Genomic DNA, 113,485 nt, shown 5'->3' with positions numbered 1-113,485 from the left:
TCCATATGGGCGACATAGCGCACATCGGGCTTGTCGATGCCCATGCCGAAAGCCACCGTGGCCACCATGCAGATGTTTTCCTCCTTGAGGAAAGCATCCTGATTGGCACTGCGCCGCTCGGCAGATAGCCCGGCATGATAGGGCAAGGCCGGAATGCCCTTGCCCGAAAGCCAATCGGCAATGTCCTCCACCTTGGCGCGGGAGAGGCAGTAGACGATACCCGAATTGCCCTTGTGGCCGGCGAGGAAGGCCAGCAATTGCTCGCGCGCCTTGTCCCGCTCGATGATGGAATAGGAGATATTGGGGCGATCAAAACTGGTCGAGAAAACCTGGGCGCCTTCGAGGCCCAGCCGCTCGATAATGTCTTCGCGGGTGCTCGGATCGGCCGTAGCGGTCAGCGCGATACGCGGCACGCCGGGAAAGAGCTCGGTCAGTTGCGCCAGATCACGATATTCGGGGCGGAAATCATGGCCCCATTGGCTCACGCAATGGGCTTCGTCGATGGCAAAGAGCGCGATATCGAGCCCTTCCACCATATTGCGGAAGCCCTGGGTCGCTACACGTTCGGGCGCCACATAGAGCAGGTCGAGTTCGCCGCGCCGCAATTGGCCGCGAACCTGGGCGGATTCTTCCTGGGTCATGGCCGAATTGAGGGCTGCGGCGGCGACGCCAGCCTGGCGCAAAGCCTCGACCTGATCGCGCATCAGCGCGATCAGCGGGGAGATGACAATGCCGACGCCGGGGCGGCAGATGGCGGGAATCTGGTAGCAGGCCGATTTGCCCGCGCCGGTGGGAAACAGCACTACGGCGTCGCCGCCGCCAACCACGTGGCGAACCACATCTTCCTGCTGGCCGCGGAAACTCTTGTGGCCGAAGATATCGCGCAGCACATCGAGCGGGTCGCGGGGGGCATCCCGGTCTACCGCGCCAAACAGGTCGATGCTCGAATCCAATGCGCTCACCCGGTTCTTGAATCACAGCCAAGGGGTGAGCCGCAAGGCAATCACGCGGCTGCGCTGGGGAAAGCGGTCAATTCGCCGACTGGCGCGGCAATGGTTTGCTGAGGAAGGGCGAATTGCGCAAGACGAAGCGCCAGGGCGTTTCGACGCCCTTGGTGATGCCGATGCGCGGGCCGGTGTGAATTTCGGACGGTTCGCCGGGGAGGAGTTGGAAGGGTGGCGCGTCGAGCGGCATTCCGTTGTGGGCGATGGTGACGCCGAGAGCCTGGCAGAGTTTACCCGGACCGGAGCAGAGCTGGCGGGCGGGCAGGCGGCCGCGGCGTTCGGTCATGAGGTGGGCGCCGTGGGTTGGCTCAAGGGCGCGGATCAACACGGCGCTGCCCTTCTGGCAGACGAAGTTGAGGCACCAGTGGATGCCGTAGATTTTGTAGACATAGGCATGCCCGGGCGGGCCGAACATGGCCGCGTTGCGCGGGGTCGGGCCGTTGAAACTATGCGAGGCCGGGTCGGTCTGGTCATAGGCCTCGACCTCGACGAGAGGGCCGCCGACGCCGTCGACCAGGAGAGTGGTGCCGATGAGGTCGCGGGCGACGTCGAGGACGGGGCGGTCGAAGAAGGCGGTTGAGATAGGCTGCATCAGTAGACCTCATGGTGAGCTTGTCGAACCACGAGGTCGTGCCCGCATCGTGCCACGACCTCGTCCTTCGACAGGCTCAGGATGAGGTCTACTGAGAGTGAGTCGATCGGAGCTCGCAACGGTTCATTGAGCTTTCCTAATCCACCCGCCCGCGGGCGTCGACGTGGACGGTTTCGAGGACCTGGTTGCCGGAGATTAGCGTCACGGTGTCGAACAGGTTCGACACCACGCAGGCGTGGTTGGGGATGATGCGGAGCTTTTCGCCGATGGCCGGCTTGGTGGGGCAATTGCTGAGGTCGATGGTGCCATGCTCTTCGCTGAGGCCGGTGATGACGGCGTCGGGATAGGCTTCGATCAGCCCGAACCCGGTCATACCCAGCGTGTCGCTGGTCAGGGCCTTGGAGCCGGCGTCGATGATGGCGCGGTTTTCGGTGGGGCGGCTGACCACGGTCGCCAAAACAGTCAAAGCGCAATCGGCGAAACTGCCGACATTTTTGGCGACCTGGAAGCGGTCCATATAAATATAGGTGCCGGGACGATGCTCAGTGGCGGTTTTGACCTCGTGGGCGCGCCAGATATCAGGTGTGCCGCCATTGGAGATGACTTCGGGCGAGAGGTTCGCGGCGATGAGGGCGGCCTTGGCGTCGGCGAGCCATTTTGCATTGGCCTCCACCTGCCCGGCCGCGGGATAGGTCATGAGGCCGCCGAAATGGAGGCCCGGCGCGGCGGCGATGATCTGGGCCAGCGCGACCGCTTCGGCGGGCGATTGCACGCCGCAACGGCCCATGCCGGTATCGCATTCGACCAAAACGGTCAGCGGTTTGGTTGAGCCGGCAAAGGTTGCCGACAGGCCCGCGACGGTCTCGGCACTGTCGGCGGTGACGGCGATATTGATGCGGGCGGTCAAGGCCTTGAGGCGGGCGAGTTTGGCGGGGCCGATGATATTGTAGGGCAGGAAGATTTCAGTGATGCCGGCATCGGCCATCACTTCGGCTTCGCCCAGCTTCTGCACGGTGATGCCCACGGCGCCCAGTTCGATGGCCCGCTTGGCGAAGCGGGGCAGTTTGTGGGTCTTGATATGGGGGCGCAGCTTGAGGCCATGGGCGTCGGCATAGTCCTGCACGCGCTTGAGATTGGCTTCGACGCGATCGAGATCGATCAGTACGGCGGGTGTATCGAGTTCGGCTATGTCGCTCATTTGCCCCTCAGAACTTCGTCGACGAAACGCAGATTGCCAGCGGTCAGCCCGGCATCGACGGTCAATGTGGTGCCGGTGATGCCCGACGCTGCATCCGAGCACAGAAAGACCGCCGCATTGGCGACTTCCTGTGGCAGGACCATGCGGCCGAGCGGATAATGCGGCAGGACATTGTCGAGCACGGTTGGATCGGCGGCGAGGCGATGATCCCAGGCTGGGGTGCGGACGGAGCCGGGGCAGATGACATTGGCGCGCAGGCCCTGCGCGCCGCGTTCAACGGCGAGGGAGCGGGCATAGGCAATCAGGCCGGCCTTGGCGGCGGAATAGGCCGGATTGCCGAAATGGGCCAGCGCATTGACCGAGGAAATGAAGACGAGGCTCCCTGCCCCGCGCTGCGCCATGGCTGTGACGATGGGGTCGGTCATGGCATAGGCGCCATTGAGATTGATGGCGATCTCGGAGGCCCAGACATCGTCGTCGAGATGCCCGAGCGTTTCGGCGCGGGTGAAGCCGGCATTGGAAACGACCGCGTCGGGCGCGCCGTGTTCGGCAATGTAGCGCTCGATCGCGGCTCGGGTGCCCTTGGGCTCGGAGAGTTCAAACAGCACCTGCCCGGCGAGGTCGAGCCCGGCCAGCAGGTCCGCATCGCGGTCGGCGCCGATGACATTGGCTCCGGCGGCGCGGAAGCCGGCGACCATGGAGCGGCCAATACCGCCGCCGGCGCCGGATATCAGCACACTCTTGCCGTCGAGACGAAAGGCTGAGCCCATATCAAGGTCCCTTATAGGCGACGCAGTCGATTTCGACCTTGCAGTCCACCATCATATGGCTCTGCACGCAGGCGCGGGCGGGCGGATGCTCGCCGAAATAGCTCTTGTAGATGGCGTTAAAGCTCCAGAAATCGCGCGGATCATCCAGCCAGACGCCGCAGCGTACGACATGTTCGAGACCGAAGCCGGCTTCCTCGAGAATGGCGATGACGTTCTGGATGGTCAGATGGGTCTGCTCGACAATGCCGCCATTGATGATCTCGCCATCCTTCATGGCGACCTGGCCGGAGACATAGAGCCAGCCGCCCGCCTCCACGGCCCGGGCGAAAGGCAGGTTCTGGCCGCCGGCCCCGGACTTTTCCGCACCGTAACGTTTGATCGGCATGAGGAGGCTCCCTTGCTGAATTTTCTGAAAGTCAATTTCACTGGCGGCGAGTTTATCGGCATGAAACCGACATTTCTCGTGTAAAATGACGGAACGAATGTAAATTTCTTACGTGATTGCTGGTTGTGCCTTGTGCTAGCTTGGCATGACAGCGCCCCGGTGGGGATGCTCTTTTTATTGTCATTTTGCGAGTTCCAAGTGCGCGTCTTCACCGCCGCCCTGGCCACCGAGACCAATACGTTTTCGCCCATAGCGATCGACAAGCGCGCTTTCGAGGCCTCGCTTTACGCCAAGCCGGGCGAGCATCCGGCGACGCCGACATTGTGCAGCGCCCCGATTACGGTGGGCCGCGAGGTCTGCGCGCAACTGGGCTGGACGCTGATCGAGGGGAGCGCCAGTTGGGCGGACCCAGCGGGGCTGGTGGCGCGCACGACCTATGAGGATTTGCGCGACGAAATCCTGGACCAATTGCGTGCGGCCATGCCGGTGGATGGCGTGGTGCTGGGCCTGCATGGGGCCATGGTGGCGCAAGGCTATGACGATGTCGAAGGGGACCTGCTGGCGCGGGTGCGCGAGATTGTGGGGCCGGATGTGCTGGTCTGCGCCGAGCTTGATCCGCATAGCCATCTGACCGCCAAACGGGTTGCGGCGGCTGATTTTTTCGTGGTGTTCAAGGAATTTCCCCATATCGACTTTGTCGATCGGGCGCGCGACCTGTGGTCGATTGCGGTGCGCACGCTCAACGGCGAGATCAAGCCGGTGATGAGCGTGTTCGATTGCCGGATGATCGATGTGTTCCCGACCTCCAAGGAGCCGATGCGCAGCTTTGTCGACCGGCTTTATGGGCTGGAAAAAAGCGAAGCCGGCGTGCTGTCGCTGTCGGTGGTGCATGGCTTCATGGCGGGCGATGTGCCGGAAATGGGCACCAAGGTCATTGCGGTGACGGATGACCGGCCGGAGACCGGCGCGGCTTTGGCGGAGAAGCTGGGGCGAGAGCTGTTTGCCATGCGTGGCACATTCATGGTCGCCCAAGTGGATGAGCATGTGGCGGTGGATGTGGCTCTGGCCGCGACCAAGGGGCCGGTGGTGATTGCCGATGTGTGGGACAATCCGGGCGGCGGGCCCGCGGGCGATGCCACCGTGATCCTGGGCGAGTTGATTGCGCGTGGCGTGACCGACGTGGCGGTGGGGACGATCTGGGACCCGATTGCCGTGCAGATCTGCATGGCGGCGGGAGAAGGCGCAGAAATTGCGCTGCGTTTCGGGGCCAAATCGGCGCCGGATACGGGCCTGCCGATCGACAAGATCGTCACCGTGCGCAAGCTGGTGCCCAATGCCGAGATGCGGTTTGGCGAGAGCTTTGCCCCGTTTGGCGACGCAGCCTGGATCAGCTTTGACGGGATCGATGTGATCCTCAATTCGACGCGGGCGCAGAGCTTTGATCCGAGCCTCTTTTCAGCGATGGGGATCGAGCCAACATCGCGGAAGATCCTGCTGATCAAATCGACCAACCACTTTTACGACTCGTTCTCGCGGATTGCGTCGGAGATTGTCTATTGCTCGGCGGGGAAGCCCTATCCCAATAGTCCGGCGACGACGCCCTATCGCAAGGCGCGGCGGGATATCTGGCCGATGGTGGAGAACCCTTGGTGAGGGGCTCGCGGTTGAGGACTTCGTGGCATCATCGTCATTTCCCGGCTTGTCCGGGCAATCCATTGCTTCCGCATACGCTAAGAGATGGATCACCCGGACAAGCCGGGTGATGACGACGAATGGATAGTATCGCGCGAGCGGAGCCCGGATATCGGGGCTCATGCACCCTCTCCCAACCTCCCCCGTCAAGGGGGAGGTGCCGCTCAGTGGTTGTGGCGATCGAGCAGCCTATTCCTCAGACCAATTCCCGTACATGATCGGCATCAGGCCGACGAGCGCGCTGAAGCGGGTCCAGCTTTTGCGCTCTGGGAGGGTCCAGCCGGCTTCGGCGACGGCGGAGAGGCGGGGGAAGACCAGGCGGTCGAAAATGGCGCGGTCGGTCATGGACTCGCTCCAGATGCAGGCTTGCACACCGAGCAGATGCTTGAGCTGGCGTTCGGTCCAGCCTTGGCGGGCCTCGAATTCATAGGTTTCCTGCGGGCCGGACCAGCCGGCCCAGCCGGCGCCGGGCTCGGCCCAGGCCTGGCCGTTGGCCATGTCGAGATAATAACGCTGGCCGGGGGAGACGACCATGTCGTAGCCGCGTTCGGCCAGGGCCGCGTTGATCTCGACATTGCGCCAGCCGATCAGGAAGGTCTTGGATTTGTCGACCTTGTCGCCATGGCCGGCCTCTTCCCAGCCGCCGGTAACGGCGCCCTTGGAGGCGATGATTTCGTGTACGCGGCGGATGAATTCGGACTGCAGGAGCGCAGTGGGCGAGCCCTCGATTTCGTCGGCGCCGTGGTGATTGCCCAGGACGTTGAGCTGGGCTTCGTGCTTCTTGCGCAAAGCCGGGCCGCCGAGCTTTTCGATCATGTCCAGCGCCAGGGGCGAACCGGACCAGGCGGCGAGCGGGACTTCGTCGGCGCCCAGATGGAAGATGCCGGCGGGGAAGAGTTCGAGCACCTCGTCGATCACCTTTTCCATGAAGGTATAGACCGGCTCATAGGCAGGGTTGAGGCTGTTATTGGGAAAGCCCTGCACTGATTGATATTCGCCGATCTCGTTGGGATCGCGCAATTGCGGGAGGGATTGCAGCACGGCGTAGGAATGGCCGGGCACGTCGATTTCGGGGATCACGGTGATGGCCAGGCTATCGGCCAGGGCCACGATTTCGCGCACCACGGCCTTGGAATAATAGCCGCCGGTGGGCTGCGGGCCGGAGCCAAGCAGCGGCGGCAGGGCCTTGCCGTGGCCGCGCCAGGCGCCGATTTCGGTCAGTTCGGGATAGGCGTCGATTTCAAGCCGCCAGGCTTCGTCTTCGCTGAGATGCCAATGGAACTTGTTGAGCTTGTTCCAGGCCATGAGCTTGATGAGGCGGCTGACTTCGGCCCCGGTATAGAATTGGCGCGCCACGTCGAGATGGCAGCCGCGATAGGTGAAGCCGGGCTCGTCGGTGATGGTGCCGCCAGTGGGGAAGAGGAAGGTCTGGGGATAAAGTTTTGCGCCGCGCAGAATGTGGCCCAAGGTGACCAGGCCATAGAACATGCCCTGGCGGCTGGTGGCCGAGACGGTGGCGGCGTTGTCGGAGAACCTGACTTCATAGGCTTCTGCGCCCAGGCCCGGTTTGTGCACGATCTTGACCGGCATGCCGGCTTCGGAGGCGGGACGGACGATGGCTTCGACGGGGAAGAGATCGGCCACCAGGGTGGCAAAGGCTGCCGCGGCTTTGCTGGCGTCCTCGCCCTGGGGCTGCAGATCGAGGCCGGGCGGGACGATGCGGGCGCCGGTGGTGGCGACCGATTTGGGCCAGGGGATGATCGAGACGGGAACCGGTGCCTTGGCGGGCACCTTGAACTTCATCGCGCCCTTGAGCAGCGGGGAATTGTGCCCCTTGCCCTGGGTGGGCGCGGTGGGCAGGGTGATGATCGTGCCATCGGCCAGCGCCACATAGCCGGAATTGGCGCCGTCGCTCCAGTGGCGCAGGCCATAGGAGAGGCCGCGGGCAATGGCCTTCCAGGTCTGGCCGGGCTCGAGCACGAAGCCGTCGGGGGGAGCAATCAGGGTGTGATTGGAGAGGCGCTTGAGCAGCTTGCCGTTTTCGAGCGTCGCATGCGGGTCGATGCGGGCGGGGCCGGAAAAGCCGAGGGTAAAGTCTTTGAGCGCGGTGTCGCCATTATTGGTGAGTTCGATGCCATAGGCCAGGCTTTCGCCTTCGCTGGCGGGCGTCCAGGTGGTTACGAGGGAAAGGGAGATGGTCATGGTACTGCGCTTTGCTTGAAGTAGACCTCATCCTGAGCCTGTCGAAGGACGGGGTCGTGGCAGGGTCTGTGGCTGCGACCCCGTGGTTCGACAAGCTCACCATGAGGTCTAGGATGGATGATTGGCGCTCAGTCCCCGAGAGGCTGAGCGTCGTCGCCGTCGCGATTGACGACGAGCTGATGCTTGATGCGCCGCATGCTGGCGACGGCCGAAGGGCCAAGACGGGTCGCGACAGTCTGGGCCAGCACGTCGACCGTGGCGAGGAAGGCGTAGCGGCCGGGCGTGGGGCGCAGGATATCGACATTTTCATGCCAATTGACCGGCAGGAGAATGTCCGATTGGGCCGAAACCATGGAAGCCGAGCGGGTGACCACGATGCGGGTGAGGCCATATTCACCGGCCACCGTCAGCGTCTTGGCCAGCTGCGCATTATTGCCCGAGAGCGAAAAGGCGACGATGACCGTGCCGGGCGGGGCGGAGGCGGCGCGCATCATCTGCAATTGGTGATCTTCGGTGGAAGCGACCCGCAGGCCAAGACGGAACAGGCGCGTCTCGATTTCGCCAGCCATCATCGAGGAGGCGCCGCCCGAGCCGAAAGCCAGCACGAAATTGGACTTGGCAATGCTTTCGGCAGCGCGTTCCACGGCGGCGAAATCGAGATGTTCGAAGGTTTCGTAGATGATGGACTGGATGCCGTTGACCACGCCCTGGGCGATTTCGCGCACATTGGAGGGGCTGGCGGCGGGCGACATGTAACGCTGCCCGACAAAGCGGGACTGGGCCAGGCGCACTTTGAAATCGGCATAGCTGTCGCAGCCGAGGCGCCGGCAGAAACGGGTGACGGTGGGCGGGGAAACGTCGGCCTGCGCCGCCAGATCGACGATGGACATTTTGAGCACGCTGTCGACATCGGCGAGCACGATCTCGGTCAGAGCGCGCTCCGAGCGCGTGAACGCGTTCTTTTCGGTCTGCAACAGACCGACGATATCCAGCATGATGCTCTCCCCGACTGCCAAAGGCCCTCAATAGACCGCCAGACCCTTTTCGTCGAACAGATGCACCTGATGAATGGCAAAGCCCATTTTGGTGGGCTGGCCTTCTGCCACTTTGGGGTCGCCTTCGAACAGGGCGACGAAGTTTTCTCCGGCGGGCAGGTTGGCATAGCTGACGGTGTGGATGCCCAGATGCTCGACAATCTTGGGCGTGATGGTGAGGGCAAAGTCGCCGCCCTCCAGGGTCAGGTGCTCGGGGCGAATGCCCAGGGTGACGGACTGGCCATTGATCGCCTTGGACTGGCGCGGCAGGGCGATGGTGCCCAATTCGCCCAGATCGACCTTGACGGTCTCGCCATCGGCCGAAGTCACATTGCCATTGATGAAATTCATCTTGGGGCTGCCGATAAAGCCAGCGACGAAGATATTGTCGGGCTTGTGATAGAGCTGGAGCGGGGAGCCGACCTGGGCGATCACGCCGGCATCGAGCACGACGATCTTGTCAGCCATGGTCATGGCCTCGACCTGATCGTGCGTCACATAGATCATGGTGGAGCCCAAGCGCTTGTGTAGCTCCATCAGCTCGATGCGCATTTCCGAGCGGAGCGCAGCGTCCAGATTGGATAGCGGCTCGTCGAACAGGAAAATCTTGGGCTGGCGCACGATGGCGCGGCCGATGGCGACACGCTGGCGCTGGCCGCCCGAGAGCATGCCGGGGCGATGCTGCAGGCGCGGCTCGAGCTGCAGCACCTTGGCCGCGGCCTGGACGCGCTTATCGACTTCCGCCTGCGGCAGCTTTTCGACGCGTAGCGGGAAGGCGATGTTTTCATAGACGGTCATGTGCGGGTAGAGCGCATAGGACTGGAACACCATGGCAATGCCGCGCTGCACGGGGGGCAGATCGTTGACGACCTTGCCGCCGATGGAAATTTCGCCGGCGCTGACATCTTCGAGGCCGGCGATCATGCGCAGCAGGGTGGATTTGCCGCAGCCGGAGGGGCCGACGAAGACGACGAACTCGCCCTCGGACACCTCAAGATCGATCCCCTTGATGATCCTGGCTTCATTGAAGCTCTTTTCGAGATGCTTGAGGCTGAGCTGGGACATGGCGTTGCGTCTCCGGGCGGCGGGGCGGTTCCCGCGGGCGGGTAGAAGGATGTTGGGGATGGCCGCCGCCCGAAGGCGACGGCCGGCGTTCAGGCCTACTTGTACTGCTCCAGTTCGCCGGCAGCCGTGGTGAGGGCCGCGGCGGGCTCGGCGGCGCCGGTCACGACGGACTGGACCATTTCGATCATCACGTTCTGCAGGCCGACATAGTCGGTCAACAGCGGCTCGGGACCACCGAATTCGATACCGTCGAGGAAGGGCGCCCAATAGGGCTTCTCGGCGAGCAGTTCGGCAGTCTGGGGCTCTAGCGGACGCAGCGGGGTCAGGCCCTGGGCCATTTCGGCAGCCCATTGGCGTTCGCCCGAGGTCAAATATTTGGCAAGGCTGGTGGCCTGCTCTTCAACGCCCGAGCCCTTGAACACGGCCAGCGAGTCAGTGATGAGCAGCGTGCCCGGACCCTTGGCGGACGGGCCGAGGGGGAGCGGGGCGACACCCCAGTTCATACCGGCTTCGGTGGCCAGATTGCCGGCATTGGGCGAAGCGTGGATCATGCCCAGCGTACCGTCGAGCCAGATGGCGCGCACTTCGTTCTGCTCGTAGGCGGTCGGGCCTTCTTCGGAATAGGCCGAAATGTCCTTGAGCGCGGTAAGGGCTTCCAGGTTCTGCGGGCTGTCGAGCACGATATTGCCATCGGCATCGATCACCAAGCCATCATTGGTGTAAACCCAGTGGAGGAACTGGTGCATGGTGTTGTCGAAAGTCTTGGCGACGACACCGAAACCGTCGAAGTCGGTATTGTCTTCGATCTGCTTGGCGAAGGCGATCTCTTCTTCCCAGGTCTTGGGCGGGGTTTCGGGATCCAGGCCCGCCGCCTCGAAGACGTCCTTGTTCCAGTAGAGGGCCTTGGTCGAGAAGGCGACCGGGACGCCCCACTGGGTACCGTCGAAGGTGACCGTGTCGGGCACGTAATTGTAGTAGCCAGCCTTTTCCTCATCGGTCATCGGCACGGGGACGATGAGATCGTTGAGGGCGAACTGCTTGAGAGTGCGCGAGCCGACATAGGCCAGCGCGACGGGCGTGCCGGCGGCGGCAAGCGTGGTCACCTTGTCCTGGCACTGGCCCCAGCCCACGACTTCGGGCATGACCTTGAAGCCGGGATTTTCGGCTTCCCATTCCTTGAAATAGTCGGCGTAGCCTGCCGTGAGTTCGTCGCCGCAGTTGATGAAGCTGATTTCCTTGACGTCCTGGGCGAATGAAGCGGGTGCCGAGGCCGTGAGGGCCAGCAGCGACACCGCGATTAGGCCGGTCGTTTTTTGCACTTTGTAGTCTCCCTTGTTGCACGCCCCGAAGAGCGCCTTCCCTCGGAGCAGGACCGAGACCCCGCTCCAAACTTGATGACCCGGCGGACCCTTCTTCCGCCCGGCTTCCCCTATTGCTTCACGGCGCCGGCGGTGAGGCCGGCGACGAGATAGCGCTGCAGGAACACGATGACGATCATGACCGGCAGGATTCCGACGAAACTGGCCGCCATCAATTCGTTCCACTGCACTTCCTGCTTGCCGAAAAAGGCGAAAAGCCCAACCGGCAGTGGCATGAATTCAGTTCTGGAATTGAAGGTCAGCGCGAAGATGAATTGCTGAGCATAGGCGCCGATGAAGGTCATGATGGCGACCACGACAATGCCCGGCATGGCGAGCGGCAGGATGACCCGGCGCAGCGTGTAGAGGCGGGAGGCGCCATCGACCCAGGCGGCCTCGTCCAGCTCGCGCGGAATGCGCGTCATGTAGGTGCGCAAAAGCCAGATGGACGAGGGAATGAGGAAGGCGGCGCCCGGCACGATCATGGCCCAGTAAGTATTGAGCAGACCCAATTGCCGCATCAGGCGGAACAGCGGGATCAGCAGCACGGCGCCCGAGAACATGTTGACGGCCAGGAACCCGCCCAGCATCAGCCCGGACCCGGCAAACTGGAAGCGGGCAAAGGCATAGGCCGCCGGGACCACGATGACCACAACGATCAGCGTCACCACCGAGGAGATGAAGAAGGAATTGAAAATGTGCATGCCCAGCATGGGCACCGAACGCCACATCTGGAAATAGGCATCGAACGAGCCGTTCTGCGGAATGAAATTATAGGGCGTCGAGAACAACTGGCTCAGCGGCTTGAGCGAGACCAGGAAGCCTTCGATGAAGGGGGCCAGCACGAAGAACAGGAATACCGCCATGCCGGCATAGAGGGCGACGACCTCGTACCACTTGTAGCGGTCGATCATGGCCTTGGTGGAGCGGGCGCGTATCCGTGCGGCGGGTTTGGCCAGCGCCTTTGAGTCCGCGGCGACCACTGCGGCGGTGCGGGCAAGATGACTCATTTGGCTTCTCCCTGCGAGAGTTTGCGGACGGCGCGGAAGTAGACGATGCAGAAGATCGACACGAAGATGCAGATCACCACCGCGCGCGCGGCGCCTTCGCCATATTTGCGGGAGCCCATGGCGGTCTTGTAGGTGTCAATGATCATGGTGGTGGTGGAGCCGGACGGGCCACCCTGGGTCAGGATCCAGATGATATCGAAGGAGTTGAAGGTGGCGATCAGGCTGAGCAGGCTCATGGTCAGCATGGCCGGCATCATCAGAGGCAGGGTGATGCGGCGGAAGCGGTAGAAGCGGCCGGCGCCATCGGTCCAGGCGGCCTCGTAGAGATCCTTGGGAATGGATTGCATGGCGGCCAGCAGATAGATGGTGACCATGGGCACCCCGATCCACACATCGGTGACGATGGTGGCCCAGAAGGCCGAGCTGCCTTGCGCCAGGATGGGCCATGGCTTGCTGATGATGCCGAAATTCTGCAAGAGGCCCGAAATCATGCCGAACTGGCCATTATACATCCAGCCCCACATGAAGATGCCGATGGCCATGGGCACGATCCAGGGCGGCATGGTGAGGATGCGGAACAGGGTCTGGCCGGGAATGGCGGCATTGAGCAGAGTAGCGCCCAAAGTGCCGATGAGCATTTTGGTGGCGACCGAGAAGAAGGTCCAGATGAAGGTGCGCAGGATGACTTCGGTGAAATTGCCGGCGCCGAAAATGCGCTGGTAATTGGCCCAGCCGACGAAATCATACGTGGGGCGGAGGGCGGCATTGGTGAAGCTGAGGACCACCGTGTCGAACAGCGGATAGGCGACGATGATCAGGATGTAGATGAGGGCGGGAGCCAGTAAGGCCAGTGCGAAGAGGGAAGCGCTGCGAGTACCGGTCATCTACCTGCTCCTCAGCTCGCTCGGCCTAAGGCCGCATCGAATTGCTGCCAGATCGGCGTCATGTCCACCACTGATCGGGTCGCCATCGCCTTGTCCATGGAGAGCGCCAACAGGCCCGCCTCCAGCGCGTCGGTAACCGAGACCGGCAGGGGCGCGCCGTCCACCATATGCTTGAGAATATCTTCGGCCATCTGCTCGTCGGCGCCATAGTGCTGGCTGAGGCCGCTTGTCTTGTAGGTCGTGTCGATAAGGCGCTCGGACGTGCGCGAGTCCGTGACGCGCAGGAAATTGCGGATGAAATCGCCTTCGGCCATGCCCTTGGCTCCCATCACTGCGAAGCGGCGGAAATCGTCTGGCACGTTCAGATTGGTATGAAAGGTCAGCGCGGCGCCATTTTCATATTGCACCATTGCGGTCTGGAAATCGATGATGTCACCATCGCTGTCGAACACCTTGTCGCTACCCTGCCAGCCCGAGGGCTTGCGATGGTAGACTTCCATGTCGTTGATGCCGGTCACCTGGGGCGCATTCTTGGGCACGAAGGTGCGGCGGCCGCCGAAGCTGGAGACATATTTGGGGCGGCAGCCCATGACGCCATTATAAAGATCGAGATCATGGCAGCATTTTTCGAGCATGAAGCTGCCCGAATATTTCTCGTAGCGGCGCCAGTCGCGCATGAAGAAAGCGCCGTGATAGGGCGGAATGTGCTCGGAGGCCTCGATGGAGGTGATGTCGCCCAATTGGCCCTCGGCCTGGGCCTTGCGCAGGTCCACATAAAGCGGGGCATAGCGCAGCACCAGGCCCACCATCAGATTGTCAGAGCCATATTGGGCAATCAGTTCGGCCAGTGCCATGGTGTCCTCGACTGAGGTAACCACCGGCTTTTCAGTGAAAATCTTGAGACCGCGTTCGAGCCCGATACGGATATGGCCGAGATGGAGGTGATTGGGCGAGCCGACCATCAACAGGTCGAGTTGCTCATTGTCGAGCATGGCCTCGAGGCTATCATATTGCTTGCCGACACCGACACCGTGCTCGGTAGCATAGGGCAGGCCGGCCGGGGCGGGATCGACATAGCCGACGATGTTGAAATCGTCGCGCGCCACGGAGAAGACCCGTGCCAGATATCCCAGACGATAGCCCAGACCGATAATGCCAACCCGCATAGATATTCGCCCATCCTGTTCCCGCCATTCTCTGTTGGACTGGTCGGGTTTTCTGTAAACTATTTTCAAGACTAGGATCGTTCCGAACAGGATGTCAACACGAATCCGACACATCCACAATACCAATCTAGACCGCAGGCGAGCCTGCCCAAAGCAGCGCCATTCTGCTGAAAACCTGAGCGATTTCCCCGCTTTTTCCGTAGTTTTCGCTGTGGACAAGCGTGCCGGAAAAAGGCAGCATGCTCGGATTGGTATCTATGTACGTGCCTCAAAAAGGGGCTTCGCACAGATGTCAGAAATGAAAATTTATAACAGAGTCAGGCAGAATCTCCGGCAATTGCCGCAGCGGCCTGCCTGAGGCCCCGGGAGAGAGCCAAATGAGCCACACCACCAACCCCTTCCCTCACGATCCCGACCGCGGGGCGATCTGGACCATGCTGGTCGAGCGCGACATCGACGCCTTTGTCAGCGCCGACTGGAGCATGGTGGATGGCGACTTCGTGCGCGAAGGGTTTCTGGGGATCAACGGCGGCGGCTCGGACAATCCCGATAGCTGGAAAATCGGATTTCCGACGCTGGAGGCCTATCGCGACGAATGGCTGCGCCAGGCAGCCGAGAGCCAGACGGTAAAATACGCGGAAGACCAGCGCCTCGCTATTTTCCGCAACACCAATCTGCAGCATATCGAGATCAATGGCGACATCGCCATCGCGCACAAAAAGTTTGACGGCACGATCGCACTGGCCGATGGCGGCAGGGAAATCATGAACTGGCAGACGCTGTATTTCTGCCGCAAGGTTTCTGGCTCTTGGAAACTGACCGGCTTTGCCGGTTACCTCCCCTTCCCCATGGGCACGGCGCGAAAAGGCTGACGCGTAATGGGTTCACTGAGCGCGCAACGGCTGACCATGCTGGTCTTCTTCCTGCAGCCGATTGCGTTCGGGTCATGGCTGCCGCGGATTCCCGATGTGCAACAGGCATTGGGCCTGGGGCCGGCGGCGCTGGCCTTTACTCTATTGGGCCTGCCCTGCGGCACGCTGCTGACGCTGCCCTTTGCCGGGCCGCTGGTCGGCAGGATCGGGCCGCGCGCGGCGATCCTCTGTGGCTTTTTCTTTTACGCCATCGCGGTCAGCCTGCCGGCTTTTGCGCCTGACCCGGCGCTGCTGTTTATGGCGCTGATGCTGGCCGGCTCGTCGATCTCGTTTCTTGAGCTGGGGCTTAATGTGCAGGCCGATGCGGTGGAGAAATCGACCGGTTCGCTGATCATGACCAAATCGCATGGCTTCTGGTCGGTCGGGATCATGGTGGGGAGCCTGATCGGCTCGGCGCTGGCAGCGATTGGGCTGGCGCCGCATTGGGCCATTCTGCTGGCAGCTGCGATCAACCTGCCGCTCGGCGTTATCGTCGCGCTGCGTCTGCCGGTGGTTGCGCCGGAAGCGCGAGCCAAGACCGAAGGGCAGCGCTCGGCCTGGGCCGCGCCCAGTTGGGCGCTGCTGGGCATCTGCTTTTTTGTGTTCGGCATCACCATGACCGAGGGCGCCATGGCCGACTGGTCGGCGGTGTTCCTGCGCGAGGCGCTGGACGCCGATGGTGGTCTGGCCGGGCTGGGCTATTCGGTATTTGCCTTCATGGTGGCCACGGGGCGGTTTGGCGGGGACACGCTCAAGGCGCGGTTCGGCGCGGTCAATACGGCCCGCATCTGCGGCACGTTGGCATTGGCGGGGGCGGCGATCCTGTTTATTGCGCCCAATACGCTTGTGGCCCTGATCGGCTTTGCCACTATCGGGCTGGGCGTTTCGGTGGGCTTCCCGCTGGCGGTGACGGCGGCGGCGAGCCTGACCGACCAGCCTTCCTCGTCCAATGTGGCGGTCCTCTCGTTTGTGGCGCTGTGCGGGTTCCTCATCGGGCCGCCGGTCATCGGTTTCATTGCCGAGCATGCCAATATGCGGCTGGGCCTGTTGGCGCTGGTACCGGTGCTGCTGGTGAGCCTGTTGCTGACCGGGCGCCTCGTGGTCAGCAAGCACGCCGCGGATCGCAATCCTGAAGCTGAAATTCCCGGAGTTCTCTAGATGCGTATTGCCGTTGCCGGGCTGCATACCGAATGCAGCACCTACAATCCCGTGCTGGCCCGCGAGGCCGATTTTCGCGTGCTGCGCGGGCCAGGCATGCTCAAGGATGCCTATTTCGATTTCCTGACGCATTTTCCGGCCGAGTTCATCACCATTCTGCATGCCCGCGCCATTGCCGGCGGGCCGGTGGAGCGCGGGATTTATGAGCGCTGGAAGGGTGAAATCCTCGATGGGCTGAAGCAGGCCTTGCCCCTCGATGGGGTTTATCTGGCCATGCATGGCGCCATGTTTGTCGAAGGGCTGTTCGATGCCGAGGGCGATTTCATTGCGGCGGTGCGCGAGCTTGTCGGCCCGGATGTACTGATCGCGGCGAGCTATGATCTGCATGGCAATGTCAGCCAGCGCATTGTCGATAGCCTCGATATCTTTTCTACCTATCGCACGGCGCCGCATATCGACGTGCCGGACACAATGCGTCGGGCGGTGACTATGCTGGTGCGCGCGCTGCGGAGTGGGCAGCGGCCAGCGATCGTCTGGGCGCCGGTGCCGGTGCTGTTGCCGGGCGAGCGGACCAGTACGCAGGATGAGCCGGCGCGGAGTTTTTATGCCCAGTTGCAGGAAACCGAAGATCCGAGTGGCATCTGGGATGCTTCGTTTCAGGTGGGCTATGTGTGGGCGGACGAGCCGCGTTCCACCGCCTGCGCCGTGATTACCGGCACGCACCGGGCAGCCATGGAAAAGGCAGCCGCGGCTTTGGCGCAGAATTACTGGGACATTCGAGGCGAGTTCGTTTTCGGCACCAAGACGGGCAGTAACGAGGAATGTGTCGATTGGGCTGTGACCTCGGCGAGCGGGCCGGTGGTGCTGGCAGAATCGGGGGATAACCCGACCGGCGGCGGGGTGGGTGACCGCGCCGAAGTGCTGGCGGCGCTGATTGCCCGGAATGCGCAGGGCGTGGTGTTTGCCGGCATTGCCGATAAGGCGGCGACCGAGGCGGCTTATGTGGCGGGAATTCGCAGCAAAGTGGCGCTCAAGATTGGCGGCAGCTTGGATCCCAGCAGCATTCCGGTTGAGGCGGAAGCCGAAGTCGTGTTCCTGCTTGAAACCTCCGAGGAGCGGCTGCGCGAGGCGGTGGTGCGGATTGGCGGGATCGAGCTGGTGCTGACCGTGCGGCGGCGGCCGTTCCACAATATTGTCGACTTTACCCGGCTGGGACTTGATCCAAGGACCGCGAAAATTGTCGTGGTCAAATCGGGCTATCTATCACCCGATCTGGGGCCCATCGCCAATCCGAGCCTGATGGCCCTATCGCCGGGCGTGGTGGATCAGTTTGTCGAGCGGCTGGTGCGCAATCATAAAAGCGTAGCGCAATATCCCTTCGACAAGGATTTTGCCTATGCGCCAACGCCGGTCTGGTCGGCGCGGGCCTAGGCCGGGATTGTGCTGCTCTGGGTCCGCAGGGGGATGCAGAGCGGGCGGCCGTGGACGGGATCGGTGATGACCATGGATTGCACGTCGAAGACCCGGGCAATTGTGGCTTCGGTCATCAGTTCCTCGGGCGTGCCGGAGGCGGCGATGGCGCCGTCGCGCAGGAAGACCAGGCGGTCGGCATAGCGGGCGGCCAGGTTCAGATCGTGCAGGACGAGCACGACGGTGCGGCCGAAATCGGCATTGAGCTGGCGCACGAGGTCCAGGCAATCGAGCTGGTGGGCCATGTCGAGGTGATTGACCGGCTCATCGAGGCAGACCACGTCGGTTTCCTGCGCCAGCACCATGGCGATCCAGACGCGCTGCAACTGGCCGCCCGAGAGCGACCCGAGCCGGCGCTTGCGCAGATGATCGACGCCGGTGCCGGCCATGGCGCGGTCGAGCGCGGCGGCATCGTCGGCACTCCAGGGCTGCATCATGGATTGATGCGGATAGCGGCCGAGGCGAACCAGTTCTTCCACCGTCATGTCATCGGGCGCGGACGGGCTCTGGGCGAGCAGGCCAATCTGGCGGGCCAGCATGCGGTCGTTGAGGGTAGAAATATCGACATCGCCGAGCCGCACCTGACCGCCACTGGGCCTGTGCAGGCGGCGGATGGCACGGAGCAGCGTGGACTTGCCGCAGCCATTGGGACCGGCCAGCACCGTGATCTTGCCCTTGAGGATCGGCAGGGAGAGCGCATTGAGCACGCTGACCGCGCCATAGGCGAGGCTCAGATTGTCGACCGAAATGCGGTGATCCATAGCACTATCCGTCATGGCGTTGCCTGCCCATCAGCAAGAAGAGGAAATAGGGTGCGCCGATGACCGCAGTCACCGTGCCGGCGGGAACTTCGATGGGGGCAAAGGCCACCCGCACGATCAGATCGGCCGCGACCAGCATGATGGCGCCGAGCAGGAAGCTGCCGACAAGGCCGGCATAGACATTGCGGCCGACCAGGAGGCGCGCCAGATGGGGCGCCATCAGGCCGATAAAGCCGACCCCGCCCACAAAGGCGACCGATACCGAGGTCAGTGCCGCCGCGAGCGCGAAGACCAGCACGCGGAAAGCCGGCAGATCGAGGCCGACGCCGCGGGCGGAGACTTCATCGAGATCCGCTGGCGGCAGCTTGCGGGCGGCGATCAGGGCCAGCAGCAGCAGCGGCAGCATGGCGAGTGCGGTGACCTGGATTTCGCTCCAGTTGATTTCGTTGACCGCCCCGGCAATCCAGCGCGCGGCCTGGCTGGTGCGATAGATCGGGCCGATCAGCATCATGACGATGGTGACCGCCTTGGCCACCGCGGCAATGGCAATGCCGAAGAGCAGCAGGCGAATGGCGGAGGAGGCCTGGCGGCCCGACAGGATGAAGACCAGCGAGATGGCGGCAAGTGCGCCCAGCGTCGCCGCTACCGGCTGGTAGGCGATGGAGGTGACCAGCGAATTGGATTCGTTGGAGAGCAGGGCCAGGAAAATGACAACGCCTAAAGCCGCGCCGTCGATGACGCCCAGCACGCCGGGGGAGGCCAGCGAATTGCGGGTGATCTTTTGCAAGAGGAAGCCCGCCGCCGCCATGCCGCCGCCAGCCAAGGCGGCGATAACCACGCGCGGCAGGCGCAATTGCAGCACGATCAGGTTCTGGGTTTTCTCGCCGGCGCCCAGGATGACCCTGGTCACCTGGTCGAGCGGGATCCAGGTGGAGCCAAAGGCGACGCCGCTGAGCGCGAGCAGCACGAAGGCCAGCGCCATGATAGCGAGCACCATTGGCGCGCGCGCCGGGGCGAGGTTGGAGGTGAGGCCGCTCATGCTGCCCTCCGCTTGAGCAGGACGAGGAGGACCACGCCGCCCACCACGGCGGTGATGGCGCCCACAGGGGCTTCGACCGGATAGATGAGGAAGCGCGCGGCGACGTCGGCCAGCGTCGCATAGATGGCGCCGAGCAGGGCAGCAGCGGGAATCTGGCGGGCGTGGCGCAGACCGACAAGGCGGCGCGCGGCATGGGGCACGACGAGGCCGACAAAGGTAACGGGGCCGGCCATGGAAACGGCGGCGCCGGTGAGCAGCGCCACCGACACGAAGCTGCCGCCGCGCACCAGAGCCAGCGGCACGCCGAGGCTGGTCGCGGTGGAATCGTCGGCTTGCAGGGCGTCGAGCGCGCGATGCAGCACCAGCGCCAGGGCGGCGCCGATGAGAATGATCGGTCCACCGGTCTGGGCCAGAGTCATGGGCCGGTCGACAAACGAACCCGAGAGCCAGAACAGCAATTGCTGCAGCTGGGCTTCATTGGTGGTGAGGATGATTTCAACGATGGAATGGCCAAGGCCGGCAATGGTGACGCCGATCAGCACGATGCGAATGGGCGACAGGCCCCCTGCCCCGGCCGCAATGGCGAAAACCAGAAAGCTGGTCAGCAAGGCGCCGAGCGCTGCCGATAGCGACAGCCCGAGCAGGGAGCCGACGCCAAGCGCGGTACTGGCGACCACCACGGCGAGCGACGCCCCGGCATTGAGGCCCAGCGTGTCGGGCGAGGCGATGCGATTGCGCGACAGGGTCTGCACGATGACGCCGGCAATGGCGAGCCCGGCACCGACCAATGGCGCGAGGACCGCGCGGGGCAATCGCAGATTGGAGATGACGACGGCGGTTTCCGAGCCATCAAAGGCAAACAGAGCCTGCCAGACCTGATCGAGCCCATAGAGCCTGAAGCCCAACGTCAGGCTCATCAGCATGGCGGCAAGCAGGGCAATGACGAGCCCCACCCAGACTACCGGAAACGGCAGGGCGGCGGGCATGGGACGGGAAGGGGCGCGCGCAATGTCGGACAGGGCAAAAGACCAATAAGCTGATATTGACAGTCATACTAAATTCTGACTGTTTGCCCAGACCATTTTCTGATCCCTCCTGTCAAGATTTAGGATTGTCATGTCCACTCTTCGCAACACACTTTCGGCGATGGCTTGCGCCGCCCTTCTGGCGCTCGCGCCGGGCGCCATGGCCCGCGAAATCACCCACGCCATGGGCACGACCGAGATTCCCGATAGCCCCCAGCGGATCGTCATTTTGACCAATGAGGGCACCGAGGCCCTGCTCGCGGTCGGCATCAAGCCCGTTGGTGCTGTGCGCTCCTGGGTTGGCGAGCCTTGGTACGACCATATCGCTGCCGACATGGCCGACGTCACCGTGGTCGGCGAGGAATCGGCGATCAATCTCGAGGCCATCGCCGCGCTGCAGCCCGATCTGATCATCGGCAACAAGACACGCCAGGAGAAGATTTACGATCAGTTGTCCGCGATTGCCCCGACGGTGATGTCGGAACGACTGCGTGGCGACTGGAAGATCAATCTGGCGCTTTACACCGACGCGGCCGGCAAGGGCGCCGAGGGCAAGGCGGCACTCGAGGCATTCGACGCACGCGTCGCCAAGATCGCCGAAGAAGCCGGCCCGCTGCTGGAAGAGAAGGTTTCGCTGGTGCGGTTCATGTCCGGCATGACCCGGATCTATTATCGCGACACCTTTGCCGGCCTGATTCTCGGCGAGATCGGCTTCAAGCGTCCCGCTGCCCAGGACAAGCCGGAATTTGCCGACGATGTGGGCAAGGAGCGCATTCCCGAATTCGAGGGCGATCGCCTGTTCTACTTCGTCTACGAAGTGGGCGACGGCGTTGCCGAGAAAGTGGCAGCCGAGTGGACCGCCGACCCGCTGTGGCAGAACCTGGCCGTGGTCAAGGCCGGCAAGGCCTATGCCGTTTCCGACACGATCTGGAACACCGCCGGGGGCGTCATCGCCGCCAACCTGCTGCTCGACGATGTCGAAAAGCACTATGGGCTGGCATCCACCCGCTAACGATCCATGGCCATCCGCGACGAGCGGGTGGCCTTTTGCTGTTCCTACACGAGCTGATCCATGTTGAAGCACCTGTTCTCTGCCGGCCTGCTTGCGGCCCTGATGCTATCGAGCGCGCAGGCGCGGGAAATTACCCACGCCATGGGCACGACCGAAGTGCCCGACCAGCCGCAGCGCGTGGTGATCCTGACCAATGAAGGCACCGAAGCGCTGCTGCATCTGGGCGTGGTGCCGGTCGGCGCGGCGCAAAGCTGGGACGCCGATCCCTTCTATGCGCACCTGCTGCCCTTGCTCGGCGATGCCGTGTCACTGGGCACCGAGACGGCGATCAATCTCGAACTGGTGGCTTCGCTCGAACCCGACCTGATCATCGGCACCAAGGTGCGCCAGGAAAAGATTTATGAGCAACTTTCGGCCATCGCGCCGACGGTGATGTCGGAAACCATCGGGGAAAGCTGGCTCAAGAATTACCAGTTCTATGGCGAGGTGCTGGGCCTGGGCGACGAGGCCGCCCAGAACGTGGCCGCGCTTGAAACCCGCGCCAAGGCGCTGGCCACCGCGATCGGCGATGGTGTCAACGAGGAGATTTCGCTGGTGCGCTTCTCCCCGTCGCGCACGCGGCTTTATTTCCGCGGCAGCTTCCCCGGCGTGGTGCTGGATCTGGTCGGGTTCAAGCGTCCGCCGGCGCAGGACTTTACCGAGACCTTCACCGAGGTGCAGAAGGAACGCATTCCCGAAATGGCGGGCGATCGTATTTTCTATTTCTCCTCGGATAACGACAATGCCGAGGACAAGGCCAATATGGATGAGTGGCTGGCCGACCCGCTCTGGCTCAATCTGGAGGCGGTGAAGGCAGGCAAGGCGCAGCGCGTGGGCGAATTGGCGTGGAATGCCGGTGGCGGCATTTACTGCGCCTATATGATGCTCGACGATCTGGCCGACATCTATGGCGTGACCCTGCCGCCGCTCGCCCAATAATGGTCCGCCTGTTCTGCACCGATCTGGCGATTGCCAAGGGCGAACCCCAGGAGGGCATGGGGGCGCTGGCCGAACGGCATTTGTTCATCCGCTGGCCCAAGGGCAAATGGCGGCGGCCGCGCTATATGGCCGCCGATATGAGCGAGGCGCTGCAGGGCGCCATGAAGGCGAGCATGGGCCATGGCCGTTATGTCGGGCTGGTCGATAGTGGAGACGGGCCGGAACTGGAGCTGCTTTCGTTTCCCGATGGACGCCGCTATGTCCCGGCCGATCAGGCGGAAGCAGCCGCGCTTATCATCGCGTGGGGCGAGGGACAGGCGCTGCCGGGTGCGTTTTTTGAGCGTCAGGTCATTTTGTGCTGCACCGATGCCAAGACCGACGCCTGCTGCGCGCGTTATGGTTTTCCGGTCTACAAGGCGCTGGCGGCATGTGCCGATCCCATCAGGTTCGAGGTGCTGCAATGCACCCATATCGGGGGCTGCCATTTCGCGCCTTCGGTCATCGTCATGCCCAATCGGGACCGCTATGGGCGCCTGACGCCGGCCGATGTGCCGGCCTTTCTCGATACCCTGTCGCGCGGGCAATATTTCCTGCCCGCCTTCAAGGGGCGCAACGGGCTGGATGAAGCGCGGCAAACCGCCGAAATCGCGGCGATGCGCTGGGCTGAAGGGCATGGCTATGCCCAAGCCGCCGTACAGTTGAATGGCACCGCCGATGTCTCGGTTGATGACATGGACGTCCGCTTCACCGTGCAGGGCATTGCGCTCAGCGTGGCGCTGACACGGACGCGGTTCGACGTGCAGGGCAATTGCCGCGATATCGAGGCCGAGGCGTTCAAGCCGGTCGGCCGCTGGACCGTCAGCTGCGTTTCCGCCCGCTGATCTTGCGACTATTACGCGGCGGGCAAATCGCATTATAGTCCCGATCGAAAAGATCTGCCTGCCGGTGCCAATTGAGGGCAGGCGCTGACATCTTGTCTTCCGACCGCTATTTCTGATCTGCCGATTTTTGCCAACAGGCCAGCCATTGCACTGACGAGCCGGCCCATAAACCAGACGGTGTCCAGCCATGACCGCTCCCGCCGCCAAGCCCGAATGGGCACAGAGCAAACACGACAAAGCCAATGCAGCGCGGATCGCGGCCGGCGAGAAGCCGCGCCGCCGCCGCTGGCCATGGATCCTGCTGGCGCTCGTGGTGCTGGCGATAATCGCCTTCATCGCGTTCAACATGCTGCAGCCGCCGCCCGAACCGCCGGTGGAAACGGCTGCTGCCGAGACGGTAATGCAGGTCACCGCATCCGAAGTCACGACGGTCGCGCGGCAGACCCTGGCGCAGCAGGTCAAGGTTACCGGCTCGCTGGGGCCGCAGCGGCAGACGCAGGTGGCCTCGCAGGTTTCCGCCCGCGCCGTGGCCGTGATGGCGCGGCCGGGCGATGCGGTTAACGAGGGTGATGTGCTGGTGCAGCTCGATACCGAAAGCCTGCGCATCCAGCTCGACCAGCAGACCAGCACGGCGGCCGCCACACGGGCGCAGCTGGTGCTTGCCGAAAGCCAGTTGCTGCGCACGACCGATCTCATCGAGCGCGGCTTGACCGCTTCGTCGGGGCTGGAGCAGGCGCAATCGAGCGTTGATGCCTTGCGCGCCAATCTTGCCGCGCTCGAGGGCCAGGTGGAAGCGGCGCGCATTGGCGTGCAGAATGCCACGATCAAGGCGACCATGGCGGGCATTGTTTCGGAACGCAGTGTCGAGCCGGGCCAGATGGTGGCCCAGGGCACGGCCATCTTTACCATTGTCGATCTCACGACGGTGGAGCTGACAGCTGCGGCGCCGGTCAGTGCCGGGGCATTGGTCAAACCCGGGCAGAGCGTTGCCGTGTCGGTCGAAGGCATCGCCGACCGCACCTTTGAGGGCTTGGTGGAACGGGTCAATCCGGTTGCTGCTGCCGGGACGCGGACGATCCCGGTCTATATCACGCTGGGCAATGCCGATGGGGTGCTGCGCGGCGGCATGTTCGCCGTGGGCCAGATCACAGTGGTCGAACAACCCGATGCGCTGGCGCTGCCCAGCGGGGCGGTGCGCGAGGATGCCGAAGGTTTCTATGTGCTCAAGGTTGAGGGGGATTCTGTTGTCCGCCAGGGCATCGAGAAGGGCGGCGAGTGGAGCGCGGGACGGCTGATCGAGATCGCTTCGGGGATTAGCGCTGGCGACGTCATCGTTACGGCAGTGCTGACCCAGCTGGAGCCGGGCGACCGCATCGAGATGGTGGAGAACTGATCCATGTTCCTCACCCGTATCAGCGTCAACCATCCGGTCTTTGCCACTATGATCATGGTGGCCATGCTGGTGTTCGGCATCTACTCCTACCAGCGGCTGCCGATCGAGCAATTGCCCAATATCGACTTCCCCGTCGTCGCGGTGGTGGTCAGCTATCCCGGCGCCTCGCCGGAGGCGGTAGAAAACGACATCGTCAAACCGATCGAAGAAGCGGTCAATACCATTGGCGGGCTGGACAATATCCAGTCCACCTCGCAATCCGGCCAGGCCATGGTACTCATCTTCTTTGACATGAGCGTCAATTCGCAGGCCGCGGCGCAGGATGTGCGTGATCGGCTGGCGACGGTCGAGGCGGGCTTCCCCGAAAATGCGGGCGATGCCCAGGTGTTGCGCTTCGATCCGGCCGAATTGCCGGTGATCTCGGTGGCGGTCAGCTCCCAAACGCTATCGCCGCGCGACCTGACTGCCTTGACCGAGGACGTCATTGTCGCCCGGCTCTCCAATATTTCTGGCGTCGGCCGCGCCACCGTGGTGGGTGGCGTGCCGCGCCAGCTCAATGTGCTGGTCGATCCGGACAAGCTCAACGCGTTCAATGTGGGCGTCAGCCAGGTGATCCAGGCGCTGGCGCAGGAAAACCAGAACCTGCCCGCGGGCTCGCTGACCCAGGGCTCGCAGGTGCAATCGATCCAGGTCGAGGGCCGGATCGAACAGGCCAATGATTTCCTCGACATCATCGTGGCGCGCCAAGGCGGCCAGGCGGTCTATCTGCGCGACGTGGCGAGTATCGAGGATGGCCAGGCCGACATTACCAGCATGGCGCTGCTCAATGGCCAGCCGGCCCTGGCCATCGACGTGGTCAAGACGCAGGGCGCCAATACGGTTGGCGTTGCCGAGGATGTGCGCGCGGCGATTGCCCGCATGCAGGCCGATGAATTGCCCGACGATGTGCGGCTCGAAATTGTGCGCGACAATGCCGTGCCGGTGGAAGACTCCTTCCATGCGGTGCAGAACATGCTGATCGAGGGCGCGGCGCTGGCCGTATTCATCGTCTTCCTGTTCCTCAATTCGTGGCGCTCCACCGTCATTACCGGGCTGACCCTGCCGATCTCGATTGTCGGGACGATGATCGTGCTGTATTTCCTGGGCTTCACGCTCAATATGATGACGCTGATGGCGCTGTCGCTGGCTGTCGGCATTCTGATCGACGACGCCATCGTGGTGCGAGAAAACATCATGCGGCACCTGCATATGGGCAAATCGCACCGGCAGGCGGCACTCGATGGCACCAATGAAATTGGCCTCGCCGTGCTGGCAACCACGTTGTCGATCGTGGCGGTGTTCCTGCCGGTTGCCTTCATGGAAGGCATTTTGGGGCGCTTCTTCCTGCAATTTGGCGTCACCGTTTCGGTGGCGGTGCTGATCTCGCTCTTCGTCGCCTTCACGCTCGATCCGATGATGAGCAGCGTCTGGTATGACCCAGCGGCCCATCCCGACGCCAAGCGCGGCCCGATTGGCCGGACGGTGGCGCAGTTCGATCGCTTCTTCCAATGGATCGGGGAAGGCTATCGGGGCGTGCTGCGCTGGTGCCTCAAGTTCCGCAAGACCACGCTGGCCATTGCGGTGGCTTCGTTTATCGGCACGTTCTTCCTGTTCCCGCTGGTCGGTGTCGAATTCGTGCCGGCGACGGATAATGGGGAATTCCAGGTCGATATCGAAACCCCGACGGGCTCGTCCATCGATTATACCGCCAGCAAGGTTCGCCAGATCGACGCGACGCTCAAGCGCTTCCCGGAAGTCGCGGGCACCTATGCGACGATCAATGCGGGCACGACGAGCGGCGACAACAAGGCGACTATCGTGGTCTCCATGGTCGAGAAAGCCGAACGCAGCCGCAGCCCGGTCCAGATGACCGAGCCGGTTCGCCTGGCGCTGCAGCAGATTCCCGGCGTCGAAACCAGTGTGGGTGCCGCAGGTGGTCTGGGCGGCGGGGTTTCGGCGCCGATTTCGATCATCCTCTATGGCGACAATTTCACCGTGCTCGACCAATTGGCGCGGCAATTGATGGCCAAGCTGGAAGCGATCGACGGGCTGATCGATGTCAAATCCAGCCTCGATGACGCCCAGCCGGTGCTGGGCGTGCGGATCGAGCGGGACCTGGCCAGCGATCTGGGCGTCAACCTGCAGCAGATCGGCTCGACGCTGGGGCCGATGCTGGGCGGGGAGGAAGTCACCGACTGGACCGCCCCCAATGGCGACAATTACACCGTGACCGTCCGGCTGCCCGAATGGGCGCGCGACGATGTCGAAACGCTGGGCTCATTGCCCATTACCCAGAGCGGGGCCACCGGCTCCAATGCGATGGTGCGGCTCGATCAGGTGGCCCAGATCGTACAATCGGAAGGGCCGGGGGAAATCCTGCGGCGGGACCTGTCACGGCAGGTCAGCGTCACGGCCAACCTGTCGGGGGTCGAACTGGGTTCGGTGACGGCGGCGCTGCAGGCGGCGGTGGACAGTATCGAAATGCCGGTTGGCTATCGCACCTCGATGGGCGGGGACGTCGAGGAGCTGAACGAGACCGCGGGGGCGGCCGGGTCGGCGCTGTTGCTGGCGGTGATCTTCATCTATCTCGTGCTGGCCAGCCAGTTCGGCAGCTTCCTGCAGCCCATCGCCATCATGGTGTCGCTGCCGCTGGCGCTGATCGGGGTGATGCTGGGGCTGTTGGTGGGCGGCTCGACGCTCAACATGTTCTCGGCCATCGGCTTCATCATGCTGATGGGCCTCGTGGTCAAGAACGCCATTCTGCTCGTCGACAACGCCAACCAGCATGTGCGCGAAGGCTGGAACCTTTATGAGGCGCTGGTCGAGGCGGGCGCCACCCGCTTCCGGCCCATCATCATGACGACGCTGGCGATGATCTTCGGCATGCTGCCGCTGGCGCTGAGCCTGCATGAAGGCAGCGGGCAGAATGCGCCCATGGCCCATGCGGTGATCGGGGGGCTATTGAGCTCGACCGCGCTGACGCTGGTCGTGGTGCCGGTGATGCTGACCTATATCGACAGCTTCTCCCACTTCGCCCGCCGGTTCCTGCCCAAAGCGCCGGATGACGCCGAAGCCAAGCACGCCCCGGCCGAGTGAACTAGCCGTCGTCGCGCCCGAAACGCGACGGCGGCACTTCGCCGGCGCCTTCTTCGCGGTCGCGATAGAGGGCGGCGCGGGCCAGCAGCATCAGCGTTACCGGGGTGGTGACCGACACGAAAATGAAGATCAGCACTTCATGCACCGACAAGCGTTGGCCGGTGACGCTGAAATAGAGCACCGAACCCAGAAGAATGAACCCCGTGCCCAGGCTGGAGCCTAGTGTCGGCGCATGTATACGTTCGTAAAAGCTGGAAAGGCGCGCCAGCCCAATACTGCCCACCAGCGTCAGGAAGGCGCCGGCCAGCACGCAGATGCCGACGAGGAGCGAAAGCCAGAGCGGAAGATCGTCGGGAATCATTCGATCACCTCGCCACGCATGAGGAATTTGGCGAGCGCCACGGTGCCGACAAAACCGAGCAGGGAAATGATCAGCGCGACTTCAAAATAGACGGCGGTGCCATAGCGAATGCCGAAGACAACCAGCAACAGCATGGCATTCAGATAAAGCGCATCGAGGCTGACAATGCGGTCCTGGGCGCGGGGGCCCTTGATGACCCGGTAGATGGTGGCGATCATGGCCAAAGCCAGCATGACCTGGGCCGCCGCCAATGTCCAAAACAGGATCGCCGCGCTCATTGGAAAATCTCCAGCAACAGCGCTTCGTAGCGGTGCTTGATGGTGTCGATCCATTCCTGCTCGTCGATCAGATCGAGCACATGCACCAGGACGGTGCTGCCGACCGGATCATATTCCAGCCAGGCACTGCCGGGCGTTGCGGTGACGATGCAGGACAAAACGGCGAGGCCGCTTTTGTCCCTGAGCTCGAGCGGCAGCAGGATGAAGCCGGATTTGTGCTCGCCGCGCCCGCCTGCCAGGATGATCCTGGCGACGGCCAGATTGGAGCGGATAATGTCGGCCAGCACCAGAACGATCAACCTGATGATCTTGTCTGGACGGCCGATTGTGGGCCGTTCGGGCTGCAAGGCGGCCATGGCGTGGGTTGCGCCAAAGGCGATGACCGCACCAAGCAGGATGTGGCCCAGGCCGAACGATTGTTGCAGCAGCAGCCACATCAGCAGCAGCCCGGCAAACAGCAGCGGATAGGGCAGGACGCGTTTCATGGTGCCCCTCCCAGGTCGACTACGACGGGGGCGCCAAGGACATCGGCGATGTAACCGGCAGGGGCATGGAGGGCATTCGCGGCGGCCTCGAGATAGGTCATGATCGGGCCAGCCAATACGACCATGATGACGCAGAGGCCGAGCAGGACGATGACGGGCAAAATCTCGATCACCCGCACGGCGGCCGGGCCTTCAGAGACGGTCGCCCAGAAGGTATTGATGCCGGTGCGGCTAAGAGCGATCAGCGCAGCAAAGCCAGAAAAGATCAAAAGGCCTGCCAGCCACCAGGCCGAGGCTGAGACCTCGTTGACCGTTGCCAGCCCTTCCGGGTTGAGCATGGGCGAGATCATCGCGAATTTGGCCAAGAACCCAGAGAGCGGCGGCAGGCCGGAAAGGACCAGGGCGCAGATGGCAAAGCTGACGCCGAGCACGGCAAGTGCGCCGGGGATGACGACGCCGACTTCCTGCACTTCATCCTCCTCGTCATCGTCGCCATAGGCTTCCAGGGTAACGGCCAGGATATCGGCGCCCTCCACGCGGATGCGTTCGAGCAGCTCGACCAAGAGGAACAGCGCTGAGATCGCCAGGGTCGAGCTGACCAGATAGAACAAGGCGCCACTGACCACGCCGGCATTGCCGAAGCCGATGGCAGCCAACAGCGTGCCCGAGGACATCAGTACCAGATTGCCCGACAGGCGCGCCGTGGATTGGGCGGCGAGGGCGCCGATGGCGCCATAGGCGATGGTGGCCATGCCGCCATAGAGCAGGAAAGCCTGACCGAAGCCGGCCGAAGCGCCCGCCTGATCGCCGAAGACCAGGAGGGACAGCCGCAGCACGGCATAGATGCCGACCTTGGTCATGATGGCAAAGAGCGCGGCGACCGGAGCGCTGGCGGCGGCATAGGTATTGGGCAGCCAGAAGCCCAAAGGCCACATGCCGGCCTTGACCAGGAAGGCAATGCCCAGAATGCCGGCGCCGGCTTCAAGCAAGCCCCGATCGGCACCGGCCACCTGAGCGACGCGCGCCGCAATATCGGCCATGTTCAGCGTGCCGATGACGCCATAGATCAATGCGGCGCCGATGAGGAACAGCGAGGAGGCAGCCAGATTGATAGCGATATAGTGCAGGCCGGCGCGGACACGAGCCGAGCCCGAACCATGCAGCGCCAGACCGTAGGAGGCGGCCAGCAGCACTTCAAAGAACACGAAGAGATTGAACAGATCGCCGGTGAGGAAAGCGCCGCAGAGCCCCATCAGCAGGAACTGGAAGAGGCTATGGAAACTGGGACCCACGGCATGCCAGCGGGCCAGCGAGAATGTCAGTGCGCAGAGCCCCAGGATGGCTGCCAGCAGCACCAATAGCGCCGAGAGCCTGTCGGCCACGAGCACGATGCCGAAGGGTACCGGCCAATTGCCCAGTGGATAGGTGGCATTGCCGGCCCCGCCGGCGGCCTGCCCTGTTTCGGCAGCATGGCGCACCAGCAGGATGGCCAGGACCAGCAGCAGCATTGTGGAGGCGAAATTAATCGCGGCTTTTACCGGGCGCAGCCGGTCGTTGATGAACAGCAGGATGGCCCCGGTCGCCAGAGGCAACAGGATGGGCAGGATAACGAGGTGATCGAGCAGCATATGCATCAGCGCTCCCGCCCATCGACATGGTCGGTGCCGGTAAAGCCGCGCGCGGCCAGCAGCACGACGAGGAACAATGCCGTCATGGCAAAGCTAATGACGATAGCGGTCAGCACCAGTGCCTGCGGCACCGGATCGGTATAATTGGCGGGGTCGATCACGCCCCCCTCGATCACCGGAGCCGCGTCGATGCGCAGACGGCCCATGCTGAAGATGAACAGATTAACCGCGTAGGAAATCAGCGACAGGCCGACGATGACCTGGAAGGTGCGCGGGCGCAGCAACAGCCACACCCCGCAAGTGGTGAGCACGCCGACGGCGATAGCCAGGATCAGTTCCATCAGCGGGCCTCCTCCGGCTTGGGCGAGGCGTCTTCGCGCACGATAGCAGGCCGCCGTGAAGCGCGGGGCGCACGGACCGATTGGTGCGCCAGGGCGATCAGGATGAGCACCGTGGCGCCAACGACGAGGGTAAAGACGCCGAGGTCAAAGATCAGTGCGGAGGCCATGGGCACCCGGCCGATAAAGGGGATTTCGGCATATTGGAATGCCGTGGTCATGAACGGATAGCCGAACAGCCAGGAGCCCATGCCCGTGGCCAGCGCGACCAGGAGGCCCATGCCGATCCAGCGGACGGGCAGGATGCGCAGGCGTTCTTCCACCCATCGGGTGCCGCCGGCCATATATTGCAGGATGAAGCCGATGGACATGACAATGCCAGCGGCGAAACCGCCGCCGGGCTGGTCGTGGCCGCGCATGAAGATGTACAGCGCCAAAACGATGATGACCGGAAACAGCCACGCCATGATGACTGCGGGGATCATCAGATATTCGTTGATCGTGTCACCGGAATTGCGATCGGGACGCTGATCGTCGAAAGCGTTCTGGATACGCTGCTGTTCGGGCTTTTCGATGGAATCGGAAGCCGGACGGAAGCGGCGCAGCAGCGCGAAGACTGTTAGCGCGACAATGCCAAGCACGGTGATTTCGCCGAAAGTGTCGAAACCGCGGAAATCCACCAGCATGACATTGACCACATTGGTGCCGCCGCCGAGCTTGTAGGAATTTTCGAGGAAGAAGTCGCCAATCCCCTGCCCTGCCGGCCGCGTCATGATGGCATAGGACATCAGCGCCATGCCGCAGCCGGCAATGATGGCGAGGCCCAGATCGCGGATGCGGCGGACGCGGGCCTTGCGGGACAGCGTGTCGTCGCTGTCGAACTCGACGCGCTTGGGCAGCCAGCGCAGGCCGAGCAGGATCAGCACCGTGGTGACGATCTCGACCAGCAATTGGGTCACCGCCAGATCAGGCGCGGAGAACCAGACAAAGGTGACGCAGGTGACCAGCCCCGCTCCACCCAGCAGAACCAGCGCCACAAGGCGGTGGAACTTGGCCTGATAGGTGGCGGCAATGGCGCAGACAATGCCCACGCCCCAGACCAAGGCAAAGGCCGGATCGAACGGGGTTGGCGGCAGAGCCAGCGGACCGACGCCGGCGACGAGCGGAATGGCGGCAGCGATGATGGCCAGGGTGACCAGCAGGGCCAATTGCGGCTGCAGGCGGCGCGTGCCCAGGAATTTTTCCAACGCCTTGGCCCATTTCCAGGAGATGGTGACCAGCACGCGCTCGAAAATGCGCTGTCCCTTGAGGTTGCCGATCAGCGGGGCGCCTTCGATGCCGCGTGCCAGATATTTGTGGAGCGCAAGATAAAGCAGCACCCCACCGGCCAGGGCGATGGCGCTCATCGCCAGGGGAATGTTGAAGCCGTGCCAGACCGAGAGGCTGTAATAGGGCGTGTCAGGGCCCACCACCGAAACCACGGCCGCAGCGAGGAACGGGCCGATGGTGATGCCGGGGATGATGCCGACCAGAAGGCAGAGCAGCACCAGGATTTCGATGGGCCGGCGCATCAATGCGGGCGGCTCATGCGGAACACGGTCGAGCCCGGCCGGTGCGGGCCCGAAGAACACGCCATGCACGAAGCGCAGGGAATAGACGACGCTGAACATGCCCGCGACGGTGGCGCCAACTGGCAGCGCCAGATTGACGAAGGGGTTGGCATCGCGCAGGGCCGTTTCGGTGAAGAACATTTCCTTGGAGAGGAACCCGTTCAACAAGGGCACGCCGGCCATGGCGGCGCTGGCCACCATGGCCAGGGTCGCGGTGAACGGCATGAAGCGGAACAGCCCGCTGAGTTTTCGAATGTCGCGCGTACCGGTTTCATGGTCGATAATGCCGGCGGCCATGAACAGCGATGCCTTGAAGGTGGCGTGGTTGGCGATGTGGAAGATCGCCGCCACCGCGGCAAGCGGGCTGCTCATGCCCAAAAGCGTGGTGATCAGGCCAAGATGGCTGATGGTCGAATAGGCGAGCAGGCCTTTCAGATCGGTCTGGAAGATGGCGATATAGGCGCCCAGCACCAACGTGGTGAGGCCGGCAAAGGTGACGATCCAGAACCAGGCATCGGTGCTCGCCATGACCGGCCAGAACCGGACGAGCAGGAACACACCCGCCTTTACCATAGTGGCCGAATGCAGATAGGCCGAAACCGGCGTGGGGGCCGCCATGGCGTGGGGCAGCCAGAACTGGAAGGGAAATTGCGCACTCTTGGTCAATGCGCCCAGCAGCACCAGCAGCAGGGCCGGCACGTAAAGCGGATGCGACTTGATGAGATCGCCCGAGGCCAGCACGATATCGAGATCGTAGCTGCCCACGATATGACCAATGATCAGCATTCCCAGCAGCAGGCCGAGACCACCAAGCCCGGTGACGGTCAGCGCCATGCGGGCGCCATCGCGGGCCTGGACCAGATGAAACCAATAGCCGATGAGCAGGAAGGAGGTGATGCTGGTGAGTTCCCAGAACACCACGAGCTGCACGAGATTTCCCGACAGGACCACGCCCAGCATGGAGCCCATAAAGGCAAGGAAGAACGCGAAGAAGCGCGGCACCGGGTCCTTGGGGGACATGTAATAGCGCGCGTATAGCACGACCAGAAGCCCGACCCCGGTGATCAGCAGGCAGAACAGCCAGGCAAACCCATCGATGCGGAAGATGAGATTAAGGCCAAGCTCGGGAATCCAGGAGATTTCCTGGCGCAGCACACCGCCATCGGTGACTTGCGGATAAAGCCAGATGGTTACGGCGAGACCAAATATAGCGACAGCGGCCGAGAGCCAGGCTTCGGCATTGCGCGCGGTCTGCGGCAATAGGGCCGCCACGAGACTGGCGATGAATGGCACAACAACAATTGCGATCAGGAATATCGAAGACGCCATTGTCGCGTGGCACACTCGTGAAAAAGGTGGATGGGACGACTTTGGGCCGCAGGTTCTTGTTTCACCTATGAATCAACTGCCGCGCAACTCCCAAATTTGTCGCGGGCCGTTTTCTTTGGTGTGGCGCCGGGCGTTGCGGCAATAAAATCAGGCCGAGATTGCGCTTACCTTGCAATGAACGGGCTAGCGGCGCATAATCAGGCACGTTTTCAGCCGTCATTGGCGACCTGATCCTGCCGGCATGCCGGTTGTTTGGCGATCCTTAAAACTTGCGAACGTTCTAGACCCCGCAGTGCATATTGCCGCGGGGAACCTGCCGGGCATTCCGGCGTGGTCCGTGGCAAGCGCCATAGGCCAGCCGATTGTCACACACAAGCTGCGGGTTGCCGCGCGGCACCCATTGGAGTCCAAGCCTACATGCACAAATTCAAGATCGGTGAGGTCCTCGACCTTCTGCCCAGCCATGGCAGCAGCTCGCGCCGGGCCGGTGAATGCAAGATCGTCGCCTTGTTGCCTTTTGAAGGGCACGTCGTTCAATACAAGGTACAGGCCAAAACAGAGACCCACCTGCGTATCGTCAGCGAAAGCGATCTGCGGCCGACCCAATAAAGCCGCCATCCCGCCTGCAGAAAATGCAGATATACGGGATATTAAGCCCAGCCGTCCAATAGTGGCCCTCGGGCCGGTTTATGCGCGCCCATATTGAACTGGGCGGGCCTGGCCTTGCCGCGTTTTGCGACATGTCAGGCCGGCCACGATGATTGCGCCGCGGGCGATTGCCAAAATTGCGCACGGGGATTTGGGGAAATGCAATTCATTTGACGGCCAGCTGACAAGCGTTGTGGGGCACAATGCGCGTCGCGATCCCTCGGGTGAACGCTGAGAGTGAGTTTCTGATCGAATGCGCCTTATTCTTGGCATCGTCATCGTCATCGGCAGCGTGTTGGGTGGATATGCAGCCATTGGCGGCCACATGGCCGTGCTGTTTCAGCCTTACGAATTCGTGATCATCCTGGGCGCGGCCATCGGCGCCTTCATCATCGGCAATACCGGGCCGGTGCTGAAACAGACGATGGGATCGCTCGGCACCCTGTTCAAGGGGCCGCGCTACAACAAGGCGGCCTATGTGGAACTGCTGGGCATGCAGTTCACCCTGTTCAAGCTGATCCAGGCCAAGGGCGTACTGGCGATCGAGCAGCATATCGAAAATCCGCGCGAATCCACGCTGTTCAACCGCTTCCCCACTTTTGCCGGCAATCACCACGCGGTGGAGTTCGTGTGCGACTATATGCGCATGGTGACCTTGGGCACGAATAACGTGCATGAAATGGAAGCGCTGATGGATGAGGAACTGGAAACCCATCATCAGGAGCGCCATCGGGTGGTGGGCGCCGTACAGGCGCTGGCCGATGGTACGCCGGCCCTGGGTATCGTCGCGGCCGTACTGGGGGTCATCCACACCATGGGCGCGATCAGCGAGCCGCCCGAAGTGCTGGGCCACATGATTGGCGGCGCCCTGGTGGGCACGTTCTTTGGCGTGTTCGTAGCCTATGGCTTTTTCGCCCCCTTCGCCCAATCGTTGCGCAATATCTATGAATCGGAAGACAAGTATTTCCTGTCGCTCAAGACGGGCCTTTTGGCCCATGTCGCGGGTAACCCGCCGGTGATGGCGATCGAATTTGCCCGCAAGATGCTGATGTCGGAAAACCGCCCGACCTTTGCCGAAGTCGATGCCGCCACGGCCGCCCTGCCGGCAGCGATCTAGGCGGCGGGAGCACAAATGGCCGACTACAACAACCGCCCGATCATCATCAAGAAGGTCAAGAAAGCCGCCCATGCCCACCATGGCGGGGCCTGGAAGATAGCCTACGCGGATTTCGTGACCGCCATGATGGCGTTCTTCCTGCTGCTCTGGCTGATCAGCATGACGACGCCCGAGCAAAAGCAGGGCCTGGCCGATTATTTCGCACCACCCAATATCAGCGCCAGCACCAGCGGTTCGGGCGGAGTGATGGGCGGCACGGCCATGGACAGCACCGGCGCGCAGATGTCGGGCAGTGTGGCAAGTCAGGTGAACGCCGATGCGCCCTCGCCGCAGGATAGTGCCGAGAGCAGCGCGGCGGACGCGGCCAGCCAGAGCCGGGCGCAAGACGATATCAAATCCAACCAGAGCCAGGCGTTCCATAGCGCCGCCGCCAGCATCAAGCAGGCCTGGCAGGCCATGCCGGAAATTACCGAGATTGCCGACAACCTGCTGGTCGAGGAAACGCCCGAGGGGCTCAATATCCAGATCGTGGATCAGGAAGGCCGCCCGATGTTCCCCGAAGGCTCGAAATTTCCCTTCGAGCTGACGCGCAAGGCCATCGCCGCGATCGCGCCGATCCTGCAGCAATTGCCCAACCAGATCAGCATTTCCGGGCATACCGCGGCCGGTGGGGTGTTCAGCAATCCGCGCTATGGCCCGTGGGATCTGTCGAGCGACCGCGCCAATGTGGTGCGCTCGATCCTGAGCGAATTCGGCCTGGCCGATGATCGTATCCAAGCCGTCACCGGCCGCTCGACCTCGGATCCATTCTTTCCCAACGACCCCTATATGGCAGCCAATCAGCGGGTAAAGATCACTGTGCTCTATGACGCGCCCCCCGTGCCGCCGGATATGGCGTTTTAGGGCTCGCTCCCTCGCCTTCGCCACCGCAGGCAGGCGCCGGGCCGGTACTTTCTGACCTTTTAGGGTCGAGAAAACCGGCCGGCTCTGATCCGAGAATCCGTATCTCAGCGGCGCTCCACCGCTCTTGACACCGCAAAATCAAAACTGCTAATGCGTAACACTAACAGCTAATACGAATTAGCGGAATGAGGAGGCAGGCTTGTCCGCATCGCGGCGGTTGACCCAGAGAGATATTGCCCAATTGGCCGGCGTCAGCCAGGCGACGGTCTCGCTCGTGCTCAACGAAGCCAAGTCTGCGCAGGGCCGTATTCCGCCCGAAACCCGCGAACGGGTGCTCAAGGCCATTCGCGACACGGGCTATGTGGCCGATCCGATCGCGCGCAGCATGGTCAAGGGCGCCAATCGCATTCTGGGGGTCTTCACCTATGAGCCCGCTTTCCCGATCGCGCAGGCCGATTTCTATACGCCGTTCCTGATGGGCATCGAGGAAGCCGCCGAGAGCCTGGGCTATGACCTGCTGCTGATGACCGCCTCGGCGCGTGACAATAGTGGCCGCAAGCGCATTTTCGGGGAATCCGGGCGGCTGCGCCTCGCCGATGGGTGCCTGATCCTGGGCAGCCAGTTCGATCGCGATGAACTGGCTCAACTGGTCGCCGGGGACTATCCCTATGTGGCCGTGGGCCGGCGCGACGATGCCGGGGGCGCGGTGCGCTATGTCGGCGCCGACTATATTGCCGCAACAACTACCCTGGTCGGCCAGGCGCTGGAAAAAGGGCACCGGCAGTTTGCCTTTATCGGCACAACGGGGCCGGCCGAATCCATTGCCGACCGCTGGCGCGGCTTCCAGAACGCGCTCAAGGGCAAGGGCGAACTGGTCCATGTCGACGCCATCGAGAATGGCGACCCGGCACGGCAATTGGCCGAGGTTCGCGCCAGCGGTGCCAGCGTGGTGTTTTTTGCCGAAGTTCTGGAGGCCGTGGCCTTCGATAATTACGCCCAGGCACAGGGCGTCAAAATCCCGAGCGATCTTTCCATCGTGGTGCTGGGCAGCGGCACGCGCACCCACACGCTGCGGCTGCACCGCGCCTTCACCTGCTACGCCATTCCTCGCGAGGAGATGGGTAGGCAGGCGGCCGCCATGCTGGTGCAGACCCTGCTCGATCCCAGCCAGGTGCCGCAAGTGCTGCTGACCTGCGAAATCGTGGCGGGCGAAACGCTCGCTCCTCCCAATACAAAGAAAGACAGTTTGAAGTGACAGAATACAACGCGGATATCCTGGTCGTGGGCGGCGGGCTTGGCGGCGTGGCGGCGGCGCTGGGCGCCTTGCGCAATGGGCGCAGCGTCATCCTCAGCGAGGAATTCGACTGGATCGGGGGCCAATTGACCAGCCAGGCCGTGCCGCCGGACGAGCATAGCTGGGTCGAGCAGTTCGGCATTACCGCCAGCTATCGTGCGCTGCGCACCGGCGTGCGGCAATATTATCGCGACCATTATCCGCTGAGCGAAGCAGCGCGGGCGGACCTCACGCTCAATCCGGGCGATGGCAATGTGTCCCGCCTGTGCCACGAACCGCGGGTATCGCTGGCCGTGATGGAAGCCATGCTGGCGCCCTATGCGGCCGGTGGCAAGCTGACGATTTTGAAGCCCTTTGTGCCGATTGCGGCCGATGTCGACGGCGATGTGGTGCGCGCGGTGACCCTGCGCCACCGCGACACCGGTCGCACCGTCACCTGTTCGGCGCGCTATGTGATCGACGCGACCGAACTGGGCGATCTGCTGCCGCTGACAGCAACGGAATATGTCACCGGCTTTGAAGCGCAGTCGGAAACCGGCGAGCCCAGCGCGCCGGCCGAAGCGCAGCCGCACAACCAGCAGGCCGTGTCGATCTGCTTTGCCGTCGATCATGTGAATGGCAATCATGTCATCGACAAGCCGGCGCGCTACGATCACTGGCGGCAGGTGGCGCCCGCATTCTGGGGTGGACCGCTGCTCAGCTGGGACTCGCCCAATCCGCGCACGCTGGAGCGCAGCCGGCGGTTTTTCGATCCCAACCCGGTCGACAATGCCACCCGCGAAGTCGCCGACCAGCGCGCCAGCGCGGGCGACATGAGCCTGTGGATTTTCCGCCGCATTGCCGCGCGTCACAATTTCCGGCCCGGCGCCTATGCCAGCGACATCTGCCTCGTAAACTGGCCGATGATCGACTATTTCGAAGCCCCGATCATCGACGTGACGCCCGAGCAATATGCCCAGCGGCTGGCTGACGCGGCGAGCCTGTCCTATTCCATGTTCTACTGGATGCAGACCGAGGCCCCCCGCCCCGATGGCGGCCACGGCTTTCCCGGCCTGCGGCTACGCGGCGACATTACCGGCACCGAACATGGCCTGGCCATGGCGCCCTATATCCGCGAAAGCCGCCGCATTCGCGCACTGACCACCGTGCTGGAGCAGGATTTGTCGCTGGCCGTGCGCGGCGATCGCGGCGCGGTGCATTATCGCGACAGCATCGGGGTGGGCATGTACCGCATCGACCTGCATCCCTCGACCGGTGGCGACAATTACATCGATGTGGGCGCCTGCCCGTTCGAAATTCCGCTGGGCGCACTCATTCCGCGCCGCATGACCAACCTTTTGGCGGCCTGCAAGAATATCGGTACCACCCACATCACCAATGGCTGCTACCGGCTGCATCCGGTCGAATGGAACATTGGCGAAGTGGCGGGGATGCTGGCGGCGCATTGCCTTGAGACCGGCCAGACGCCGCATGGCGTGCAGCAAGACGACAAGCGCCTTTCCGAATTTCAGACCCATATCGAACGCCAGGGCGTGGAGCGCCATTGGCCTGATATTCGCGGCTATTAGCTAATACGCATAATCAGGGAGGATTACTATGCGCAGGACTATTCTAAAAACCACATTGGCGGCTCTGACCGTCACCACGGGGCTGGTCGCCCCGGCTTTCTCGCAGGAATTGCGGATGGCGATCTGGAGTGCCAACGAGGCCCATCTGGCCTTGTTCAACGAGATCGCCGACGAATTCGAAGCCAGCCATCCCGGCGTTACCGTCACCTATGATTCACTGGCTTTCGAGGGCTATGTGACGACCCTGACCACCCAGATCGCCGGCGGCAATCCGCCCGATCTGGCCTGGCTGTTCGACACCACCGCCCCCGACTTCATGGCGGCCGGCGCGCTCTATCCGCTGACCGACACCTTTGCCACGACCGAAGGCTATGACATTGCCGACTTCCCGCCCGCCACGCTCACTGCCTGGTCGCGGGATGGGGTGCAATATCTCTATCCGTTCTCGACCTCGCCCTTTGGAGTCTTCGTCAATAACGATATGATCAAGGCCGCAGGCGCCAAAACACCGGCCGAGCTGATCGCGGCAGGCGAATGGACCTGGGACAATGCCATTGCCACCGCGGCCACGGTCGCCGCCACCGGCAAGCAGGGTCTGGTGGTGCGCGATTTCGACTTCAAGATCTGGGAGAACCTGGCCGAGATCTATGCGGGTTGGGGCGCTCATCCCTGGTCGGAAGATACCAAGTCCTGTGCCTTCAACAGCACGGAAATGGTTGACGCAATGAGTTTCATCCATGATGCGATCTTTGTGAAAAAGGCCATGCCCGGCCCCGGCGTTTCGGCTGATTTCTTCGCTGGCGACGCGGCGATGACCACGACCCAGATCAGCCGCGCCTCCTTGCTGCCCAAGGGCGACGCGGCGTTTGACTGGGACCTGGTGCCTCTGCCGAGCGGCCCGGTTGGCGAATATGCCTGGGTCGGCCGTGCCGGCATCGGCGTGCTTGCCAATGGCAAGAATCCCGAACTGGCCGCCGAATTCCTCGCCTTCTTCTCGTCCAAGGATAATGTGGCAAAGCTGGCCCAGTTCTTCCCGCCGGCACGGCAGAGCCTGCTGACAGCAGACGTACTCTCGGCTGCCAATCCGCTGCTGACCAAGGAGCAGATCGAGGCCGTGGTTATCCGCGGCGTTGCGACCGGCCAGTCCACGCAGCAGGTGCCCAATTTTGCCCAGTTGCAGCAGACGGCCCGTGCCGGTCTTGATGGGTTGTGGCAGCCTCAGGCCGATATTGTGGGCGTACTGAATGCGCTGTGCGATCGCCTCAATCCGCTGCTGGCGGCAAACTAGGGCAATAGCCGGTTCCTTCTTCCGGGAGGGCACCGGCGCCACCTCGCCCCTCAGGGGAGAGGTCGACGGCGAAGCCGGCGGGTGAGGGGTGCGATGCCACAGAATGTGGGATGTCCCAGCATTGCACCCCTCACCCTGGCCCTCTCCCCTGAGGGGCGAGGGGACGATAGAGCCCGTGGCTCAGTGCAGGTACCTGCCCTCCCCGCAAGGGAGGGGAGGAGAAGGAAGTTAGCTATGGCTCTTGCCCTTGACACATCGCAGGCACGGCGCAAGCGCGGGTTCTGGACCATGGCCCGGCGCGATGCGGCTACCGGATATCTGTTCATCACACCGCAGCTGATCGGCATCATCATCTTTGTGCTGATCCCGCTGGGGCTGGTGTTCTGGTATTCGCTGCATGAATGGAACGTGCTGGCCGGCTCGTTCCGCTTCACCGGCGCGGCCAATTACGAGAAGCTGCTGAGCGATCCGGCCCTAGGCGAAGTCATGACCGTCACGGCGGTGTTTTCGGCGGGCCTGGCGCTGCTCAACATGAGTCTCGCGCTGGGGCTGGCGCTGCTGCTCAATCAAAAACTGGCGTTCATGACGGTATTCCGCACGCTGTTCTTTTCGCCGGTCGTGGTGTCGCTGGTGGCCTGGACGATCGTGTGGAGCTTCCTGCTGCAGAGCAATGGCGGCATTAACGGCCTGTTGCAGATGATTGGCGTGGAAGGCCCCAATTGGCTGCGCAATCCGACCACGGCGATGATCTCGGTCATCGTCGTGCAGGCGCTCAAGAATGTCGGGCTCAACATGATCCTGTTTCTGGCGGCGCTTCAGGGCGTGCCGCGCGAACTGTTCGAGGCGGCGCGCGTCGATGGCGTGCCGCGGTTCAAGCAATTTTACCGCATCACCCTGCCGATGATCAGCCCGACCATTCTGTTGGCATCCATCGTCACCATTGTCGGGGCGCTGCAGGTGTTCGCACAGATCATGATCCTGACCCAGGGAGGGCCGGGCTTCTCCACCACGGTGCTGGTCTATTACCTCTATCAGCAGGCCTTCCAGTTTTACCTGTTCGGCTATGGCTCGACGCTCTCCATCGTCCTGCTGGTCATTGTCGGCGCGCTCACCTTCATCCAGTGGCAGCTGCGCAGAAAGTTTGTGTTCTATGAAAACTGAGCTCAGCCCCCGTGCCCAGGCGCTGGCCTATTTGACGCTTTGCGTGTTGCTCATCCCCTTTGTCTTTCCGACCTGGTGGATGGTCACTTCATCGGTCAAGCCCGTCAGCCAGATCTTTGCCTTTCCGCCCGATATCTGGCCGCGCGCTTTCGATTTTTCGTCCTATTCGGACGTGTTCAAGATCCAGCCCTTTGCGCTGCAATATTGGAACTCAGCCTATATCGCTGGTATCGTCACTGTGGGTACCATGATCGTGGCGTCGATGGCGGGCTATGCCTTTGCCCGCATCAAATTCCCCTTCGCCAACGCCATCTTCATGGTGGTGCTGGTGGGGCTGCTGATCCCGTCCGAGGTGACGCTGGTGCCGCTGTTCCAGCTGTTTTTGAAATGGGGCATGATCAATACGCATTGGCCGCTGATCCTGGTGCCGATCTTTGGCGCCCCGGCAGTGTTTGCCACTTTTATCATGCGCCAGTTCTTCATTTCGCTGCCGGTGGAGCTGGAAGAGGCCGCACGCGTGGATGGGTTGGGCCGGTTCAAGATTTTCTGGACCATCGCCCTGCCATTGGCCCGGCCTGCGCTGGCCGCTGTGGCAATCTTCACGTTCCTCGGGAGCTGGAACCTTTATCTCGAACCGATCGTGTTCATCTCGAGCGCCGACAAGTTCACCCTGCCCCAGGCGCTGACCCAATTCACCGACGCCTATGGCGGGCCGATGTGGAATATCCAGCTCGCCGCCGCGACCATGACGGCCGTTCCCGTCCTCGTGGTTTTCATCGTCGCCCAGAAGCAGTTCGTCGAGGGCCTGGCCCATACCGGGCTCAAAGGCTAATCGAAAGGCTAACCCAATGGCACCCGTTACCCTCAAATCGGTCAAGAAAAGCTATGGCGTATCGGATGTCGTGCATGGCATTGATATCGACATTGCCGATGGCGAATTCGTCGTCCTGGTCGGCCCCTCCGGCTGCGGCAAATCCACCCTGCTGCGGATGATAGCGGGGCTTGAAACTATTACCGGCGGCGAGATTTCGATCGGCGGCCGGGTGGTCAACGAGCTGGAACCCAAGGACCGCGACATCGCCATGGTATTCCAGAATTATGCGCTGTACCCGCATATGACGGTCGCCAGGAACATGGCGTTTTCGCTGGAGCATCGCGGCGGCAGCAAGGCCGAGATTGCCGAGCGGGTGAGCTGGGCCGCCGACATTCTGGGCCTCAAGCCGCTGCTCGAGCGCTTTCCGCGCCAGCTTTCGGGCGGGCAGCGCCAGCGCGTCGCCATGGGCCGCGCCATTGTGCGCAATCCGCAGGTTTTCCTGTTCGACGAGCCGCTATCCAATCTCGATGCCAAGCTGCGCGTGGTCATGCGCGGCGAGATCAAGGGGCTGCATCAGCGGCTGGGCGTGACCACCGTCTATGTCACCCATGACCAGGTCGAGGCGATGACCATGGCCGACAAGATCGTGGTGATGAATGCCGGCCGGGTCGAGCAATTCGGCGCGCCTCTCGATCTCTATGACCGGCCGGCCAATCCGTTCGTGGCCGGCTTTATCGGCTCGCCTGCCATGAATTTCATCGAAGGGCAGCTTACCCCTGAGGGGTTTGCGGCCAGGGGTGTCATGCTGCCCGTGCCGCCGGGCCCTGCCACAGGCGACGCGCTCTATGGCATCCGTCCCGAGCATTTCGAGCTGGTCAGCGATGGCCTGCCCGCCACGGTCCTCCTGGTCGAGCCCATGGGGTCTGAAACGCAGGTCACCATGACGATTGGCGAGCATCAGGTGATCGGGGTGTTTCGCGAACGGCTGCGGGCCCAGCCGGGTGCCACCATTCATGTGGCGCCGCAATTGAACGCTGTGCATCTGTTTGATGCGGCGAGCGGCAAACGGTTGAATTAGGCTATAAGCCTTGCCGTCCGAGGGGCCGCAAACAGGATTCGACATGCCGTTCAACGACCTTACCCACCCAGCGCTCGACGCCTATCGCAGCGAAGTGCAAGTACCTGCCGATTTCGATGCCTTCTGGGCCGGCACGCTCAAGGAGGCCCGCAGCTTTGGCGGCGAGGCCGTATTGGCGCGGCTTGATTCGCCGTTGCGATTGATCGAAGCCTATGACGTGTCGTTTCCCGGCTTTGGCGGCCACCCCATCCGCGGCTGGCTGCTGCTGCCGGCCAAACGGCGCGACCCGCTGCCGCTGGTGGTGCAATATGTGGGCTATGGCGGCGGGCGCGGCTTTGCCCATGAATTGCTGCATTACGCGGCGGCCGGTTTTGCCTATTTCCGCATGGATACACGCGGTCAGGGCAGTAGCTGGAGCCCGGGGGAAACACCTGATCCAATCGGCAGTACGCCGCAAATTCCAGGCATGATGACCAAGGGGATTTTGAACCCGGCCGATTATTATTATCGCCGGCTGTTCACCGATGCGGTCCGTGCGCTCGATGCACTGCTGCCGCTGTCGTTCATCGATGCAGAACGGGTCGGGGTGACGGGTGGCAGCCAGGGTGGTGGCGTGGCGCTCGCGGTGGCGGGGCTCGATGCGCGGGTCAAGGCGCTCTCGACCGATGTGCCATTCCTGTGTGATTTCCCGCGCGCCGTGCGCATTGCCGCGCGCGACCCTTATGGCGAAATCGCGCGGTTCCTCGCGACCCATCGCGACAAGAGCGACGCCGTGTTCGAGACGCTGCGCTATTTCGATGGCGTGTGCTTTGCCGAACGTGCCCGGGCACCGGCGCTGTTTTCGGCGGCGCTAATGGACAATGTCTGTCCGCCCTCGACGGTCTACGCGGCCCACGCCGCCTATGGCGGACCCAAGACCATGGTGGACTACGAATTCAACGACCATGAGGGTGGCGGGCCGTATCAGCAATTGCGGCAGCTGGCCTGGTTGCAGGAAGCGCTCGGCGTCTAGCGGGCGGGCGAAGGAGAGTTCCTTGTCTTCTGGGGTGCGGTCGCGGCATAGTCATGGCGCATATTGCACACCAGAAGAGGAAACTACGATGGGACTGTTCGACGATATCAAGGCAAAGATCTTTGGCGCCCCCAAGCCCGCAGCACCGGCGGATACGACAGCGGCGGAAATGGCCAAGTCGATCGGCCTTGCTGCCGCCAATCGCGTCGGCGCCTCGGTGACCGGTGCCCCAGCCAAGCCGGCTGCCGCCCCATCGGCGGCCGATACTCTGGTTGCGCAGGCCGGCACGGCACCAGCCGCAGCTCCCAAAGCCGCGCCTGCGGCAGCCAGCGATGTGGATGTGGCTGCAATCCTTGACGCGGCGGTAGCCAAGGGCGGGCAGAAGCTCGACTGGCGCAAGTCCATCGTCGACCTGATGAAAGCGCTTGGCCTCGACAGTAGCTTGTCGGCCCGCAAGAAGCTCGCGGCCGAACTAGCCTATACCGGCGACACCGATGACTCAGCCAAGATGAATATCTGGCTGCACAAGCAGGTACTGCAGAAGCTGGCCGCCAATGGCGGCAATGTTCCGGCCGATCTGCTGGACTAGGATTTCAGAGGCCCCGCCCGCAAGGACGGGGCTTTTTTGATTTTCGGGTCGCCTGCCTGCTATCGGCGAGGTGGATTCCGTAACCGGCCAATACCGCGGCGATCTTGGCGGGCGTTGAATTGGGCAACAACCGGCTCCCCAAAGCGGCAAGTGAAGCATGGGGACATCGCGCTGGCGGGTTCGGAGAAAACATCCATCCAACCAGTTGAAACTTGGGCGCCAGAAGTGCAGCTTTCGGCCCCTGTTCCGGAGATAGCCGGCCCCACAAGGAGAAGACCCATGAAACTCTTGAACGCACTGATCGCCGCCGGCTTGCTGGTCACCGCCAGTCCGGCATTTGCGCAGTCGGCGCTCGACGCCGTCAAGCAGGCGGGCGCGTTGCGCATCGGCACCGAAGGCACCTATGCGCCCTTCACCTTCCACGATGCCAGCGGGGCCCTGGTGGGGTTCGACGTCGAAATCGGCCGCGCCATCGCCGAGCAGATCGGGGTCGAGCCTGAGTTCGTAGAGGGCCCCTGGGACGGCCTGATCGCCGGCGTTGACGCCAATCGCTATGACGTGGTCATCAACCAGGTCGGCATCAATGCGGAGCGCCAGGCCAAGTATGACTTCTCCGAGCCCTATATCGCCTCCAAGGCCGCGCTGGTGGTGCGTGCCGACAATACCGATATCACCAGCTTTGAAAGCCTTGCTGGCAAGAGTGCGGCCCAGTCGCTGACCAGCAATTTCGGCAAACTGGCCGAGCAATATGGCGCGACCCTGGTGGGCACCGAAGGGTTCGACCAATCCATTGCACTGGTGATCCAGGGCCGTGCCGATGCCACCATCAATGACAGCCTGTCCTTCTTCGACTTCAAGAAGCAGCAGCCCGACGCTAATGTGAAAGTGGTCGCGACCGCCGCCGATGCCGACTTCTCCGGCGTGCTGCTGGCCAAGGGCAAGCCCGAATTGCTGGCCGCGATCAACGAGGCGCTGGCCGCGATCAAGGCCAACGGTACCTATGCCGAAATTTCCCAGAAGTATTTTGGCGAAGACGTCTCGCAGTAAGCGCCTGAACGCGTAGTATCCCGAAGGACCGGCCGATAATCGGCCGGTCCTTCTTCATGATGGAATTCGCGTGATGCCGCCCTGGTTTTCCCTGATGATCGAAGCACTGCCCTCCCTGCTCTGGGCATGCCTGCTGTTCACGGTGCCGCTGACGCTATTGTCCTTCGCGCTGGGACTGGCCGTTGGCTTCCTCGCGGCGGTCGCGCGGCTCTTTGCGCCGTGGCCCCTGGCGGCTGTGGTTCGCTTTTATGTGTGGATCATCCGGGGCACGCCGCTGCTGGTACAATTGTTCCTGATCTTTTACGGCCTGCCCAGTGTCGGCATCGTGCTGGATGCCTTCCCGGCCGCGCTGATCGGCTTCACCCTCAATGTCGGCGCCTATACTTCGGAAATCATCCGCGCCGTGCTGCTCGCCGTGCCCAAGGGGCAATGGGAGGCTGCCTATTCCATCGGCATGACCTGGCCGCAGGCTATGCGCCGCACCATCCTGCCCCAGGCAACGCGGATCGCCGTGCCGCCGCTGTCCAATACCTTCATTTCGCTGGTCAAGGACACCTCGCTGGCCGCTGCGATCACCGTGCCCGAACTGTTCCGCGCCGGGCAGCGCATCGTCGCTACCACCTACGAACCACTGATACTTTATGTGGAGGTGGCGCTGATCTACCTGGTGGTCAGCTCGGCGCTGTCGAGCCTGCAGGGGCGCCTTGAGCAGCGGTTTTCGCGCTATGGCGGCTCCATCGAGGCTGCGTCATGATCACGCTGAGCGACATCCACAAGAGCTTTAGCGACAATCACGTGCTCAAGGGCGTCAGCGTGGCCGTGCCCGAGGGCGGTGTAACCGCCCTGATTGGGGCTTCGGGCAGCGGCAAGAGCACGCTGTTGCGCTGCGTCAACCTGCTCGAAATGCCGCAATCAGGCGAAGTCCGCATCGATGACGCGAGGATTCACTTTGCCTCAGGCAACAAAATCGGCCGCGACGCCATTTTGGCGCTGCGCCGCAAGACCGGCATGGTGTTCCAGAACTTCCAGCTTTTCCCCCATCTCACAGCACTGGAAAATGTCATGGAGGGCATGCTGGTGGTGCTCAAATGGCCGCGCGAACAGGCGCGCAACCGGGCGCTCGAACTGCTCGACAAGGTGGGCATGACCGCCAAGGCCGATGCCTGGCCATCCAGCCTGTCCGGCGGCCAGCAGCAGCGCGTCGCCATCGCCCGGGCTCTGGCCCCCGCGCCCAAGGTGTTGCTCTGCGACGAGCCCACCTCGGCGCTGGATCCTCAGCTTGCCGGTGAAGTCGTCGAAGTCCTCGCCCAGCTCGCCCGCGAGGGCACGACCATGCTGATGGCTACGCACGACCTGCGCCTGGCCGCCACTATTGCCAGCAATGTGGTGTTTCTCGAAAGCGGAGAAGTGGTGGAAGCCGGCCCCGCCAAAACGGTGTTCGGCAGGCCCGGGGACGAGCGGACGAAACGCTTTATCTCGACGCTGACGGCACAGCATCCCGAACTCGGCGGCAGTTAGCCGAAGGGGCGTTGAGGCCGCCAAAGTCGAAAAGTCATGAGTGAGATAAAGTGGCGCGCCGGGGATAAAATTGCGAACACTTATTCCATTGAAATTATTAGATAATTATAGTCCATCCGATTTCCAGAACCGACATATCCAAGGATGTCGGCAACGCGACACCAATGGCGTCGAAAGCTTATGGGGTGGACGCCCCCGAGGGCATCTGTGTACCAAAGTGGAGGTGTTGAAACACCACTGAGGGAGGCAAGCGGCAGAGGCGTAACCCGGCAACGCCTACCTCGACCAGAACGCCACATTGAACTGCTACCGGTTCGGTGGTCAGGCCTCGCCTATCCGGGAGCGGTCCACAATCTCCTGCCCTAGGTCAGGAACTCCTTTGTGGTGACAACCCGGCCATAGGCAAAACCTAGGGCCGACATAAAGGCTGCGTGTACTTGGTCGGCCGGGACGATCGTGCCGTTGAATTCCAGATCGCGCGTTGCTGCGGCGTCCTGTATTACAGTCACCTTGTAACCATGATCTGCCGCAGCTCGGGACGTGGCATCAATGCACATGTGGCTCATGGCGCCGACGATGACGACATCTTCGATACCCTGAGCATCCAGCATCGCCTTGAGTTGGGTATCCCGGAATGCATTGGGATAGTTCTTTACAACGATCTGCTCGCCGTTTTCGGGTGCGACCGCAGGGATAATCTCGGCGCCTGCCGTTCCCGCAACGAAGAATGGCGCGCCTTCGGCGCTTTCGTGGCGAACGTGGATTACCGGCACCTCCTTGGCGCGGGCGGCTTTGATCACTTCGGCGGCTCTTTGTACCGCGGCTGCAACACCGACCAGTGGCCAGGATCCGGATGCGAGATAGTCATTCTGAAAATCCACGACGACGATTGCCTGCTTGCTCATGTTTTTATCCTTTCGATATCTCTTTCTATGGACCGAGAGGAGCATCCGCGCTATTGGCGGGATCGACAAAAAACGGATCGCAAACGACATATGCGTGACGGCATCGATATTGGCTTGCTTGAGTACCCCGGAGCCCAAGAAGCTGCGCTGCTTGGGCTGACTGACCTCTTTGAGATGGCAAACCGGCCTGACAGGCCGAACCTGAGAGTGACCAGGTGGCGAGTGAAAGGAGATCAACTGGTCCCGGCCGGAAAGAGCGGAACGCCAAGCATAGTCATCATTCCTCCGGGCAAAGAAGGACCGGTAACGGAGGGGGTGGCACGCTCCTTTGCCGGCGGGCTGCGCAAGTTACACGCCGGCGGCACGACCTTGGCATCGGTCTGTGTCGGCGCTTTCATCCTGGGTGAGACCGGACTGCTGGAACGGCGATCGGCAACCACGCACTGGGGGGCAGCCGACGCGTTCCGTATCCGTTATCCCAGCGTGAACCTCGACGTGGATCGGCTGATAATCGACGATGGTGACATCATCACTGCTGGCGGCATGATGGCATGGACGGATCTAGGCCTAAAGCTGGTTGATCGATATCTCGGCACCGCGGCGATGATGGCAACTGCGGGAGCCCTACTTGTCGATCCCCCTGGGCGTGAGCAGAGATATTATAGTTACTTCATACCCCGCCTGAACCATGGCGACGCGGCAGTGCTCGGTGTGCAGCACCGGCTGCACGCGGAATACGCGACGAACGCCAAGTTGCCCGATCTGGCTAGCAAATCCGGTCTTGAGGAGAGGACTTTTCTACGCCGCTTCCGAAAAGCGACGGGCTTGACAGTGACCGGATATCTTCAACGCTTCCGGGTGAGCAAAGCCCGCGAACTACTCCAGTTCGGTGGTGATTCAGTGGAAGAAATTGCATGGTCTGTGGGCTATGCAGATAGCGGCGCTTTCAGAAAAGTATTCCTAAATATCGTAGGCCTATCTCCATCTGAATACCGTCGCCGTTTCCAAAGATGAGGGGTGGAGCGGGAAGCAGCAGTAGAAGCTATCAGACTATGCCCGCTTTAGGGGCGATGACTTTCCGAGGTCAGACCGCCAAGAATCCGCCGTCTACCGGGAGCACTGCGCCTGAGACCATTTTGCTGTCTTCCGATAGCAAGATGCCCACTATGCGAGCAACTTCATCAACACTCGCGAAGTGACCCAGGGGATGGCGCACCATCATCGGCTCGCTCTTCTGCGGGTCGCTCCAGGCCACTGCCGCCAGGTCTGTGAGCGTGATAGTGGGGGCTACACAATTTACCCTGATCCTGTGCGGTCCCAATTCCTTGGCCATCACGCGGCTCGCGGCCTCAAGGCCGGCCTTTGACGCCGCGTAGCACAGGTGATCCTGGAAACCGCGATGGGCGGCAATGGACGTGACGTTGACAATGGCACCGCCGCCACCTGCAGCGATCCGCCGGCGTGCGAACTCCTGACTGGCTATGAGAGCAGCACGGAGGTTCAGGCCGAGCACCGCCTCGTAACCAGCCTCGGTCATATCGAGTACGCTTTCGAGAACGTTCGTTCCGGCATTGTTGACCAGAAAATCGCAGGTGCCCGCCTCACTCATCGCTCGCCGCACGGCTGCCGCATCGCCAAGATCGACTGTGATCGATCGTCCGCCAATCTCCGCCCGCAAGCTGTCAAGTTCCGATTGTGTCCTGCCCAGAGCCACGATCTCGGCGCCGCGGCGGGCGAGAAGCAACGCGCAGGCCCTGCCGATGCCCTTGCTGGCGCCGGTGACGATGACAGATTTCCCCTCAAAGCTCATGGCACCTCACACGCGGTCGAAATTGGTCGGCAGGACGATCATGTCGCGGATGGTGACCGTGCGCTTGCGCGTCAGCATGTAGACGACGGCATCTGCGACTTCCTCTGGGTCCATGATGCTGCCGCTTTCCTTGGCCTTGCGCAGGTTCTCCTCCGGCCAATCCGCCAACAATGCCGAGGCAACGGGACCGGGCGAAACCTGCGACACGCGGACCCCATGGGGGATCATCTGCCGCCGCATGCCCTGGACGAAGCTGGTGATCGCCCATTTCGAGCCCGAATAGACCGGCTCCCAGTAGGTGGGGAAGTGGCCGGCGATGGAGCAGGTGACGACGATGTCGCCGGTCTTTCGCTCCGACATGTGCGGCACGACGGCGTGCACGTTTTTCATTACGGCGTTGACGTTGAGGTTGAGCATCCGGTCGATCGCCTCCGGCGTCGTCTCGGTCAGATCGCCACCGATATAGGTGCCGGCATTGCAGTAGAGAATGTCGATATGAGGCACCTTCCGGAGGATTTCGGGCACCATGGCATTGCAGCTGTCGGTATCGAGCAGGTCGGTCACCTGCGCTATGGCCTGCTTGCCGAGGATCTGCGTGAGCTCGGCGAGAGCCGCCTCGTTGCGGTCGACGAGAACGACTGTTGCCCCCTGCCCCAGCAGCGCCGTGGTGGTGGCCAGTCCGATCCCCGATGCCGCGCCGGTGATGACCGCGATCTTGCCCTGCAGAGATTCCGACATACTCAGTTTCCTCACTTCCAACGATGGTTGCAGCGAATATGCCTGCACCTTAGTTCAACCGCGAGCCGTCTTCGCCATAGAAGTGCGCCCGCGCGGCGCTCGGCAGAAGACGGATGCGGTCGCCGGGCTTCACGTCGATCCGATCCCTGATGACCGCCGAAACACTGTGCTTGCCCAGGCGCCCGATGATGTGGGTCTCGGGGCCGGTGGGCTCGACCACGACCACCTCGACCTCGAGACCATCGCTATGCGGCACCAGGTCTTCCGGGCGGATGCCATAGGTAACCACACCAGCAGGAACGGTTCCAGCCGGCAAGACCAGTCCGTCGTCGGTGGTGAAGCCGTCGGGCCCGGCTTTGCCGCTGATGAAATTCATCGCGGGAGAGCCGATGAATTCAGCGACGAAAAGGTTCCGGGGATGATCGTAGAGTTCCAGCGGCGTGCCGGACTGCTCGATGATGCCATCGCGCATCACCACGATGACGTCGGCCATGGTCATGGCCTCCACCTGGTCGTGGGTGACGTAGATGGTGGTGGTGCCGAGCCGCTGGTGCAGTTCCTTGATCTCGGCTCGCATCTGCACGCGCAGCTTGGCATCGAGGTTCGACAATGGTTCGTCGAAGAGGAACACCTTGGGGTCGCGGACGATAGCCCGGCCCATGGCGACGCGCTGGCGCTGGCCGCCGGACAATTGCCGCGGAAACCGGTCCAGCAGGGGACCGAGGTCGAGAATCTCGGCGGCGCGGGCGACCTTCTTGCCGATCTCGTCCCTGGGCGTGCCCTTGAGCTTGAGCGAAAAGCTCATGTTGTCGGCCACTGTCATATGCGGATAGAGCGCATAGCTCTGGAACACCATGGCGATGTCGCGATCCTTGGCGGGCAGTTCGTTGACCACCCGGTCGCCGATGCGGATCTCGCCCGCATCGACCACTTCGAGGCCGGCAATGGTCCGCAGCAAGGTCGACTTGCCGCAGCCGGAAGGACCAACCAGAACGACGAACTGGCCGTCCGCAATGTCGAGCGACACGTCCTTGAGTATCTTGACGGCACCGAACTGCTTGCCCAATCGGCGAATGCTCACGTCAGCCATTGTCGTCGCTCCCGTCAGGCCGGAATGTGCAGCATGCAGAGCGCATGCGGCGGGATGGAGTAGATGCCGTCCTGATCTGCGAGGACGGCCTGGCGCGGCACGACGGCGTTCGGCGCCTCGACCGAATTGAAGGCGTCGGGCGAGTCGCCTTCGAGGATATCGGCCGTGAACTCGCCCTGCAGCGCCTGGCCGTCGAGCACGATGCGGCAGCCAGCAGCGGCGGAGGGGTCGCGGTTGACCAGGGTCACGGTGGTGCCGGCATTATCCTTGCTGACAATGGCATCGACCCTGGCAACGCTCTTGCCGCCATGGGTCAGCTGCGGGCCATCGACACGTGCATCGATCATCAGCTCGCGGACCTGATCCACATACATCTTCATGGTGTGGAACGTGGTCCGCTTCACCACGCCATTCTTGTGGGCGTAGAGCGGGCCGCGGGTGTTCACGCTGGGCGCCATGTTGGCCATGGTGACCACATCGCCATTGCGCAGGCAGGCATTGAGGAACGAGGCCGAGAACAGCGCATCGGCCATGGTATAGGTCTGGGGGATGTCGTTGAGATCGCGCGCGTTGATCTTGTCGTCACCGGTGCCGTCCGGGTGGTGCCAGCCGCGCAGGTTCCACTCGTCGAAGGCGATCTTGACCTTGCCGGTGAAGCCGGCCGCGCCGATGACGTTGCGCGTCTGCGTGATCATCTGGCCGGGATTTTCGCTCTGCATGATTGCCGTCATGTAGTCGGACGGGTTTTCGACCTGCGAGAGGCGGTCCCAATAGCCGTGGATGGAGACGAGATCGAGATAGCGCCCCGCGGCCCGCAGCAGCGCCAGCGTCCATTCGGTGTCCGGTACGGCCGCGGCGGAGAGGATGATGTCCTCGTCGACGGCGCGCATCATCTTGGCCGACTCGGCGACATAGGGGCCCCATTCGGAGACGGTCTTGGCGCCGATCTGCCAATCGCCGTAGCTCTCGTTGCCGATGCCCCAGTATTTGACGCCGAATGGCTTCTGGTTGCCGTTCTGCTGGCGCTGCATGGCATAGCGGGTGTCGTAGCGACCATTGCAATATTCGACCCAGTTGCTCATTTCCTCGGCCGTGCCATTGCCGCCATTGGTGCAGATATAGGGCTCGCAACCGACTTCCTTGCACCAGGCGATGAACTCGTCGGTGCCGAAGGTGTTGGGCTCCGGCACGCGCCATGCCTTGTTGTAGGAGGCAATGCGGTCCCTGCCGACAGCTTCGTACCAGTGGTGGTCCGACACGTAATTGCCGCCCGGCCAACGCATGATCGGTGTCTTGAGTTCGCGCATTGCCTCGATGACGTCCATGCGGAAGCCGCGGTCATCTGACAGAGGCGAACCCGGTTCGTAGAGACCGCCATAGATCTGGGTGTGGAAATGCTCGATGAAGTGACCGAAGATCATCCGATCCCATTTCTGGCCGCCCAGGCGGGAGTCCGCGACGATGCTGGTGAATTCTGCAGTCATGATGCCCTCGTATAGTTGAGTGTGTTGATGATCAGCCGCGCACGGCGCCAGCCGTCATGGAGTCGATGATCCGGCGGTTGAGGAAGAGGTAGAGTGCCACCGTTGGCAGCACCGAGACGACGATGGCGGCGTAGGTGGCGCCATAATCGCGGCGCCCCATGTCGCTGACGAAGTCGTTGAGACCGACCGGCAGCGTCTTCAGCGCATCGCTGGTGAGGAATGTGTTGGCGAAGACGAACTCGTTCCAGATGAAGATGAAGTTGTAGACGACGATGGTGATGGTGGCGTTGATCGACAGCGGCACGGCAACCGACCAGAAGGTGCGGAACACCCCTGCCCCGTCGATCGAGGCCGCCTCCAGCAACTCGTTGGGAATGCTCCTGAAAAAGGAGGCATACAGATAGATGGCAACGGGAAGCTGGAAGCCGACCTGGGGGAGCACCACCGCCCAGTAGCTATTTCGTATTCCAAGAAAACCGAGTGATTGAAAGATCGGCAAAAGCGCCACGAATACCGGGATCATCAGCCCCAGGAGAAAGTAGTTGAGCACGATCTGGCTGCCGTTGAAGCGGAGCTTTTCGATGGCGTAGGCAGCGGGCGCCGCCAGCAGGATGGTGAGCCCAATGGTGAGCACGGCGATGATGGTGCTGTTGAGCAGGTATTGCAGCAGCGGGCTGGTCTCGAATGCGCGGACATAATTGCCGAAATAGAGCGTGTCCGGGATCAGGCGGTTCGACGGGCCACGCGCCAGTGCCTCTGGCGTCTGTAGCGAGGCGGAGATCACCCAGACGATGGGAAAGATCTGGATGACAAGGAAGATGGCGACCAGCACGGTCGGCAGCCATGCGGTAAGCTTGTGACGAGACAGCATTTTGTTACCCGGTCTTCTCGGTGGCGCTGAAGGCCTTGCGGATGATGGCCACGATGAGGAGGCACTCGACGACAAGGAAGATCGCTATGGCGCTGCCGTAGCCGAAATTCGATTGGCTGAATAAGGTCTTGTACATGTAGGTCGAGACGAGCTCGCTCGATGTTCCAGGGCCACCTCCCGTCATCACGAACGGAATGTCGAAGCCTCGCAGAGTGCCACTCACGACCAGCACAACGCTGGCGGCAATGGTGGCCCAGATCAGCGGAAGCCGGATGAGGAACAGCTGCTGCAGCCGATTGGCGCCGTCGATCTCAGCTGCCGCGAGTACGTCCTGATCCAGCGACACCAGAGCCGAATAGAAGATGGCCATGTAGATGGCGCAGAACTTGTAGGCATCGACGAGCGTAACGATCGTCAGGGTCAGCGAGGTGTTGGACAGGAAAGGCTGGGTATGCTCGCCAAGGCCAATCGACCTCAGGCTGCCATTGATAAAGCCTTCCGGGTCCGCGGACAGTAGCTGCACGAAAATCTGTGAGATGGCGACCGAGGATATGACTGCCGGCAGGAAATAGGGGACCCGCACGATATTGCGGAACCTGGCAATGCTGATCAGGGACACGGCCATCGCCATGCCGACGATCAGTTGGATCAGCGAGCCCACAAGGGAAAAGAATAAGCTGTTGAGCAAAGCGTGCCGGAACACCGTGTCGCTCAGCATGCTCAGGTAATTTGCGCCGGCGTTGAAGCGCCACTTGCCCAGCCCGTTCCATACCCCAAGGCTGAGATAGGAGGACCATACAATAGGCACCATAACGACTGCAGTGAACATCAGGAGCGCTGGGGCCACAAAGAGCCACCCCGCCCAGCTGGGTGTCCCCAGCAGTTGGTTCTTGCGCACGATGCGCCTCCTCTTGAATGGCCCTCCCCCGCGTGCGGGAGAAGGTGTGCTTGGAGGATTTTGGTGATCGGTTGACTAGCGGCTGGAGAGGTACTGCTGGACCGAGCGGTCGATCTCTTCCGCGAACTGCTCGGGCGTGATTTCGCCCAAGCCGAGCAACTGGCTCTGCCGGAACAACGTGTCTACCGTCGCGGCGTCGAGTTTGACGTCCCAGACGCGGGCGTATTCGCCGATCGCTTCCATGTCGGCTAGGACGTCCTTGTAAATCTGCGGCATCTCGTCGGTCACCTCGATCTTGAGTGACGGCAGGCCGCCATACTCGTGGTGGCTGATGGTGCCGAAGCGGTCGGCGAGGAAAGCCAGGAACTCCTTCATCTCGTCGGTCGCGGCATCAGCCCTGATGGCCGTGCCGAGACCCGAATGCGCGTAGAAGTCATCGGGGCTAGTTGCGTCGTTCTCATCGATGATCGGCATCTTGAAATAGCCGATGTCGTCCTTGAGTTCCTTGTTCTCGTCCAGCAGGCTGTGGAGTTCCCAGGTGCCGACATAGTAGATGGCCGACTGGCTGCTCAGGAACATGTTCAGCGCAGTGGTATAGTCGGCCGAGGCAAAGCCCTCCTGGAAGCAGTTGGCACCCAGGTCCTGAAAGAAGCGGGCGTCAGCAAGACCAGCTTCGCTGTTCATGGAGATTTCCCCGACCTTGAGCTTGTCGAGGAATTCGTTGCCCATCATGCGCCAGCTGGGCATGGACAGGTAGCGATACATCGGCCAGCCTTCCTTGCCGGCCACCGAGATCGGCGTCACCCCGGTCTCGCCCAACGTGGTGCACACTTCCAGGAACTCATCGAGTGTGGCTGGTGGCTGCACGCCAGCCTTCTCGAACATATCCTTGTGGTAGTAGAAGTATTCCACATTGGCTTCCCACGGGATCAGCCACAGACTGCCGTCGTCGAAGCGTTCATAGTCGAGCGCGAACGGAATGAACTTGTCGGTGATTCCGATCTCATCGAAGATCTCGCCGATGTTGGCTGTCAGGCCGGCTTCGACTATGTCCTCGTAGTATGGCTCGGCGTCCGCGTCGAAGATTTCCGGAAGTTCGCCGCTGGTCGCCAGAATCTTGATCTTTTGCAGATAGGCGGGGCGACCGGCGATGTTCTCGAGCGTGATGTCGAAGTCGGGATGGGTCTCCTTGAACTCGGCAACGACATCCATCAATGCTTTGATAACGGGACTATCCGGATTCCTGGCCGTGACGTAATGATAAGTCTCTGCATTTGCTGCCACGGACGACATGACCAATGCCAATGATGCCAGCGCGACGCCGCTCATGGCTGCATGCGAAATGCGACGATAATTCATAATTCCTCCCTTGAGCCCATCCTCAGCTCGATTGCTAACTCGTGTTAGCATCCTCGACCTTTACCTACGCGCTCCCGCCGCCTCCTCGGCGCAAGGAGCATCCCTCGCGATAAGATGTTTGCTAACACGGGTTAGCTAAGCTAGCTTGCCGCCTATTGTCAACGGCGTTTCTGATGCCCATAAAGAATAATGACCAAGGCACCGACAGCATCAGACGTAGCCCGACGGGCAGAGGTTTCGCGCAGCGCGGTTTCCCTCGTGCTTGGCGGGAACGCCAAGCGCGCCCGCTTGAGCGAGGAAACACAGGAACGCGTTCGCAAGGCAGCCGAAGAGCTCAACTACAGGCCCAATGCCGCCGGGCGGAGCCTCGTTCGCGGCCGCACAGAGACCATAGGCCTTGTCATCCGCGACCTCGAACTCATCGGCATCGACCCCTTCCTGCTGCCGCTGCTCGATGGGATTCTCGAGGCCACGCGTGAGCAAGGCTATCGCGTACTGGTGGAGAGCATGCGGGATGGCGCTGGCGACCCGTTTGGGGACCTCATGGACTCCGGTCGCATCGATGGCATGATCGTCGAAAATCCCGACTTCGGTGACAAGTCCCTCAGTCGCCTGATCCAGTCCAACCGACCCGTCGTCGTGATGGGATCTCAGGGCCTTGAAGAAGAAGTTTCCGTCAGCATCGACGACTTCCAGATCGGACTGGTGGCTACCGAGCATCTCGTGTCCCTGGGCCGCCGCCGCATCGCCCACATCGCTTATGCCAAAACTGGCATCTACGCCGTCGACAAGCGCTTTGCCGGGTACCAGGCGGCCATGAACAAAGCCGGCCTGCCGGTGGACCCGGCTCTCGTCACGCATGCGAACTTCAGCATCGAAAGCGGTTACCTTGCGATGGTCCGCCTGCTCAGCGCCGGCACCATGCCGGATGCGGTTTTTGCAACCAGCGACGCTGTTGCCATGGGCGCGATCGCTGCCATTCAGGACGCCGGCTACAGGGTGCCGGCGGATATCGCCGTTGCCAGCGTCGACGATATCAGCGCCGCCCGTTTCTTCCGGCCGGCGCTGACGACCGTCACCAGCGAACCCTATGCATGCGGCAAGCTTGCTGCGGAAATGCTCATCGATCTGATGGGTGGGCACGCGCCTCCCAAGCGGTCCGTGATGGTCGATACGCGACTGATCGTTCGCGGATCGACCGTGGAGAACTATTCGGATGGACTGCTCGAGGCAGCGAAAGCTGCCTTGCAGTAAGTAGATAAGGTAAAATCGAACGTCAGTTCCCGGCAGATCATTGCTTTTCGGCAGTGTGGCTATGGCGGGCCCGCGGCGCGGGAAAGACCCGTGGCGAAGGATGTGATCATGTTAGGCGGCTGGTTGCAGCCGACTTGCCGACACAGCGTCGGAAGCGCAATCCACGCTATCGCAGAGCCGCAGCGAGACCAGTGCGTCCTCTCCTGTCACTTCCACCGGGCGATCCAGCGCGATGGAATTGATAAAGGCGTTGACCACACCCTGGGTACCCACCCGCACCTCATCTTTGTCGCGTGCCAACTCCATCCAATGACCCAGACCGTCGCGGGTTGCCTTGTAACCAACAGCCATGCCCCTGGTGCCGATCAGCCGGAACCCGTCATCGATCGGGCCCACTTCATTCCAGTGCGCTTCGTAGGTTACCAGCGTCTGTCCGATGGCGCCGCCCTCAAACTGAAAAATTGCCGAGATGGTCTTGGGCTTGGGAAAAACCAACGTGCCCAAGCTGTTGCTGAACGCCTGGATGTCTATCACCGGGCGACCGACCATGAAGCGGAGAAAGTCGATCTCGTGGATGCCGGTGCCGATTGTGGCGGTGCGCCCGGCCTCGGCCGAGGCATACCAAGGGGATTCGGCGAACTGCTTGCGCTTATCGTGGATAGCGTCCATCCGCACATGGATGATGTCGCCGAAAAAGCCCTCCTCCACCATCTGCTTGAGCTGTCGGCTGCGGGAGCGGTAACGCGCCTCATGGGCGATCATCAGACTGATCCCGCGCTCAGCTGCATGTCTGACGATGAATTCTGCGTCCTTGAGATTGCAGGCAATCGGCTTGGTCAGCAGCAGGTTTTTGCCCGAATCGATCACCGCCGTGGCGTGATCGAGGTGGAACTGATCCGGCGTTGCTACACTGACCCCGCCGAGTTTTTCTTCGGCCAGCATGACCCTGATATCGTCGTAAATAGCACTGACTTTGGGAGTTGCGGCCTTGACCGCTTCCGCCCGGGCCAGGTCCTTGTCAACCAGAACGATCTCGCCAACATGCTCTGACGCCGCATAGGTGTCCACATGGTGACGGCCCAGGCCCATGCCCACCACGGCGACTCTGACTTTGCTCACTTCTTTTCTCCCTTGCTTAGGTTCGGTCCATCAATTCGGATGGCCGTGAAGTCCCTGATCTGTGCCTCGATTGCCGTCTCGGTCGGCAGGCGCTCCATGCTGCTGGCGCCGTAAAAGCCATGAACGTTGGGGCAGCGCTGCGGCTCGCTGACGATATCGCCCACCGTCATGCGTGGATCGAGCGAAGAAAACGGGTCCTGAAACACCATGCGGACTTCGCGCCGGTACTCGCGCAACTGCCGGTCCGACCGTCCCGCAAGTTCGAACGGCTCCTTGCCACCTAGATAAGTGATCGAGCCAGAACTGGGCTTCTGCGTACCGATCAGGCTGCGGCCCAACGTGGTCTTGCCACAGCCGCTCTCGCCCACCACTCCCAGGATTTCCCCGCGATGGATATTGAAGCTCACCGCATCGAGCGCCTGGACGTAGCCGCTTTGTCGGCTAAACAGCCCATGGCGCAGCGGAAACAGCACTGACAGACCACGCACCCGGATCAGCGGCTCGGCAGCCACAGGCTCACAGACCTCACGCGAAGCTGGCAGCGCCGGCAGATCGACCGCCACTGGTTCTTTCGCGTCATGGCGGAACGAGGCGCTCTCCTCGCTATAAAGCCAACAGCGCACCTGTGTACCATCCACGTCCAGCGCCGGGGGCACCCTGGCGTCGCAAAGCCCCGGCATGAAGCTGTCGCAGCGATTATGGAAGGGGCAGCCGCCGGGCCGGTTGAACGGATCGGGTACCATGCCGCGTATGGTGGCGAGCCGCCCGCTTTGCGGCGCCAGTTCCGGATTGGAGCGTAGCAGCGCGCGCCTATAGGGATGGCGCGGCGTGGTGAACAGCCGGTTGCGCTCGGCCCGCTCGACGATCGTGCCCAGATACGTCACCACCACTTCGTCGGCCATTTCGGCGACGACGCCCAGGTCATGGGCGATGAACAGGATGCTCATGCCCGAGCCGTCGCGCAAGCGGCGCAGCAATTGCAGGATCTGCGCCTGCGTCGTCACGTCCAGGGCCGTGGTTGGTTCGTCCGCAATCAGCAATCGAGGATTGCAGGCCAGCGCCATGGCGATCATCGCCCGCTGCCGCATGCCACCCGAAAGCTGAAACGTATAGGCCCGCATGCGCTGGCCCGGGTCGGGAATGCCCACCTCGGCCAGCAGATCCTGCCCGCGCTGCCAGGCTGCCGCCTTGCTGACATCCTCATGCAACCGGATCATTTCCACGATCTGATCGCCAATCGTGTGAATGGGCGAAAGGGCCGACATCGGCTCCTGGAAGATCATGGCGATTTGCTTGCCGCGGATGGCGCGCATCTGCCGCCCGTCACGCTCGAGGGCGGTGATGTCCACGTCCTTGCCCGGCTCGGCGGCGAAGCGGATCGTGCCCGAGACGATATTGCCCGGATACGGCACGAGGCGGAGGATGGAGCGGGCGGTCATGGATTTGCCCGAGCCGCTCTCCCCAACTACGCATACCGTCTTGCCGCGAGGCACAACCAGGTCGATGCCTTCAAGAGCCTTCACTATGCCGACGGCAGTCGGGATATTTGTGCGCAGCCCGGTAATGGTCAGCAGGTTATCGCGGTCCAGCGGCGCGGGGCCTGATTGGGCGTTCAACTCATGAAGCATAGGGATCAGCGGCATCACGGATGCCGTCTCCGAGGAAGTTGAGGGCAAGCACCGCCACCACGACGGGCACCGCGGGGATCAGGAGCCGGGGCGTCAAGGCCACGGCCTGCACGTTCTGCGCCTGCTGCAGTAACACGCCCCAACTGACCGCGGGTGGCCGCAAGCCAAGGCCAAGAAAGCTCAATGCCGTTTCCGACAGGATCATCACCGGTAGGGCAAGGCTGGTCGCCGCCACGATATGGCTCAGCATGGAGGGCACCATGTGCCGCATGATGATGCGGCCGTCGCCACAGCCATCGAGACGGGCAGAGGTGATGAATTCCTCCTCGCGCAGCATCAGCACCTTGCCGCGCACCACGCGGGCCAGCTCGGTCCAGCTCACCAGCGAGATGATAATGGTGATGGCAAAATAGACCTGAAGTACCGACCAGTTCGACGGCATGGCTGCGGCCAGCCCCATCCACAGCGGGATGGTGGGGATCGATTGCAGCACCTCGATGATACGCTGGATAACCAGGTCGACCCGACCGCCATAAAGGCCTGAAATCCCGCCCAGCACCACGCCCAGGGTCAGCGACAGCGCCACGCCGCAAAGGCCGATGGTGAGCGAGATGCGGGAAAAGCGACCGACTCCGGAGAGTCGTTCTTAACGCGCAAACGAGTCGTTTATAGACGCAACCGAGTCGCTCTTTGCGTGTCAGGATATTTGGACCGAGAATGGCGCACCCGCTGCAACATAGATGGGCACTGTAATTGTTGGGAAATTTCAGTTTCTACGGCCAACTGAAAGGCAATTTAGCGCCCCATTCCAGCCGTTCATCCTGTCTCAACGATGTTCCGAAAGCTGCCATCGTGTGCCCGCTATAGACCACATAGTTCGGCCATGCGTCGGGTGTCATCCTGCTCGCCAAACATTGCTGGTGAACCCTGATGGTCTCGCAGAGAGATCATTTACAACTTTGGGACCTTCACCCGGCCGAGCGGTTCCTGCCTGGTCAATAATTGCCCAGGCACCGCAACTCCTAAGCGCTACGCGAGCAGGGATCGTGGTTTTGCCTGAGTTCAGCTGGAACGGCGCATTTGCTCAACAGGGAGGCCCATGATTTCGCCTTCGAACTGTTGGTCGGCTTTGTCGGTAACCGTTGAACGTGCATGCGAGAGAGCGACACGCTGCCGCAGCCCAACAACAGCATATGGACTCGTGACAAGATCAGCATAACATACGGTACCGTATAACCAAGGAGCCGCGAAGTGACCATGATGGACAGAACGAAGCCCGAAGCAGGTATGGGAGGTCCCAATAGGACTGGTGTAGCGCGCAATCGCTGGTTTCTCGTCGCGGGCGGGTTGTTTTTCGCGTTCGGTGTCGGCCACCTCACGGCCACGCCCGGCCTGATGGGGAGCGTACATGCCAGTGCGCTACCGCCCGACGTCATTCTGCTGGTGGACGTGGTGTGGAACAACGTCTCGGTAATGATGTTCGGCTCGGCAATCGTGCTGGTTGGAGCCAGCGGCCGGCCGGCATGGCGGAGGCCGGCGGCCTGGGTGCTGGCCGCGTGGTGCTGCTGCGGAGCGCTGCTGTTCGTCGGCTTCGGCTTCTTCATATTCGGCAACATGACCACGGTGCCCAACTGGATCGGCTTTGTCGTTGTTGGCGCGGCGGTGTTGATTGCCCTGTGGCGCGATGGCGCCAGGGACGCAACTTGATGCTCACATGGGCGGCCACGCCACGATAGCCAAGACTGCTCTATTGCGAGGTCCTTGGCATAGATGCACGACCGTTGCTGGGCCAACGGGGCCGCAGCACCGTGTCCGCAGGCGAAAGCGGTCGGCCGAAAACCTGTAACCCTGAAGGGGGCCAACTGCGGCACCGCCGACACACCGCGGAAATCAACACGGAACGTTTCGAGGACACAGCATGCGCAGGTCATCGCCGACTTGAAGCAGACTGCCGGCAACCCCGGGGGCTATTTCGAAGGCATGCCTGTGCTGCTGCTTTATACGATCGGGGCCAAGGCGACGGGACAACCGTAGAGCGCATCCCGGTCCGCGCCCGTGTGATCGGGGGCGAGGAGCGCAACGCAGTCTATGCGGAATAGGCGCGACTTTACCCGAATTTCGGGGTGTACGAACGGAAGACGACACGGGAAACTACCCCGGCGGTGAAGCTGACCAGGCGCTGAAATTGCCCATTGGTGTCGCCGCAATTTGCGTTGGGACACGGCTGGCGTGGAAGAGCATCCCAGGCACCTGGCATCGGAAACTACGGCGATCGCACAGCTTGGTTCGCATGCGACGTTTCCGCTAAGCTGACGCCGGCGCGCGTCGGAGCCCACTCTGTTACCGCAGCACCTCGTCGGCTGCCGACACGGTCAAGAGCATGCGATTGGTGATATCGAAAAGCTCCGACGCGAACATTGCCAGATCGGGGTAAGGCGAAAATACAAGCATCGGGTTGAACGCTGTCACTGTGACCCCCGAGGCCGCGGCGAAGACGACAAACTTCAGAGGAGCCTCGGGAACAACGCCGGGATCGGTGAGCAACAGCCGCGCCATAAGTCTTGGATGAAACCACAGGATTTGCCGAAGCGGCGGGATCGCGTAGCCGCCCTTTCTCAGGAGCGCTTGCGGATCGATTTCATGGATCACCCAGAGATCTGCAGCACTGATTGACTGGCGCAACCGGTGCAAGGTTTCCTCGAAGCCGTAGCTGGACGTCACCTTGAGATGGTGCTGCGGTGTCGTAGTGACGACGTTTGGTAAAAGGGCGGACAGTTCAGTCATCGAGGAGGGGTGTCCTGGGAAAGTCGAGTTCGGGTTCGGCTACGTGATTAAGGATGTTGGAATAAAAGTTGAGGGCAACGTGGGCGATTAGTTCCGCTAATTCCTCGTCGCTCAGGCCTGCGGCCCTTGCGGCGTCGAGAGCGTCGTCGGCGATCTTGCCGCGATTGCAGGTCACTTCCATGGCTAGCGTCAGTGCCGCGGCCACTTTAGGGTCGCTTGATCCGCCTTTGCGGTTGAGGTCGAGTTCGGCATCGGGGATGCCTAGCTTCGAGCCGCGGAACGCGTGCGCCGAGACACAATACTCGCAGCGGTTCACCTCGGCGGTCACCAACGCGATCTGCTCGCGCAGTTTCGGGCTGAGCCCACCAGCCTGGAGGGCCCTGCGAAACTGCAGGTAGCCGTTGAGCGCTGCCGGGGAGTTGGCCAGAGCACGATAGAGGTTGGGAACCCTCCCAAGCTGCATGCGTGTTTCGGTAAGAAGCTTGCCGGCCGGGCTACCTGGATTTTCCTCGATCAGGGGTAGGCGAGACATGGCTATACTCCTTCAACGGTTGCCGGAAGCGGTCGTGCTTCTATGAAACGCCGCTCCTGTGTGCGGCCCCCGAAGCCGTAGGCGTCCGCCCTGACTTCATGGATATGCACGTAGCTTTCGTGGTGAACAGGGCCCAGCAATTGACCCATCACGTCGAAGATGGCGGCGATGAAACGCTCGCGCTCCTGCTTGGTGTTGGTCCCCTCGACGACGCGGATTTCGAGCCAGAAACTGGCCAGCCCATGGTCCGACAGGCTCTTGCCCGCAATGAACCACTGTGACGGATCGGCCGGCTCCGCGGTCACGGTGGTCAGGTCGGCCTGTTTGCGCAAGAAGCTGGTGGAGGCTTCGGCCGCCGCGATGGAGACGTCCTGGGGTGTGGCGTCGTTCCTCGTTGCGTATCTGACGGTGATGATGGGCATTGCTCTGTCTCCTGTCGTTCCTTTATGCCTCGACCGTATGTATTGCGAAATGCTATGAACAAGCTCTCAATGATATGAGTTTGAAATGCAAAACCTGGCGATAGAGCAGCTACGCAGCTTTGTGCTTGTCACCGATTGCGGCAGCTTTACCGGCGCCGCCGAGCTGCTGGGGACGACGCAGTCGGCCATCAGCCTGCGGGTGCGCAGGCTCGAGCAAGCGATCGGTAAGCGTCTGCTCGCCAGGACGCCGCGTGCTGTTTCGCCAACGCCTGACGGGGTGCGGTTCCTCGGTCCGGCGCGAGAGATTCTTGCGGTGCATGATCGGGCGCTTTCGGTCTTCGAGGTGGGCGCTCCAGCGATGACCCTGCGAGCAGCGATCGGCGATCACGCTGCCGGCACGCTGCTTGGAACCGCCCTCAACCACCTCCAGCAAGCGTTTCCGGCCCTGCTCTTTGACGTTTCGGTCGGGCTCTCGGCCGAGATGCAGGGGCGCTACGATGCGGGCAAGGCGGATTTCGCCATCGTTCGGATGGACACCAGCCGCCGCCAGGGCATTTCGCTTTACCGGGACCAGCTCGTATGGTGCGCCAGATCGCCTGAGATCTGGAAGCCTGGTGCCGCGTTACCGCTACTGACCCTTCCAGAGCCTTGTACCGTTCGCATCGCCGCGGTGCGGGCGCTCGAGAGCGCCAATATCGGCTGGCGGCTGGCCTTCTCGGGCGGCTCCGTCGCCGCCCTGCAATCGGCAGCGAGCGCCGGTCTGGGCATCGCCGCCATCGGGCGAAACCAGGTCCCCGCAGATTGCGTGGTGCTGGATCAGGGGCTGCCCGCACTGCCGGCCAGCAAGATCACCTTGCTGACGGCGCTGAGCGACCCGCTCCGCAGCGCGGTTGCGGCAGCTTTCGCGGTTGGGGTCAGCAATAGGGTGGCCGTTTCCACTTCCTGAGGAGTACCCCGGGGCGAAGCTTGACATTGATCCAAGCCGTCACGTCTGCCCGCCCATGACCGAGGGGCCTATTGCAGCGAACTATACGCCACAGTATATTCGGAATTCAGTTGACCGAAAACCACGTCACGGCGGTGAACGGGTTTCATCGCTGCTGAGAGGGCAAGAATCTGGCTCGAACACGGCTTAAGCCGCGTTGTTGTTGATCGTCACCCGGATGCACGAGTTGCAGGTAGGAAGACACTTAATGAAAGCGGTCGCGTTGCAGCTTGAGGCAGAGCTCGATGGAAGTCTGGCAGAATGTTGGGAGGTCCTCACCACGTCTCGGCATCTCGCCGTCTGGTTTGGTCCGCATTTGACCCTTGATGCCCGTGTTGGCGGTCAGGTGGAGGAACACTGGGCAAAGGGCAGCAGAAAAATGGTGACGAGCGGCATCATAACCGCATTCGAGCCACCGAGATTGCTGTCGATGACCTGGGCGGACTCGGACTGGCCTGATCAAACACAGGTCACGATCGAGCTGGAACCCGCTCGGACAGGCACGATTTTGAGCTTGACCCATGCAGGCTGGGAGAGGCTGGTTGGTCTAGACTACGAGCTCTTGAGCGCCGAGCATGAAGCAGGATGGAATAGTCATATTGGCTCACTTCTTCTTTACATCAAGGGCTTCCGTTCAAACCTTGATCAGCGACGGGCCCTCATTAGAGATCCTCTCCCTTGAAAATTCTCTCGCTAAACGCCTGGGCCGGACGGCTTTACCCAGCCCTGATCGACTACCTGCAGCGTGCCGATGCCGACGTGATGTGTCTGCAGGAGGTATTGCGCAGCCAAGATGGGCAGCCGGCCTGGCTGACTTACCGCGACGAAGGCGTGGAGCTGCGGCAGCGGGCAAATCTGTTCGATAATTTGCGTAGCACGTTTCCGGGACACGAGGTCTACTTTTGTCCGTCAATGCGTGGCCAGTTGCTACATGAGGATGTGCCCGGTTGAGTTCGGACTGGCGAATTAGTTCGGCGAGCCTATTCGGTGATCGGCCATGCGATGGACTTCGTCCACAGGGATGGCGACCCGCCGCCGCCGTTCGTCCCGCCGGCAGGGCGTCCGAAACACCTGCATTGGCCGGTGGGACAGCGGCGGCTAGGCCTTGGCGCATCGGCACTACAAACCCGGACGGCTGCCCCATGCTACCTCAATCTTCGCCCGCCGCGTTCCCGCGCCGCCATGATCTCGACTGGCTGCGGGTCATCGCGTTTGGATTCCTGATCTTCTATCACATCGGCATGTTCTACGTGACCTGGGATTGGCACGTGAAGAGCGGCCATGCCAGTGGCGCGATCGAACCTATCATGGCGCTGATCAATCCGTGGCGGTTGCCGTTGCTTTTCTTCATCTCCGGCGTGGCATTGCGCTTTGCCATGGATAAGACGATGACAAGGGCGTTCCTGCCGCGTCGCGCTGGCCGGTTGCTCCTGCCCATCGCCTTCGGCTTTTTCGTCTGGGTGATGCCGCAGGCCTATTTCGAACTGCTGGCGAAGGGTGAAATCGGCCCCGACCTCTGGGCGTTCTATCGTGACTATCTCGATGTGGACTTCGAGTTCTCCATCCTGACGCCGACCTACAACCATCTTTGGTACCTGGTCTATATCCTGCTCTATACGCTGGTGGTGGCAGCACTGCTGCCGCTGCTGCGCCGGCTGGAGCGGCCGACCGAGACGCTCCTTGCATGGCTGTCGGCGAGTGCGTTTGGTTGGCGCCTCTTGCTGTTGCCGACGGCGCCGTTCCTTATTTACGCCGCTACGCTGGTGCCATACTTCCCGACCACCCACGCCGTCGTGGACGATTGGGCCAATCATGCGAATCTGTTGACGATCCTTCTCATCGGCTGGTTGACGGCCAAGAGCCCGGTCTTCTGGGCCGGTGTGGTGCGCGCCTTGCGGCCGGCGGTACTCCTTGCGCTGACGCTTGGAGCCGCCCTGCTGGCGGCACGGCTCAATTGGGACGCTGTGCGGGACGCCGAGGGGTTCTCCTGGCTGGTTGGCGGGCTACGGTGCATTTTCGCCTGGGCGACTGTCGTTGGCATGGTGGGCCTGGCGCAGCGCTATCTCAACCGTCCCAGCGCCGCGCTGCGGTTTCTGACGGAAGCGGTCTTTCCCTACTACGTGCTGCATCAGACCATCATCGTGGCTGTAGGCTTCTGGCTCGCCGAGCAGGCCCTGCCGCTCGGGATCGAGGTTGCGATCATCTCGATCACCGCAATCGGCGGCTGTGTGGTCCTCACCGAGGCGATCAAAGCCGTGCCGCTGCTTAGGCCATTGTTCGGGTTAGGTCGGCGCAGCAATGGGGAGAAGTTGCCTGCGCCAGCTCCTGCCTAAGCCGGTGTCGATGCGCAAATGGCCGACGTTCGCGTATTATGTCGGCGCGGCAGCCCACCTCAACCTACCTTCTTGGAAGGCGTCTCAGGGCTTACGCCACCGCTACCAGAGACGTCCAGAATGATCCTGCCCGCGCGCGCTCGCACCTGGAGGCGACTAAAACCGGGATGGTCCGCGGCCAGGAGGTGGCTGCCAATCGCCATGCAAAACGCCAGCAAACAGCGAGCTTCGACTTCCTCGGCATCGGAGCAAGTCGCCCCGAGCATATCCCGCAAAAGCTTCATGCGCCGATTGTCAACGCGCCGCAGCCGCTCAGCGACGGCGGAGTCGCGTCGAGCCCAATCGCGGACCGCCAGATCTATGTCGAAGAGACGGCCGGCAGAAAGAGTAAGCTGACCCGCGAATCTGAGTTGATCTTGCCAGCTGCCGCCCTCTTGCTCCACTCGTTCGAGCACGTCATCGACGCTTTCGCGCTCCCAGGTGTCGAGCATGGCCGTTAGCAGCGCCGGGCGATCGGCGAAATAGCCATAGAACCCGCCTTTGGTAACCCCAAGTGTCTTTGCCAGGGCTTCCACTCGAACCGCATTGATCCCACCGGCCGCAAGGGCCTGGAGACCTGCCTCGACCCACTTATCCTTAGCCGTCCTGAGTGCACCCATCGCAGGTAAACCTCTAACCTTGACTAGATATACGTCGACGTATAACACACGACCATGCGCTACCGCATAAACGGTCTGCCGCCATGGGCGCAAGTCCACCCGAGACCGATGTATCGGCGTAGTCGTACTACCGCTTGCCTGCAAGAATGAATCGAGGTTTCCAATGATCAAGTGGGCTGGCTGGCTCATATTGCTGTACGGAGCCGCGCATACCTTGGGAGCGCTTACTATCGAAGGCGCAGGAGGTCATGCTGCCGAGTGGTTTAGCGGTCAGTTGTGGGACGATGACCTCAGTAACATGAGTGCAGCCGGCAACGCATTCTGGCTTAGCATCGACAGTTTTGGGCCAATGCTCGTACTGATCGGCATGATGGTGCTGTGGATGCAGCACAACCGCGTGGTCCCGCCAATGTTTGTCCCGGCGGCTCTGTTGGCATGGAACCTGATCGACGCCGCAGCGCTGCTGTACACACCCTGGCCTATCATCACGATCGCCAGCATTCTGCTGATGATTGGCGTCCGAAGGGCTAAGGGGAACGGGACGTGACCTGCTGCGGCGCGAACACGTTGTAATTTCTCCCTGTCCTGCCACGGCAATTTCAGCGCCAGAAGATGCCCCCCCGGATCAATCCGGTCGGACTGCCCGTTCAAGCCTGAAAGAACGATGATGTCGACCGCCGCTAGCCAAATGCACCGTCAAGTCCTGTTGCTCGCCTTCGCGCAGGCCCTGTTCCAGACGGCAACCGTTCTGGTGATGACCGTGGGCAGCCTCGCCGGCGCCCAACTGGCCATAGCGCCAGAATTGGCTACAGCGCCGATTGCCGCCATGTTTTTGGGCACTGCGATCGGCATCGTTCCCGCCTCGATGTGGATGGCGCGAGTTGGCCGGCGGGTAGGCTTTGTTGCCGGCACCATTGCCGGCGTCGCAGGTGGCCTGGTCGCCGCCACCGGCATTGCCGTCGGCAGCCTCCTTCTCCTTTGTCTGGGCACCTGCCTCGTCGGCATCTATCAGAGCTTTGCTCAGTTCTACAGGTTCGCTGCTTCCGAAGTCGCCGATGACCGCTTCCGCCCCAGGGCGATTTCGCTGGTGCTGGCGGGCGGCATCATGGCTGCTGTCGCTGGACCGGCGCTCGGGCGGCTGGGAGGCCCATGGCTGCAGCCCGCCTATAGTGGATCATTCCTGATCCTGGCAGCGGTCTGTCTTGTTGGCGCCGGCCTGCTCATGGGATTGAGGGTTCCACCCCGCCCGGCCACTGTCTCTTCGGAGCCTGCCAGACCGCTATCGGTCATCATGCGCCAGCCAGACTATCTGGTCGCATTGTTTGGAGCAGTGACCGGATCTGGCGTTATGATCCTCGCAATGACGGCAACCCCGCTCGCCATGGTGCACCACCATCACGGGCTGGATCAGGCATCGCTAGTCATTCAACTGCATGTGCTCGGCATGTTCCTGCCCTCGCTCTTCACGGGATCACTGGTAGCGCGATTCGGCGCCTTGCAAGTCATGGGGGCAGGCATTGCCTTGCTGGTGGGGCAGGTGCTGATGACGCTTTCCGGAACCAGCTTCTATTCCTTCGCGGGGGCGTTGGTCCTGCTCGGCCTGGGCTGGAACTTCCTCTACGTTGCCGGTACGAGCCTGCTGACTCGAACCTACTCCACGGCGGAGAAGGCCAAGGCGCAAGCGGCAAACGACCTCATCGTCTACATGGTCGGCCTCGCCGCATCCCTGTGCGCTGGCATCCTGCACCTGGGATGGCAGACCATGAACCTGTTCCTGCTCCCCTGGCTCGGGCTTGCGGCCGCCGCTGTGCTGTGGCTCGCTCTCAGGGGAAGCAGCTTGCCGCCGCCTGATACCGTTACCACCCGCGCCGCCGGTGGGGGCGCTTTCGTGACACCCTTCAATAACCGTGCCATGTCCACCAGCACGCTCACGCCCTGCGTGGCATGTGTTCGCCATGCTTCTTTGGTAGCATTTGCGCGGGCGCATATGGACCTGCATCTGTGTTCTCGATATATATACGCATGCGTATAATTGTGGAGTTCACGATGTCCACCTTGATGAGCTTGGGCACAACCAAACCAACCACCCTTAGGCGGCGGAACGGCAGGAGGGGCAAGTTGTTTCTGGCGGGCGCCTCTGGTGCCATCGGCCAACGCCTCATACCCTTATTGCTCGCCGACGGCTGGAGCGTCATGGGTATGACGCGCTTTCCAGAGCGCGCGACGGCGATGCGGCGGTTGGGGATCGAAACCGTGGTGGCCGACGCTTTCGATGCCGCGGGAGTAATGGCAGCGCTATCCAAGTTCCTGCCGGATGTCCTCGTTCACCAGCTCACCGACCTGCCGCGCGACCTCGCTGAACTCAACGACGAGGCATTGGAGCGCAATGCAAGATTGCGCTGGATCGGTACGCGCAACCTGGTGGCGGCGGCTCGCGATGTTGGCATTGCCCGCATTGTGGCGCAGAGCATTGCATTCGACTACGCGCCTGGCCCCCTGCCTCATCGGGAGGCCGACCAGCTCGCCGGGCGTCTGGACAATGCGTCCTCTTCTTCGAACGGTGTCATCGGGTTGGAGGATCAGGTTGTCGGCCTGGGGATCCCGTTCGTTATCCTGCGATACGGCCGGCTCTACGGCCCCGGCACCGGCTCCGACCGGCCATGGGGAGCGGCACCGGTTCATGTGGACGCGGCCGCCTATGCGGCGGCCCTGGCCTCGCGCACCGACATTGAGGGCATCTTCAATATTGCCGAGCGCGACGGCGAAGTCGACAGCACGCTGGCCGAGACCAGGCTCGGCTGGACGCCGGGCTTTCGAGGGTGGCAAGGGCCCGCAGCCCCACAGCTTCAGCTCTCCTTCCGCAAATCATAGGGCCTGCAACAAGCACTTCTCAGGATGGCGGCGACGTCCCGGTTGGGCACCCACTCGGCCCGCCGGAGCCCGGCAATCGCCGTCATGCCTTTCACTCGACAAGGAATAAACAATGACCACCACCGACCTACCCCCGCGGTCCGAAGTGACCGCAAGCCCCTTTCTCCAACGTGATGGGCTGCTGCCAGGCGCCGATTTCGGGGACTCCTACTCGCTGGTTATAGCGGACCAGAAGTTGAGCGTTATCGACGTTTCAACGCGGGTATTTGGTCAGACGCCAGGTTGGGTCAAGCGGATGCTGGCGGTCAGAACTGCGCTGGTGGCGCCCTTCGGGTTGATTACCGGAACGGAGCCGATGCCCGGCTCGGTCAGGCGTATCGGTATGCTGCCAATCCTGGAGCAGTCGGACGACCATGTCGTCCTGGGCCTCGATGACCGCCATCTTGATTTCCGAGTGCTGATAGAAATCAAGGAACAGCTGTCGCTGCGGCAGGAGGTTTGCGTATCGACGGCGGTAAAGACTCACAACGCAGCCGGCCGGGCCTATCTGGCATTTGTGAAGCCGTTTCACCGTATCGTCGTGCCGGCAATGTTGAGGCAGCTGGTGTCAGCAAAGCCACGCCGGCTCCTCCAATGAGGCAGCCCCAAGCCAGCGGAGGGTTACCAGAAACACGAGACGTTGTTCCGCTGGGGCGATAAGCGCTACGGCACCTGTTTACCGGGCGTATCTGCTCGCCGGGTGCAAAAATCAGTAGCCGAAGCGCCTTCACACGCTTCGCCTGGCTTCGCTATTGAAGCTCGGGGCCAATCGAGACGGCGCGCTGAGCAGTGTCAGCACGATGATTAGGCCGAAGGCGACCGGTGGCCCGATCGGCAGCAATTCGGGGCTAAGTCCCAGCGCCTTTGTGCTGATCCACGACACCATCACGGTCGCGGCCAGCAACGCGATATACATGAGCACAAAGCGGCCGGCAGCTGCAGGCGCCCTCAGCGACCAAAGCAGAGCCGACGGGATCGACAGGAACAACACGCAGCTGAACAGCCACATTGCGTAAAGCAGTTGCCTGGGCGAGGAGGTGATGTCACTCGCCAGCAGCTCGGCCGGCCAAAGCTGGAGGGTCCCGATGACGGTATGGTAGGTCGCCACCAGAGCCGTGAAACCGGTCGCGATGCAAAACACCACCAGCCGATTGCCACGAGGTGCCGGCGCCAGCGCTTCTGCCTGATGGGGCGGGCGTGCCAGTAAGGCCAATACCCCCACCGCTGCGTGGAGCAGACAAAGCGCAAGGAACATCTGACCGGCTGCGTCGATCAATAGCCCCGTCGCCATGTGGAACAGAGCTTGCGTGACATTGAACAACGCGATGAGACCGAGCATCGGCCTCGACACGGGCGCCAGCGGGGTAGTCAGGACTAGGAGCATGATCGGATAAGTCCAGGCAATTGCTGACATCGCATACCAGATCACCCGAAGCCCCTGCTGGGCTTCGGGGATAGTGCTGCTGGCCATCAGGGCAGCCATCGTTGGCGTCGTCAGCACAAAGGTGTGAAGGGCCGCAATTATGGCGGCCAAGATTCCGGCCACCCATTGGGCCCGGCCCCGAGCCAGAAGCGGACTTTTCGCGGCATTGTTCATGATGACTCCATCCGTGCCTCGCCAGGCACTCACGTGCCGGACTATTATATACGGTACCGTATATCTGAAACTAGCAAACCGATGCGGCGCTGTACAGAGAGCCGCGTTGACCAAGTTGGTCTCCATGTATACGGTACCGTATACTCACTCTGGTGCACGGGAACCGAGGCCTCCGATGTCGCTTGTCCTTTCTATTTCCGCAGCTGTACTTCTATTCGTGACGGCTGGATATCATCTGACAGGCCTACAGGAGGCCTCCGCGGGCCTGGTTGGTGAGCGGCGCGGGCTGGTCCGGGCCGCCTGGATACTTGTCGGCGCCTACTGGTTCATCACCGGAGCGATCTGGATCGCCGCTGCGTTCAGATTTTTGCCGCAGGCGACCGCCATCTGGACTGCCTCGATACCCATGCTGGGGGCGATCGCACTGACTGCGATGGTCGGACCCAGATTTCCGGGCGTCTCTTTACTGGGTCTGGCAGGGACCCTCGGGTTGATTTCGGGGCTCATCCAGTAGCCGCCGTCACCCGGATGCAGGCGACGACTTTGTCCAAACAGCGCCGCAACGAGGATCGAGCTCCGCGATGCTAGGCGGTAGGGAAACATGATGGATACATCGGCATATGAAAACATGCGGGCGGGCAAATCTTATGGCATGCCCAACCCGTACCTGATCGGCCTGCAGATCGACGCTCGGGCCAAGCGCGACGCTTATAATGCCACGCCCATGCGCGAGGCCGAGCAGCGCCAGGCGATGCTGAAGGATATGTTGGGGAGTTTTGGCACGGGCATGATCCTGTCACCCGTCGTCTGGGAATACGGCAAGCACATCTATTTCGGTGAGCGGGTGTTCGTTAACTTCGACTGCGTCTTCCTTGATGGCGCAGACATCCGTGTCGGCAGCAATACGGTGATTGGCCCGCGCGCCCAGTTCCTCACCGCCGGACATCCACTCGATCCGTCCGAAAGAATCAAACTCGACCCGGAGACAGGCATTCCCGTTGGCAGCCATTGCGTCAACAAGCCAATCACCATCGGCAGGCAGTGCTGGATCGGCGCCGGCGCCATTATCCTGGGCGGCGTGACGATAGGGGACGGTACCACGATCGGAGCAGGCAGCGTCGTCACCAGGGATGTAGCGTCCGGTGTCCTGGCAGCAGGCAATCCGTGCCGGGTTATCCGGGAAGTAGTCACCGATCGGGTGCGGCCCAGCACTGTGGGATGATCGGGCTCCGAACTTCGACCAGGCCCGCCCGAAGACCCGCTGCTTCAGCGCTCAATCGTACCGGAGCGACGAATTTTCTTCTGAAGCAGCAATACGCCATAGAGCAGCGCTTCCGCCGTTGGCGGGCATCCCGGCACGTAGATGTCGACCGGCACTATTCGATCGCACCCACGCACGACCGAATAGGCATAGTGATAGTAACCGCCGCCATTGGCGCAGGATCCCATCGAGATAACGTAGCGCGGTTCGGGCATCTGGTCGTAGACCTTGCGCAAGGCGGGAGCCATCTTGTTGGTCAGGGTCCCGGCAACGATCATGACGTCGGCCTGGCGGGGCGAGGCCCGCGGGGCCGAGCCGAACCGCTCCAGATCATAGCGCGGCCCCGAAACTTGCATCAGTCCCTCGATCGCGCAACAGGCAAGGCCAAACTGCATCCACATCATGGAGCCGGTGCGCGCCCAGGTAATCAGAGACTGGGCCGTTGTGACCAGAAAGCCGCGATCGGCCAACTGGTCGTTGAAGGTGGCTAGATCGGCATTCGAAATGGCGCCGTGATCACCCGCTACGCTCATCGTGTAAGTCCCATTTAAAGATCACCCGGCTCCGGTGTCGGAGCACTGCGAGTCAATATACGGAACCGTATATATGTCGCTCGCAGGGGTCAACCCAAGCGTTACCCGCCAGGCGAAGTTACCGGCTGATCGGCCTAGCTTCGTCGTAGCCACAACCGGCAATGAGACCTGCATGTCGTTTGGCGCCAACACAAAGCGTGCCAAGCCGCGTTCTGCGACACTCGTGCATCTGTACTGAAGTCCACGGAGGCGTTAGTTTTCGATTATACGTATGCGTATATTCGAGTAAGCTAGTCGGACAAGGATGAGGCGAATGAATAATACGACCACCAATTTCACCCTGTCGGTATTGGCGGCAGCGGTCTTGTCCGCAATCATCGCGGCTCTCCACACATTTTTGCTAACGCCGCTTACCATCGATGCCCTCATGGCAGGCGATACGATCGCCAAAGCTCAACAGGGGCTTCGAATGATGTGGTACGGGATGTCCGCGATTGCATGGACCTACCCGATTGTCCTTCTGAGCCTGACGATCATGCGTCCCTCAGCGACAAGAGCGATGCTCGGACTCATCGCGTCATTCAATGTCGCACAGGCTATGTTCTATTTGACGGCAAGCCTTTGGATCGACCCGTCCAGCTACGTGGTTCTTATGCTTTGCGTGCTACATGCTGCCGCCGGCGCCTTGGTATTGTACGCCCGCCCGCCGTATCAAGCAGGCGAGCCAGTTGCGCCTCGCCGCGGTGGCTATCGCCTGGTACTGTTTTGCATGGCCCTTGCAATTGCGGCTCCAAATGCCGTCTATCACACCGTCTTTGCTACCCTCTACGGCTGGCCAGCCGAGCTGCTGGCAAGTAACACGCCGCCCGCACCAAAACAGATGCTTTACGCGATGTGGCTTTTTAGCTGCGTATTGTTCACGTCGATTCCTGCGGCCCTCCTTTGGTCGCTGCGAGCGCCTGCAGCGGCCGGCCGCTTCGTCCTCAGGTATCTCGCCCTCTTGATCGCGACACTGATGGTGTCGTGGGGCAGCGCAATGGCCCTAGGGATCGGTCCCGAACTGCTACCGAGCGGGCCGATCTCGCTTGGCCTACTCGTTGCGCTGACGGCACTCAGCGCGCCACCAAGCAAGAAAATTGGAAAACTGGGCCGCATCCATTGAGAGGCACGTTCGGGACCTCCCACGCTGGACGAGGACAATGGGCCATCCGGGGGAGCAGCGGGATCGGCTACGAGCTTCTTGTCGCGACAAGCTCTTTGGCGGACCGCAACGGCCTCAGGCGTTCCGGGACCTTGAATGAAGCCGATGTTGTTGCGGTACAGCTCGCGCATGCTACTGCGAAGCGCCTTAATTCATGCTGGGGCAACACTACAAAGGTCAGCGGGAGGCGGATCAAATGGCGTAGTTCCCACGATGCCGGCCTCATGACCGCGTGCTCGGACACCCCATCATCGCGAGTGCCTATCATGGCACGAGCGGGCTTGAATCACCGGCGCCGCCGCCAGCCAACGAGGAACCCCGAGAGCGTCGGCGCTAAGCCATGCTAGTTGTGGAACTCCTCGTACATGACGACAAGGTGACGCTTGTTGCTCTGCCCCCCAACCAACATCGCCTTGACGATGCGTCTCGAGCCGCCTATCGGCGGCCGGATCGCCTTGTCCGTGACCGGCCAATGTCGGCAGTCAAGGCAGGACAACCGATAGCGCGGGAAGGGTTGGGCAGTTTGGACGGAAGTAGGTGACGTCAATCGACAAAGCTATAGACGTCGAGTTGCAGATGATCATCGAGCGGCACTCTTCCCTGTCCGATGCCATTGAAGTTTTGAGGAGTTATCGAGATGCCGGCGTGCCCGCCGATCGGGTCTACGACCTTCTCCGCTTGATACTCGAAGATGGCGATGAACGTCCGGGTCACGACGACTTTGTTCGCGAGATAATGGACATTGTCATAGGATACTGCTCACCCCATAATCTCAGGGTTTGGGACTAGCAGGCGGGCCGCAAGACTTCCTTGCTCCTCGGTCAAGGCCAGGTTGCACTAGCGGACAAGGCAATGGATGAAACGCGGTGTCGGCAAACGGCCCGAGTGTCTGCGCCGTCAACGAGGAAGCGACCGCAGCGGCCCGCGCAGGACTCGGGTTCACTATGGTCATCCCTATGGGGCGTTGCCGCCGAAACCCGACTGGGGCTTCGGCGAAGCGAAAGCATATGCCAGGTTTCCGCCCGGTCGCCCTCGCGCCGCCGCGGGTGTTCGAGCGAACTGGATATCAAGACAGCGTTGACGGGCGGAAGTGGCCAGCTATGTCGGCTATTGTGCGTCGGCCCCCCAAAACGGTCAGTCCGCAATCGGCCCCTACCCTGCCCTTTATAAGCAATGCCCTATCGCTAGGTGCTTTCTTACAGGCGGCTTGGGTTATTGGTGCCCATCTTTATCTCAAAGATAAATAAATATCTAAGTAATATCAGTGAATTAGGAGAATGGCGCGCCCTAAGAGATTCGAACTCCTGACCCCCAGATTCGTAGTCTGGTGCTCTATCCAGCTGAGCTAAGGGCGCGCAAGCCGTTTTTGGTTACGGCAGCTATCAGCGAAGCGGCCCGGAGGCGGCTTCCTGCTGAAGCGAGCGAACCCATACATGGCTGCTTTGGCGTTGGCAAGCGGGCGGTTGGCAGAATTTGCCCAGACTGTGGAAATCAGTCTGTACGCAAGACCGCAGGTAGCACGATATCGAAGCGCGTGCCCTGGGGTTGATCGACAAAGACCAGCCTGCCGCCATGGGCCTCGGTGATTTCGCGCGCAATGGCCAGACCCAGCCCCGTGCCGCCGGAGCGGGCCGAGCCTTCGAAGGCGACGAAGAGATTGTCGCGCGCCCGGGGCGGTAGGCCCGGGCCATTGTCACTGACCGAGATGGTGATTTCCTCGGCGCCGGTTTCGACCGCAACGGTGACTTCGGGCGCTGCAATAGCCGCATTGGCGGCTTCGAGCGCCTCGCGGGCATTCTTGAGCAGGTTAAGCAGTACGCGGGCGAGCTGCCCGGCATCGACGTTGAGCACCAGATCGTCCGGCACGCCATTGATGAAGCCGATATGGGGGTGACCAACCAACCTCGCGTCAAAGGCGGCGTCCTCGACCAGCGTCTTGATGCCGGCGGGCGCCATGACCGGGGGTGAGGCCATTTCGCGGCCATAGTCGAGTACCGATTGGGCAAAGCCGATGGCTTTGTCGAGCGTGGTCACGAGACGGGGAGCGAGGCGCTGGACTTTGGGATCATCGAGCGTTGCCACTTGATCGGACAGCAATTGCGCCGAGGTCAGGGTATTGCGCAGGTCGTGATTGATCTTGGCGACGGCCAGGCCCAGATCGGCCAGATGGCGGCGCTGGCGCAGCATGGAAAAGATATCGCTTTCCATGGCCGCCAATTCGCGCTCGACCACCCCGATTTCGTCGCGGCGGTTGGAGGGCACGATGATGAGACTGGCGTTCTCGGGGGCTTGCCGATAGGCCAGCATGTTCTGGGTGAGACGCAAAACCGGATCGATGAAGAGCCGGCTGACCAAGACATAGAGCGTTACCGCCGTGAGCGCGGCGATGACCAGCGAGATCAGCACGATATTACGTGAATATTCGAGCATGTCCTGCCGTAGCGGCCGCTCGGGCATGAGCAGTTCGACCTGGCTTTCGTCCAGGTTCCCCTCCCCCACAATACGCAGCGTACGGCCGGGCCCGGCAAAGAGCGTATCGAGGGCGCCCATGGTCAGGGTCATGATATCGCGATGGCGCATATCGGCGGTGGCGACCACGCCGGGAGTGACAGGATTGGCCAGCTCGATCAGCTGACTCTGGCCCTCGCGGCGATAGACGATGGCATTGGCGCCGGCCGAGGTGAGGAGGCGATCGGTGAGGCCGCGCGGCAGGGCCATGACATCGGGCACCGCATCGAGTACGCGGGCGGCGACGACGCCGACGCGCAGGCGATCATCGAGCCAGCTGGCGCGGAAATTGGCGAGTGAGGGCAGATAAACAACCACTTCGACCGCCAAGATCACCACGATGATGGTGGCGATGAGCTTGATCGAGAGGCCGGAGAACCGGCGGGGCCTGAGACTGCGTTCGGCTGTCATTGCAAACCATTATAGGCAAGGACGACTGGGCTGTAACCCCCGGCCAGGGCTGCTCAACCCAGCAATTTGCGCAGGGCCTGGCTGCGTTTTTCCCACGCGCCCGGCAGGCGGGTGGCGAGGAAGGCCTCGCCCAACTGGGTCAGGACGGCGGCAAGGCTGGGATGGGGCAGCACCAGCTCGGCCAAGGCGCCTACGGGCATGCCTCGTTCCATGGCCAAAGCCAGCATGGCGATGACTTCGCCCGCGCCCGGTCCGATAATGGACGCGCCCAAAATCTTGCCATTGCCGCTGGCGAGCAGCTTGGCCGCGCCATGGGTCTGGCCCAGGGCCCGCGCCATGTCGTTTTCGGCAAAGCTGGCGCGCAGCACCAGCGTGCCCTCGGGCAGCGGTCGCTCGCCTTCGATCAGCCCGATCGAGGCGAGGCCCGGCTCGGTCTGGGTGAAGCTGGGAATGGACTTGCTGTCCAGCCGGCTCGCGCCGGTGCCGAACAGGCGGTCGATGATGATGGCGCCATAGCGCAGGGCGGCGTGGGGCTGGTTCTGCCCCGCCGCGCCGCCAACGGCGCTGATACGGGTATTGGTGGTGTGTCCATCCGGGTTGAGCTGGAGGAACTGCGGTCGCGCTTTGTCGAAGCGCACTTTGGCCCGCTCGAGCCCCAGCCCTGCCAGATCGGGCAGTCGGCCCATGGCGACCAGCACATGGGAGGCATCAAGGCCATGTGTGGTGCCATCGGCATGGGTGATTTCGACGCCGGTGCCCTGGCGGCGCGGCAGAATCGCTGAGACCACGGCGTCTTCGGCGATCTCGAGACCCTCCTGAGCAAGCTGACGCAGCAAGATGACGACCTGTTCGCGGTCGAAGCCGGGAAGAATTTCGCCGGGCACGAGCGTCACCATGGCGCCGAGCCGGTGATAGGCTTGCGCCAGCTCGATGGCGCCGGCATCGCCGCCGATCACCACCAGATGGCTGAGCTTGCGGGAGTTGCCCGCGATGGTATCGGGGGTGAAATAGGCAATCTCATCAAGCCCCGGGATGGCCGGAAGTATGGGCTTGGCGCCCGTAGCCAGAATGACATGACGGGGGCGGAGGGTCGCATCACCGAGCTTGAGCGTCTGCCGGCCAGTGAAGACGGGCTGGCCCGTACGGTAATCGATGCCGAGCGCTATAAGCCGTTCTTTGGCATCGCGTGGGGCGGTGTTGGCGGCGAGGGTTTTGGCATGTTCGCCGATGGCCTTGAAATTGGGCTTGGGCTCGGCATGGGCCAGGCCCAGCACTCCGGCGGTGCGCATAGCCTGGGCGCGCGCGGCGCTGGCGGCGAAGGTAGCCGCGACGAGGCGCCCCTGGGCCGGATCGCCAGCTTCCTCGGCGCCGCGATTGATCAATAGGACGCCGGCGCCCAGCCGCCTGGCGCGCAGGGCCAGGGCAATGCCGAGCGCGCCTGCACCGATGATGCAGATGTCGGGATTTTGGAGGTCTGCCATAGACTGCCGGGCAAAAGAAATTCGTTGCAGACTTATGCGGCGATCCGACAGGGAAGACAACCGCCAAGCAAGAGGCGGGAAAGCAGCGCAGGCGCGTTGACTTGGCCCCAGCTTTTCCCTATAGACCCCACCAACCCGCACCGTCGGCGCCTGGCGCATGATGAGTGTCCGATATTCTTGCGAAAGCAACGACCAAACAAGAGGAACCGTGCCCCGCGCGGTCTGATGTCATGAAGCGTACATACCAGCCCTCCAAGCTCGTGCGTGCCCGTCGTCACGGTTTCCGTGCGCGTATGGCCACCAAGGACGGCCGTATCATCCTGAACCGCCGCCGCCGTGACGGCCGCAAGAAGCTTTCGGCCTAAGGCGCTCTGGCCGGATGACGGCCATGAAGCAGCCAGAAGGCGCGCTGCGCCGGCTGACCAAGCGAAGCCAATTTCAACGGGCCGCCCGGGGCAATCGCGCCGGGCGTTCTGCGTTTGGGCTACAGGCTATCGCGACCGATGCGCCCGAAGCGGGCATTGGTTTTACCGTCACCAAGAAGACGGGCAATTCTCCCCAGCGAAATCGCATAAAACGCCGGCTTCGCGCGGCTGTGACAGCATGCGCGCGTGACTTTGTGCCCGGCCATGACTATGTCCTGCTCGGGCGCCCCGAAGCGCTGAGTGAACCCTTTGCCAAGCTGGTTGCCGATCTGGGTGCCTTGATCGTGCGTGTGCACGAACCCAGATCGAGTGAACAGCGCCATTCTCCCGGCCGCGGCGGCCCACGGAAACCGAGACAATGACTGACAATCGCAACATAATCCTGGCCATCGTGCTCAGCATGATCGTGCTGTTTGGCTGGCAATTCTTCGTTGCCAAGCCGCAACTGGACCGTGCCCAGCAGGCGCAGGAACTGGCCGCCCAGCAAGCCCAGCAGGATGCCGCGCTCGCCACCCCGACCACCACACCGGATGGCGCCGTAGTGCCGGCCGCCACGGGCACACCGACCTTTGCCGATCGCGCCACGGCTATTGCCGCCACCGAGCGCATCCAGATCAACACTGCCGATCTCGAAGGCTCGATCAACCTGACCGGCGCCCGGCTCGACGATCTCGAGCTCAAGCTCTATCGCGAGACGGTTGACCCCGAATCCCCGATCATTACGCTGTTGACCCCGGCTGGCGTTGCCCATGCCTATTACATCGAAGAGGGCTGGATACCGGCCAACGCGGCCAATGTCGCGGTGCCCGACAATAATTCGGTGTGGACGCTGGATGGCGCCAATAGCACGCTGACCGAAGCCAGCCCGGTTACCCTTAAATTCGATAATGGCGCGGGTCTGATTTTCCGCCGCACCTTTGCGGTCGATGCCCATTACTTGTTCACCGTCACCCAGAGCGTGGAAAATACCGGCGCGGGTGATGTGGCCCTGTTCCCCTATGCCCGCGTTGTTCGCCATGACACGCCCAAGGTTGCCAATTTCTTCATCCAGCATGAGGGCCCCACCGGCGTGCTGGGCTCCAACAATCTGGTGGCCCGCAAGTATTCCGATATGCAGAAAGATCAGATGATCGATCTGCCGGCGACTTCGGGCTGGCTCGGTTTCACCGACAAATATTGGGCCACCGCGGTTCTGGCCAAGCCGGGTGCGCCGCTCAATGCGCGCTTCTCCTGGTCCAACCCGACCGGCACGCGCGATGTCTACCAGTCGAGCTATGTCGAGACGACGCCGATCGTCGTTGCCGCTGGCGCCACCGTCAGCAATGAGAGCTACATCTTTGCCGGTGCCAAGGAAGAAGCGGTTCTTTCGAGCTACCAGCAGCAATATGGTTTTGACCGTATCGATCTGATGATCGACTGGGGCTGGTTCCATTTCCTGACCTGGCCGATGTTCAAGCTCCTGACCTTCCTCAATGGCATTATCGGCAATTTCGGCCTCGCCATCCTGGCGGTAACCATCATCATCAAGGCGATCTTCTTCCCGCTCGCCAGCCGGTCTTATGCCTCGATGGCCGCCATGCGCCGCGTGCAGCCGGAGATGAAGTCGATTCAGGAGCGGTTCAAGGAAGACCGCCCGGCCCAGCAGCAGGCGATGATGGAGCTTTACCGCAAGGAAAAGATCAATCCGCTCTCGGGCTGCTGGCCCATCCTGATCCAGATTCCGGTGTTCTTCTCGCTCTACACCGTCATCTTCATCAGCCTTGAAATGCGCCATGCGCCGTTCTTTGGCTGGATTCAGGATCTGGCGGCGCCCGATCCGACCAATATCTTCACCCTGTTCGGCCTGATCCCGTGGGACCCCACCGTCATGCCGATCATTGGCAGCTTCCTGCATCTGGGCATCTGGCCGGTGATCATGGGCATTACCATGTGGGTGCAGATGAAGCTCAATCCGCCGCCGCCCGATCCGACCCAGGCGATGATCTTCAACTGGATGCCGGTGATCTTCACCTTCATGCTGGGCACGTTCCCGGCGGGTCTGGTGATCTACTGGGCCTGGAACAATACGCTCTCGGTCACCCAGCAATGGTTCATCATGAAGCGCCATGGCGCCGAAGTGAACCTGTTCGGCAACATCATCGACAGCTTCAAGCGCAAGCCCAAGCCGGCCGAGACGACCAAGTCCTGATCGTCACACGAGCCAAACCATGCTACTGCCCGCCGGAAGCCTCCGGCGGGCAGTGTTTTTGAGTGAGACCGAAATGAGCGAGATCGACTATTCGCCCGATATGATCGAACGTGGCCGGCTGATGTTCGCGCGGCCCTTCCTGTTCACCAAGGGCTGTGTGCGCATTGCCGACCTGCCCCCGATGGACCGGGTCGAGATCGCTTTTGCCGGCCGTTCCAATGTGGGCAAGTCGAGCCTGATCAACGCGCTGGTCGGCATGTCCGGCCTCGCCCGCACGTCCAACACGCCCGGCCGCACGCAGGAGCTCAATATCTTTGAGAGCCAGAGCGAGAACCTGCGCATCGTTGACATGCCCGGCTATGGCTATGCCAAGGCGCCCGAAGACAAGGTGCGGGCCTGGACCAAGCTGATCCACCAATATCTGACCGGCCGCGCCACCCTGCGCCGCGTCTATGTGCTGGTGGACGGGCGTCACGGTCCAAAGGACAATGACCTGACCGTGATGAACGAGCTGGATGGCGCTGCTGTCAGCTATCAGGTGGTGCTGACCAAGGCCGACAAGCCGCTCAAGCCGGAGCTGGACAAGGTCATCGCCGCCACCAAAGCCGCCATCGCCAAGCGCCCGGCAGCGCATCCGCATGTCATCCTGACGTCGAGCGTCAAGGGCGATGGGTTGCGCGAGCTGCGCACGGAAATTGCGATGTTGCTGGAGAGCTGAGGGGCTCTACCGCCCCACGAAAAACTGCCCGATATAGCCTGCCACATCCTTGCTGTCCGAGGGCGTTGCCACCGAGGCCACGGCCTTGTCCACCAGCGCATCGGGCGCCTTGCCACGCCGGAGTTCGGCCAGGGCGATGGTATAATCGTCGGCAAATTCGGGATGCGGCTGAAAACTCAGCGCTGCGCCATTGCGATAGGCCAGGCCCGCATTGGGGGTGAAGTCGGAGGCCAGGATCACCTCGGCCTCCTTGGGCGGCACGATCACCTGATCCTGATGCGAACAGGCCACCGATAAAGCCGATGGCGCCGCGCGCATGAAAGCGGGGCGGCTGGTCACCCCGTAGGTGTGCCGGCCAAGCCCCCAGCCCTTGTCGGACTTGCGCACGTCCCCGCCCAGCGCATCGGCCATGATCTGGTGGCCGAAGCAGACCCCAAGCATGGGTGTGCGCGCCGCATAGGCGCGTCGGATGAAATCGCGCAGCGGATCGAGCCAGGGCAGGTCATCATAAACCCCGGCAGCCGAGCCGGTGATGACGATGCCTTCCACCGGACCCAGTTCGGGGAATGGCGCGCCATCGGACACAGCCACCACCTCTTGAGAAAAGCCCTGTCCCGTCGCATCGAACATGCGCTCGAACATCTTGGCATAGGGCCCGAACTGACCGCGCAGCGGCAGGGGCACGTCGCCGGTCTGGATGATGGTGAGTTTCATGGGATGCGCCACCGGGAGAGGTTAGCTCCCGCATAGCGGAAAAGGGAGCGGTGCCGCAACAGCAACCTCGCCACGACCTCGTCCTTCGACAAGCTCAGGATGAGGTCCACTGGTTGGTGCGCGATCTAATAGTAGACCTCATGGTGAGCCTGTCGAACCACGTGGTCGTGCCCCTCACGCCACCTTCGGCGTAAACTTCAGCGCCACGCCGTTGATGCAATAGCGCAGGCCGGTGGGGGCCGGGCCGTCGTTGAAGACATGGCCCTGGTGGCCGCCGCAATTGGTGCAGAAGACGGCGGTGCGGCTCATGCCGAAGCTGTTGTCGGTGACCGAGCCGATAGCGCCGGTGATGAAGGTGTAGAAGCTGGGCCAGCCAGTGCCACTGTCGAACTTGGTTTCCGAAGCGAACAGGGCCTGGTCGCACCCGGCGCAGGAGAAGGTGCCGGCGCGGTGCTCGTCATTGAGGGGCGAGGTAAAGGGGCGCTCGGTGCCTTCGTGGCGCAGCACGTCATAGGCTTCGGGGGAGAGCCTGGTTTTCCATTCTTCATCGCTGAGCTTGAAGGGGAAGTCGGCTTCGGCAGCTATGGACGTTCCCGTCGGGCGGAACAGCGCGATGGCGGAGAGGGCGGCGATAGCGCCGCCGCCGAGCAGGAGATTGCGACGATCTACAGCCATTTTTCTGGTCCCTGATTGGGCGCCCCGCGCCGTACCGCTGGCGGAGCGGCGCGAGGCTGTTGACGAGCATTGTAGAACCCGGGAGGGTGTATTGGCACGTCAAGGTTTGGTGAAAGGCGCGCGAGCCGCGCCGTTCTGGAATGCCATTCGTATTGGCATCACCCAAAGTTACATTTTGGGGGTCAGCACCTTGTCGATGACGTGGATCACGCCATTGGACTGGATCACGTCGGCAATGGTCACATTGGCGACGGTGCCGTTTTCGTCGGTCACGGTGACCTTGCCGTCCTTGGCTTCCAGCGTCAGCTTGCAGCCGCCGACCGTGTCAGCCACATGCTTGCCGCCATCGGCTTCCACCATCGAAACGATATCGGTGGACAGCGCCTTGGCCGCGATCACATGGCAGGTCAGGATTTTGGTCAGCGTGTCCTTGTTTTCCGGCTTCAGCAGCGTCTCGACGGTGCCGGCAGGCAGGGCTTCGAAGGCTGCATCGGTGGGTGCCAGCACGGTGAACGGGCCAGGGCCGGACAAGGTCTCGACCAGACCGGCGGCGGTGACGGCGGCAACCAGGGTGGTGTGATCGGCCGAGTTGATGGCATTTTCGATGATGTTCTTATCGGCGAACATGGCAGCGCCGCCAACCATCGGATTGTCCTGGGCGAAGGCGGGCGAGCCCGCAAGGACGCCGACGGACAGCGTGGTGGCAAGGCAAAGAGCGCGGAGAGAGAGTTTCATTTGGATTTGGTCCTTCCTCATTTTTCGTTCCCTTGGTCGGCCGGGACATGAGGAGGTACGGAAGCCCGCCAAAATAAGTTTCAGCTAAATCTGCTGCACTGCACCCTTGGCGACGATAGGACCGGTCGGCACGCCGCTGGGCGAGCCGCCCTTGGGTTCGAGCGTGATGGCCAGCACCGAGCCCTCGCCCCAACCGGCCATGACTTCAGGGGCAATCGAGACGGTGCTGCGCTGATTGGCGGGAATGACGCCCATCGAGATCGGATTATTGCCGCCCTGGATGGCCCAAAGCTCGAAATCCTTTTCCGGCACGGCATCGCCCGAGAGCGCGGTCAGCCGGACTTGGCCGGTGCCGTCATAGAGCGCGACGAATTTAACATTGCTGCCCTCTTGCTCGAGTGCCGCGACCAATTGGGTAGTGAGGCTCGATACATCCGGACGCGGTTGCAGCAGGTTGAAGCCGATAGCGGCCACCGCGACGGCCAGGGCGCCGGCGGCGATAGATCGCCATAAGAGCAGGCTTTCCCAGAAGCCGGGCTTGACCGGGGCTCTGGTATCGCCAAAGGCGCGTGCCTCGATGCCGGGCCAGAGCCGGTCGGGCGCGGGAACTTCCTCATAGCCCTCATTGAGGGCGGCAAAGCGGGACACCCAGAAATCGCGTTCGGCGCGCAGGGCCTGATCATTCTCGATCAGCCGGTGCACGCGATCATGCTCGGCGGGCGAGAGCAGGCCAAGCACGTATTCGGCGACCAGGGCATTGCGCCTGCCCTCGCCCCCATCCATGTCATCGCTCGTGCTCATGCCGTCAGACACTCTCTCAGCTTCAAAAGGCTCCGGCGGAGCCAGGTTCGCATCGTATTCAACGGCACAGCATAGCGCTGCGCCAGCTCGTCATAGCTATAACCATCGAGATAGGCGCCCCGCACGGCCTCGGCCCGGTCGGGTTCGAGTGTGGAGAGGCACCGCTCGATCCGCCCACGCTCCTGGCTATCAGCCGCCGCCCGTTCCGGTGAGGGGCCTGCGTCAGGGATTTCCAACGCCACATCGATATCGTCGGCCATTGGCCGGCGGGCGCGCAGGATGTCGAGCGCATGATTGCGCGCCACCGCCACGAGCCAGCTGATCGGGCTGGTATCGCCCGCCACATAGCGGTCGGCCCGCTGCCAGATTTTGACATAGACCTCCTGAATAGCCTCTTCGGCCTCCGAGCGGTCCTTCAAGATACGCAGCACCACTCCGAAGAGTTTCGCACTGGTGCGGTCATAAAGCGCACGAAAGGCGGCGCGATCCCGCAGGGCGCAGCGCGCTATCAGGTCGGCAACCTCCCGGCTGGGGGCCTGCATGGCCATGAATTTTACGTGCCTCCTCCGCAGCGCCCGGACGGCGCCTGTGCCGCGCCCTTGTCTGGTATTCCCACAACGCTACAGATTGAAAAACGGATCAATGCCTGTTTACGGCCATAAGCGTCTTTTCCTTTGCATCAGCATGCTCTAGACCCGTGCACGTCTTTTTATAGCCGCTTTGCGAGGGGATTGGGTCTGCCCATGACACAGGATACGCCTTCCACCGACCGGTTCTCCCACGATGCTGGCATTCTTGCGCAGGCGCTGCCCTATATGCAGCGCTATGAGGGCAAGACGGTCGTCGTGAAATATGGCGGCCATGCCATGGGCGATGCGCAACTGGGCCAGGCCTTTGCCCGCGACATCGCCCTGCTCAAGCAGTCCAAGGTCAATCCGATCGTGGTGCATGGCGGGGGCCCGCAGATTGCCTCCATGCTAAAAAACCTGGGCATCGAATCCAAATTCGAGAGCGGCCTGCGCGTGACCGATGCGCGGACTATGGAAATCGTCGAAATGGTGCTGGCGGGCTCGATCAACAAGGAGATCGTGGCGCTGATCAATGCCGAGGGCGAATGGGCGATTGGCCTGTGCGGCAAGGACGGCAATATGGTGTTTGCCAAAAAGGCCGAGAAGAAGGTCAAGGATCCCGGCTCCAATATCGAGCGTGTGCTCGATCTGGGTTTTGTGGGCGAGCCGGTCGAAGTCGACCGGACCCTGCTCGACCTATTGGCCCGCTCCGAGATGATCCCGGTGATCGCCCCGGTGGCGCCCGGCCGCGATGGCAATACCTATAATATCAATGCCGACACCTTTGCCGGCGCCATTGCCGGCTCGCTGGGCGCCAAGCGCCTGCTGTTCCTGACCGACGTGCCCGGCGTGCTCGACAAGGATGGTAAGCTCATCCCGGAACTCTCCGTGCGCGAGGCCAAGGAATTGATTGCTGATGGCACGATTTCGGGCGGCATGATCCCCAAGGTAGAAACCTGCCTCGAAGCGCTCGAAAATGGCGTGGAGGGTGTGGTGATCCTCAATGGCAAGATGCCCCATGTCGTGCTGGTCGAGCTGTTCACCGAATTCGGTGCCGGCACGCTGATCGTGCGCTAGCCTCTTCCCGCGAGACAAGAAAAAGGCCGCCCCTTGGGCGGCCTTTGCTTTTGCGTCATACCTCGACCGGCACATGTCGGGCCGGAGCGCCCTGGCCCTGCCCCTGCCCGCCGCCCTTCTTGAAGAAGGGCACCAGAGCCAGGACCAGCAGGAAACTGGCTACCTGATACCAGAGGGCAAAGCTGGCGGCGTCGGTAAAGACGGCGTGCTGGCTGTTGCCGGCGGCAAAGCCGCTGGCGAGCGAACCGAAGAACATTTCGCCCACCAAAGCCACGCCCAGCGCGCCGCCCACCTGCTGGAAAGCCTGCAGCGCGCCCGAGCCGGCGCCGGCATCGCGATGGGGCACATTGCGCAGCACCAGTTGGAACAGCGAGGAGAAGCCCAGCCCAAGCCCGATGCCGGCCAGCAGCAGCGGCGGCAGGAAACTCCAGTGGTTAATGGCGTCGCCTGCGCCTGCGATGATGAAATGCAGCGCCCCGATACCACCGGCCAGCAGGGCTCCCGATGCCGCCAGCCGCCCGCGCAGGTAACGCGAGCCGAGGCGTCCGGCGATCAGGGAGGCAACCAGCACACCGATCGAGAAGGGCGTGTTGGTCAGCCCCGACTCGAGCGGGGTGAAACCAAAACCCGATTGCAGGAAGATCGAGATCACCATGAACATGCCGGGAATGCCCGAGGCAAAGACGGTGATGACGAAGGCGCCGAACATGAAATCGCGATTGGCGATGAGGTCGAAATTGAGCAATTGCGGCAGGCCGGCCTTGGCACGGGCACGGGTCCACAGCACGAAGGCCACCAGCAACACAAAGCCGGAAGCGATCATGGCGAAAGCCCAGAGCGGCCAGCCATAGGCGCGGCCTTCAATGATCGGGAAGACGACGCAGACCAGGCCCAGGCCGAACAGCACGATACCCACGAAATCGTTCTTGAGCGCGGAATGCCCGGGCAGGCGCGGAATCAGGAAATAGCCGGCAATGACGGCAGCAATGCCGACCGGGATATTGACGAGAAATATCGGCTGCCAATCCATGCCGAAGAGTTGCGCCGAAATCAGCACGCCACCCAGAATGGGGCCGCAGACCGCGGCAAGCCCTGCCGAGAGGCCGAACAGCGAAAAGGCCTGGCCGCGTTCATGCGGGGGGAAGGTGACCGTTGCGATGGCCAGCACCTGCGGCGTCATCATGGCGCCGGCGAGGCCCTGGATCACCCGCGCAATGATCAGAAATTCGATATTGGGCGAGAGCCCGCACAGCGCGGAAGCTATGGTGAAACCGGCAACGCCCCAGAGAAACATATGGGTGCGGCCCACAATGTCGCCGAGCCGGCCAAAGGGCAAAAGCCCCAGCGCGAAGGCGAGCACATAGGCGGCGATGACCCATTCGATCTGGCTATCGGTAGCGCCCAGCCCCTCGCGCATCGAGGGCAAGGCGACATTGACGATGGTCACATCGATCAGGTTCATGAAATTGGCGATGAGCAGAATGAACAGGGCCAGCCAGCGGCGCGGATCGGGCGCGGCAGGGGCTGGGTGTTGGGCGGGAGAAGACATGACAGTCATCCTTGAGCAGAAACGGGATTGAGTACGAAGGCGCGCTCCAACTCGGCCAGAACCTGGTCGAGCGAGGCGCGGAATGAGGTCCATTGACGCCAATAGTCGGACAGGGCGCCGGTAGTGATCAGGGCTGCGGCCGCTGGATCAATGTCGTTTCGGAACGAGCCGTCTTCGACTCCGCGGCGAAATATTTCGACAAATTGCAGCCGCCAGAAATCGTAAAGCGGGGTGATGATCTGCGCGATGACCGGGTCGCGCCGGGCGCGCTCCACCATCTCGGTCAACACGATATTGAGTTCGGGCATGTCATTGACGATTTCGCGGAAGTCGTCAAATTCCAGCCGCAGCACTTGCAACGCTGTCTTGCCCTGACGGTCCTGCCGCAGCGCTTGCGCCTTGAAATCGTCGCGCAGTGTCTCGGCGACCAGCGCGATCAGCGCCTCCTTGGAGGGCACGTGATAGTGCAGTGTCGCAACATTGATGCCGACGCGGGCCGCGATGTCGCGGGTGCGCAGACCCTCGAGCCCCTTTTCGACAATGATGGCCCGGGCCGCCGCCGCAATGGCCAGCCGCCGGTCACCGCCGCTTTCGCGTTTGGCGCTGATTTGTTCCAGAGTCATAGGCCCATCCCGAATTTGCGGGATGGCTATAAACCCGATCTGGTGGCCAATCAATCATTTGATTGAGAATTTGATAACAAGGTCAATAGCCGTGTGGTCAAGCAAAAGCCGACGGCACGGTTGGTTCAAACGTTCCAGCTTCTACTGCTCGGCGTAAGGAGAGCCGCCGCCCAGGCTGTCATTGGTGTGCTCGATCAGCAGATCGCACAGACATGCTTCGTCGGTGCAGGCATCGCGGTCGGCGATGAAGGTCCCGTAGCGTGGCGGGTTGGCATGGTTGGTTTCGGTGCCGGTGGCGTTTTCATATGCGTAGACGGAGGCCATATCGTCCAGCCGGCCCATGCGCCAGAGGTCCGAATCGGCATCACCGGTCGAGTCGCACATCAGGATATGGGCCGGAACAGTGGGCGCGTCGCAGCTGATGTCGGACAGTACATCGCCATAGAAGTCCTCCATTTCGGCAATGCGCTTCTCGACCGCCGGCATATCGACACCGCAAGATTGGGCGAAAGCCATTTGCGGGATGGCAAGAAGCAAAAGCGTTAGCGGTAGGCGCATCGAAATGTCCTTGTTGGCTCAGGGGCCGTTGATATTGCAGCCCAAGTTAGTGGCACATTGTGGCGCTTTCTTCAGCCCCCGCCCCAATATTTCCATGGCGGCAACCGGGCGGCGGACGCTTCGGCCTGTGCCGAGCTTGACAAGCAGCCGATCTGCGAGCCCCTCTGCGCCAGACCATCGGAGTGCCCGCCATGCAGGATTATGTCCGCCGTATCCTCACCTCGTCCGTCTATGAGGTTGCCGAGGAGACGCCGCTGGAAAAAATGCAGCTATTGTCGGCGCGGCTGGGCGCCGAAGTGCTGCTCAAGCGCGAGGACATGCAGCCGGTCTTTTCCTTCAAAATCCGGGGCGCGCATAACCGCATCGCGCAATTGAGTGCCAGTGAGCGCGCCCGGGGCGTAATCTGCGCCTCGGCGGGCAATCATGCGCAGGGCGTGGCGCTTTCCGCCACGAGGCTAGGTATCCGCGCGGTCGTCGTCATGCCCACCACCACCCCCGCCATCAAGATCGGCGCCGTGCGGCGGCTGGGCGGAGAGGTCGTGTTGTTTGGCGATGGGTTCGACGCCGCCCGCGCCCATGCGGCGGAGCTGGCCGAGGAGCATGGCTATGTCGTCGTCCACCCGTTCGACGATCCCGACGTGATTGCCGGCCAAGGCACGATCGGCATAGAATTGCTGCGCCAGCATCCGGGCGAACTGGGCGCCATCTATGTGCCGGTGGGCGGCGGCGGGCTGGCGGCAGGCATTGCCGCCTTCGTCAAATTCCTGCGCCCCGAAATCAAGGTAATCGGGGTCGAACCGGAAGAAGCGGCCAGCATGAAGGCGGCCATCGCCGCAGGCCATCCGGTGGCGCTCGACCAGGTGGGCCTGTTTGCCGATGGCGTGGCCGTGCGCGAGGTCGGCACCGAGACGTTCCGGCTCTGTCGCGAACTGCTCGACGACATCGTCACCGTCACGGCCGACGAAATCTGTGCCGCCATCAAGGACATTTTCGATGACACACGGGCCATTGCCGAGCCGGCTGGCGCGCTGGCATTGGCGGGCCTGCGCAAGCAGGTCGAGCAGGGTGCGGCCCCCGTTGGCGCGCTGGTCGCCATCAATTCGGGCGCCAATATCAATTTCGACCGGCTGCGCTATGTGGCCGAACGCGCCGAGATCGGCGAGGGGGCGGAGGCGCTGTTCTCGGTGGAAATTCCCGAGCGGCGGGGCAGTTATCGCGCCTTTATGCGCCTATTGGGCCAGCGCTCGATCACCGAATTCAATTATCGTTTCGCCCATGACAGCAGCGCCAAGATTTTCGTCGGCATCAAGCTGAGCCGCGGCGATGCGGAAAAGCACGAAATCATCGGCCTGCTCGAAGAGCACGGACTCAAAGTCATCGACCTGACGGACAATGAAGTGGCCAAACTGCATGTCCGCTACATGGTGGGTGGGCGCGTTGCCGACCTCGAGCACGAAACGGTCTATCGCTTCCAGTTTCCCGAACGGCCGGGCGCGCTGCTCAAATTCCTTGAGGGATTGCATGATGCCTGGAACATCTCGCTGTTCCACTATCGCAATCATGGCGCCGATTATGGCCGCGTGCTGATCGGGGTGCAGGTGCCGCCCGAGACGCGGGCCGATTTCATCGCCCATATCGAGGCCATCGGCTTTCCTTATTGGGATGAAACCGACAATCCGGCCTATCGGCAATTTCTCGATCACGAACGGGCATAGCGACCGGGTTTGTCACACAATCGTCGCGGCTATTATGCCGGGATAAACCAGTAATGGCCTTTGCGGGCGCATTTCCGCCCATAATCGATTGCAATGGAAGCACTTAGAACCCATCTGCACGACAAGCCAGCGGTTCCTCCCGGAGCCGGTCACCAAAATCAATATCGACAACAAGCCGGAGACGATGATGAGGATAACCAAGAGCGTAAGCCTGATGCTGCTGGCCGGTGTGGCCAGTATCGGCGTGGTGCAGCCTTCCATGGCGCTGGAAGCCCAGGCTTTCCTGGATCGGGTCGCCCTGGTCTACAAGACCATTGGCTATGAATTCGCCTTTGGCGAAGGCAGGGTCGAGGGCGATACCGTCATTGTCGATGGGGTCAAGGTTGGCCTTGCCGGCATCGATACGTTCGATTTCCCGACCGAGATTACCTTTTCGGGCGTTACCGAGCGCTCCGATGGCGGCTATATGGTGCGCGAAGTAAGCATCCCCGACATCGATACCGAATTCGCCAAAAAACCGAGCGGCCATGTCACGCTTGCCGATGTCAAGATGGAAGGCCTCTACCTGCCCGGCGGCGAGGCCATTCCGGCCGGCGCATTGCTGCAATTGGTGCAGTCGATCAGCACGGGTCCGCTCTCGCTGACGCGCGACGGCAAGGAAGTTCTCTCCTACGATTCGGTGGTTGCCGGTTCGACCTTTACCCCGGCCCAGGGTGAAGCCATTACCGACCTCACGTCCAAGCTGACGGTCAGCGGCATCACCGTCGATCTCACCAGCGTCAAGGAGGAAGACCCCGCCGCCGGCGCGATCATTGATGAGTTGGGTCTCGATACGGTCTCGGGCAACGTCACGCAGAACCTGAGCTGGTCGATGGCCGACGGCCGCATGGTGATGGACCAGTTCCTGTTCGATTTCGCCGATGTGGGCGCGCTCGACATCAACCTCGACGTCACAGGCATGACCCCGGAAATGCTCGACAAGATCTATGCCATGCAGGCAGCAATGGCGACGGGTGACGCCACCAGCGAAGAGGCCCAGTCGGCCCAGATGATGAGCGGCATGCAGCTGATGCAGGCGATTTCCATCGTCTCGGCCAAGGTGCGCTATGACGATGCTTCGCTCGCCGGCAAGCTGCTGGACTTCTTCGCCAGCCAGTCGGGCGGCGATCGCGCCACCTTCGTGGCCGGCCTCAAGAGCATGCTGCCGACGCTGATCGACCAGAGCGGCATCCCGACGCTCAAGGACGTGGTGGTGCCCCCGGTTTCCGCCTTCCTCGATGATCCGCAGAGCCTTGAAGTCACGGTACAGCCGGAAAATCCGACCACCCTTTTGGTGCTGACCGCCGCTGCGGCCAACCCTGCCGGGCTGATCACGGCGCTGGGCCTTGCCATCACCGCCAACGAATAATCGCTCCGGGCGGCCCGTCTGACGGGCCGCCCATTCAAGTGTTAGGGCCAGTCGCCATTCATCTCAGGCCGAGCCGAAAATGATGGTCTTCGAGAACCGGAGCGCAGCGTACTTTGGTAGGTGAGCACCGGAAGCGCAGAAAACTAGCATTTGCAGGCCGGCACCAGATGAATGGCGGCTGGCCCTAGGTGAAACCGTCACGGTTTTGCGCTATATTGGCGCCATGAATGACATGACGCTCCCCGCCACACGCAGTCTTTCCCACATTACCGATTGGGTCTTTGACCTCGACAACACGCTTTATCCGCGTGAGTGCAATCTGTTTGCGCAGATCGATGTGCGCATTACCCATTATGTGATGGACCTGACCAAGCTGGATTTTGAGGCGGCAAGAGCGCTGCAAAAGACCTATTATCGCGATTTCGGCACCACGCTGAACGGGCTGATGCTGCAACACGAGGTCGATCCCGACCATTTCCTCGCCAATGTGCATGCCATCGATTATTCGCCAGTCGCGGAACACCCAGACCTGATGGCGGCAATCCGCGCTTTGCCCGGCCGCAAGTTCATCCTCACCAATGGCGATGTCGGGCATGCCCGTGCTGTGCTGGCCCGGCTAGGCGGCGCGGACCTGTTCGAGCATGTCTACGATATCCGCGCCATGACCTATGTGCCCAAGCCGCATCGCGAGGCCTATGCCGGATTCTTTGCCATGCATGGGGTCGACCCGACCAGCGCGGTGATGTTCGACGACCTCGAAAAGAACCTGGTCGTGCCCCACGAGATGGGCATGGCCACGGTTCAGGTGGTTGCCGGCCCCGACTATGCTCACGAGCAGGTTGATGCCTGGGAACTGGGGCGGGGTGACAGCACCCATGTGCATCACGTTACGGATGACCTCGCGCGGTTTTTGCGCGAGCGGCCGTAAGGGGCACGACCTCGTGGTTCGACAAGCTCACCATGAGGTCTACTTTTGGTCGCATTATTCCCAGCAGACCTCATCCTGAACCTGTCGAAGGACGAGGTCGTCGCTACATATTGTTCAGATGCAGAATATTGCCGTCGGGGTCCTTGAACCAGACCATCTTGAAATCGCCGGCAATGTGGATGTCGCCGCGCAGGTCCATGCCTTCATAATGCTCGAAGCTGACGCCACGGGCGCGCAGATTGGCGACGATATCCTCGATCTCGCCGCCCACGCCCCAGACCACGGCATTGGCCTTGTTGGTGCCGGCGAAGTCGGACTTGTAGACCACCAGCCCCGTCTTGCCGGTCTTGAACTCCATGACCATGTCATCTGACTGGATCAGGGTCAGCCCCAGCACATGCTCATAGAAGTGCCGGGCGCGGGCCATGTCGGTTACTGCCACGATGGCGGCAGAGTCGAAATCCTTGAGCATGACGAACTCTCCTTGATTGGCTATGCTGACCCAACGCGCCGCCCAGGATTGGGTTCATTCCCCGGCCAGGCGGGGGTGACGAGAGCCACGATCCCGCCGCCCCATCCCAATATTTGATAAAACACTGCGACAGCGTCTTTTTCCCATCTTCGCTGCGTTCTATCATTGCGGCATGACCGACCTTCCCGGCCGCCGGCCGCCGCCTCATCCAGAAACCGCCCCCACCTTCCGCGAGCGGCTGGAAAATCTGCGCCATCTGGGGCGTCTGGTGTCCCAGATCTGGCGCACCAGCCGGCCGTTGACTGCCGCCAGTATCGGGCTGCGGCTGATCGCTTCGATGCAGCCCATCGCCATGCTCTATGTGGGCAAGCTGATCATCGATGAGGTGGTGCGGCTGACCAGCCTGTCCAAGCCCGGCCCCGGCTTTGCCGATTGGTGGGCCAGCGGTGCGCTCACCACCGTAATCGGCCTTTTGGCGCTTGAGCTGGCGCTGGTGATCTTCTCCGACCTGCTCGCCCGCGCCACGGGCCTGGCCGATGCGGTGCTGTCGGAACTGCATTCCAACCAGGTCAGCGTCGAGCTGATGACCCATGCCGCCCGGCTCGATCTGATGCATTTCGAATCCGCCGAATATCAGGACCGGCTGGAGCGCGCCCGCCGCCAGGCCGCCGGCCGCAATGCCCTGCTCAGCCAGATGTTCGGCCAGGCGCAGGATATCATCACAGTGGCGACACTGGCGGGTGGCCTGTTCTTTTACGCGCCCTGGCTGATCCTGCTGCTGCCGCTCAGCTTCGTGCCCGCCGTGTGGGGCGAAAGCCGCTTCAACACCCTGGCCTATTTCATGAACCGCTGGCGCACCCCCGAGCGGCGGGAGCTCGAATATATCCGCTATGTCGGCTCGAGCGCCGATACGGCCAAGGAGATCAAGCTGTTTGGCCTGGGCGCTTTTCTGATCGAGCGCTTCAAGAAGCTGGCCCACACCATCTTCCTCGAAAATCGCCGGCTCTCGACCCAGCGCGCCGGCTGGGGCGCGGTGTTTTCTTCGATTTCGACACTGACCTATTACGGGGCCTATGCCTTCATCGTCTGGCGCACCATTATCGGGGACTTTTCCATCGGCGACCTGGCGTTCCTGTCGGGTTCGTTCCTCAGACTCAATGGCCTGTTCCAGAAAATCCTGCTCGGATTCACCCAGATTGCCGGCCAGTCCATGTATCTCGATGATCTGTTCTCGTTCTTCGAGATCGAGCCGACCATATTGCCGCCGGCCCATCCCAAGCCCTTCCCCCAGCCCATCGCCCAGGGCATCGTCTTCGACAATGTCGGCTTCCGCTATCCCGATACGGAAACCTGGGCCATTCGCGGCCTGTCCTTCACGCTCCATGCCGGCGAAACCCTGGCGCTGGTGGGCGAGAACGGAGCAGGTAAGACAACAATCGTCAAACTTTTGACCCGTCTCTATGACCCCGATGAGGGCCGCATCAGTGTCGATGGCATTGATCTCAAGGATATGCGCATCGAGGATATTCACGCCCATATCGGGGTGATCTTTCAGGATTTCATCCGCTATAGCCTGTCCGCCCGCGAAAATATCGGGGTGGGCCGGATCGATGACCAGCACGATATGGAGCGGATCGAAGACGCGGCCGAGCGCAGCCTTGCCGATCAGGTGATAACCAAATTGCCCGGCGGCTATGACACCCAGCTGGGGCGCCTGTTCAACAAGGGGCGCGATCTCTCCGGTGGGGAATGGCAGAAGGTCGCCATTGCCCGCGCCTATATGCGCGATGCCGATCTGATCATTCTGGACGAGCCCACGGCGGCGCTTGATGCCAAGGCGGAGGCGGAGGTGTTTTCGCGCTTCAAGAGTCTCGCCAGCGGGAAGACGGCAGTGATCATCTCGCACCGGTTTTCGACGGTGCGGATGGCGGATCGGATACTGGTGCTGGAGAATGGTGCGATCCTGGAATCGGGCTCCCATGAACAATTGCTGGCCCTGCGTGGGCGCTATGCGGAGCTGTTTGAGTTGCAGGCGGCGGGGTACCGATAGCCCCTACCCCACCCGCACCAGCACCCGGCCCATGACCTTCCCGGCCAAAATCCGTTGCGCCGCCACGGGCAGGCCCTCAAGCCCGATTTCCTCGACCAGTTCCTCGTAGCCTGCGAAATCAAACAGCTCGCCCAGCCTGTTCCACGCGGCCACCCGCGTCGCATAGGGCTGCATGACGCTGTCGATGCCGATCAGCGTCACGCCGCGCAGGATGAAGGGCAGGACATTGGTTTCAAGTTCGATGCCCCCGGCATTGCCGATGCTGGCGACTGCCCCGCCATAATTGACCTGCCGCAGCAGTTTGCCCAGAATCTTGCCGCCGACATTGTCGATGGCCGCCGCCCAGCGCGCGCTTTCGAGCGGCTTATCGGCGCCGCCGAGAAAGGCATTGCGGTCGATGACGCTGGACGCGCCCAAAAGGCGTAGCGCACCGGAGAGTTCCAGACGTCCCGACAGCGCGGCGACCTGATAGCCCAGCTTAGCCAAAAGCGAAGTAGCGATCGAGCCGACGCCACCAGCCGCGCCAGTCACCAGCACTTCCCCGGCATCGGACTGCAACCCGGCGGCTTCGAGCCGGTCGATGGCCAGCATGGCGGTCAGCCCTGCCGTGCCGGCGATAATGGCCTGGCGCGGGCTCAGCCCTTGGGGCAGCGGCACCAGCCAATCGGCGCTGACGCGGGCGCGTTCGGCATAGCCGCCCCATTGGGCCTCGCCCACGCGCCAGCCCGTCAGCACCACGGCCTGGCCGGGTACATAGCGGGGATCGACGCTGTCGCGCACAATGCCGGCAAAATCGATGCCGGCGACATGGGGATAATTCCGCACCAGCCCGCCCGCGCCGGTCAGGCACAAGCCATCCTTGTAATTGAGGCCGGCCCATTGCACGTCGACCGTCACATTGCCGGCGGGCAGACGCGCCTCATCCACCTGCTGAACCGATGAGCTGACCCGCCCATCATCGGCCTTTTCAGTCACCAGAGCGCGAAAGCTCATCGACCGCCTCCCCAGGCATTCTTGATTGATGGCACCCTGACACGTTCGCGGCGGGCGCCACAAGCTGGTGCAATAGCGCAAAGCGCCTTATCTCTTTGTTCAGCAAGCCTCAAAGAGTGTTCCCGTGACCGCTACACCTAGTGACAGCCAGATCGCCGTGATCGCCGAAACCTATCGCCTATTGGGCGATCCCACCCGGCTGCGCGTGCTGCTGGCGTGCCTGGCGCAACCCATTGCCGTGGGTGATATCGCCAAGGCCGTCGCCGCCTCGCCGTCACTGGTCAGTCATCACCTGCGCCTGTTGCGCGGAGCAAGGCTGGTGCGCGGTACGCGGCGCAACAAGCAGGTGTTTTACGAGGCGGCCGACGATCACATTGCCCGCATGCTGGCCGACATGATCGAACACGCCATGGAAGAGCATGCACCGGGCGAGAGCGAGGACGACCGCGACACCTGACCGCAGTTCTGGCCCGGCATCGTCCTTGATTTCTACATATGAACATGTATTCATATGAAGGTAAGTAAGGAGCATTTGCCAATGGCAGGGACAGGACCGGCCCATAATCCAGGCACTCACGATCACGTTGAGCATGATCATGAGGACCACGATCACGCCGGGCATAGCCACGGTGGGACCGGGCATGGCCATGCCAGCCATGGCGATCATGATCATGACGGGCACGATCATAGCCATGCGCCCACGGTCGGCGCCGGCAATGAAAAGGTGGTGCTGATCGGCTTTGTGCTGACGGCGGGCTTCATGGTTGCCGAAGTGGTGGCCGGCGTGCTGTCCGGCTCATTGGCGCTGATTGCCGATGCCGGGCATATGCTGACCGACGCAGCCGCATTGCTGCTGGCCTGTGCGGCGTTCCGCTTTGGCCGCCGCGCCTCTGACAGCAAGCGCAGTTTTGGCTATATGCGGCTTGAAGTGGTCGCCGGGCTGGTCAATGCGCTGGCGCTGTTCGCCCTCACCGGCTGGATCATCTACGAAGCCGTTCAGCGTTTCATGACGCCGCATGAGGTTCTGGCCGGGCCGATGTTCATCGTCGCCGTGCTGGGCCTCTTCATCAATGTCGCGGTGTTTTTCGTGCTGTCGCGCGGCGACAAGGAGCATGTCAATATTCGCGGCGCCATGCTGCATGTGCTGGGCGATCTGCTCGGCTCGGTCGCCGCCATTGCCGCCGCTATCGTCATCTGGTTGACCGGATGGATGCCCATCGATCCGATCCTGTCGGTCTTTGTGTGCCTCCTGGTCCTGCGCAGCGCCTGGAAACTGTTCCGCGGCTCGCTGCATATCCTGATGGAAGGCACGCCTGGCAATGTGGCCATCGAGGATATGGAAAAGGGGCTGCTCGCCGCCGTACCGAGCCTCAAGGCCGCACGGCACATCCATGTCTGGTCGATCACCTCGGGCAAGCCCGTCGCCACGCTGGAAATCGTCTTGGCTCCGGGGGCGGATGCGGCGGCGACGACGCAGGCTACCAAGCAGGCACTGCTCAAGGATTATGGCATTGCGCACTCGACCATCGAGATCGTCTGGGAGGATGGCACGCCGGCCTGTGCGCTGGCGGTGGAGGGGATTCCGTAAGCCAGTGGGGCGGGTCTACAACCCACCCACACAGGCATATTTCAGCTCCGTAAACTCCAATATCCCGTGCGCGGAGCCCTCGCGGGAATTGCCGCTTTCCTTGACCCCGCCAAAGGGCGCCAGTTCGGTGGAGATCAGCCCGGTATTGATGCCGACCATGCCGTATTCCAGCCGCTCCATGACGCGGAACAACCGTGCTGCGTTCCGGGAGTAGAAATAGGCCGCCAGCCCGGTTTCGGTGGCATTGGCCGCCGCGATCACCTCATCCTCGGTGGTGAAGCGGAACACCGGAGCCAGCGGGCCAAACGTTTCCTCCTGTGCCAGTTGCATATTGCCGGTGACGCCGGTCAGAACGGTGGGCTCGAAGAAGGTCTGGCCCAGTTCATGCCGCTTGCCTCCCAGTTCGAGAGAAGCGCCTTTGGTGAGGGCATCGGCGATGTGGGTTTCCACCTTCTCCACTGCGTCTTCGGTGATCAGCGGCCCCTGCACCACGCCCTCGGCAAAGCCGTCGCCGACCTTGAGCGCGCGCACCTTGGCGATGAGCTTCTCGACAAACGCATCATGCACCTTGTCCTGCACATAGATGCGGTTGGTGCACACGCAAGTCTGGCCCATATTGCGGAATTTGGAGAGGATTGCGCCCTCGACCGTTGCATCGATATCGGCATCGTCGAAGACGATGAAGGGGGCATTGCCGCCCAGTTCGAGCGCTACTTTCTTGACCGTTCCGGCGGCCTGCCGCATCAGGATCTTGCCTACCTCGGTCGAACCGGTAAAGCCCACCAGCCGCACTTTGGGATGGCTGGTCAGCACGCCGCCAATGGCGATGGCGTCGCCGGTGATCACATTGATCGTGCCGGCCGGGAAGCCCGCGCGCTGGGCGAGTTCCGCCAATGCCAAAGCCGTCAGCGGCGTCTCGGGCGCTGGCTTGAGCACCACAGTACAGCCAGCCGCCAGTGCCGGCGCGACCTTGCGGGTGATCATCGCGGCCGGGAAATTCCACGGCGTAATCGCTGCCACCACGCCAATTGGCTGGCGCAGCACCATGATGCGGGCGTCGGCGCGGTGCGAGGGCAGCAATTCACCCGCCACGCGCTTGGCTTCCTCGGCATAGAATTCGATGTAGGAGGCGGCATAATCAATTTCGCCCAGCGCCTCGGCAAAGGGCTTGCCCTGTTCGCTGGTGAGAATGGTGGCCAAATCGCTGCGATTGGCCATGACCAGTTCGAACCATTTGCGCAGCACCGCGCTGCGGTCCTTGGCCGTGCGGGCGGCCCAGGGGTGGAATGCCCTGGCCGCCGCATCCACGGCAATATTTGCTTCTGCCGCGCCGTGATTGGGCACGTGGCCGAGGATTTCGCCATTGGCGGGGTTGGTCACGGCCAGCGCGGCATCGCCGGTGAACTGGCCGTCGATGAAACTCTGCGACTGCAACAGTGCCGGATCGGTCAAGGCGCGCATGGGATCTCCTATTCGAGATTGGCCGCGACGAGGGCGTTGGCCAGCTTGTCCAATCCCTCGGCGAGTACGGCGTCGGAAATGGTCAGCGGATTGAGAACGCGGATGGTGTTGCCATGGATGCCGCAGGACAACAATACCAAGCCGTCATCCAGCGCCGCCGCGATCACCCGCTTGGTCGCGGCCGCATCAGGCTTGCCCTGCCGGTCAACAATGTCGAAGGCGATCATGGCGCCGGGGCCGCGGATGGCGGTGATGGGCAGCGCATCCTTGCGAATAACGATATCACCCAACGACTTACGGATGATGCCGCCCAGATCTTCAGCGCGTAGCAGCAGGTTTTCTTCGGCAATGATATCAAGCACGGCAAGCGCCGCCGCGCAGGCAATCGGGCTGCCGGCATAGGTGCCACCCAGCCCGCCGGGCTCGGCCGCATCCATGATATTGGCCTTGCCGATAACGCCCGAAAGCGGGAAGCCACCAGCCAAGGATTTGGCCACTGTCACCAGATCCGGCTCGACGCCGGAATGCTCGATGCCGAACATTTTGCCGGTGCGGGCAAAGCCGGTCTGGACCTCGTCGGCGATCAGGATAATGCCGTGAATATCGCAGGTTTTACGGAGGGTTTTGAGCAGTTCGGCGGGGGCGGGCAGGAAGCCGCCTTCGCCCTGGACGGGTTCGATGATGATGGCCGCAACATCGGTGGGGGCGATGTCTGCGCGGAACAAGGTTTCGAGGGCCTTGATTGTGTCGGCGGTGCTGACGCCATGGCTCTGGGCGGGGAAGGGCAGATGGTAGATGGCGGGGGGCGCGACGCCGAATTTGACCTTGTAGGGGGCGACCTTGCCGGTCAGCGCCATGGTGAGGGTCGTGCGGCCGTGGAAGCCGCCGCTAAAGGCGATGATGCCGGGGCGACCGGTGGCAGCGCGGGCGATTTTAATTGCATTTTCAACGGCTTCCGCACCGGTCGAGAGCAGGATGGACTTGGCGGGCGCCGAAAATGGGGCCAGCGCATTGAGCCGTTCGCAGAGCGCGACATAGGGTTGGTAGGGCAAAATCTGGAAGGCGGTGTGGGTGAAGCGGTCGAGTTGGTCGTGGACGGCCTTGAGCACTTTGGGGTGGCGGTGGCCGGTGTTGAGCACGGCAATGCCGCCGGCAAAATCGATGTAGCGTTTGCCCTCAATGTCCCAGATTTCGGCGTTTTCCGCGCGGCTGGCATAGATGGGAAAGGCGTTGGCGAGGCCGCGGGGAATGGCGGCGATGCGGCGCGCCTGAAGACTGGCATTGGACTGCATTTTGAATCACTCACGCGGGCAATTGGTGAGCGGACTGTTAGCGTTGAGCGTGACATTGGGGTAGCAGATTGATTTGGGCACAGTGGTGCATTAGAGCTTCCACTCATGAGCGAAAAGCTGTCCCTGCCACCCCTGGTCATGTTGCGCGCCTTCGAGGCCGTTGCCCGCATGGGCAGCATGCGCAAGGCAGCCGACGATATCGGGGTGAGCCATACAGTGGTGAGCCGGCATGTGCGCAATCTCGAACATTGGCTGGGTCGGCCTTTGGTGACAGCAACGCCGCGCGGGGTGATGCTCACGGCGCAGGGCGAAACGCTGTTTGCCGCCACCAACCGCGCCTTCCGGATCATTGCCAACAGCACGGCCGAATTGCGCCCGGCTTCGCGGCGGGCGGGGTTGCGGATCTGGTGCATGCCGGGGCTGGCGACGCGCTGGCTGACGCCGCGCCTGTCGCAAATCGAGGCGGCGATGGGCGACGTGGATATCAGCCTGCGGGCGATCGACCGGCTGCCGGACTTTGCGGCGGGCGAGTCCGACCTGATGATCGGGTTCGGCTCGTTCGACCGGCTGCCCGCGGGTGCGGAACGGTTGATCTCGCCGCGCATGTTTCCAGCGGCGAGCCCGGCCTGGATCGCCCAGCATGGGGCGCCCGCCGATCTGGCCGAACTCTCCAGGGCGCCGCTGATCCACGAGGAGAGCCGGCAGCAATGGACGGACTGGTTCGAGGCGATGGGGTTTCCGCTGCGGAGCCAATTGCGCGGCCCCCGGCTGTGGGACGCCAATCTGGGGTTTGATGCGGCGCTGGCCGGACAAGGCATTGCACTGGTGACGCGGCTGACGGCCGGGGCCGAGATCGACGATGGGCGGCTGGTGGAGATTTTGAGCAGCAAGGTGCGGTTGGGCGGGTATTATCTGCTGGCCTCGCCACAGCGGGTGGGTGATCCGGTGCTGGGCCGGTTTGAGCGGTGGCTGGAGGAGAATTTGCCGCTGGATTGAAGGCCCCTCGCGCGGCGCCCATACGCGAGCGCGTGATTTTCGCCGCCGCACGGCCGCTGTCCAGCCGGGTTTGGCAGATTGTTTGGGTTGACGAAGCAGGTTTGCAAACCGAGCTTAAGGGGTCCCTCCCCCAACCACTGCATCACCATGACCGTCTCTGCCAAGCCCGTAATCGGGGTTATTTCCAACCATGTTGTCGAGGACGAGGGCGCCTATATCGTCAAGGCGCGCTATGTAGATGCGGTCGCTCGCTATGCCGATGCGGTGCCGCTGATCTGTCCCAGCGTGGAGGACGCCGGCAATGCAGCAGCCATCATCGAGCGGCTTGATGCTGTCTTGTTGACCGGTGCCACATCCAATATCGAGCCGGGCCGCTATGGCGCGGCGAGCGGACGGGCGCCATTCGATCCGCGGCGCGATGCCATGTCCGGGGCGCTGATCGCAGCGGCCATGGCGGCGGGCAAGCCGGTATTCGGAATTTGCCGGGGGCTGCAGGAAATCAACGTGGCGCTGGGCGGCAAGCTGGTGGATCAGCGTGATGGATCGAACCAGCACTTGGCGCACCATGCGCCCGAGGGCGTGAATCTCGATGCCATGTTTGCCCATAGCCATGCGATCGAGGTGGTGCCCGGTACGCCCTTGGCGGGAATTGCGGGCGAGAAGTCCTTTGCCGTCAACAGTGTGCATTTCCAGGCGATTGGCACATTGGGCCGGGGGCTGGTGGTCAATGCGCGGGCGGCCGATGGGGTGGTGGAGGCCCTGTCGTCGAGCGGGACAGGGGCGCCGATCCTGGCGGTGCAATGGCATCCCGAATGGCGCCCAGAGGGACGGGCGCATGATTTGGCGTTTTGGCGGAATATGGGGGAAGTCGCCCGGGCGTATATGGGGCGGTGAGCTTGAAATCTGCCACGGCGTCATTCCGGCGCAGGCCGGAATGACACGGTGGGTGGGTGAGATCGCGTTCGGGTTTGGGGTTTGATCCACCAACACCGAGCTTTTGGCGGCTCTCGACACCCCACCCTAGCCCTCCCCTCAAGGGGGAGGGGATTGGATCGAGGCTTACGGGCTTCGTCGTTCAATAAGAATCCATTATCGATTGAATTTTGAATCGGAATTGGACAGGGGCGTTGGAAGGCCTTTGATTGGGGCATCCAACCAAGTTATGGCCACCATGTCCGACAAGAAATTCTATCTCAAATTCGTCGATGCCAATGTGCAGGGCATTATTTCGCTTTATTGGGACCATGCCCCCGAGACCTGCGAGGCGCTGTGGAATGCGCTGGAGACGCCGATCCAGTGGAAGGCTACGCATGCCATGTTCTCGGGCCCCGAAATCATGATGGGCCTGCCCGAAACGCACCGCAATTTCGACCCGACGGCATTGCCGCCGGAAAACCAGACCATCATCCCTGAAGTGGGCGAATTGCTCTGGTATTATCAGCCCAAGAACTTCTTCAAGATCGACCCGAGCGAATTCTGGGAAATCGGCATGTTCTATGGCGTGGGCGGCCGCACTTTTGGGCCGACCGGTTGGATTCCGTGCACCTATTTCGGCAAGATGACGGAAAACCTCGATGCCGTGGCCGAGCAGTGCCGCCTGATCCGCATCGAGGGCGCCAAGACCGTCGAAATCGGCCGGCTCTGAGACAGGCGACAAACTTTAGAAGACCTCATGGTGATCCTTCGACACGCTCAGGATGTCGAACCACGAGGTCGGGCGAGTGGAGGCCGGGTGCCACGACCTCGTCCTTCGACAGGCTCAGGATGAGGTCTACTAAGGCGACGCTCGCTCCAAACCAATCCGCCGGCCCAAAAGGGCCAGCCATATCAGCAAGGGGAACGCACATGAAAGCAATATTCGGTACGGCCGTTCTGGGCCTCTCGGCCCTGCTCGGCACCACGGCCTTCGCGCAGGATAATTCGCTCACCATCAATTCCTTCGGCGGGGCCTATGAAGAGGCGCATCGCGCCTGCGTCATCACCCCGTTCGAGGCCGCCACCGGCGCCAAGGTCAATGTCGTCACCGCCTATTCGGCTGACGCCTTTGCCCAGCTGCGCGCGCAGAAGGCGGCGCCGCAATTCGACGTGATCCATTTTTCGGGTGGCCAGGAAATCGTTGCGGCAGCTGAGGGGCTGCTGGCGCCGATCGACAAGGCAAGCCTGAGCAATGAGCCCGATCTTTATGATTTCGCCAAGGCGGACCTCGCCAATGGCCAGGGCCCAGCCTATTCCATCGCCGCCATCGGGCTGGTGTTCAACACCGAAGCGGTGCCGACGGCGCCCAGCAAATGGGCCGATCTGCTCAATCCCGAATATGGCGAGCACCTGGTGCTCACCGACATTTCCAATGGCTATGGCATGCTGAGCTTTCTGATGCTCAACCAGGTGCAGGGCGGGGATTTGAGCAATATCCAGCCGGGGCTCGACGCCGTGGGCCAGTTGCTTGAGGCCGGCGCGATCGTGGTTTCGACATCGCCGGAAATCCAGCAGGAATTCGCCCAGAACGACGCCTGGATCGCCCCTTACGCGTCCGACTATGCATTCACGCTGCGCAAGGCGGGCCTGCCCTCCGGGTTCGTGCAGGGCGAGGAAGGCACCCCGGCGAGCTATATCACGGCGAACCTGGTGGCCGGCCGGCCCAACAATGAACTGGCGCTGAAATTCATCGACCTCGAAATCTCGGCCGAGGCGCAGCAGTGCTTTGCCGAAGCGCTGCGCTATTCGCCCACCAATGCCAGGACCGAACTGAGCCCCGAAGTCGCGGCCGATGTGGCCTATGGCGAAGCGGGCGTCGCCGGGCTGATCCGGTTTGACCCGGCGACCATCGAAGCCCATCGCACGGCTTGGGTTGAAGAATGGAACAAGGCGATCGCACAGTAGGTTCGGGCGCCAATTCGGGGTTATCCGGGCTCTCCTCCACCCCCTCCCAACCTCCCCCATCAAGGGGGAGGTGCCAGGCCGGTGGGAATGGCGGGAGGGTGCCGAAAACTCGATCCTACCCTCCCCTTGATGGGGAGGCAGGGAGGGGTGAAGGGAGCCCCAATGCTTCTGCTGACGCCTGCCACGCCGGCAATGACACGATCCGGGCGAGGCACTCCCTCGCTTGCCCGGGTCGCCGGGCCTCTTCACCCCCAACATGAAGAGGCCCGCCCCTTCCGTTCAGCGGTGCAGAAGAAGGAAACAGAGGTTCCCGCTTTCGCGGGAATGACCCGGGGGTGTTACATGGCAGGCACGACCTCGTGGTTCGACAGGCTCACCATGAGGTCTACTGATGAACCGAAGGCGTGATGTGCCCGGCTCCGCGCAACTCAAGGAAAACTGCCCCTGATGAATGACCGCATGGAAAACCTGCTGCTGGCCCTGCCGGGACTTCTGCTGCTGGTGCTGGCCTTTTTCCTGCCGATCGGGCAGATGCTGGTGCTTTCGGTGACGGGGCCGGAGGGTCCGCTGGCGCCGTTCGTACGGTTTTTGAGCGATCCCTATTATCTGGGCATTCTGTGGCGCACGGTGCGGCTGTCGCTGCTGATCACGCTGATCTGCGGCGCGATCGGGTTTCCGCTGGCCTATATCATGACCAAGGTGGGACCCAGGCTGCGACTATGGCTGGTGGTCATGGTCATCCTGCCGCTGATGACCAGCGTGGTGGTGCGCACGTTCGGCTGGATGGTGTTGCTCAGCCGCAGCGGACTGATCCCCGAAATGCTGCGCGATATGGGGCTGGTGGGGCGCAATTTCGCGCTGATGCAGACCGAGACCGCCATTGTGATCGGCATGGTACAGGTATTGCTGCCGTTCATGGCGTTATCCATTCTGGGGGTTTTGACCCGGATCGACGGGCGGCTGGAAGAGGCGGCGCGGACCATGGGCTGCTCGTTCCTGCAAACCATCCGTACCGTGGTTTTGCCGCTGGCTTTGCCGGGGATCGTGGCGGGATCGCTGCTGTGTTTTACGCTCTCGGCCAGCGCCTTCATCACGCCGAACCTATTGGGGGGCACCCGCATTCAGGTGCTGGCGGCCTCGATCTACAAATCGGTGACGGCGACGCCGGACTGGCCCTTTGCGGCGGCGCAGGCGGTGATCCTGTTTGCCGGGATCGCGCTGGTGCTGGTGCCCTATATCAAGATGACGGGGGCCAGGAATGGTTAAGTCGGTTCCCGCCTGGCTGCGTATCCTGAGCGTGGTTTTCGTGGCGCTGACCGCGCTGATCCTGCTGGCGCCGCTGATCGTGGTGGTGGGCGTATCGGTATCGGAAAGCCAGTTCATCGCCTTTCCGCCCAATGGGCTGAGCCTGCGCTGGTATAGCCAGGTGCTGTCATCCAATGCCTATCTGGGCGCGGGGTGGATCAGCATCCAGATTGCGCTGATGGTCACGGGGTTTGCCACCCTGATCGGGGGCGCGGCGGCCATAGCCATCCATCGCCGGCAATTGCCGTTTTCCGATGTGCTGGCGACAGTGTTCCTCTCACCTTTGGTGCTGCCCACCATCATCTATGCCATCGGCATGCTGATGTTCTGGAGCTCGGCCTTTGGGCCGGTCTCGCCGGTGACGCTGGCGCTGAGCCACACGATCATCGCCCTGCCCTATGTGGTGCGAACCACGCTGGCAGTACTGGCCGAATCCAACCCGTATCTGGAGGAAGCTGCGCGGACCATGGGCGCCAACCGGCTGCAGCGCTTGTGGTTTGTCGTCGTGCCGCAATGCATTCCGGGGCTGGCGGCGGGGGCGTTCTTTGCCTTCAATATCTCGTTTGACGAGGCGGTGCTGTCGCTGTTCCTGCGCGGGCCGACGCTGACCACCCTGCCCGTGCAGATTTATGGCCAGCTCGAATTCTCCCCAGATCCGTCGGTGGCGGCCGTGTCCACCATCATGATTGCCCTGACCATTGTGCTGATCTTCGTGATCGACCGCATGCTGGGGCTGACCAAATTTGCGAGTGCCTGAGCCATGGCCAATGTGCGCCTGACATCGATCCAGAAATCCTTCGCCAAGACCGCGGTGCTGCATTCTATCTCGCTCGATATCGCCTCGGGCGAGTTCATCAGCCTGCTCGGGGCTTCGGGCTGTGGCAAGACGACCTTGCTGCGGATCGTGGCGGGGCTGGAAAGCGTGACTGCGGGAGCCGTCGAAATCGATGGGCGCGACGTGACGGGCCTGCCGCCGGAAAAGCGGGACATCGCCATGATGTTTCAATCCTATGCGCTGCTGCCGCATTTGAGCGTGGCGGAGAATGTGCGATTTCCGCTGCGCATGCGGGGCATTGGCAACCGCGAGGAGCAGGCCGAAAGGGTCAAGGCGGCGCTGGAGACGGTGCAACTGGGGCATCTCAGTGAACGCAAGCCGCGGCAACTCTCGGGCGGGCAGCAGCAGCGCGTGGCGCTGGCCCGGGCCATTGTTTCCAAGCCCAAGGTTTTGTTGCTGGATGAGCCGCTGAGCAATCTCGATGCAAGGCTGCGCGAGGACATGCAGGTGGAGCTGATCGAAATCCACCAGCGGCTGGGGCTGACGACAATTTTCGTGACGCATGATCAGGAGGAGGCGCTGAGCCTGTCCGATCGCATCGTGCTGCTCAATGCCGGGCGGGTCGAGCAGGAAGGCACGCCGGCGCAGATTTATAGCCAGCCGGCAACGGGTTTTGCCTCGAATTTCATTGGTTCGGCCAATCTTCTGCCGGCCGAGATCTTCGAGGGACCGGATGGGCCGGTGGCGCGGTTTGCCGATGGGCAGGCGCTGGCTTTGGCCAGGACCGAGACGGCGCGTGGTGCGGTGACTGTGGCGCTGCGGCAGGAGGATTTGAGCCTGTCGGCCGAGGGCAATGGCCCCAGGGCCAAGGTGCGCACGCGCGTGTTTCTGGGCGCGCGCAATCGCTATGTGATGAGTCTGGCCGGTCAGCCGCTGCGGGCGCTCACGGCCAATGACCTCGACTTTGCCGATGGGCAGGAGGTGAGCCTCGCCATCGATCCCGCCCGCGTCCGTATTATTCGCGATTAGCCCCCTCCCCGTTGAGGGGAGGGTTATCAGATGGCCGAATCTCACCTCGCCCCTCAGGGGAGAGGTCGACGGCGGAGCCGGCGGGTGAGGGGTGCGATGCTGCAAGATACCGTTATGCCCCAACATGGCACCCCTCACCCAGCTCTGCCAGGTCGCTTTGCTCCCGGCGTCGCTACCCTCTCCCCTGAGGGGCGAGGGGAGATGGGGCCCGGCATTGCTTAACAAAAAATTTCCACCTTTCTGGATTTCCGACATGACTTATGAAACCCGCCTCTTCATCAATGGCGCCTATGTGGCCGGCAATGGGCCCGCTTTGCCCAGCCATGAGCCCGCGACGGGGAAACTGCTGGCCGAGGTTGCTTCGGCCGATGCGGGCCAGGTCGATCTGGCTGTCACCACTGCCCATGCCGCCTTTGCCAAATGGGGCAAGGCGACGCCCAAGGAGCGCAGCCGGGCGCTGTTGCGGATTGCCGATGCTATCGAGGCACGGGCCGAGGCACTGGCCGATGTGGAGGCGGTCAATGCGGGCAAGCCCTGGCGCTATGTGAAGGCGGGGGAATTGGCCAATGTGGCCGATGTGTTCCGCTATTTCGGCACGGCGGCGCGCAATGTGCCGGGGACGCCCGCCAATGGTTTTCGGTCGAGCCGCCATACTTCGATCCTGCGCCGCGATCCGCTGGGCGTTGTCGCCTCGATCGCGCCGTGGAATTATCCGCTGCTGATGGCGGCCTGGAAGATCGCGCCGGCCGTAGCGGCGGGCAATACAGTCGTGATCAAGCCATCAGAGAACACGCCGCTGAGCCTGTTGCTGCTGGCCTCGATCCTGGCCGAATTCCTGCCCGAGGGCGTGGTCAATGTGGTGACCGGGGACGGCCCCGATGTGGGCCAGACGCTGATCACTCATCCGCTGGTGCGGATGATTTCGCTGACCGGGGACGTGCGCACCGGCCGCTCCGTGCTCAAGGCGGCAGCCGGCGACAGCATCAAGCGGACGCATCTGGAACTGGGCGGCAAGGCGCCGGTGATTGTTTGCGCCGATGCCGATGTGGACAGCCTGGTCGAGACGCTGCGCGAAGCCAGTTTTTACAATGCCGGGCAGGATTGCACGGCGGCTTGCCGGATTTTCGTGGATCGCAGCATTGCGCAAGAGGTGACCGACAAGCTCTCAGCCATGATCGGGAGCCTGGTCTATGGCGCGCCCGAGCGGGACGATGTCGAATTCGGCCCGCTGATCACCGAAGCCCAGCGCGGCCGCGTGGCCGGGTTTGTCGACCGGGCGCGAGCCGATGGCGCCGATATCGTGGCGGGGGGCAAGACGCCGGGGGGCCTGGGCTATTATTATGAACCCACGCTGGTGGCGGCGCCCATCACTGCCGAAATCGTGCAGAAGGAAGTATTTGGCCCGGTGCTGACCATTACCGCGTTCGACACGCCCGAGACGGCTCTGGGCTGGGCCAATGCGTCCGAATATGGATTGGCCTCGTCGGTGTGGTCGGGTGACAGCACGCTGGCGATGAACCTGGCCAATCGCCTGGAATATGGCGTGACCTGGGTCAATACCCATGGGGTGTTCGCCACCGAGATGCCGCATGGCGGCATGAAGAATTCGGGCTATGGCTCTGACCTCTCCATGCAGTCGCTGCTGGACTACACGCAGGTGCGGCACATCATGGTGGCGTCGTAGGGCGTTATTCCACTATCGCACATGCACCGACGGTTCGGCTCACCCGGCGCTACGCGCCGACCTCTCCCCTGAGGGGCGAGGTGAGCCCGAGCGCAGGTGACCGTCATCATGCCCAATGCCCCCGACATAAAGAAAAGCCGCACCATGGGCGGCAAGTCTGATAGAGGAAGCGCTATGCGCATCCTCGACATGACGACCTTTGTCGCCTTGGCGCGGCACCGCCATTTTGGCCGTGCTGCCCAGGAATTGCATACAACCCAGCCCGCCATCTCCATTCGCCTGGCGGCAATGGAGCAGGAATTCGGCTGCAAGCTGATGCACCGCACCGGCCGCGATTTCTCGCTGACGCCAGGCGGGGAGCGGGTGCTGGAGACGTTCCGGGCAATCCTGGCCTCCTATGACAAACTCAAGCATGAACTGGCCGACGAGAATATCCATGCCGCCAAGGTGGTGCGGATCGGGGCGATCGACTCGGTGTCATCGACCTGGATGACGCCGTTTGTGGAAGAACTGCATGAGGCCTTTCCCACGCTCAAGATCGAGCTGACGGTGGAAGGCACCAAGAGCCTGATCGAGGGCATGAACAAAGGCGAGTTCGACGTGATCTTTGCCGTCGATCCGGCCATTGGCGACAATTTCCGCAGCTTTACCTCCTGCGTGCTGCAGATGACCTGGGCCGGCTCGCCCAAGATCATCGACCCGGACCGCACCTATAGCGTGGACGATCTGGCCGACATGCCGATCATCACCTTTCCCAAGGACACGCCGCCCTATCGGATGATCGCGCCCTATTTCCAGGACGAGCAGGTGCTGGCGGGGAAGCTCACCAGCTCCAATTCGCTGTATTCGATCATTAACCTGTTGATCGACGGATTTGGCGTGGGGGCTATTCCCACGGTGACGATCAAGCGCGAGCTCAAGATGGGGTTGCTGCATCCGATCAGGGTGACCAAGCGCTTTCCGCCCATGCCGATTATCGGGACCTATCAGGCGACCACCGAGACGGATCTGATCCGGCGGGTGGTGGAGCAGGCGCGGCTGAGCGCGGCACTGTTTTGTGCGACGGTGGACCCGAGCATGGCTTGGGTGGACTAAAGGCTCGGTTGTGGCAGTGAGGGCTCCACTCACTCGACCTCGTGGTTCGACAGGCTCACCATGAGGTCTTCAAAGCAACGTGGCTCCCGTTACCCCTCCGTCTTGAGGGGAGGGAGGGAGTCACCTGGTTTTTGCGTAGGAGCACCACGACCCCCGCCCTCGTTCCCTCCCCTCAAGGGGAGGGAGGCGAAGGGGTTGATGGATTGGGGCTCTCAACACC

109 protein-coding genes, 1 tRNA gene and 1 pseudogene (1 of these 111 cut by a window edge) are annotated in these 113,485 nt (G+C 62.2%); 56 read left to right on the top strand and 55 right to left on the bottom strand.

From position 1 onward, the window contains the following. From recQ to FF80_RS04675, 5 genes are all read right to left on the bottom strand, one after another. Positions 1-953, bottom strand: partial view of a DNA helicase RecQ gene (recQ, locus tag FF80_RS04695; RefSeq protein WP_244445697.1) — the 5' portion only. 892 nt of this gene lie to the left of the window's left edge; only the first 953 of its 1,845 coding nucleotides appear in the window; its start codon is at positions 951-953; its stop codon lies beyond the left edge, outside the window. A gap of 76 nt (positions 954-1,029) precedes the next feature. Continuing rightward, positions 1,030-1,596 (bottom strand): DNA-3-methyladenine glycosylase, encoded by a 567-nt coding sequence (locus tag FF80_RS04690; protein ID WP_035098008.1) that lies wholly within the window; start codon positions 1,594-1,596, stop codon positions 1,030-1,032. A 136-nt stretch (positions 1,597-1,732) separates the two neighbouring features. After that, the gene (locus tag FF80_RS04685; RefSeq protein ID WP_035098005.1) at positions 1,733-2,794 is read right to left on the bottom strand and encodes a D-TA family PLP-dependent enzyme; all 1,062 of its coding nucleotides are present in this window, start codon (positions 2,792-2,794) and stop codon (positions 1,733-1,735) included. After that, complete coding sequence (locus tag FF80_RS04680; protein WP_035098002.1) at positions 2,791-3,564, bottom strand: SDR family oxidoreductase; 774 nt, start codon at positions 3,562-3,564, stop codon at positions 2,791-2,793. The genes FF80_RS04685 and FF80_RS04680 overlap by 4 nt, the downstream gene beginning before the upstream one ends. Position 3,565: 1 nt before the next feature. Continuing rightward, on the bottom strand, positions 3,566-3,949 hold the full coding sequence (locus FF80_RS04675; protein ID WP_035097998.1) for a RidA family protein: 384 nt from the start codon (positions 3,947-3,949) through the stop codon (positions 3,566-3,568). A gap of 198 nt (positions 3,950-4,147) precedes the next feature. Here FF80_RS04675 and FF80_RS04670 point away from each other — a divergent pair, with 198 nt between their 5' ends. Beyond that, the gene (locus tag FF80_RS04670; RefSeq protein WP_035097995.1) at positions 4,148-5,602 is read left to right on the top strand and encodes a M81 family metallopeptidase; all 1,455 of its coding nucleotides are present in this window, start codon (positions 4,148-4,150) and stop codon (positions 5,600-5,602) included. Positions 5,603-5,830: 228 nt separating this feature from the next. Here FF80_RS04670 and FF80_RS04665 read toward each other — a convergent pair whose 3' ends face one another. The 7 genes from FF80_RS04665 to FF80_RS04635 form a co-directional block, all read right to left on the bottom strand. After that, positions 5,831-7,843 (bottom strand): family 20 glycosylhydrolase, encoded by a 2,013-nt coding sequence (locus FF80_RS04665; RefSeq protein WP_035097993.1) that lies wholly within the window; start codon positions 7,841-7,843, stop codon positions 5,831-5,833. A gap of 128 nt (positions 7,844-7,971) precedes the next feature. Further along, the gene (locus FF80_RS04660; protein ID WP_052153175.1) at positions 7,972-8,838 is read right to left on the bottom strand and encodes a MurR/RpiR family transcriptional regulator; all 867 of its coding nucleotides are present in this window, start codon (positions 8,836-8,838) and stop codon (positions 7,972-7,974) included. Between the two features lie 27 nt (positions 8,839-8,865). Then, positions 8,866-9,942: a sn-glycerol-3-phosphate ABC transporter ATP-binding protein UgpC gene (gene ugpC, locus FF80_RS04655; protein ID WP_052153174.1), complete on the bottom strand. Its 1,077-nt coding sequence runs from the start codon at positions 9,940-9,942 to the stop codon at positions 8,866-8,868. Between the two features lie 95 nt (positions 9,943-10,037). Then, on the bottom strand, positions 10,038-11,240 hold the full coding sequence (locus tag FF80_RS04650; protein WP_035098061.1) for an extracellular solute-binding protein: 1,203 nt from the start codon (positions 11,238-11,240) through the stop codon (positions 10,038-10,040). 131 nt (positions 11,241-11,371) lie between these two features. After that, positions 11,372-12,214, bottom strand: coding sequence for a carbohydrate ABC transporter permease (locus FF80_RS04645; protein WP_035098060.1), 843 nt, complete (start codon positions 12,212-12,214; stop codon positions 11,372-11,374). Between the two features lie 92 nt (positions 12,215-12,306). After that, positions 12,307-13,194: a sugar ABC transporter permease gene (locus FF80_RS04640; RefSeq protein ID WP_035097990.1), complete on the bottom strand. Its 888-nt coding sequence runs from the start codon at positions 13,192-13,194 to the stop codon at positions 12,307-12,309. 11 nt (positions 13,195-13,205) lie between these two features. Further along, a complete protein-coding gene (locus FF80_RS04635) occupies positions 13,206-14,360 on the bottom strand; it encodes a Gfo/Idh/MocA family oxidoreductase (RefSeq protein ID WP_035097988.1) in 1,155 nt (384 codons plus the stop codon). Between the two features lie 377 nt (positions 14,361-14,737). Here FF80_RS04635 and FF80_RS04630 point away from each other — a divergent pair, with 377 nt between their 5' ends. The 3 genes from FF80_RS04630 to FF80_RS04620 are packed head-to-tail and all read left to right on the top strand — an operon-like array spanning position 14,738 to position 17,860. Next, complete coding sequence (locus FF80_RS04630; protein WP_035097985.1) at positions 14,738-15,232, top strand: hypothetical protein; 495 nt, start codon at positions 14,738-14,740, stop codon at positions 15,230-15,232. 15 nt (positions 15,233-15,247) lie between these two features. Then, the gene (locus tag FF80_RS04625; RefSeq protein WP_152558267.1) at positions 15,248-16,429 is read left to right on the top strand and encodes an MFS transporter; all 1,182 of its coding nucleotides are present in this window, start codon (positions 15,248-15,250) and stop codon (positions 16,427-16,429) included. Then, complete coding sequence (locus FF80_RS04620; RefSeq protein ID WP_035097983.1) at positions 16,430-17,860, top strand: M81 family metallopeptidase; 1,431 nt, start codon at positions 16,430-16,432, stop codon at positions 17,858-17,860. Here the strand turns inward: FF80_RS04620 and FF80_RS04615 are convergent. The 3 genes from FF80_RS04615 to FF80_RS04605 are packed head-to-tail and all read right to left on the bottom strand — an operon-like array spanning position 17,857 to position 20,685. Next, entirely contained in the window at positions 17,857-18,675 is an 819-nt protein-coding gene (locus FF80_RS04615) for an ABC transporter ATP-binding protein (protein WP_081917248.1), read from the bottom strand. The genes FF80_RS04620 and FF80_RS04615 overlap by 4 nt on opposite strands. Further along, positions 18,665-19,699 (bottom strand): iron ABC transporter permease, encoded by a 1,035-nt coding sequence (locus FF80_RS04610; protein ID WP_035097979.1) that lies wholly within the window; start codon positions 19,697-19,699, stop codon positions 18,665-18,667. The genes FF80_RS04615 and FF80_RS04610 overlap by 11 nt, the downstream gene beginning before the upstream one ends. Then, complete coding sequence (locus FF80_RS04605) at positions 19,696-20,685, bottom strand: iron ABC transporter permease (RefSeq protein WP_052153172.1); 990 nt, start codon at positions 20,683-20,685, stop codon at positions 19,696-19,698. The genes FF80_RS04610 and FF80_RS04605 overlap by 4 nt, the downstream gene beginning before the upstream one ends. A 130-nt stretch (positions 20,686-20,815) precedes the next feature. Between FF80_RS04605 and FF80_RS04600 the strand changes: the two genes are divergently transcribed. From FF80_RS04600 to FF80_RS04580, 5 genes are all read left to right on the top strand, one after another. Beyond that, positions 20,816-21,736: an iron-siderophore ABC transporter substrate-binding protein gene (locus FF80_RS04600; protein WP_035097977.1), complete on the top strand. Its 921-nt coding sequence runs from the start codon at positions 20,816-20,818 to the stop codon at positions 21,734-21,736. A gap of 60 nt (positions 21,737-21,796) precedes the next feature. Beyond that, positions 21,797-22,714, top strand: a complete 918-nt coding sequence (locus FF80_RS04595) for an iron-siderophore ABC transporter substrate-binding protein (RefSeq protein ID WP_035097975.1) — start codon at positions 21,797-21,799, stop codon at positions 22,712-22,714. Then, positions 22,714-23,595, top strand: a complete 882-nt coding sequence (locus FF80_RS04590) for a sucrase ferredoxin (protein WP_052153171.1) — start codon at positions 22,714-22,716, stop codon at positions 23,593-23,595. The genes FF80_RS04595 and FF80_RS04590 overlap by 1 nt, the downstream gene beginning before the upstream one ends. Positions 23,596-23,782: 187 nt before the next feature. Next, entirely contained in the window at positions 23,783-24,988 is a 1,206-nt protein-coding gene (locus FF80_RS04585) for an efflux RND transporter periplasmic adaptor subunit (protein ID WP_035097972.1), read from the top strand. Between the two features lie 3 nt (positions 24,989-24,991). Beyond that, positions 24,992-28,123 carry an efflux RND transporter permease subunit gene (locus FF80_RS04580; RefSeq protein WP_035097970.1) on the top strand — a complete coding sequence of 1,044 codons (3,132 nt, stop codon included), beginning with the start codon at positions 24,992-24,994 and terminating at the stop codon, positions 28,121-28,123. A gap of 1 nt (position 28,124) precedes the next feature. Here the strand turns inward: FF80_RS04580 and mnhG are convergent, their stop codons facing one another. From mnhG to FF80_RS04550, 6 genes are read right to left on the bottom strand one after another with little or no spacing between them, the layout of a single operon-like run. Further along, complete coding sequence (gene mnhG / locus FF80_RS04575; RefSeq protein ID WP_035097969.1) at positions 28,125-28,484, bottom strand: monovalent cation/H(+) antiporter subunit G; 360 nt, start codon at positions 28,482-28,484, stop codon at positions 28,125-28,127. Further along, the gene (locus FF80_RS04570; RefSeq protein WP_035097966.1) at positions 28,481-28,762 is read right to left on the bottom strand and encodes a K+/H+ antiporter subunit F; all 282 of its coding nucleotides are present in this window, start codon (positions 28,760-28,762) and stop codon (positions 28,481-28,483) included. The genes mnhG and FF80_RS04570 overlap by 4 nt, the downstream gene beginning before the upstream one ends. Further along, on the bottom strand, positions 28,759-29,247 hold the full coding sequence (locus FF80_RS04565) for a Na+/H+ antiporter subunit E (RefSeq protein ID WP_035097963.1): 489 nt from the start codon (positions 29,245-29,247) through the stop codon (positions 28,759-28,761). Before FF80_RS04565 ends, FF80_RS04570 begins: the two co-directional genes overlap by 4 nt. Further along, the gene (locus tag FF80_RS04560) at positions 29,244-30,881 is read right to left on the bottom strand and encodes a monovalent cation/H+ antiporter subunit D (protein WP_035097961.1); all 1,638 of its coding nucleotides are present in this window, start codon (positions 30,879-30,881) and stop codon (positions 29,244-29,246) included. Before FF80_RS04560 ends, FF80_RS04565 begins: the two co-directional genes overlap by 4 nt. After that, positions 30,881-31,216, bottom strand: a complete 336-nt coding sequence (locus FF80_RS04555; RefSeq protein WP_035097958.1) for a Na+/H+ antiporter subunit C — start codon at positions 31,214-31,216, stop codon at positions 30,881-30,883. Before FF80_RS04555 ends, FF80_RS04560 begins: the two co-directional genes overlap by 1 nt. Next, positions 31,216-34,152 carry a monovalent cation/H+ antiporter subunit A gene (locus FF80_RS04550; protein ID WP_035097956.1) on the bottom strand — a complete coding sequence of 979 codons (2,937 nt, stop codon included), beginning with the start codon at positions 34,150-34,152 and terminating at the stop codon, positions 31,216-31,218. Before FF80_RS04550 ends, FF80_RS04555 begins: the two co-directional genes overlap by 1 nt. A 417-nt stretch (positions 34,153-34,569) precedes the next feature. Here FF80_RS04550 and FF80_RS04545 point away from each other — a divergent pair, with 417 nt between their 5' ends. The 14 genes from FF80_RS04545 (at position 34,570) to FF80_RS04480 (ending at position 48,189) form a co-directional block, all read left to right on the top strand. Then, positions 34,570-34,761, top strand: coding sequence for a hypothetical protein (locus FF80_RS04545; RefSeq protein ID WP_035097953.1), 192 nt, complete (start codon positions 34,570-34,572; stop codon positions 34,759-34,761). Between the two features lie 292 nt (positions 34,762-35,053). Then, positions 35,054-35,917: a flagellar motor stator protein MotA gene (gene motA, locus FF80_RS04540; protein ID WP_035097952.1), complete on the top strand. Its 864-nt coding sequence runs from the start codon at positions 35,054-35,056 to the stop codon at positions 35,915-35,917. 15 nt (positions 35,918-35,932) lie between these two features. Beyond that, complete coding sequence (locus FF80_RS04535; RefSeq protein WP_035097950.1) at positions 35,933-36,820, top strand: flagellar motor protein MotB; 888 nt, start codon at positions 35,933-35,935, stop codon at positions 36,818-36,820. Positions 36,821-37,019: 199 nt separating this feature from the next. After that, positions 37,020-38,075 (top strand): LacI family DNA-binding transcriptional regulator, encoded by a 1,056-nt coding sequence (locus FF80_RS04530; protein WP_035097948.1) that lies wholly within the window; start codon positions 37,020-37,022, stop codon positions 38,073-38,075. After that, a complete protein-coding gene (locus tag FF80_RS04525; protein WP_035097946.1) occupies positions 38,072-39,682 on the top strand; it encodes an FAD-dependent oxidoreductase in 1,611 nt (536 codons plus the stop codon). The genes FF80_RS04530 and FF80_RS04525 overlap by 4 nt, the downstream gene beginning before the upstream one ends. Positions 39,683-39,710: 28 nt before the next feature. Beyond that, positions 39,711-40,970, top strand: a complete 1,260-nt coding sequence (locus FF80_RS04520) for a sugar ABC transporter substrate-binding protein (RefSeq protein ID WP_035097943.1) — start codon at positions 39,711-39,713, stop codon at positions 40,968-40,970. Between the two features lie 234 nt (positions 40,971-41,204). Continuing rightward, positions 41,205-42,131: a sugar ABC transporter permease gene (locus FF80_RS04515; RefSeq protein ID WP_035097940.1), complete on the top strand. Its 927-nt coding sequence runs from the start codon at positions 41,205-41,207 to the stop codon at positions 42,129-42,131. Then, a complete protein-coding gene (locus FF80_RS04510) occupies positions 42,121-42,963 on the top strand; it encodes a carbohydrate ABC transporter permease (protein WP_035097939.1) in 843 nt (280 codons plus the stop codon). The genes FF80_RS04515 and FF80_RS04510 overlap by 11 nt, the downstream gene beginning before the upstream one ends. Positions 42,964-42,979: 16 nt before the next feature. Continuing rightward, complete coding sequence (gene ugpC, locus FF80_RS04505; RefSeq protein ID WP_035097937.1) at positions 42,980-44,023, top strand: sn-glycerol-3-phosphate ABC transporter ATP-binding protein UgpC; 1,044 nt, start codon at positions 42,980-42,982, stop codon at positions 44,021-44,023. A 43-nt stretch (positions 44,024-44,066) separates the two neighbouring features. Beyond that, positions 44,067-45,035, top strand: a complete 969-nt coding sequence (locus tag FF80_RS04500; protein ID WP_035097935.1) for an acetylxylan esterase — start codon at positions 44,067-44,069, stop codon at positions 45,033-45,035. A gap of 88 nt (positions 45,036-45,123) precedes the next feature. Further along, the gene (locus FF80_RS04495; RefSeq protein WP_035097932.1) at positions 45,124-45,624 is read left to right on the top strand and encodes a DUF3597 domain-containing protein; all 501 of its coding nucleotides are present in this window, start codon (positions 45,124-45,126) and stop codon (positions 45,622-45,624) included. Between the two features lie 279 nt (positions 45,625-45,903). After that, on the top strand, positions 45,904-46,671 hold the full coding sequence (locus tag FF80_RS04490) for an amino acid ABC transporter substrate-binding protein (protein ID WP_035097930.1): 768 nt from the start codon (positions 45,904-45,906) through the stop codon (positions 46,669-46,671). 73 nt (positions 46,672-46,744) lie between these two features. Beyond that, positions 46,745-47,425, top strand: coding sequence for an amino acid ABC transporter permease (locus tag FF80_RS04485; RefSeq protein WP_035097928.1), 681 nt, complete (start codon positions 46,745-46,747; stop codon positions 47,423-47,425). Next, on the top strand, positions 47,422-48,189 hold the full coding sequence (locus tag FF80_RS04480; RefSeq protein ID WP_035097926.1) for an amino acid ABC transporter ATP-binding protein: 768 nt from the start codon (positions 47,422-47,424) through the stop codon (positions 48,187-48,189). Before FF80_RS04485 ends, FF80_RS04480 begins: the two co-directional genes overlap by 4 nt. Positions 48,190-48,551: 362 nt before the next feature. On the opposite strand, the gene FF80_RS04475 is transcribed toward FF80_RS04480, so the two are convergent. Next, positions 48,552-49,094 (bottom strand): cysteine hydrolase family protein, encoded by a 543-nt coding sequence (locus FF80_RS04475; protein ID WP_035097924.1) that lies wholly within the window; start codon positions 49,092-49,094, stop codon positions 48,552-48,554. 90 nt (positions 49,095-49,184) lie between these two features. Here FF80_RS04475 and FF80_RS04470 point away from each other — a divergent pair, with 90 nt between their 5' ends. Beyond that, a complete protein-coding gene (locus FF80_RS04470; RefSeq protein ID WP_035097922.1) occupies positions 49,185-50,108 on the top strand; it encodes a helix-turn-helix domain-containing protein in 924 nt (307 codons plus the stop codon). A gap of 70 nt (positions 50,109-50,178) precedes the next feature. On the opposite strand, the gene FF80_RS04465 is transcribed toward FF80_RS04470, so the two are convergent. From FF80_RS04465 to FF80_RS04435, 7 genes are all read right to left on the bottom strand, one after another. Then, positions 50,179-50,904 (bottom strand): SDR family oxidoreductase, encoded by a 726-nt coding sequence (locus FF80_RS04465; protein WP_035097920.1) that lies wholly within the window; start codon positions 50,902-50,904, stop codon positions 50,179-50,181. A gap of 6 nt (positions 50,905-50,910) precedes the next feature. Beyond that, a complete protein-coding gene (locus FF80_RS04460) occupies positions 50,911-51,642 on the bottom strand; it encodes an SDR family oxidoreductase (RefSeq protein WP_035097918.1) in 732 nt (243 codons plus the stop codon). Between the two features lie 49 nt (positions 51,643-51,691). Further along, complete coding sequence (gene ugpC, locus FF80_RS04455; protein ID WP_035097916.1) at positions 51,692-52,732, bottom strand: sn-glycerol-3-phosphate ABC transporter ATP-binding protein UgpC; 1,041 nt, start codon at positions 52,730-52,732, stop codon at positions 51,692-51,694. A 14-nt stretch (positions 52,733-52,746) separates the two neighbouring features. After that, positions 52,747-54,216 carry an alpha-L-arabinofuranosidase C-terminal domain-containing protein gene (locus FF80_RS04450; protein ID WP_035097914.1) on the bottom strand — a complete coding sequence of 490 codons (1,470 nt, stop codon included), beginning with the start codon at positions 54,214-54,216 and terminating at the stop codon, positions 52,747-52,749. Positions 54,217-54,247: 31 nt separating this feature from the next. Next, a complete protein-coding gene (locus FF80_RS04445) occupies positions 54,248-55,087 on the bottom strand; it encodes a carbohydrate ABC transporter permease (protein ID WP_035097911.1) in 840 nt (279 codons plus the stop codon). Positions 55,088-55,091: 4 nt separating this feature from the next. Next, the gene (locus tag FF80_RS04440) at positions 55,092-55,985 is read right to left on the bottom strand and encodes a sugar ABC transporter permease (RefSeq protein ID WP_052153169.1); all 894 of its coding nucleotides are present in this window, start codon (positions 55,983-55,985) and stop codon (positions 55,092-55,094) included. A gap of 75 nt (positions 55,986-56,060) precedes the next feature. Continuing rightward, the gene (locus tag FF80_RS04435) at positions 56,061-57,344 is read right to left on the bottom strand and encodes an extracellular solute-binding protein (protein ID WP_035097909.1); all 1,284 of its coding nucleotides are present in this window, start codon (positions 57,342-57,344) and stop codon (positions 56,061-56,063) included. Between the two features lie 189 nt (positions 57,345-57,533). Here FF80_RS04435 and FF80_RS04430 point away from each other — a divergent pair, with 189 nt between their 5' ends. After that, positions 57,534-58,598, top strand: a complete 1,065-nt coding sequence (locus FF80_RS04430; protein WP_081917245.1) for a LacI family DNA-binding transcriptional regulator — start codon at positions 57,534-57,536, stop codon at positions 58,596-58,598. A gap of 111 nt (positions 58,599-58,709) precedes the next feature. On the opposite strand, the gene FF80_RS04425 is transcribed toward FF80_RS04430, so the two are convergent. The 3 genes and pseudogenes from FF80_RS04425 to FF80_RS04415 all read right to left on the bottom strand — a co-directional run. Further along, a complete protein-coding gene (locus FF80_RS04425) occupies positions 58,710-59,696 on the bottom strand; it encodes a Gfo/Idh/MocA family oxidoreductase (RefSeq protein WP_280113888.1) in 987 nt (328 codons plus the stop codon). 17 nt (positions 59,697-59,713) lie between these two features. Continuing rightward, complete coding sequence (locus FF80_RS22370; protein WP_348270315.1) at positions 59,714-61,360, bottom strand: oligopeptide/dipeptide ABC transporter ATP-binding protein; 1,647 nt, start codon at positions 61,358-61,360, stop codon at positions 59,714-59,716. Further along, positions 61,335-61,964: pseudogene (locus FF80_RS04415) on the bottom strand (ABC transporter permease); the annotation flags it as partial. The pseudogene FF80_RS04415 and the gene FF80_RS22370, both read right to left, overlap by 26 nt. A gap of 638 nt (positions 61,965-62,602) precedes the next feature. Between FF80_RS04415 and FF80_RS04410 the strand changes: the two are divergent. After that, on the top strand, positions 62,603-63,052 hold the full coding sequence (locus FF80_RS04410) for a hypothetical protein (RefSeq protein WP_152558264.1): 450 nt from the start codon (positions 62,603-62,605) through the stop codon (positions 63,050-63,052). 633 nt (positions 63,053-63,685) lie between these two features. Here the strand turns inward: FF80_RS04410 and FF80_RS04405 are convergent. The 3 genes from FF80_RS04405 to FF80_RS04395 are packed head-to-tail and all read right to left on the bottom strand — an operon-like array spanning position 63,686 to position 65,083. After that, entirely contained in the window at positions 63,686-64,129 is a 444-nt protein-coding gene (locus FF80_RS04405; protein ID WP_035097902.1) for a DUF302 domain-containing protein, read from the bottom strand. Further along, the gene (locus FF80_RS04400; protein ID WP_035097900.1) at positions 64,122-64,661 is read right to left on the bottom strand and encodes a carboxymuconolactone decarboxylase family protein; all 540 of its coding nucleotides are present in this window, start codon (positions 64,659-64,661) and stop codon (positions 64,122-64,124) included. Before FF80_RS04400 ends, FF80_RS04405 begins: the two co-directional genes overlap by 8 nt. Before the next feature lie 2 nt (positions 64,662-64,663). Then, entirely contained in the window at positions 64,664-65,083 is a 420-nt protein-coding gene (locus FF80_RS04395) for a tautomerase family protein (RefSeq protein WP_035097899.1), read from the bottom strand. Between the two features lie 85 nt (positions 65,084-65,168). Here FF80_RS04395 and FF80_RS04390 point away from each other — a divergent pair, with 85 nt between their 5' ends. From FF80_RS04390 to FF80_RS04375, 4 genes are all read left to right on the top strand, one after another. Continuing rightward, positions 65,169-66,029, top strand: a complete 861-nt coding sequence (locus FF80_RS04390) for a LysR family transcriptional regulator (protein WP_035097896.1) — start codon at positions 65,169-65,171, stop codon at positions 66,027-66,029. A gap of 247 nt (positions 66,030-66,276) precedes the next feature. Next, on the top strand, positions 66,277-66,750 hold the full coding sequence (locus tag FF80_RS04385) for an SRPBCC domain-containing protein (protein WP_035097894.1): 474 nt from the start codon (positions 66,277-66,279) through the stop codon (positions 66,748-66,750). After that, positions 66,747-67,019 (top strand): hypothetical protein, encoded by a 273-nt coding sequence (locus tag FF80_RS04380; protein WP_052153167.1) that lies wholly within the window; start codon positions 66,747-66,749, stop codon positions 67,017-67,019. The genes FF80_RS04385 and FF80_RS04380 overlap by 4 nt, the downstream gene beginning before the upstream one ends. Positions 67,020-67,144: 125 nt before the next feature. Next, complete coding sequence (locus tag FF80_RS04375; RefSeq protein ID WP_152558262.1) at positions 67,145-68,401, top strand: acyltransferase family protein; 1,257 nt, start codon at positions 67,145-67,147, stop codon at positions 68,399-68,401. 59 nt (positions 68,402-68,460) lie between these two features. Here FF80_RS04375 and FF80_RS04370 read toward each other — a convergent pair whose 3' ends face one another. Continuing rightward, the gene (locus tag FF80_RS04370) at positions 68,461-69,060 is read right to left on the bottom strand and encodes a TetR/AcrR family transcriptional regulator (RefSeq protein ID WP_035097890.1); all 600 of its coding nucleotides are present in this window, start codon (positions 69,058-69,060) and stop codon (positions 68,461-68,463) included. A 163-nt stretch (positions 69,061-69,223) separates the two neighbouring features. On the opposite strand from FF80_RS04370, the gene FF80_RS04365 reads away from it, so the two are divergent. The 4 genes from FF80_RS04365 to FF80_RS04350 all read left to right on the top strand — a co-directional run bounded on the left by FF80_RS04365 (position 69,224) and on the right by FF80_RS04350 (position 72,568). Continuing rightward, positions 69,224-69,607, top strand: coding sequence for a hypothetical protein (locus FF80_RS04365; protein ID WP_035097888.1), 384 nt, complete (start codon positions 69,224-69,226; stop codon positions 69,605-69,607). A gap of 141 nt (positions 69,608-69,748) precedes the next feature. Next, entirely contained in the window at positions 69,749-71,092 is a 1,344-nt protein-coding gene (locus FF80_RS04360; protein WP_081917250.1) for an MFS transporter, read from the top strand. Between the two features lie 14 nt (positions 71,093-71,106). Then, on the top strand, positions 71,107-71,931 hold the full coding sequence (locus FF80_RS04355) for an NAD(P)-dependent oxidoreductase (protein ID WP_244445696.1): 825 nt from the start codon (positions 71,107-71,109) through the stop codon (positions 71,929-71,931). 112 nt (positions 71,932-72,043) lie between these two features. Continuing rightward, positions 72,044-72,568 (top strand): DUF2867 domain-containing protein, encoded by a 525-nt coding sequence (locus FF80_RS04350; RefSeq protein WP_035097884.1) that lies wholly within the window; start codon positions 72,044-72,046, stop codon positions 72,566-72,568. Positions 72,569-72,697: 129 nt separating this feature from the next. Here FF80_RS04350 and FF80_RS04345 read toward each other — a convergent pair whose 3' ends face one another. Together FF80_RS04345 and FF80_RS21595 are read right to left on the bottom strand one after the other, a co-directional pair. Next, entirely contained in the window at positions 72,698-73,453 is a 756-nt protein-coding gene (locus tag FF80_RS04345; RefSeq protein ID WP_152558261.1) for a hypothetical protein, read from the bottom strand. Positions 73,454-73,885: 432 nt separating this feature from the next. After that, positions 73,886-74,170: a hypothetical protein gene (locus FF80_RS21595; RefSeq protein ID WP_152558260.1), complete on the bottom strand. Its 285-nt coding sequence runs from the start codon at positions 74,168-74,170 to the stop codon at positions 73,886-73,888. A gap of 1 nt (position 74,171) precedes the next feature. Between FF80_RS21595 and FF80_RS04335 the strand changes: the two genes are divergently transcribed. Beyond that, complete coding sequence (locus FF80_RS04335) at positions 74,172-74,789, top strand: sugar O-acetyltransferase (protein ID WP_035097878.1); 618 nt, start codon at positions 74,172-74,174, stop codon at positions 74,787-74,789. Positions 74,790-74,833: 44 nt separating this feature from the next. On the opposite strand, the gene FF80_RS04330 is transcribed toward FF80_RS04335, so the two are convergent. Further along, positions 74,834-75,361, bottom strand: a complete 528-nt coding sequence (locus FF80_RS04330; RefSeq protein WP_052153166.1) for an NADH-quinone oxidoreductase subunit B — start codon at positions 75,359-75,361, stop codon at positions 74,834-74,836. A gap of 313 nt (positions 75,362-75,674) precedes the next feature. Between FF80_RS04330 and FF80_RS04325 the strand changes: the two genes are divergently transcribed. Then, on the top strand, positions 75,675-76,523 hold the full coding sequence (locus tag FF80_RS04325) for a hypothetical protein (protein ID WP_035097876.1): 849 nt from the start codon (positions 75,675-75,677) through the stop codon (positions 76,521-76,523). Between the two features lie 582 nt (positions 76,524-77,105). On the opposite strand, the gene FF80_RS21810 is transcribed toward FF80_RS04325, so the two are convergent. The 4 genes from FF80_RS21810 to FF80_RS04305 form a co-directional block, all read right to left on the bottom strand. After that, the gene (locus FF80_RS21810) at positions 77,106-77,276 is read right to left on the bottom strand and encodes a hypothetical protein (protein WP_160172788.1); all 171 of its coding nucleotides are present in this window, start codon (positions 77,274-77,276) and stop codon (positions 77,106-77,108) included. Positions 77,277-77,840: 564 nt separating this feature from the next. After that, positions 77,841-77,917 (bottom strand) — tRNA-Arg (locus tag FF80_RS04315). A 136-nt stretch (positions 77,918-78,053) separates the two neighbouring features. Continuing rightward, complete coding sequence (locus FF80_RS04310) at positions 78,054-79,481, bottom strand: HAMP domain-containing sensor histidine kinase (protein ID WP_052153165.1); 1,428 nt, start codon at positions 79,479-79,481, stop codon at positions 78,054-78,056. A gap of 53 nt (positions 79,482-79,534) precedes the next feature. Further along, positions 79,535-80,962, bottom strand: a complete 1,428-nt coding sequence (locus FF80_RS04305) for an NAD(P)/FAD-dependent oxidoreductase (RefSeq protein ID WP_035097872.1) — start codon at positions 80,960-80,962, stop codon at positions 79,535-79,537. A 230-nt stretch (positions 80,963-81,192) separates the two neighbouring features. On the opposite strand from FF80_RS04305, the gene rpmH reads away from it, so the two are divergent. The 4 genes from rpmH (at position 81,193) to yihA (ending at position 84,293) form a co-directional block, all read left to right on the top strand. Next, positions 81,193-81,327, top strand: coding sequence for a 50S ribosomal protein L34 (rpmH, locus tag FF80_RS04300; RefSeq protein ID WP_035097870.1), 135 nt, complete (start codon positions 81,193-81,195; stop codon positions 81,325-81,327). Positions 81,328-81,350: 23 nt separating this feature from the next. Next, entirely contained in the window at positions 81,351-81,749 is a 399-nt protein-coding gene (gene rnpA, locus FF80_RS04295) for a ribonuclease P protein component (RefSeq protein ID WP_035098049.1), read from the top strand. Next, positions 81,746-83,575 (top strand): membrane protein insertase YidC, encoded by a 1,830-nt coding sequence (gene yidC, locus FF80_RS04290; RefSeq protein ID WP_035097868.1) that lies wholly within the window; start codon positions 81,746-81,748, stop codon positions 83,573-83,575. The genes rnpA and yidC overlap by 4 nt, the downstream gene beginning before the upstream one ends. Positions 83,576-83,648: 73 nt before the next feature. Further along, positions 83,649-84,293, top strand: coding sequence for a ribosome biogenesis GTP-binding protein YihA/YsxC (gene yihA / locus FF80_RS04285; protein WP_035097866.1), 645 nt, complete (start codon positions 83,649-83,651; stop codon positions 84,291-84,293). Positions 84,294-84,299: 6 nt separating this feature from the next. On the opposite strand, the gene FF80_RS04280 is transcribed toward yihA, so the two are convergent. The 5 genes from FF80_RS04280 to FF80_RS04260 form a co-directional block, all read right to left on the bottom strand. Further along, on the bottom strand, positions 84,300-85,007 hold the full coding sequence (locus FF80_RS04280; RefSeq protein WP_035097864.1) for a type 1 glutamine amidotransferase: 708 nt from the start codon (positions 85,005-85,007) through the stop codon (positions 84,300-84,302). A gap of 174 nt (positions 85,008-85,181) precedes the next feature. Beyond that, positions 85,182-85,682, bottom strand: coding sequence for a peptide-methionine (R)-S-oxide reductase MsrB (msrB, locus tag FF80_RS04275; RefSeq protein WP_035097862.1), 501 nt, complete (start codon positions 85,680-85,682; stop codon positions 85,182-85,184). Between the two features lie 168 nt (positions 85,683-85,850). Then, on the bottom strand, positions 85,851-86,417 hold the full coding sequence (locus tag FF80_RS04270) for a fasciclin domain-containing protein (protein ID WP_035097860.1): 567 nt from the start codon (positions 86,415-86,417) through the stop codon (positions 85,851-85,853). Between the two features lie 84 nt (positions 86,418-86,501). Further along, positions 86,502-87,218 (bottom strand): anti-sigma factor, encoded by a 717-nt coding sequence (locus tag FF80_RS20820; protein WP_052153164.1) that lies wholly within the window; start codon positions 87,216-87,218, stop codon positions 86,502-86,504. Next, positions 87,215-87,766, bottom strand: a complete 552-nt coding sequence (locus tag FF80_RS04260; protein ID WP_081917237.1) for a sigma-70 family RNA polymerase sigma factor — start codon at positions 87,764-87,766, stop codon at positions 87,215-87,217. Before FF80_RS04260 ends, FF80_RS20820 begins: the two co-directional genes overlap by 4 nt. Positions 87,767-87,961: 195 nt before the next feature. Between FF80_RS04260 and argB the strand changes: the two genes are divergently transcribed. After that, positions 87,962-88,864, top strand: coding sequence for an acetylglutamate kinase (gene argB / locus FF80_RS04255; protein ID WP_035098046.1), 903 nt, complete (start codon positions 87,962-87,964; stop codon positions 88,862-88,864). A gap of 55 nt (positions 88,865-88,919) precedes the next feature. On the opposite strand, the gene FF80_RS04250 is transcribed toward argB, so the two are convergent. The 3 genes from FF80_RS04250 to FF80_RS04240 form a co-directional block, all read right to left on the bottom strand. Beyond that, complete coding sequence (locus FF80_RS04250; RefSeq protein ID WP_052153177.1) at positions 88,920-90,413, bottom strand: DHA2 family efflux MFS transporter permease subunit; 1,494 nt, start codon at positions 90,411-90,413, stop codon at positions 88,920-88,922. Between the two features lie 5 nt (positions 90,414-90,418). Further along, positions 90,419-91,036, bottom strand: coding sequence for a TetR/AcrR family transcriptional regulator (locus FF80_RS04245; RefSeq protein ID WP_052153163.1), 618 nt, complete (start codon positions 91,034-91,036; stop codon positions 90,419-90,421). Between the two features lie 141 nt (positions 91,037-91,177). After that, positions 91,178-91,594, bottom strand: a complete 417-nt coding sequence (locus FF80_RS04240; RefSeq protein WP_035097858.1) for a hypothetical protein — start codon at positions 91,592-91,594, stop codon at positions 91,178-91,180. 191 nt (positions 91,595-91,785) lie between these two features. Between FF80_RS04240 and ilvA the strand changes: the two genes are divergently transcribed. The 3 genes from ilvA (at position 91,786) to FF80_RS04225 (ending at position 95,645) form a co-directional block, all read left to right on the top strand. Then, complete coding sequence (gene ilvA / locus FF80_RS04235) at positions 91,786-93,309, top strand: threonine ammonia-lyase, biosynthetic (protein WP_035097856.1); 1,524 nt, start codon at positions 91,786-91,788, stop codon at positions 93,307-93,309. A 187-nt stretch (positions 93,310-93,496) separates the two neighbouring features. After that, a complete protein-coding gene (locus FF80_RS04230; protein ID WP_152558258.1) occupies positions 93,497-94,717 on the top strand; it encodes a hypothetical protein in 1,221 nt (406 codons plus the stop codon). A gap of 232 nt (positions 94,718-94,949) precedes the next feature. Next, positions 94,950-95,645 carry a pyrimidine 5'-nucleotidase gene (locus FF80_RS04225; protein ID WP_035098040.1) on the top strand — a complete coding sequence of 232 codons (696 nt, stop codon included), beginning with the start codon at positions 94,950-94,952 and terminating at the stop codon, positions 95,643-95,645. Positions 95,646-95,748: 103 nt separating this feature from the next. Here FF80_RS04225 and FF80_RS04220 read toward each other — a convergent pair whose 3' ends face one another. Continuing rightward, a complete protein-coding gene (locus tag FF80_RS04220; RefSeq protein WP_035097852.1) occupies positions 95,749-96,117 on the bottom strand; it encodes a VOC family protein in 369 nt (122 codons plus the stop codon). A gap of 172 nt (positions 96,118-96,289) precedes the next feature. Between FF80_RS04220 and FF80_RS04215 the strand changes: the two genes are divergently transcribed. Next, positions 96,290-98,167, top strand: a complete 1,878-nt coding sequence (locus tag FF80_RS04215) for an ABC transporter ATP-binding protein (protein ID WP_035097851.1) — start codon at positions 96,290-96,292, stop codon at positions 98,165-98,167. 3 nt (positions 98,168-98,170) lie between these two features. Here FF80_RS04215 and FF80_RS04210 read toward each other — a convergent pair whose 3' ends face one another. Then, positions 98,171-99,160 carry an acryloyl-CoA reductase gene (locus FF80_RS04210; protein ID WP_035097849.1) on the bottom strand — a complete coding sequence of 330 codons (990 nt, stop codon included), beginning with the start codon at positions 99,158-99,160 and terminating at the stop codon, positions 98,171-98,173. A gap of 124 nt (positions 99,161-99,284) precedes the next feature. On the opposite strand from FF80_RS04210, the gene FF80_RS04205 reads away from it, so the two are divergent. Then, a complete protein-coding gene (locus FF80_RS04205; RefSeq protein WP_035097848.1) occupies positions 99,285-99,617 on the top strand; it encodes a metalloregulator ArsR/SmtB family transcription factor in 333 nt (110 codons plus the stop codon). An 81-nt stretch (positions 99,618-99,698) separates the two neighbouring features. Then, entirely contained in the window at positions 99,699-100,748 is a 1,050-nt protein-coding gene (locus tag FF80_RS04200; protein WP_052153162.1) for a cation diffusion facilitator family transporter, read from the top strand. A gap of 15 nt (positions 100,749-100,763) precedes the next feature. Here the strand turns inward: FF80_RS04200 and FF80_RS04195 are convergent, their stop codons facing one another. Both FF80_RS04195 and gabT read right to left on the bottom strand, forming a co-directional pair. Next, positions 100,764-102,209 (bottom strand): NAD-dependent succinate-semialdehyde dehydrogenase, encoded by a 1,446-nt coding sequence (locus FF80_RS04195; protein WP_035097846.1) that lies wholly within the window; start codon positions 102,207-102,209, stop codon positions 100,764-100,766. 8 nt (positions 102,210-102,217) lie between these two features. Then, positions 102,218-103,501 carry a 4-aminobutyrate--2-oxoglutarate transaminase gene (gene gabT, locus FF80_RS04190; RefSeq protein WP_035097844.1) on the bottom strand — a complete coding sequence of 428 codons (1,284 nt, stop codon included), beginning with the start codon at positions 103,499-103,501 and terminating at the stop codon, positions 102,218-102,220. 105 nt (positions 103,502-103,606) lie between these two features. On the opposite strand from gabT, the gene FF80_RS04185 reads away from it, so the two are divergent. From FF80_RS04185 to FF80_RS04145, 9 genes are all read left to right on the top strand, one after another. After that, complete coding sequence (locus tag FF80_RS04185; RefSeq protein ID WP_244445695.1) at positions 103,607-104,497, top strand: LysR substrate-binding domain-containing protein; 891 nt, start codon at positions 103,607-103,609, stop codon at positions 104,495-104,497. A 147-nt stretch (positions 104,498-104,644) separates the two neighbouring features. Then, positions 104,645-105,391 (top strand): gamma-glutamyl-gamma-aminobutyrate hydrolase family protein, encoded by a 747-nt coding sequence (locus FF80_RS04180; RefSeq protein ID WP_035097843.1) that lies wholly within the window; start codon positions 104,645-104,647, stop codon positions 105,389-105,391. 277 nt (positions 105,392-105,668) lie between these two features. After that, positions 105,669-106,142 carry a DUF3830 family protein gene (locus tag FF80_RS04175; RefSeq protein ID WP_035098035.1) on the top strand — a complete coding sequence of 158 codons (474 nt, stop codon included), beginning with the start codon at positions 105,669-105,671 and terminating at the stop codon, positions 106,140-106,142. Positions 106,143-106,342: 200 nt separating this feature from the next. After that, positions 106,343-107,377: an ABC transporter substrate-binding protein gene (locus FF80_RS04170; RefSeq protein ID WP_035097839.1), complete on the top strand. Its 1,035-nt coding sequence runs from the start codon at positions 106,343-106,345 to the stop codon at positions 107,375-107,377. 447 nt (positions 107,378-107,824) lie between these two features. Next, the gene (locus FF80_RS04165) at positions 107,825-108,643 is read left to right on the top strand and encodes an ABC transporter permease (protein ID WP_035097836.1); all 819 of its coding nucleotides are present in this window, start codon (positions 107,825-107,827) and stop codon (positions 108,641-108,643) included. Next, positions 108,636-109,439, top strand: a complete 804-nt coding sequence (locus FF80_RS04160; protein WP_035097833.1) for an ABC transporter permease — start codon at positions 108,636-108,638, stop codon at positions 109,437-109,439. Before FF80_RS04165 ends, FF80_RS04160 begins: the two co-directional genes overlap by 8 nt. Before the next feature lie 3 nt (positions 109,440-109,442). After that, the gene (locus FF80_RS04155) at positions 109,443-110,486 is read left to right on the top strand and encodes an ABC transporter ATP-binding protein (protein WP_035097830.1); all 1,044 of its coding nucleotides are present in this window, start codon (positions 109,443-109,445) and stop codon (positions 110,484-110,486) included. Between the two features lie 253 nt (positions 110,487-110,739). Further along, positions 110,740-112,170, top strand: coding sequence for an aminobutyraldehyde dehydrogenase (locus FF80_RS04150; RefSeq protein WP_035097827.1), 1,431 nt, complete (start codon positions 110,740-110,742; stop codon positions 112,168-112,170). A gap of 174 nt (positions 112,171-112,344) precedes the next feature. After that, positions 112,345-113,265, top strand: coding sequence for a LysR family transcriptional regulator (locus tag FF80_RS04145; protein WP_035097824.1), 921 nt, complete (start codon positions 112,345-112,347; stop codon positions 113,263-113,265). The last annotated feature ends 220 nt before the right edge of the window (positions 113,266-113,485 follow it).

This window comes from Devosia sp. LC5 (assembly GCF_000735585.1).
Lineage (GTDB): Bacteria > Pseudomonadota > Alphaproteobacteria > Rhizobiales > Devosiaceae > Devosia.
This window is presented reverse-complemented; position numbering and strand designations above follow the sequence as displayed.

Excerpts from the sequence above, each read along its gene's own strand:
- FF80_RS04690 (WP_035098008.1), bottom strand. The coding sequence starts at position 1,596 with ATGCAGCCTATCTCAACCGCCTTCTTCGACCGCCCCGTCCTCGACGTC.
- FF80_RS04685 (WP_035098005.1), bottom strand. The coding sequence starts at position 2,794 with ATGAGCGACATAGCCGAACTCGATACACCCGCCGTACTGATCGATCTC.
- FF80_RS04680 (WP_035098002.1), bottom strand. The coding sequence starts at position 3,564 with ATGGGCTCAGCCTTTCGTCTCGACGGCAAGAGTGTGCTGATATCCGGC.
- FF80_RS04675 (WP_035097998.1), bottom strand. The coding sequence starts at position 3,949 with ATGCCGATCAAACGTTACGGTGCGGAAAAGTCCGGGGCCGGCGGCCAG.
- FF80_RS04665 (WP_035097993.1), bottom strand. The coding sequence starts at position 7,843 with ATGACCATCTCCCTTTCCCTCGTAACCACCTGGACGCCCGCCAGCGAA.
- FF80_RS04660 (WP_052153175.1), bottom strand. The coding sequence starts at position 8,838 with ATGCTGGATATCGTCGGTCTGTTGCAGACCGAAAAGAACGCGTTCACG.
- ugpC (WP_052153174.1), bottom strand. The coding sequence starts at position 9,942 with ATGTCCCAGCTCAGCCTCAAGCATCTCGAAAAGAGCTTCAATGAAGCC.
- FF80_RS04645 (WP_035098060.1), bottom strand. The coding sequence starts at position 12,214 with ATGATCGACCGCTACAAGTGGTACGAGGTCGTCGCCCTCTATGCCGGC.
- FF80_RS04640 (WP_035097990.1), bottom strand. The coding sequence starts at position 13,194 with ATGACCGGTACTCGCAGCGCTTCCCTCTTCGCACTGGCCTTACTGGCT.
- FF80_RS04635 (WP_035097988.1), bottom strand. The coding sequence starts at position 14,360 with ATGCGGGTTGGCATTATCGGTCTGGGCTATCGTCTGGGATATCTGGCA.
- FF80_RS04630 (WP_035097985.1), top strand. The coding sequence starts at position 14,738 with ATGAGCCACACCACCAACCCCTTCCCTCACGATCCCGACCGCGGGGCG.
- FF80_RS04620 (WP_035097983.1), top strand. The coding sequence starts at position 16,430 with ATGCGTATTGCCGTTGCCGGGCTGCATACCGAATGCAGCACCTACAAT.
- FF80_RS04615 (WP_081917248.1), bottom strand. The coding sequence starts at position 18,675 with ATGACGGATAGTGCTATGGATCACCGCATTTCGGTCGACAATCTGAGC.
- FF80_RS04610 (WP_035097979.1), bottom strand. The coding sequence starts at position 19,699 with ATGAGCGGCCTCACCTCCAACCTCGCCCCGGCGCGCGCGCCAATGGTG.
- FF80_RS04605 (WP_052153172.1), bottom strand. The coding sequence starts at position 20,685 with ATGCCCGCCGCCCTGCCGTTTCCGGTAGTCTGGGTGGGGCTCGTCATT.
- FF80_RS04600 (WP_035097977.1), top strand. The coding sequence starts at position 20,816 with ATGTCCACTCTTCGCAACACACTTTCGGCGATGGCTTGCGCCGCCCTT.
- FF80_RS04595 (WP_035097975.1), top strand. The coding sequence starts at position 21,797 with ATGTTGAAGCACCTGTTCTCTGCCGGCCTGCTTGCGGCCCTGATGCTA.
- FF80_RS04590 (WP_052153171.1), top strand. The coding sequence starts at position 22,714 with ATGGTCCGCCTGTTCTGCACCGATCTGGCGATTGCCAAGGGCGAACCC.
- FF80_RS04585 (WP_035097972.1), top strand. The coding sequence starts at position 23,783 with ATGACCGCTCCCGCCGCCAAGCCCGAATGGGCACAGAGCAAACACGAC.
- FF80_RS04580 (WP_035097970.1), top strand. The coding sequence starts at position 24,992 with ATGTTCCTCACCCGTATCAGCGTCAACCATCCGGTCTTTGCCACTATG.
- mnhG (WP_035097969.1), bottom strand. The coding sequence starts at position 28,484 with ATGATTCCCGACGATCTTCCGCTCTGGCTTTCGCTCCTCGTCGGCATC.
- FF80_RS04570 (WP_035097966.1), bottom strand. The coding sequence starts at position 28,762 with ATGAGCGCGGCGATCCTGTTTTGGACATTGGCGGCGGCCCAGGTCATG.
- FF80_RS04565 (WP_035097963.1), bottom strand. The coding sequence starts at position 29,247 with ATGAAACGCGTCCTGCCCTATCCGCTGCTGTTTGCCGGGCTGCTGCTG.
- FF80_RS04560 (WP_035097961.1), bottom strand. The coding sequence starts at position 30,881 with ATGCATATGCTGCTCGATCACCTCGTTATCCTGCCCATCCTGTTGCCT.
- FF80_RS04555 (WP_035097958.1), bottom strand. The coding sequence starts at position 31,216 with ATGGAACTGATCCTGGCTATCGCCGTCGGCGTGCTCACCACTTGCGGG.
- FF80_RS04550 (WP_035097956.1), bottom strand. The coding sequence starts at position 34,152 with ATGGCGTCTTCGATATTCCTGATCGCAATTGTTGTTGTGCCATTCATC.
- FF80_RS04545 (WP_035097953.1), top strand. The coding sequence starts at position 34,570 with ATGCACAAATTCAAGATCGGTGAGGTCCTCGACCTTCTGCCCAGCCAT.
- motA (WP_035097952.1), top strand. The coding sequence starts at position 35,054 with ATGCGCCTTATTCTTGGCATCGTCATCGTCATCGGCAGCGTGTTGGGT.
- FF80_RS04535 (WP_035097950.1), top strand. The coding sequence starts at position 35,933 with ATGGCCGACTACAACAACCGCCCGATCATCATCAAGAAGGTCAAGAAA.
- FF80_RS04520 (WP_035097943.1), top strand. The coding sequence starts at position 39,711 with ATGCGCAGGACTATTCTAAAAACCACATTGGCGGCTCTGACCGTCACC.
- FF80_RS04515 (WP_035097940.1), top strand. The coding sequence starts at position 41,205 with ATGGCTCTTGCCCTTGACACATCGCAGGCACGGCGCAAGCGCGGGTTC.
- FF80_RS04510 (WP_035097939.1), top strand. The coding sequence starts at position 42,121 with ATGAAAACTGAGCTCAGCCCCCGTGCCCAGGCGCTGGCCTATTTGACG.
- ugpC (WP_035097937.1), top strand. The coding sequence starts at position 42,980 with ATGGCACCCGTTACCCTCAAATCGGTCAAGAAAAGCTATGGCGTATCG.
- FF80_RS04500 (WP_035097935.1), top strand. The coding sequence starts at position 44,067 with ATGCCGTTCAACGACCTTACCCACCCAGCGCTCGACGCCTATCGCAGC.
- FF80_RS04495 (WP_035097932.1), top strand. The coding sequence starts at position 45,124 with ATGGGACTGTTCGACGATATCAAGGCAAAGATCTTTGGCGCCCCCAAG.
- FF80_RS04490 (WP_035097930.1), top strand. The coding sequence starts at position 45,904 with ATGAAACTCTTGAACGCACTGATCGCCGCCGGCTTGCTGGTCACCGCC.
- FF80_RS04485 (WP_035097928.1), top strand. The coding sequence starts at position 46,745 with ATGCCGCCCTGGTTTTCCCTGATGATCGAAGCACTGCCCTCCCTGCTC.
- FF80_RS04480 (WP_035097926.1), top strand. The coding sequence starts at position 47,422 with ATGATCACGCTGAGCGACATCCACAAGAGCTTTAGCGACAATCACGTG.
- FF80_RS04475 (WP_035097924.1), bottom strand. The coding sequence starts at position 49,094 with ATGAGCAAGCAGGCAATCGTCGTCGTGGATTTTCAGAATGACTATCTC.
- FF80_RS04470 (WP_035097922.1), top strand. The coding sequence starts at position 49,185 with ATGCGTGACGGCATCGATATTGGCTTGCTTGAGTACCCCGGAGCCCAA.
- FF80_RS04465 (WP_035097920.1), bottom strand. The coding sequence starts at position 50,904 with ATGAGCTTTGAGGGGAAATCTGTCATCGTCACCGGCGCCAGCAAGGGC.
- FF80_RS04460 (WP_035097918.1), bottom strand. The coding sequence starts at position 51,642 with ATGTCGGAATCTCTGCAGGGCAAGATCGCGGTCATCACCGGCGCGGCA.
- ugpC (WP_035097916.1), bottom strand. The coding sequence starts at position 52,732 with ATGGCTGACGTGAGCATTCGCCGATTGGGCAAGCAGTTCGGTGCCGTC.
- FF80_RS04450 (WP_035097914.1), bottom strand. The coding sequence starts at position 54,216 with ATGACTGCAGAATTCACCAGCATCGTCGCGGACTCCCGCCTGGGCGGC.
- FF80_RS04445 (WP_035097911.1), bottom strand. The coding sequence starts at position 55,087 with ATGCTGTCTCGTCACAAGCTTACCGCATGGCTGCCGACCGTGCTGGTC.
- FF80_RS04435 (WP_035097909.1), bottom strand. The coding sequence starts at position 57,344 with ATGAATTATCGTCGCATTTCGCATGCAGCCATGAGCGGCGTCGCGCTG.
- FF80_RS04430 (WP_081917245.1), top strand. The coding sequence starts at position 57,534 with ATGACCAAGGCACCGACAGCATCAGACGTAGCCCGACGGGCAGAGGTT.
- FF80_RS22370 (WP_348270315.1), bottom strand. The coding sequence starts at position 61,360 with ATGCCGCTGATCCCTATGCTTCATGAGTTGAACGCCCAATCAGGCCCC.
- FF80_RS04410 (WP_152558264.1), top strand. The coding sequence starts at position 62,603 with ATGATGGACAGAACGAAGCCCGAAGCAGGTATGGGAGGTCCCAATAGG.
- FF80_RS04405 (WP_035097902.1), bottom strand. The coding sequence starts at position 64,129 with ATGACTGAACTGTCCGCCCTTTTACCAAACGTCGTCACTACGACACCG.
- FF80_RS04400 (WP_035097900.1), bottom strand. The coding sequence starts at position 64,661 with ATGTCTCGCCTACCCCTGATCGAGGAAAATCCAGGTAGCCCGGCCGGC.
- FF80_RS04395 (WP_035097899.1), bottom strand. The coding sequence starts at position 65,083 with ATGCCCATCATCACCGTCAGATACGCAACGAGGAACGACGCCACACCC.
- FF80_RS04390 (WP_035097896.1), top strand. The coding sequence starts at position 65,169 with ATGCAAAACCTGGCGATAGAGCAGCTACGCAGCTTTGTGCTTGTCACC.
- FF80_RS04385 (WP_035097894.1), top strand. The coding sequence starts at position 66,277 with ATGAAAGCGGTCGCGTTGCAGCTTGAGGCAGAGCTCGATGGAAGTCTG.
- FF80_RS04370 (WP_035097890.1), bottom strand. The coding sequence starts at position 69,060 with ATGGGTGCACTCAGGACGGCTAAGGATAAGTGGGTCGAGGCAGGTCTC.
- FF80_RS04365 (WP_035097888.1), top strand. The coding sequence starts at position 69,224 with ATGATCAAGTGGGCTGGCTGGCTCATATTGCTGTACGGAGCCGCGCAT.
- FF80_RS04360 (WP_081917250.1), top strand. The coding sequence starts at position 69,749 with ATGCACCGTCAAGTCCTGTTGCTCGCCTTCGCGCAGGCCCTGTTCCAG.
- FF80_RS04355 (WP_244445696.1), top strand. The coding sequence starts at position 71,107 with ATGTCCACCTTGATGAGCTTGGGCACAACCAAACCAACCACCCTTAGG.
- FF80_RS04350 (WP_035097884.1), top strand. The coding sequence starts at position 72,044 with ATGACCACCACCGACCTACCCCCGCGGTCCGAAGTGACCGCAAGCCCC.
- FF80_RS04345 (WP_152558261.1), bottom strand. The coding sequence starts at position 73,453 with ATGGCTGCCCTGATGGCCAGCAGCACTATCCCCGAAGCCCAGCAGGGG.
- FF80_RS21595 (WP_152558260.1), bottom strand. The coding sequence starts at position 74,170 with ATGTTTCCCTACCGCCTAGCATCGCGGAGCTCGATCCTCGTTGCGGCG.
- FF80_RS04335 (WP_035097878.1), top strand. The coding sequence starts at position 74,172 with ATGGATACATCGGCATATGAAAACATGCGGGCGGGCAAATCTTATGGC.
- FF80_RS04330 (WP_052153166.1), bottom strand. The coding sequence starts at position 75,361 with ATGAGCGTAGCGGGTGATCACGGCGCCATTTCGAATGCCGATCTAGCC.
- FF80_RS04325 (WP_035097876.1), top strand. The coding sequence starts at position 75,675 with ATGAATAATACGACCACCAATTTCACCCTGTCGGTATTGGCGGCAGCG.
- FF80_RS04310 (WP_052153165.1), bottom strand. The coding sequence starts at position 79,481 with ATGACAGCCGAACGCAGTCTCAGGCCCCGCCGGTTCTCCGGCCTCTCG.
- FF80_RS04305 (WP_035097872.1), bottom strand. The coding sequence starts at position 80,962 with ATGGCAGACCTCCAAAATCCCGACATCTGCATCATCGGTGCAGGCGCG.
- rpmH (WP_035097870.1), top strand. The coding sequence starts at position 81,193 with ATGAAGCGTACATACCAGCCCTCCAAGCTCGTGCGTGCCCGTCGTCAC.
- rnpA (WP_035098049.1), top strand. The coding sequence starts at position 81,351 with ATGAAGCAGCCAGAAGGCGCGCTGCGCCGGCTGACCAAGCGAAGCCAA.
- yidC (WP_035097868.1), top strand. The coding sequence starts at position 81,746 with ATGACTGACAATCGCAACATAATCCTGGCCATCGTGCTCAGCATGATC.
- yihA (WP_035097866.1), top strand. The coding sequence starts at position 83,649 with ATGAGCGAGATCGACTATTCGCCCGATATGATCGAACGTGGCCGGCTG.
- FF80_RS04280 (WP_035097864.1), bottom strand. The coding sequence starts at position 85,007 with ATGAAACTCACCATCATCCAGACCGGCGACGTGCCCCTGCCGCTGCGC.
- msrB (WP_035097862.1), bottom strand. The coding sequence starts at position 85,682 with ATGGCTGTAGATCGTCGCAATCTCCTGCTCGGCGGCGGCGCTATCGCC.
- FF80_RS04270 (WP_035097860.1), bottom strand. The coding sequence starts at position 86,417 with ATGAAACTCTCTCTCCGCGCTCTTTGCCTTGCCACCACGCTGTCCGTC.
- FF80_RS20820 (WP_052153164.1), bottom strand. The coding sequence starts at position 87,218 with ATGAGCACGAGCGATGACATGGATGGGGGCGAGGGCAGGCGCAATGCC.
- FF80_RS04260 (WP_081917237.1), bottom strand. The coding sequence starts at position 87,766 with ATGGCCATGCAGGCCCCCAGCCGGGAGGTTGCCGACCTGATAGCGCGC.
- argB (WP_035098046.1), top strand. The coding sequence starts at position 87,962 with ATGACACAGGATACGCCTTCCACCGACCGGTTCTCCCACGATGCTGGC.
- FF80_RS04250 (WP_052153177.1), bottom strand. The coding sequence starts at position 90,413 with ATGTCTTCTCCCGCCCAACACCCAGCCCCTGCCGCGCCCGATCCGCGC.
- FF80_RS04245 (WP_052153163.1), bottom strand. The coding sequence starts at position 91,036 with ATGACTCTGGAACAAATCAGCGCCAAACGCGAAAGCGGCGGTGACCGG.
- FF80_RS04240 (WP_035097858.1), bottom strand. The coding sequence starts at position 91,594 with ATGCGCCTACCGCTAACGCTTTTGCTTCTTGCCATCCCGCAAATGGCT.
- ilvA (WP_035097856.1), top strand. The coding sequence starts at position 91,786 with ATGCAGGATTATGTCCGCCGTATCCTCACCTCGTCCGTCTATGAGGTT.
- FF80_RS04230 (WP_152558258.1), top strand. The coding sequence starts at position 93,497 with ATGAGGATAACCAAGAGCGTAAGCCTGATGCTGCTGGCCGGTGTGGCC.
- FF80_RS04225 (WP_035098040.1), top strand. The coding sequence starts at position 94,950 with ATGACGCTCCCCGCCACACGCAGTCTTTCCCACATTACCGATTGGGTC.
- FF80_RS04220 (WP_035097852.1), bottom strand. The coding sequence starts at position 96,117 with ATGCTCAAGGATTTCGACTCTGCCGCCATCGTGGCAGTAACCGACATG.
- FF80_RS04215 (WP_035097851.1), top strand. The coding sequence starts at position 96,290 with ATGACCGACCTTCCCGGCCGCCGGCCGCCGCCTCATCCAGAAACCGCC.
- FF80_RS04210 (WP_035097849.1), bottom strand. The coding sequence starts at position 99,160 with ATGAGCTTTCGCGCTCTGGTGACTGAAAAGGCCGATGATGGGCGGGTC.
- FF80_RS04200 (WP_052153162.1), top strand. The coding sequence starts at position 99,699 with ATGGCAGGGACAGGACCGGCCCATAATCCAGGCACTCACGATCACGTT.
- FF80_RS04195 (WP_035097846.1), bottom strand. The coding sequence starts at position 102,209 with ATGCGCGCCTTGACCGATCCGGCACTGTTGCAGTCGCAGAGTTTCATC.
- gabT (WP_035097844.1), bottom strand. The coding sequence starts at position 103,501 with ATGCAGTCCAATGCCAGTCTTCAGGCGCGCCGCATCGCCGCCATTCCC.
- FF80_RS04185 (WP_244445695.1), top strand. The coding sequence starts at position 103,607 with ATGAGCGAAAAGCTGTCCCTGCCACCCCTGGTCATGTTGCGCGCCTTC.
- FF80_RS04180 (WP_035097843.1), top strand. The coding sequence starts at position 104,645 with ATGACCGTCTCTGCCAAGCCCGTAATCGGGGTTATTTCCAACCATGTT.
- FF80_RS04175 (WP_035098035.1), top strand. The coding sequence starts at position 105,669 with ATGTCCGACAAGAAATTCTATCTCAAATTCGTCGATGCCAATGTGCAG.
- FF80_RS04170 (WP_035097839.1), top strand. The coding sequence starts at position 106,343 with ATGAAAGCAATATTCGGTACGGCCGTTCTGGGCCTCTCGGCCCTGCTC.
- FF80_RS04165 (WP_035097836.1), top strand. The coding sequence starts at position 107,825 with ATGAATGACCGCATGGAAAACCTGCTGCTGGCCCTGCCGGGACTTCTG.
- FF80_RS04160 (WP_035097833.1), top strand. The coding sequence starts at position 108,636 with ATGGTTAAGTCGGTTCCCGCCTGGCTGCGTATCCTGAGCGTGGTTTTC.
- FF80_RS04155 (WP_035097830.1), top strand. The coding sequence starts at position 109,443 with ATGGCCAATGTGCGCCTGACATCGATCCAGAAATCCTTCGCCAAGACC.
- FF80_RS04150 (WP_035097827.1), top strand. The coding sequence starts at position 110,740 with ATGACTTATGAAACCCGCCTCTTCATCAATGGCGCCTATGTGGCCGGC.
- FF80_RS04145 (WP_035097824.1), top strand. The coding sequence starts at position 112,345 with ATGCGCATCCTCGACATGACGACCTTTGTCGCCTTGGCGCGGCACCGC.